Raw genomic sequence first — 114,844 nt, forward strand, 5'->3', positions numbered from 1 at the left:
TCCGTCGACGCCGATGTCGCGTGCGTAGAGGTCCACCTCGGTCTCTCCGTCGGCCAGGGCGATCAGGCGGCCGGTCCTCGCGTCGCCGACCTCGTCGTCCCGCAGCTCGCCGTCGGTGTCGAGGGTGTCGCCCAAGCCGTCGCCCTCGTCCGGGCCGAGCTCGCCCACCTCGCGCGCCAGGCGGGCGTCCAGGCTCTCCCCCGTCGCCTCCTCGCGTGGCGTCGTGCCCCAGCCCTGCGCGGCCCACGGCCGTTCCGCCGGCGAGTAGCCCTCGTCCAGCGGGTCGGCCGGGCCCCTGGTGTCCAGCGTGTCCAAGGCATCCAGCTGCCCGGCGAAGTCGATCTCGTCGCGGTCCATGGCGCGCTCCCGTTCGTGCGAGCCCCTCCCCAGCATCGCACGAACGGGAGCCGCGCGTCAGGGCGTGAGGATCGCGCGTCCGCGGATGCGGCCCGCGCCGAGGTCGTCGAGCGCGTCCTGGAACCGCTCCAGCGGGTACTTCGTGGTGTGCAGCCGCACCCTGCCCTGCGCGGCGAGCACCATCAGCTCGCACAGGTCGGTGTAGGAACCCACCAGGTTGCCGATGAAGTTGATCTCCGTGGAGATGATGTCGATCGTGGGCACGTCGATGTTCTCGCCGTACCCGACCACGTGGTAGTCCCCGGCGCGGCGCAGCATCCCGACCCCGTCGCGGGTCGCGCCGCCCTCGCCGACGAAGTCCAGCACCACCTCGGCCCCGGCGCCGCCGGTCAGGTCCAGCACCTCCTCGACCTGCCGCCCCTCGGCGACCACCCCGTGGTCGGCGCCGATCGACACGGCCAGCTTCACCGCGTCCGGGTTGCGGTCGACGACGATCAGCTCGGCCGCGGTCAGCGCCTTGAGCACCTGGATGCCGATGTGCCCGAGCCCGCCCGCCCCGATCACCACGCACCGGTCACCGGGCCGCAGCCGCCGGGCCGCCTTCGCCGCCGCGTGGTAGGCGGTGAGCCCGGCGTCGGCGAGCGCGGCCACGTCGGCCGGTTCCAGCGAATCGTCGATGCGCACCACGCTGCGCGCCGAGGTCTTCAGGTACTCCGCGTACCCGCCGTGCGTGTCGATGCCCGGAAAAGCGCTCGCCGCGCAGTGCACGTCGTTCCCGGAACGGCACGCGGCGCACAGCCCGCACGTGATCAGCGGGTGCACGATCACCTTGTCGCCCTCGGCCACGTTGGTGACGGCGCTGCCGACGGCGTGCACCCATCCCGCGTTCTCGTGACCGATCGTGTACGGCAGGGTCACCCCGGACTTCTCCGCCCACTGCCCTTCCAGGATGTGGATGTCGGTCCGGCACACCCCGGCGCCGCCGATCTTCACGACGACGTCCCAGGGCCCGGTGACCTCCGGCTCGGGCACCTCGGTCATGCGGAGGTTCTCGTGGTAGCCCACGACCTGCACTGCCTTCACGACACCTTCTCCTTCACGGGTGACTGGTCCGCCGCCGACTCCGGGTAACGCGTCCGGAGCAGGCCGCGGCAGAAATGGGAATTGCCCTCGATCGAGATGCGCACCGACCGCGCGAGCCGCAGCCGCAGCGGCACTTCCTCGCGCGGGTAGCGGTTGCCGTCGTCGTCGACGAGCACGAACGCCGACGGCTCGGTGCTCAGGCCGAGCGCCTCCCGGCGGCGCAGCAACGCGTCCGTTGCCGCACCCGGCGGCAGGTCGCCGAGGACGACGTCGTGCAGCTCGTCCTCGGGCAGACCGGCCCGCAGCATCGCGGTGAGCACGCGTTCCATCGCCGCGGTGTGCGCCTTGCGGCGGAAGGTCGCGCGCAGCTCCTCCAGGCTCTCCTCGGCCTCGTGCCGGAACGTGCCGCGGTAGCCCGCGTCGGCGGCCAGCCCGCGGTTGATCAGGTCCGAGTCGTGGTGGTCGTCGAGGAACACCGCGACCTCGCGCGCGCCGGGCAGTGCCGACAGCGCGTCTTTGGCGTCGGAGGCCATGAGGTAGGCGAAGTTCGGCGAGCAGAACGAGGTCGGCAGCCGCAGGTGCACGGTCACGGCGGTGCCGGAAACCTCCAGGGACCGCACGAATCCGAGGTCGGTGATGGGCTCGTCCAGCTCGGGGTCGAGGACGGTGTGCAGCGCGGCCCGGGCCTGGGCTTCGGTGATCATCACGCCACCGCCACGGCCTGCGGCTCCTCGCGCGGGAGCTGCAGCTCGGCGGGCACCGGGATGTCGTACATCGCGGCGGCGTTGAGCCCGAGGATCTTCTTCTTCTGCGCGGTGGTCAGCGGCGCGTACTCGGTCATGTCCTCGGGGATCTGGAAGTCGACGAACCGTTCGACGAGCCAGCGCGGGGTCCAGAGCGCGTAGTCGCTGGAGAACTGGATGCGGTTCTCGTCCAGCCAGTACAGCAGCTCGCCGATGATCTGCGCGAAGTACCGCGGCCGGGTGTGGATGAACGGGATCGCGACGGCGAGTCCGGCATGGACGTTGGGCTCCTGCGTGGCGATCCAGCAGAAGTCCTCCAGCCGCGGCAGGCCGCAGTGCTCGACGACGAAGTTCAGGTCCGGGAAGTCGGTGGCGACCTTGTCGATGTCGGCGACGTCGAAGGCGTCCCGGTCCAGCGGCCGGATCGTCGGTCCCTTGTGGATGTGGATGTTGCGGATCCCCAGTTCCTGGGCGGCTTCCAGGTACCGGTAGGACCACGGATCGTCCAGTTTGTACCCGCGCGAGTCGCCCTGCCATTCCGCGGTGTAGAGCTTGACGCCCTTGAGGCCGAAGCGTTCCGCGTCGCGGCGCAGCTGGTCCAGCCCGGCCTGTTCGAAGCGCGGGTCCCAGAAGTGGTTGTAGGTGAGCTTGTCCGGGTGGGCCTGCGCGAGCGCGAACGCCTCCTCGGTCTGGCCGAAGCCGCGGTGGTAGAAGGCGCCCAGGTGCGCGGGCTGGAAGATGGCGTGGTCGACGTAGCCGTCGTCGAACAGGTCGGTCATCAGACGCGCGCCGCCCTGGTAGAGGTAGTCCTCGTACGGCCACACCTCGGACTCCGGGCTGAGGTTGCGGTGGTAGTCGTAGAAGCAGTCGATGAACTGCTTGCCGTGGATGTTGCGCTGGTTGTCCGGGCGCGCGTCCCACAGCGCGATGTGGGCGTCGACGATGAAGTAGCGTTCGCCGTCCTTGGTGTACATCAGTTCGGGTCCTTCCGGCGTGGCGACCGTGGCACGTTCACCGGTGACGGTAGGTAGCCGCGCGGCGCGGCGGGCCCGTGTGGCGTCTCAATATGAGACAGCCGGACGACCTGTTCGCGGCGCACGGCGGGGTAGCCTCCCCGGAAGACGCAACGATGCGGACGGGAGGTCGCCATGGTGGATCAGCGGGCGGTCCTGCCGCCCCGGCTGGCCGCGTCCTGGCAGCGCAGCAGGCAGTACGGGGTGTCGCCGGAGACGGTGCGGCCGGCGTTTTCCGGCACAGTGGACCACGATTCGCTGTTCTTCGAGTGCGGCCAGGAGGTGCTGACCGGGCTGCACTCGACGCTGGCCAACGAACCGGTGAGCCTGATGCTGACCGACAGTGAGGGCCTGGTGCTCAGCCGGCTGTGCAAGGACTCCACCATCATCCGTTCGCTGGACCGCGTCCACCTGGCGCCGGGGTTTTCCTACGCGGAGCGTGACGCCGGCACCAACGGGCTCGGGCTCGCGCTGGCCGACCGCGCCCCGTCGCTGGTGTCCGCCGAGGAGCACTACTGCACCGGGCTGTGGGGCTACACGTGCGCGGCCGCGCCGGTGCTGGAACCGGGGACGAACCGGCTGCTCGGCAGCGTCAACCTGACCACCTGGTCGAAGTCGTCGAAGGAACTGCTGCTCGCGCTGGCGCAGGCCGCGGCGGGCAACACGGCCGCGCTGATGCTCGCGCGGTCGCACGGGCACCTCGCGCCGCCGGGCCCGCGCGGCGAGGTGTTCCACGTCTACGCCGACCGGCTGCCCGCGGTCACGGCGAACCTGTCCGCCGCCTGGACCGACGCGCTGGCCGAGGCTCGCGCGGCGATGGAGCACGGGCGCGTGGTGTGCGTGACCGGGGAGCCCGGCAGCGGGAAGGCGGCGCTGGCGTCGCTGGCCCGCCGGTCGGTGCGGCCGCGGGAACGCATCCTCAACGCCCGTCCGCCCGCGCCGCAGGACGCGGCGTCGTGGCTCGCGCTGTGGACGCCCGAGGTCGGCAAGGCCGACACGTGCGTGATCACCTCCGGCGCCGACGCGCTGCCCGCCTACGCCGCCGAGGAGCTGGCCGGGTTGTTCGCGGCGGCGCGCGGGGCGTTCGTGCTCACGGCCGAGGACCACGCGGGGGTGCCGGACGTGCTGCGGGCGCTGGTCGACACGGTCGTCGAGGTGCCGGCGCTGCGGTACCGGCCGGACGACGTCCTCCCGCTGGCCGGGCACTTCGCGCGGGAGAGCCGCGGCCGCCCGGTCACCTTCACCCCGGCCGCGTCGCGCGCGCTCACGGCTTACTCGTGGCCGGGCAACGTGCGGCAGCTGCGGCAGGTCGTGCGGGAGGCGGTGGCGCGGGCCGATGTGGTCGACGTCCGGCACCTGCCGCCCGAGGTGTTCACCAGCCCCGGCCGCCGGCTGACCCGGATGGAGGCCGTGGAGCGCGACGAGATCGTGCGCTGCCTGACCAGACCGGGCACGACGGCCGCGCAGGTGGCGTCGATGCTCGGGATGAGCCGCGCGACGGTGTACCGCAAGATCGCGCAGTACGGGATCAAGGTGCCGCGGCGGTAGGTAAGCTTGCGCGTCATGCCCACCGAACGTCCCGAGCCTCCCACCGTCGGCGGTGAGCGCGAGCTGCTGCGCGCCAACCTCGAGTACCACCGCGCCACGCTGGCCTGGAAGTGCGACGGTCTGTCCGATGAGGACCTGCGCGAGCAGTCGATGCCGCCGTCGGCCTTGTCGCTGCTCGGGCTGGTGCGGCACATGGCCGAGGTCGAGCGCGCGTGGTTCCGGCGGACGCTGAACAGGGAGACGGACCTGCCGCTGGTGTGGTCGGACTCCGGTGATTTCCAGGTGGCCTACGACGCGCGGGAGTCGACGCGGGCGGAGGCGTTCGCGGCGTGGCAGGCCGAGGTCGAGCACGCCCGGCGCATCGAGCGGGAGGCCGAGTCGCTGGACTTCACCGTACACTCGCCGCGCTGGGGTACCGACGTGTCGCTGCGGGCGGTGATGCTGCACATGATCCACGAGTACGCCCGGCACAACGGGCACGCCGACTTCCTGCGCGAGGGCCTGGACGGGGTCACCGGCGCCTGACGGCGTGCGAAGTCCGCCGCGGCGCGGTAGGTGTGGTGTCGTGGACCCGGCACAGGCGTTGCGGCAGATCGCGTTCGAGCTGGAGCGCGCCGGCGCGCCGACCTACCGGGTGCGGGCGTTCCGGCGGGCGGCGGCCGTGGTGGCGGAGTTGCCGTCCGACGAGCTGGCCGAGCGGGTCCGGCTCGGGACGCTGCAGGCGCTGCCGGGCATCGGGCCGGCGACGGCACAGGTCGTCGAGCAGGCGTGCGCCGGTGAGCAGCCCGGCTACCTGGCGAAACTGCTCGCGGAGGCGCCGGAGCCGGACCGGTCGGGATTGCGGGGCGCGCTGAAGGGCGACTGCCACACGCATTCCGACTGGTCCGACGGCGGGAGCCCGATCGAGGAGATGGCCGAGGCGGCGCGGGCGCTGGGGCACGAGTGGATCGCGCTGACGGACCACTCGCCGCGGCTGACGGTGGCGAACGGGTTGTCGGCCGAGCGCCTGCTGCGGCAGCTCGACGTGGTGGCGGAGCTGAACGAGAAGCTGGCGCCGTTCCGGATCCTGACCGGCATCGAGGTGGACATCCTCGAGGACGGGTCGCTGGACCAGCGGGACGACCTGCTGGCGCGGCTGGACGTGGTGGTGGCGAGTGTGCACTCGAAGCTGCGGATGCCGTCGGAGCCGATGACCGAGCGGATGCTGGCGGCGGTGCGGAACCCGCTGGTGGACGTCCTGGGGCACTGCACGGGCCGGATGGTGATGGGCCGCGGACGCCCGCAGTCGCAGTTCGACGCCGAGCGGGTGTTCACGGCGTGCCGGGAGAGCGGGACCGCGGTGGAGATCAACTGCCGCCCGGAACGCATGGACCCACCCGACGACCTGCTGGCGATGGCCGCCGAGATCGGCTGCGTGTTCGCCATCGACACCGACGCGCACGCCCCCGGGCAGCTGGACTGGCTCGGCAACGGGACGGTGCGGGCGGAGGCGGCGGGCATCGGCCCGGAGCGCGTGCTGAACACCCTGGGAGCCGCCCAGCTGGGCGGCTGAGCCCGGCCACCCCTTCCGGGCACGGCACCAGCCCGCGAAGGCGCGGTGCCGGGACGTGCCCCTGGCCGCTATCGCAGCTGGTCGCGGCGGCGGGTCAGGTACGCGGTCTCCGCGGTGTTGCCCGCCAGCTCGATCGCCCGGTCGTACGCGGCGCGGGATTCCTCGCCGCGGCCCAGCCGGCGCAGCAGGTCGGCCCGTGTCGCGTGGAAGGCGTGGTAACCGGACAGCTTCGCCGCCAGCTCGTCGACCGCCGCCAGTGCCACCTCCGGGCCGTCGAGCTCGGCGACCGCGATGGCCCGGTTGAGGGCGATGACCGGTGACGGGTCGAGGCGCACGAGCTGGTCGTACAGGGCGAGAATCTGCGACCAGTCGGTGTCGCGCATGTGGCGGGCGGAGGTGTGCACCGCGTTGATCGCGGCGAGGATCTGGTAGCGCCCCGGCGCCACCCCCGCCGCCAGGCGCTCCCGCACCAGCCGGTGGCCCTCGGCGATCAGCGCCGAGTCCCACGCGCCCCGGTCCTGCTCGTCCAGCGCGACCAGCTCCCCACTCGCGGACACCCGGGCGGGGCGGCGGGCCTCGATGAGCAGCATCAGCGCCAGCAGCCCCGCCACCTCACCGTCACCGGGCAGCAGCGCCCGGACCAGGCGGGTCAGCCGGATCGCCTCGGCCGTCAGGTCGCCCCGCACCGGATCGGCGCCGGGGCCGGTCGCCAGGTAGCCCTCGTTGAACACCAGGAACAGCACCGCGAGCACACCGGAGACCCGCGCCGGGAGATCCTCCGCAGACGGCACGCGATAAGGGATGCGCGCCGCTTTGATCTTGGCCTTCGCGCGGGTGATCCGCCGCCCCATCGCGTCTTCGGTCGCCAGGAAGGCGCGGGCGATCTCCGGCACGGTCAGGCCACCGACCATCCGCAACGTCAGCGCCACCCGGCTCTCCACCGCCAGCGCCGGGTGGCAGCAGGTGAAGATCAGCCGGAGCCGGTCGTCGTCGATGACGCCCGCGGGCGAAGCCGGCTCGTCCCACACCATCCGTGCCTCCCGGTGCTTGTCGTCGCGCTTGGTCTCGCGCCGGATGCGGTCGATGGCCTTGCGGGTGGCGGTGGTGGTCAGCCAGGCGCCGGGGCTGGGTGGCACGCCGTCGGCGGGCCACCGCTCGACGGCGGTCGCGAACGCCTCGGCGGCCGCCTCCTCGGCGATGTCGAGGTCGCCGAACCGCCGGGTCAGTGCGGCGACCACCCGGGCCCACTCCTCGCGGTGGGCCCGGGTGACCGCCTCGCGGACGTCGCTCATGCGTCCAGGATCGGCCGCACCTCGACCTTCCGGTTGCACGCCTTCGACCCCTCGGCCGCGAGCCGGAGCGCCACGTCGAGGTCGGGAGCCTCGATGATCCAGAAGCCGGCGAGGTACTCCTTGGACTCCACGAAGGGCCCGTCGGTGACCATCAGCTCCGCGCCCCGGTTGTCGACGACGGTGGCCGTGCCGGGCGCGGCCAGGCCGGCGGCGAAGACCCAGTGGTCCTCGGCCCGGAGCCGGTCGTTGAACCCGTCGATCGCGGCGTCCTCCTCCGGGGTGGCGAGGCCGGCCTGGTCGTGGATCACGGAAAACAGGTACTGCATCCGGGGATCATCTCCTGTGGTGTCGGGAAGTTCAGCTGACCGGTGCGTACTTCGGGCGCCCGGCCGGCCGGTAGACCTGGATCGTCACGCCCTTCGCGTCGGTGCGCGACTCGGCCAGGTCGAGCGCGATGTCCGGGCCGGTCTCCGGGAACAACCGCGCGCCCTGGCCGACGATCACCGGGATGACGATCAGGGTCATCTCGTCGACCAGCTCGTTCGCCAGCAGCCACCGGATCAGCGCGCCGCTGCCGTGCACCTGCAGCTCACCCCCCGGCTTGGCCTTCAGATCGGCGATGGCGGCCGCGAGGTCGCCGGGCAGCACGGTGGTGCCCGGCCACGCCGGAGCGGTGAGCGTGGTGGAGGCCACGTACTTGGGCCGCGTGTTCAGCGCCCGCCAGACGGGCTCCCAGCCCGGCACGTCCTGAGCCGCCGCGGCCCCCCACGAGCCGGCGAACAGCTCGTAGGTGCGCCGGCCGAACAGGAACGCGTCGGCACGCTCGTAGGTGTCCTTGATGAGTGTCTGGGTGTCGTCGTCGCCCTTCCCCATGGCCCATCCGCCGCGCGTGAACCCGTTCCTGCGGTCCTCCTCCGATGCGCCGCCGTTGCCCTGCATCACCCCGTCGACGGTGAGCTGGGTCATGGTCGTCAGCTTCATGTTCACGGTTCCTCTGCCTCGGCGCCGCCCCGCGTGGGCGGCCTCACCCCTGCTACGAACGCCACCACCCGGATCGGACACCCTCGCCCGGAAAACTTTTCCGGCGCCGTGCGCTCCTCGCACACCCGTGTCACCGTGAGGAGATGCTGACCGTGCTCCTGGCGGTGGCCGCCGCCTTCGCGAACGCGGCCGGGGCCGTGCTGCAGCGTGCCGGGGCGCGGAAACAGCCGCAGGGCAGCGACCTGGACGTCGGCGCGCTCAAGGGGCTGGTCAAGACCCCGGTGTGGGGCGCCGGGGTGGTCGTCATGCTCTGCGGGCTCGTGTTGCAGGCGGCGGCGCTCGCGACCGGGCCGATCGTCCTCATCCAGCCGATCATGGTGTCCGAGCTGGCGGTCACGCTGGTCCTGTCCGGGCTGGCCTTCCGCACGCGCCTGCGCGCCCGGGACTGGATCGCCGCCGTCGGGATGGCCGCCGCGGTCGGGCTGCTGCTGTTCGCGCTCGCCCCCGGCGGTGGGGACGCGCGCGGCGTCTCGGCGCTGGAGTGGCTGCTCGGCTGTGCGGTGACGGTCGCCTGCGTGGCGCTGCTCTTCGCGGCCGGGCGGCGGGACGACACCACGCACAGCGCGGCCTTCTTCGGTGCCGCGGCGGGGCTGTGGTTCGGGTTCACCGCGGTGCTCATGGCCGGGGTGACGGCCGCGCTCACCGCGAACGGCGTCCCGGGTTGTTCCAGGCGTGGCAGACCTACGCGATGCTCGTCGCCGGGCCCGCCGGGTTCTTTCTGCTGCAGACGGCACTGGGGGCCGGGCGGCTCGTCGCCGCCCAGCCCGGGCTCGTCCTGGCCAACCCGCTGGTCGCGCTGGGCTGGGGTCTGCTGGTGTTCGGGGAGCACGTCCGCGGCGGGCCGTGGATCGCGCTGGAACTGGTCGCCGCCGGGGCGCTGGCCGGGTGCACCGTGCTGCTGGCCGGGTCGCCGCTGTTGCGCGACGAGGACCCGGCCCGGCAGCCCGCCTGAGTCACACGCCGGCGGGGACGCGTGCCACCCGCTCGGCCGCCCGCCGCCGCAGCACGCCGCTCAGCGCGAACCGGCCCGGGCCGGTGACCGCGATCAGCAGGAACACCCAGCTGTACAGGACGGCGATCTCGCCCGCGTTCTGCAGCGGCAGCAGGGCCAGCGGCTGGTGCACGGTGAAGTAGGCGTAGGCCATCGCACCGGAGCAGAGCAGCGCCGCGGCCCGCGTGCCGAGCCCGAGCAGCACCAGGACCCCGCCGGCCAGCTCGATGACGCCGGCCCACCAGCCCGGCCACGCCCCGAACGCCACGCCGCCGCCCTGGCCGTCGATGCCGCCGAACGCGCCGAACCCCTGCAGGCCGTGGAGGGCGAACAACAGTCCGACCACGATGCGGACGACGCCCAGGACGACGAGGGTGAGCTGGGCCTGGGAAACCGGAACGCGAGCCATGGTCGATCCTTCCTCCGAAGTTGCTGTCATGAACACGTCGGAGGAACCCGGGCCGGATCGACAACCCTCGCGGACTATTTTTCCGGAGCCGTCACCACTGCTGCTGCTGCGGCGGCGGACCCTGGTACGGGCCCGGCTGCTGCGGCGGGCGCTTGCCCCACGCGCACCAGCGGGCGGTGAGCGGCACGAGCACCAGCACCAGGGTGGCGATCGCCGGGGACAGCACGACCAGCAGCCCGCCGACCCCGCCGCCGATGCCGGCCGCGGTGTCGAGGTTGCGGTTGAACCGGTCGTCCGAGGCCAGCACGATCAGCGCGATGACGCCCTGCAGGATGTGCAGCGCGCTGCCGAGGGCGACGAGCCAGCGGCCCGCCGGCTTGCGCAGGAACAGCAGGATGGCGCCGGGCAGGAGCGTGGCGAACTCGACGAGGTAGACCGTGCCCTGCAGGACCACGATCCACTTCAGGTCGTCGACCACCTCGTCGACGACGCCGAGGTTGAGGATGCCGCTGAAGACGCCCCACAGGGCGCCGAGGACGGCGAGCACCCCGGCGGTGATCGCGGTGCCCCCGCTGGGCGGCTGCTGGACGGAGTACTGCTCGCCCGGGTAGGGCGGCGGCGCGGCCGGGTACTGGCCCGGCTGGGGCGGGTACGTCATGGGAACCTTCCGATCGTTGTCGAACCGGCGTGATCCAAACAGACGAGCCGCCCGCGCGTGGCCGAAGTGACCTATTCGCGACCTGGATCACCGGCGCGAGTGAGGTGGGCGCGTGGCCGGAACGGGACAAGGCGCCGCGGGTGACCGCCTTCTGTCCCCACAGTGGTCTCTCCATGCGATTCGTGTGAGGCGCGAAGGAGAGCGTGATGGCCGAGCCACCGGGAGCCCCACCCGCCGGGAATTCGGCGCCTGCCGGGCAATCCGAGCCCGCAGCCGAGGCGGCCCCGGAGAACGGCTCCGGGAAGGCGCCCGCGGAGGGAGGCGGGGCGCAGCCGGAACCGACCGGGCAGGAGCCGGCCCGGCCGGCCGAGGACACATCTGGTGAACCGGCCACCCGCGGCGACGGGGCCCAGCCCACCGCCGGGACCGACCGCCCTGGCGAAGACGGTGGTGACGCCGAGGCATCAACGCCGGAACAAGGCGGCGAGGGCGCACCGAACGAGTTCCGGAACGCGGTCCACCGGGAGGAACCCCCCGTCGGCCCGCCCGACGAGATGGGGAGGGTGGCGGACGAGACGGGGCGGCTCGGCGAGTCGGTCACGACCGCGACCGACCAGGGCGAACAGGCCCGGGCCAACGCCGGGAACGAGTGGCGGGACCAGGCCGGCCAGGACGCCGGGCACCGGGCGGCCGAACTGGCGGAGGGCAACCGGGAGACGGCTCGGCTGGCGAGGTCCGTGTCGGATGCGGCGCGTTCGAGCGCGGAGCAGGTCACCGAGGTCAGGAAAGGCGACGAGCAGTCCCTGCAAAACGGTGAGACCGACTGGCACCTCGCTCGCGCGTTGCTGCCGGACGGCGAGCGAGAGGTCGCCGAAGGCGAAACCGTGGCCGCGACCGTGGCGGAAACCCGGCAACGGCACGCCGCCGGGGCGGCCGGCATCCGCGAGATCTGGAACGGGGTCGCGGCGGCCGAGGAGCAGCCCGAGGAACCCAGCGCCGTCGCGGAACTGGCGGGCAACCTGCTTCGCACCGGCGGTGACTCGAACGTCAACGTCGGCAGCTTCCTCGGCGAAACGAGCGACGACATCATCGACGGGGCCGGCTCGGCCGTCGGCGCCGCGCTCGACTGGGCCGGATTCGACGAGGCCGGGAAAGCGGTGACCCGCACGGCGGACGAGGTGGGGGACGTCCTCGCGGAGGAGACCCTGGTGGAAGGCGCCCGGATACGCAACGCCTACTACGATCTCGCGCAGGCCGTCGACGGCCTCGACCGTCCCCGGACCGTCTACGTTTCGCACGAGCGGTACCCGGAATCCGCGCAGCACATCGACGAAGCACAGGGTGGCACCTTCTGGCGTGGTGACCAGCAGCGGAACGTTCCCCGCCCCGACCCGGTGCTGACGGTCCAGCGCGAAGGCAGCGAAGCCCGCCGGGCGGCCGCGATCGGCGGTATCCCGTCGAAAGAGGGGTTCGACAAGGACGAGTACCCGCCCGCCGTCGCGGACACCACCGGCGACAAGAGCGTGAAGTACGTGCCCTTCGCCGACAACCGGGGGGCGGGTTCGGCGATGGGCCACCAGCTCAACGGACGGGACGGGTCCATTCAACGCCAGCTCGACGGGCGCGGCATGCTGGGCGACTTCTGGGGTCTCGGCCGCGCCGACGACGGCGACAAGTTCGTATTGAGGACGTTCCGATGAACACGGCACTGACACGTCTGCTGGAGCGCGCGAAGGGTCCGCTCGGATCACCGGTGGAGGTGGAACTCGGGGGCGGCGTGTCGCGCGAACTCGCCGGGCTGCTGTCGCGGCTCAACGGGTTCGCGCTGTTCGACTACGGCGTGCAGGTCTTCCACGCGGGCCCGCGCGGACTCGGGCCGGAACTGGCCGCGTGGAACGCCGTGGACACCTGGAAGGACACCTATGGCGGCCTCGCCGACGGCCTGCTGTGCTTCGCGCAGGACCTCTTCGGGGTCCAGTTCGCCATCGAGGACGACCGGCGCGTCGTCGCGTTCGACCCGGAGACCGGTGAACGCACCGCGCTCGGCACCGGTCTGGACAGCTGGGCCGGCTGGCTGCAGGAGAAGCCCGGCACCCGCGGCGCGGCGGCGTTCGCCAGGCTGTGGCAGGACACCCACGGCGCGCTCGGCCACGACGAACGCCTGCTGCCCGTGACCCCGTTCGTGCTGGGCGGCGAGTACCGGCTCGACAACCTCGTGGTCCGCGACGCGGTGACCGCCCTGCGGATCCGGGGACCGGTCGCCCAGCAGATCCACGACCTGCCCGACGGCACCCCGGTTTCGTTCACCGTCACCTGACCACCGACCGCGCTCTAAGATCACCCGGTGGCGCAGACCGAGCAGCAGCAGGCGTTCTTCACCGCCGACGGCGACGAGCTGGTCCCGGATCCGGTGGCGCGCAGCTGGTGGAATCCGGAGATGATCCACGGCCGCCTGCTCGGCGGGCTGGCCGCGCGGGCGCTGGAACGCGACCAGGCCGCGCCGGGCCTGCACTTCACCCGGCTGACCGTCGACCTGTTCCGGAACACGCCGCTCGCCCCGGTGCGCGTCGAGACCGCGCTCGTGCGGGACGGGCGCCGCATCCGGGTCGCCGACGCCCTGGTGCACGGCGCGAACGGGCTCGTCGCCCGTGCGACGGCCGTGCTGCTCCGCGGCGGTGACCAGCCGGCCGCGCCGGTCCCGGCCACGCCCTCGTGGGACGCGCCACCGCCCGAGGAGCTGTGGGAGCCGCGCGAACAGGGCTGGGCGATCTGGCGGTTCGACGAGCACAACCAGCCGCTGCGCGGCGGCCGCGGCGCCGGGCGGCGGCGCGCGTGGCTGCGCGAGTCGCGGGAGCTGGTGGCCGGGGAAGCGCTGTCGCCGTTCGTACGTGCCGCGCTGGCGGCCGACACCGCGAGCCCGCTGGCGCACGCGAGCGCCGGCAGCCTGGACTTCATCAACGCCGACTACACGTTGTCGCTGAGCCGGCTGCCGCTGTCGGACGCGATCGGGCTGGAGTCGTCGGGACACCTCAGCGAGGACGGGATCGCCGTCGGGCACTGCACCCTGCACGACACCGCGGGGCCGATCGGGTTCTGCCTCACCACGGCGATCGCGAACCCGGGCCGCCGGGGCTGACTGTCCGGTTTGAGCGGCTTCCGGCCGGGAATCCGACCCCGGAGGAGGCAGCCATGAACGGCAACCCGAACCACCAGCCGGAGTCGGCGCCGGGCATCCCGGAATCCGATCCGCCGCAGGGCGGGCCGAACGCCGACAACGACACCCCCAACCCGGCCGACCTCGCGCCCGGTTTCGGCGGCACGTCCCGCACCCGCCCGGTGAGCACCGAGGAGGAGGAGACGGGCAACGGCTCGTGACCGGATCGGCCCGCTTCCGGGCCTGATCGAGCCTGCCCGGCGGGTGCTCGGGCCGCCAGACTCGTCGGCATGAGCGAAGCACTCGTCGTCATCGACGTCCAGGAGTCGTTCCGGCAGCGGCCGATCTGGCGGCTCACCGCCAACCCGGAGGTGGCGGAGCGGGCGGCCCTGCTCGCCGAGCACACGCGCGCCCGGGGCGGGCTGGTGTGCTGGGTCCTGCACAGCGAACCCGGCAGCGGCACCGTGTTCGACCCGGCGCTGGGGCACGTCCGGCTGATGGACGGCCTGACCCCGGCCGAGGGTGAGCCGGTGCTGACCAAGACCGCGCACAACGCCTTCACCACCACGAACCTGCAGCAGATCCTGGTCTCGCGCGGGATCCGGCGGCTGACCGTCTGCGGCATCCGCACCGAGCAGTGCTGCGAGACGACCGCGCGGCTGGCGTCCGACCTCGGCTACGACGTCACCTTCGTGACCGACGCGACCACCACCGATCCGATCCCGCACCGGGACGCCCCCGCCGGGCTGACGCCGGAGGAGATCCTCGCCGATCCGCGCACGCTGGGCACGGACGAGATCATCGCCCGCACCGAGTACGCGCTGGCCGGCCGCTTCGCCACGATCCGGCGCGTCGCCGAGCTGACCGGGGCGGGCGTAGGCTGACCGGATCGTGACCCGTGTGGCCTTCGTGCTCCTCCCCCGCCTGCACCTGCTCGACCTCGCCGGACCCGCGCAGGTGTTCTCGACGGCGCGCGATCTGGGGCTGGACTACGAACTGGCGTACCTGGGCGAGCGGGGCACGGTCGAGAGCGCGCAGGGTGTGCCGCTGACGGCGGAGCGGGACTGGCCGGAGCTGTCGCCGGGCGATCTGGTGGTCGTGCCCGGGTGGCGGTCGCCGCGGCTGACGGCGGCTCCGCTGAGTGCCGCCGGGCTGGCGTGGTTGCGGGCGCACCACGAGCGGGGCGGCACGGTGGCGAGCGTGTGTTCCGGGGCCGAGGCGCTGGGCCGGGCGGGGCTGCTGGACGGCCGCCGCTGCACGACGCACCACGAGCTGCAGGATGCGCTGGCGGCGCGCTACCCGGCGGCGACGGTGGTGCGGGACGTGCTGTACGTCGTCGACGAGCGGGTGGTGACGTCGGCGGGCATCGCGAGCGGGATCGACCTGGCGCTGCACCTGGTCGCGGCGCGGCACGGCCCGGCGGTGGCGGCGCGGGTGGCGCGGTCGATGGTGGTGTACGCGCGGCGGAACGGTGACGAGCAGCAGGCCAGCGCGATGCTGCGGCACCGGGCGCACGTCAACGACACCGTGCACCGCCTCCAGGACCTGATCGACGCGCGGTTCGCGGAGGCGCTGAAGCTGGCCGACCTGGCGGGCGCGGCCGGATGCAGCGAGCGCACGGTGACGCGGCTGTTCACCCGCGCGACGGGGCTGACGCCGTTGCGGTACCAGCAGATGCTGCGCCTGGAGCGGGCCGAGCACCTGATCGGCCACGGAGCGACGGTGGAGGCCGCGGCGCGGGCGGTGGGTTTCGAGGACGCCCGCATGCTGCGCCGGCTCCGGGCACGCGGCTGACCGGGGGCCGCCCGCGCTGACCGGGCGGCCACGCCGCCTCGTGGAACACACCGCCACCCGCCCGCGCCGCCCGGCGCTCACCGGGCAGCCACCCCGCCTCACCGCCCCGCCCGGCGGGACACACCGCGACCCGCCCTCGCCGCCCGGCGCCCACCGGGCACCCACCCGCCTCACCCAACACCCATCAGGCGCCGCCGCCGGCCCTCGCCACCCCGGCGCCCGTCACCGGACCGGGGGACCTGCCGCCGCGCCCGCGCGTGCCGGTGCCAAGATGACGATCTTGGGGGACGCGGCAGGGGGCCGCGCCGGGACGGGGGGACACGATGGTCGCTCACCTGCACGCCCACGACCACCCGCGGCTCACCGGCACGCGCCTGCGGTGGATCACCCGCGGCGCGGCCGCGCTGCTCCTCCTCACCGTCGTCGGCTGGGTGCTGCTCTTCCAGGGGTTTCTCGACCTGCACGTCTACCGCACCGGCGGCCTCGCCTGGCGGACCGGCGCCGGGCTGTACACGCCGGCCTTCGCGGCCATGGTGCCGGGCATGCCGCTGCCCTTCACCTATCCCCCGTTCGCCGCGATCCTGTTCGCGCCCGTCGAGCTCCTGCCCTGGCACGTGGCGAAGTTCGCGGTCAGCCTCGCCTCCGCGGCCGCCCTCGCGCTCACCACCACGCTCACCGCCCGCCGCGTCCTCGCCAACCGCGCCGCGGCGAACGCCCTCGGCATGAGCGTCGCCGCCCTGTGGGCGCTGTTCGAGCCCGCCCGGCAGACCATCGGGTTCGGCCAGATCAACCTGATCCTGATGGCCCTGGTCACCGCGGACTGCCTGCTCCCCCGCACCCGCTGGCCCCGCGGCCTGCTGGTCGGCGTGGCCGCGGCGATCAAGCTCACCCCGGCCGTCTTCGTGCTGCTGTTCCTCCTCCGCCGCCAATACCGCGCCGCCGCCGCCGCGGTCGCCTCGTTCGCCGCCTGCGGGCTCGCCGCCCTGCTGCTGGCGCCGGCCGACTCCGCGCAGTACTGGCTGCACACCCTGTTCGACCCGGGGCGCATCGGCGGCCTCGCCTACGCGTTCAACCAGAACGTCCAGGCGATCCTGGTCCGGCTGTTCCCGGAGAACACCCTGCTCTGGGCCGTGCTCGCGGCCGCGGTCATGGCCCTGGCCGCGGTCGCCGCCCGCCGGGCCCGCGACGACGTCACCGCCCTGCTCGCCATCGCCGCCGGCGGGTTGCTCGCCTCGCCGGTGAGCTGGTCGCACCACTGGGTCTGGGTGCTGCCCGCCGCGGTGGTGGTGCTGGTCCGCGCCCCGCGCTGGAGCCCGGTGCTGCTCGTCTTCGCCGTCGGGCCGCACTCGTGGCTGCCGCAGACCCACGACCTGGAGATGCACTGGACCTGGTGGCAGCACCTGCTCGGGTCCTCCTACGTGCTGGTCTCGGTGGCCGCCCTGGTGATCGTGGCCGGGAATTCGCCATCCCCGCGGATCGTTGAACAACTCGGCCGCCGGTTTCGCCCGTCCCGATCTGGCGACACCGGCGGCCCTGGTAGCGGCACCGCCCGCCCGGTAGCGTCCGGGGAGACCGAGGACGTGATCGACACGGTGAGGTGAGACGGTGCCGTCCCTGCTCGTCGCGAACCGGGGCGAGATCGCCGTCCGGATCCTCGGCACCGCCGCCGCGCTGGGCTTCCGCACGGTCGCCGTGTATCCCGGGGACGACGCCGACTGCGCCCACGTCACCCGCGCCGACCACGCCGAACGCCTCGACGGCACCTACCTCGACGCCGCCGCGATCGTCGCCGCCGCGCAGCGCACCGGATGCGAGTTCCTGCACCCCGGTTACGGGTTCCTGTCCGAGAGCGCGGACCTCGCCCGCCGCTGCGCGGACGCCGGGATTCGCTTCGCCGGACCGTCCCCGGACGCCCTGGAACTGTTCGGCGACAAGACCCGCGCCCGGGCACGAGCCCGGGAGCTGGGCATTCCGGTCCTCGCGGGCACCGACGGCCCGACCGATCCGGCCACCGCCGAGGCGTTCTTCGCCGAGCACGGCGCGGTGATGGTCAAGGCGCTGGCCGGGGGCGGCGGACGCGGCATGCGACCGGTGACCGACGCGGCCGGCCTGCCCGCCGCACTGCGCCGCTGCGCCTCCGAAGCCCGGGCCGCGTTCGGCGACGGCTCGGTCTACCTGGAACGGCTCCTCCCCCACGCCCGCCACATCGAGGTGCAGATCGCCGCCGACGGCGAGACGACGCTCGCGCTCGGCGACCGGGACTGCAGCCTGCAGCGCCGCCGCCAGAAGCTCATCGAGATCGCGCCCGCGACCCTCCCGGCGGAGCTCCGAAAGCGCTTGCACGAGTGCGCCACGCGGTTGGTCGGGTCCACTGTGTACCTTGGTCTGGCCACTGTGGAATTCCTGGTCGACGGCGGCGAATTCGTGTTCCTGGAGGTGAATCCGCGGTTGCAGGTCGAGCACACCGTGACCGAGGAGGTCACCGGGCTCGACCTGGTCGAGATCGGGCTCCGGCTGGCCGCGGGCGAACCACTGGACCGCACCGTCCCGCAGCCGCGGGGCGTGGCGATCCAGGCCAGGGTCAACACCGAAACGGTCCGGCCGGACGGCACCGTGCTGCCCGGCGGCGGCACGCTCACCACGTTCCAGCCGCCCACCGGCCGCGGCGTCCGCGTGGACACCCACGGCTACCCGGGCTATCCCGGCAACCCGCGTTACGACTCGCTGCTGGCCAAGGTGATCGTCACCGGACACGACCTCGCCTCGGCCGCCGCCCGGTTGTGTCGCGCGCTGGGCGAATTCGCCATCACCGGGCCGCCGACGAACCTCGCCCTGCTCCGGGCGCTGCTGGCCGAGCCGCTCGGCACGGCCGACACCACGTTCGTGGACCGCCGCCTGCCGGACCTGGTGGACGAGATCATCGAGCCCGCGGCCGCGCCGGGCACGGTCACCGCGCCACAGCAGGGCGTGGTGGCGCAGGTGTGCGTGGCCGAGGGCGAGACGGTGCCGGCGGGCGCGGAACTCGTCGTGATCGAGGCGATGAAGATGGAACACGTGATCACCGCCGAGCGGGGCGGCGCGGTGCTCGGGGTCGCGGTCAAGCCCGGTGACACCGTCACGGCCGGGGCGGTCCTGGTCACCCTGCGGGAGAACGGCGAGGCGACCGGAGCCGCCCAAGCGACCGAAGCCGACCTCGACCACATCCGGCCGGACCTCGCGGAAACCGTGGCGCGGCACGAGATCGGCCTGGACGCCGCGCGCCCGGACGCGGTGCGCAAGCGGCACTCCGCCGGGCAGCGGACCGCGCGGGAGAACGTCGAGGACCTGTGCGATCCCGGCAGCTTCACCGAGTACGGCGCCCTCGCGATCGCCGCGCAGCGCCGCCGCCGGGACCTCGGCGACCTGATCCGCCGCACCCCCGCCGACGGCCTGGTCACCGGCACCGCGACCGTCGGCGGGCGGCCGGTCGTCGTGCTGGCCTACGACTACACCGTGCTGGCCGGGACGCAGGGCGTGCACAACCACCGCAAGACCGACCGGATGCTGCGGCTGGCCCGGGACCGCGGCCTGCCGGTGGTGCTGTTCGCCGAGGGCGGCGGCGGGCGGCCGGGCGACACCGACACCTCCGCGGTCGCCCAGCTGGACGTGCCGACGTTCCGCATGGCCGCCCAGCTGGCCGGCGAGGTGCCGACGGTCGCGATCGTGTCCGGCTACTGCTTCGCCGGCAACGCGGCGCTGGCCGGGGTGTGCGACGTGGTCATCGCGACCGAGGGCAGTTCACTGGGCATGGGCGGGCCGGCGATGATCGAAGGCGGCGGGCTCGGTGTCGTCGCGCCCGACGACGTCGGGCCGACGCCGGTGCAGTACACCAACGGGGTCGTGGACGTGCTGGTCGCCGACGAGGCCGAGGCGGTCGACGTGGCCAAGCGTTACCTGTCCTACTTCGCCGGCCCGGCCGAGGCCGGAGAGCCGCACGACCAGCGCCGGTTGCGGCACCTGGTGCCGGAGAACCGGGTCCGCGTCTACGACGTGCGGCCGGTGCTGTCCACAGTGGCCGATCCCGGCAGCCTGCTCGAACTGCGCGCCGGGTTCGGGATCGGGGTGATCACCGCGCTGGCCCGGATCGGCGGGATCCCCGTGGGGGTGCTGGCGAACAGCCCGGCCCGCCTCGGCGGCGCGATCGACGGCGACGCCGCCGACAAGGCGGCACGTTTCCTGGACCTGTGCCGCGCGCACGGCCTGCCGGTGGTGTCCTTCGTGGACACTCCGGGGTTCATGGTGGGCCCGGAGGCGGAGAAGACCGCGACGGTGCGGCGGTTCGGTGACCTGTTCGTCGCCGGGGCGCGGCTGACCTCGCCGCTGGTCGCGGTGGTGCTGCGCAAGGCCTACGGCCTGGGCGCGATGGCGATGACCGGCGGCTCGCTGCACGCGCCCGCGCTGACGGTGGCGTGGCCGACGGGCGAGTTCGGCGGCATGGGGCTGGAGGGCGCGGTGCGGCTGGGGTTCCGCGCGGACCTGGAGGCGATCGCCGACCCGGAGGCCCGGCACGCCCGCTACGCCGAGCTGGTGGCCGAGTACTACGAGCGCGGCAAGGCCCTGAACACGGCGACGGTCTTCGAGATCGACGACGTGATCGACCCGGCCGGCACGCGGGAGCTCATCATCCGCACCCTCGGCGCGACCGGCTGACCGCGGAACCCGCTCGCCGCGACGGCGCGCGGCCGGACCACCCCGCCGCCAGCGTTCAGCGCGACCGGCTGACCGCGGAACCCGCTCGCCGCGGCGGTGCGCGGCCGGTCGATCCGGGTGCCGCCTCATTCCTCCAGCAGGAAGAGCGGGATCTGGCGGTCCGTCTTCTCCTGCCACTCGGTGTACGTCGGCCAGAGCGCGACAGCGTACTCCCACCACTGGCGACGCTCCTCGCCGTCGAGCCGGCGGGCGACGTAGGTCTTCCTGACCGGGCCGTCCTGCAGCTCCACCGTCGGGTGGGCACGGAGGTTGGCGACCCAGCCCGGGTTCTCGCGGCGGCCGCCGTTGGACGCCACCGCGAGGTACTTGCCGTCCTTCTCGATCCGCATGATCGGCGACTTGCGGATCTTGCCGGTCTTGGCGCCGACCGTGGTGAGCACGACGATCGGGGCCCCGCCGGGCTCGTTGAGGCTGACCTCCCCGCCGGACGACTCGAACTGCTCCACCGCTTCGCGGACCCAGTCCGTCGGGCTCGGCGCGTACTCGCCTTCGAAGTGATCACTCACGCCTGCCACAAGGCGGCCGCCGCCCGCGGTATTCCCGCCACGGCGGACGCGCACCCCTGCCGGGGCCGGTGATGACGCCTGGCCGGCTCCGGGCAGCGCGCCGCGGCCGGGCGCCGGCCATTGGCGCGGTCACCCGGCCGGAACGCACGAGCCCTACCAGCGCTCGTGCACCTGCGCCCGGATCCGCCGGTCGTACAGCTCCCGCACCGCCTCCAGCGTCGGCTCCGGCAGTGCCTCGGCCCCAGCCGCCGCCGCGTTCGCTCGCGCCTGCTCCGCCGATCGCGCCCCCGGGATCACCGACGTGACGCCCGGCTGCTGGATGATCCACCGCAACGCCGTCTGGGCGGGCGTCACGCCGGCCGGGGCCAGCGAACTGAACTCCGCGGCCGCCTCGACGCCCGTCGCGAAGTCCACCCCGCTGAACGTCTCCCCCTGGTCGAACGCCTCGCCGTGCCGGTTGAACGTCCGGTGGTCGTCCGTGGCGAACACCGTCTCCTTCGTGTAGCGGCCGGACAGCAGGCCGGACGCCAGCGGCACCCGCGCGATGATCCCCACCCCCGCCTCGGCGGCGGCCGGCAGCACCCGGTCGAGTGGCTTGAGCCGGAACGGGTTCAGGATGATCTGCACGCTCGCCGTGCCCGGGCGGGCGATCGCGGTCAGCGCCTCCGCGCACGTCTCGACGCTCACCCCGTACGCGGCGATCCGCTCCTCCGCCACCAGCGTGTCCAGCGCGTCGAACACGGCGTCACTGGAGTACACCGCCGCCGGCGGGCAGTGCAGCTGCACCAGGTCCAGCACCTCGACCCCGAGGTTGGCCCGCGACCGGTCGGTCCACGCCCGGAAGTTCTCCAGCGTGTACTCACCCGGGTCCAGCGGCGCGCGACGGCCCATCTTGGTCGCCACGAACACGTCCGGGTGGTCGCGCAGAAACCGCCCGATGATCTGCTCGCTGCGGCCGTCACCGTAGACGTCGGCGGTGTCGAAGAACGTGACACCGGCCGACACCGCGGCCTCCAGCACCGCGAACGCCTCGGCCTCGCCCACCTCGCCCCAGTCCGCGCCCAGCTGCCACGTGCCGAGCCCGACCACCGACACCGCACGGCCGGTCCGGCCGAGAACCCGTTGCTCCATGCCGACGATCCTAAGGGCCCCCACCGACAATCCCGGGCACGCGCCGAAACCGCCCACGAGATCACAAAACCCCCACACGTGCGCGCATAAACTGGGCCGGGTGACCACCACTCCGGCCCCCACCCGCGCGCCGCGGCTCCTCGCCCTGGGCTGCCTCACCGCGATCGCCGGGGGCGCCGCGCTCGTGCTCCTGCTGCAGTTCCTCCCGCCCACCGACCAGATCAGCCCGGTGCGCCGCACGATCAGCGAGTACGCCCTGAGCGCCAACAAGTGGATCTTCGACATCGCGGTCCTGCTGATCGCCCTCGGCTCGGCGGTGCTGTTCGCCGCGCACGTGCTGATGCGGGCCCTGCCGGTCCGCTCGGCCGCGGTCGTGCTCGGTGCACTGTGGACGGTCAGCCTGCTGGTGGTGGTCGCGTTCCCCAAGACCGACTGGTCCGTCGGGCCGAGCCTGGGCGGGGTGGTGCACCGGTACGCGAGCGTCGTCGGGTTCGTGTGCCTGCCGGTCGGCCTGCTGTTCGCCGCGCGCCGCATCTTCCCGGACTCGCCGGGCTGGCGCTGGGCGGCCCGCGCGCTGGCGATCGTCTCGCTCGCCTGGTTCGGGCTCATCCTCGGTGCGGTCGGCTACATGCTCGCCGGGGGCGGGCCGTGGTGGCGCACGATCCCGCTGGGCCTGGTGGAGCGCCTGCTCGCGGCCACCGAACTGCTCGCGCTCGCCACGCTGGCCGTCCCGTTACTACGATCGAACCGAACCGGGGTGACCCAGGTCACTTAGGCGCTCCGGGCCGGAGGCGAGTAGCTTTCTAAGCGCTCGCTTACCGACGCGCTCAACGACGAGGAGGAGTTCCCGTGACCGAGTCCCACTCCCGGGTCGCCATCGTGACCGGCGCCGGCCGAGGCATCGGCGCCGCTGTCGCGCGCAAGCTGGCCTCGGACGGTTTCGCCGTCGCCCTGCTGGACCTCAACGAGGAGTCCGTGAAGCAGGGCGCCGAGGACATCGCCGCGGCCGGCGGCAAGGCCATCGGGGTCGCGCTCGACGTCAGCAACACCGAGCAGGTCGAGGCCGCCGTCGCCCGGGTCGCCGAGGAGCTGGGCCCGCCGACCGTGCTGGTCAACAACGCCGGCATCACCCGGGACAACCTGCTCTTCAAGATGACCGACGAGGACTGGGACTCGGTCATGAACGTGCACCTCAAGGGCTCGTTCCTGATGACCCGCGCGGTCCAGAAGCACATGACCGAGCAGCGCTGGGGCCGGATCGTGAACCTGTCCAGCACCTCCGCGCTGGGCAACCGCGGCCAGGTCAACTACTCCGCGGCCAAGGCCGGCCTGCAGGGCTTCACCAAGACGCTGGCGATCGAGCTGGGCAAGTTCGGCGTCACCGCGAACGCGATCGCGCCGGGCTTCATCGAGACCGACATGACCGCCGCCACCGCGGAGCGCCTGGGCGTGCCGTTCGAGGACTTCAAGGCGTTCGCGGCCAAGGAGATCCCGGTGCAGCGCGTCGGCAAGCCCGAGGACATCGCCAACACCGTGTCGTTCCTGGTCAGCGAGGGCGCCGGGTTCGTCTCCGGCCAGGTCGTCTACGTCGCCGGCGGACCGAAGGACTGAGATCATGCGCGTCTTCAACGGACTGGACGAGTTCACCGCCGCGGTCGGCGAGCAGCTGGGCACCAGCGACTGGCACACCGTCACGCAGGAGCAGGTCAACACCTTCGCCGACGCCACCGGCGACCACCAGTGGATCCACGTGGACGTCGAGAAGGCCAAGCAGGGCCCGTTCGGCGCCCCGATCGCGCACGGTTTCCTGACCCTGTCGGTGCTGCCGCTGCTGTCGGCGGGCACCTACCGCGTCGACGGGCTGAAGATGGGGATCAACTACGGCCTGAACAAGGTCCGGTTCCCGCAGCCGGTCAAGGTCGGCTCGAAGATCCGCGGGGTCGCCGAGCTGGCCGAGGTCACCGACGTGCCGGGCGGCAAGCAGGTGGTGACGCGGTGGACGATCGAGATCGACGGCGAGGCCAAGCCGGCGTGCGTCGCCGAGTGGGTGACGCGCCTGATCGCCTGAGACGTGAGCCCGCCTCCGGGCGGGCTTCCGCTACGGTGGGACATACCGACTGGTCGGTATAGCTATCTGGACAAGGAGGCCCAGTGACGCAGCAGGACCTGCCCGGACTCGACCTCGCACGGCTGCGGGACTACCTGGACGAGCACTCCCCCGGGCTCGTCCAGGGCCCGCTCACCGGTGAGGTGGTGCAGGGCGGCCGGTCGAACCTGACCTACATCGTGGGCGACGGCGCCGGCCGCTGGGTGGTGCGCCGGCCCCCGCTCGGGCACGTCCTGCCCACCGCGCACGACATGGCCCGCGAGCACCGCGTCATCAGCGCGCTCGCGGACACGCCCGTGCCGGTGCCGCGGACGATCACGCTGTGCCAGGACACCGAGGTGCTCGGCGCGCCGTTCTACGTGATGGAGTTCGTGCCGGGCACCCCCTACCGCGCGGCGAGCGAGCTGGCGGCGCTCGGTGAGGAGCGCACGCGGGCGATCGCCGAGTCGCTGATGGACACCCTCGTCGACCTGCACACCGTCGACCCGGACGCGGTCGGGCTCGCCGATTTCGGCCGCCCGGAGGGGTTCCTGGAACGGCAGGTGCGCCGCTGGAAGAAGCAGCTGGACGCCTCCCGCAGCCGGGACCTGCCCGGCGTCGACGACCTGCACGACCAGCTGGCCCGCGCCATCCCGGCGTCCGGCCCGGCGGCCGTCGTGCACGGCGACTACCGGCTGGACAACGTCCTGGTCGACGAGACCGACCGCATCACCGCGGTGCTGGACTGGGAGATGTCCACCCTCGGCGACCCGCTGACCGACCTGGCCCTGCTCATCGCCTACGCCGAGCGCGGCAAGGTCGACCTGGAGATCGTCTCCAACGTCAGCACCGCGCCCGGTTACCCGGGCACGGACGAGATGATCGCGCGGTACGCGGCGCGGTCCGGCCGGGACGTCTCGGCGCTGGACTGGTACGTCGGGTTCGCGTTCTTCAAGCTCGCGGTGATCCTGGAAGGCATCTACTACCGGTTCAGCCAGGGCCAGACCGTCGGCGCCGGCTTCGACCAGATCGGCGCCGCGGTGGTCCCGCTCGTCACCCTCGGACTCGACACCCTCAAGGACTGATCATGGATTTCGCGTTCGACGCCAAGACCGAGGAGCTGCGGGAGCGGCTCCTGGAGTTCATGGACTCCCACATCTACCCCGCCGAGCCGGTCTACGAGGAGCAGCTGGCGCAGCGGGACAACGAGTGGACCTTCCCGCCGGTCGTGGAGGACCTCAAGGCCGAGGCACGCAAACGCGGCCTGTGGAACTTCTTCCTCCCCGGTGAGCACGGCGCCGGGTTGACGAACCTGCAGTACGCGCCGCTGGCCGAGATCACCGGCCGCAGCCCGCACCTGGCCCCGGTCGCGCTGAACTGCTCGGCGCCGGACACCGGGAACATGGAGGTGCTCGCGATGTTCGGCACCGAGCAGCAGCGCAAGCAGTGGCTGCAGCCGCTGCTGGACGGCGAGATCCGCTCGGCGTTCGCGATGACCGAGCCGGACGTGGCCTCCTCCGACGCCCGCAACATCGCCACCAGCATCCGCCGCGACGGCGACTCGTACGTGATCACCGGGCGCAAGTGGTACATCACCGGCGCGATGAACCCGAACTGCAAGATCTTCATCGTCATGGGCAAGACCGACCCGGACGCCGAACCGCACCGCCAGCAGAGCCAGATCCTGGTGCCGCGGGACACGCCCGGCGTGCACGTCACGCGCGGGATGCACGTCTTCGGCTACACCGACGGCTCGCACGGCGGGCACGCCGAGGTGGTCTTCGACGAGGCGCGGGTGCCCGCGGACAACCTGATCGGCGAGGAGGGCGACGGGTTCGCCATCGCCCAGGCGCGGCTGGGGCCGGGCCGGATCCACCACTGCATGCGCTCGATCGGCATCGCCGAGCGCGCCATCGAGATGATGTGCCGCCGCACGCTGAGCCGCTCGACCTTCGGCAAGCCGATCGCCGAGCAGGGCGTGGTGCAGGACTGGATCGCCGAGGCGCGGGTGAAGGTCGAGCAGCTGCGGCTGCTGGTGCTCAAGACCGCGTGGCTGATGGACACCGTCGGCAACCGCGGCGCGCACACCGAGATCCAGGCGATCAAGATCGCCACCCCGAAGACCGTCGAGTGGATCCTGGACAAGGCGATCCAGGCGCACGGCGCGGGCGGGCTGTCCCAGGACTTCCCGCTGGCGGAGATGTGGGCGGGGATCCGCACGCTGCGGTTCGCCGACGGACCGGACGAGGTTCACAAGCGCTCGCTGGCCCACCGCGAGCTGAAGAAGTACCGATCGGAGGCCCGATGAGCACGCTGACCGCCGACGACCTGCGCGCGCGGGTGGGCGAGCTGCTCGCCGCCCACCCGCCGGCGAGCACGGAGCGGCTGGAGTTCCTGCGAGCCCGGTTCGACTCCGGCCTGGCCTGGGTGCACTACCCGGAGGGCCTGGGCGGGCTGGGCGCGCCGCGCGAGCTGCAGAACGTCGTCGAAGCCGAGCTGGCGAAGGCCGGCGCGCCGGACAACAACCCGCGCCGGATCGGCATCGGGCTGGGCATGGCGGCGCCGACCATCCTGCGGTTCGGCACGGAGGAGCAGAAGAAGCGCTATCTGCGTCCACTGTGGACCGGCGAGGAGGTGTGGTGCCAGCTGTTCAGCGAGCCGGGCGCCGGATCGGACCTCGCCGCGCTGGGCACCCGCGCGGTGCGCGACGGTGACACGTGGGTGGTCGACGGGCAGAAGGTGTGGACGTCGGTCGCGCACATCGCCCGGTTCGCGATCCTGGTCACCCGCACGGATCCGGACGTGCCCAAGCACCAGGGCATGACGTACTTCATCTGCGACATGACCGATCCCGGTGTCGAGGTGCGGCCGCTGCGGCAGCTGACCGGCGAGGCCGAGTTCAACGAGGTGTTCCTGTCCGGGGTGCGGATCCCGGACGCGAACCGGCTCGGCGCGGTCGGCGAGGGCTGGAAGGTCGCGCAGACCACGCTGATGAACGAGCGGGTGGCGATCGGCGGCAACGCGATCCCGCGCGAGGGCGGCCTGATCGGGATGGTGTCGCGGACCTGGCGGGACCGGCCGGAGCTGCGCACGCCGGAGCTGCACGACCGGTTGCTCCGCCTCTGGGTCGAGGCGGAAGCGGCGCGCCTGGCCGGGACGCGGTTGCGCCAGCAGCTGGCGGTCGGGGCGCCGGGGCCGGAGGGTTCGGCGATGAAGCTGGCGTTCGCGAAGCTGCAGCAAGCGCTGACCGGGCTGGAGATCGAACTGTCCGGTGAGGACGGTCTGCGTTACGACGACTGGACGTTGCGCCGGCCGGAGAAGGTCGACATGCTCGGCCGCGGGCCCGGGTACCGCTACCTGCGGGCGAAGGGCAATTCGATCGAGGGCGGCACCTCCGAGGTGCTGCGCAACATCATCTCCGAACGCGTGCTCGGGCTGCCGTCCGAGCCACGGGTGGACAAGGACGTCGCGTGGAAGGACCTGCCGCGGTGAGCGATCTGCTGTACTCCGAGGTCGAGGAGGACCTGCGCGCCAGTGTCCGGGACCTGCTCGGCGACCAGGCCGGGTTTTCGGCCGTGCTGGCACGGACGGAGAGCGCCGAGCCGTACGACCTGAAGCTGTGGCGGACGCTGGCGACCGATCTGGGCCTGGCCGGGCTCGCGGTGCCGGAATCGCTGGGCGGGCAGGGCGCGTCGTACCGCGAGGTGGCGGTCGTGCTGGAGGAGCTGGGCCGGTCGGTGGCGCCGGTGCCGTTCCTGGGCAGCGCGGTGCTGGCGACGGCGGCTTTGCAGGCCGCGGGTGACACGGAGTTGCTGCCGCGCTTGGCCGCCGGTGAGGTCGTCGGCGCGCTGGCGGTGCCGCTGACGTCGGCGCCGGACGCGGGTTTCCCGGGTGGCGTGTCGGCGAACACGGAGGGCGCGCTGAGCGGCGCGGTGCGGACGGTGGCCGATGCGTCGGTGGCGGACGTGCTGACCGTGCCGGCGGTGGGCCCGGACGGCCCGGGGCTGTACGCGGTGGAGAAGACCGCGGCGACGGTGACCGAGGTGGTGTCGCTCGATCTGACGCGCCGGCTGGCGGACGTGTCGTTGGACAACGCGTCGTCGCGGTTGCTGGTGTCGGGTCCCGGGGCGGAGGCGGCGCTGCGGCAGGCGTTGCTGGTGGGCGCCGGGTTGCTGGCGTCGGAGCAGGTCGGGGTCGCGCAGTGGTGTCTCGATGAGACGGTGGCGTATCTGAAGCAGCGCTACCAGTTCGGGCGGCCGGTGGGTTCGTTCCAGGCGCTGAAGCACCGGCTGGCGGATCTGTACCTGGAGATCGTGTCCGCCCGCGCGACGGCCCGCTATGCGGCGGACACGCTCGCTACCGGTGACTCGGATGTGCCCGTCGCGGTGGCGGTGGCGCAGTCGACGTGCTCGGCGGTGGCGCTGCACGCCGCGGAGGAGGCGGTGCAGTTGCACGGCGGGATCGGGATGACGTGGGAGCACCCGGCGCACCTGTACCTGAAGCGCGCCAAGAGCGACGAGCTGGCGCTCGGCACGCCGGGGCGGCACCGTGCGGCGCTGGCGGGGTTGGTGAACCTGCCGCCGGCCTGAGGCGGATTGCTGGAGCGTGGTTTTTCGGGAGGCCGGTGCTGTGGCGCCGGCCTCCCTTGTCTTGTGTCGTCGGCGCGTGGCTCCCGCGTGAGTGGACACTTCGCAGGCGCACGAAGGCCCAGCCACGGACTTCGGCGCACGAAAGCACCCAGTGGTCGTGTCCCCAGTCGTAGGTGTACGAAGGGACCAGCCACACCAGGCGAGGCAGGTGGTCGCGTCGCACCCGCACGGGCGGGCATGTCGCCCCCGCACGAGCGGGCACCTCGCACCCGCACGAGCAGGCATCTCGCACCCGCACGAGAGGACATCTCGCACCCGCACGAGAGGGCACCTCGCACCCCCACGAGAGGACATCTCGCACCCCCACGAGAGGGCACCTCGCACCCCCACGAGAGGACATCTCGCACCCCCGCGGGTGGACACCCAACGCCCCATGAGCGGACACTTCGCACTCGCACGAGTGGCCCCCTCATGCGACCGCACGAATGGTCACCTCGCCGCCGCACGAACAGTCACCTCGCCGCCGCACGAACAGTCACCTCGCCGCCGCACGAACGGTCACCTCGCACGAACGGTCACCTCGCACGAGAGGGCATCTCGCACGCCCACGAGCGGGCATCTCGCACGCCCACGAGCGGGCATCTCGCACGCCCACGAGCGGACATCTCGCGCGGGCACGAGTGGACACCTCGTGTGGCCGCACGAACGGTCACCTCGCACGAGAGGGCATCTCGCACGCCCACGAGCGGGCACCTCGTAGCCCCACGAGTGGCCGCCTCACGGCCCCGCGAGAGGGCATCTCGTAGCCACCCACACAAATGGCCATCTCGTACCCACACGAATGGTCGCCTGGTACCCACACGAATGCGTCACCTCGTGCCGGCACCACTGGACCAACCGCGCCCCGCCACCAGAAAGGCAGCGCAACAACCTCAGGGCCGCAGCGAGCCCACCAGCAGATCGGCGTAGTGCGCACCAACCTCCGGCGCGCTCAGCCGCCCGTCGCTGCGGTACCAGACCGCCAGGTGGTGCACCGAGCCGAAGAAGAAGTCCACCACGATGTCCGCGGGCTTGTCGGTGCGGAACACGCCCTCCCGCTGCCCCTCCTCGATCAGCGACCGGAACAGCACGTGGTACCGGCGCCGCTCGGCGCGCACCGCCTTGCGGTTTTCCGGGCTGAGCTGGTGCATGGACTGGAAGAAGATCGTCGTGTCGTCGAGGTTGTCGATGCTGCTCACCACGACGTCGGAAGCGGCCGCGTGGAGGCGCGCGGCCACCGGCTCGCCGCTGGCCACCACCTTCTCCAGCTGCTCGGTCTGCAACCGCAGCACGCGGCCGTAGATCTCGTGCAGCAGGTCGTCCTTCGAGCCGAAGTAGTGGTACATCGCGCCCTTGGTGACCCCGGCCGCGGCCACGATCTCCTGCACCGACGTCCGGTCGAACCCGCGCTCGGCGAACAACCGCGTCGCCGCCGACAGCAGCCTCGCCGGCACCGGCTCCTCGGTCATCCGCAACGTCCTTCCTCGACCGGCACAGCATAACCGCGCCCCCGGTCGCACACCTTCCGGCGATGTGCGACCGGAGCACGTCACTCGCCCTGCGCGGCCTCCACCTTGCGCTGCAGCTTGTTCATCCCGCCCAGCCAGCGGTCCGTCTGCGTCGCGCGGGTGGTGTAGTACTCGGCGACCTCCGGGTGCGGCAGGATCAAGAACCGGTCGTCGGAGAAGGACTCCATCACCGCGTCCGCCACCTGGGCCGGTTCGATCGCCGACGCGCCCATGATCAGCTGTCCGCCGACGCCCGTCGCGGCGAGCATGTTCGTCCGGACGCCCTGCGGGCAGATCGCCTGGACCGTGATGCCCCGGTGCCGGTACGTCGCCGAGAGCCACTCCGCGAACGCCAGCGCCCCGTGCTTGGTCACCGAGTACGGCGCCGACCCGAGGCTGGTCAGCAGCCCGGCCGCGGAGACCGTCGCGAGGAACCGGCCCCGCCCGCGCTCCAGCCAGGCGGGCAACAGCAGGTGAGCCGCCCGCACGTGGGCCATCACGTTGACGTCCCACGCCCGCGCCCACACCTCCTCGGGCGCCTCCGGCCCGCCGTGCGGGGCGATGCCCGCGTTGGCGCAGAACAGGTCGATCGCGCCCAGCTCGTCCGACGCCCGCTGGATCAGCGACGCGACCCCGTCCACCCCGGCCGCGTCACCGGCGACCGCGACCCCGCCCACCTCCGCGGCCACCGCCTCCGCGGCCGGGCCGTCGAGGTCGGCCACCACGATCCGCGCGCCCTCGGCCGCGAACCGCCGCGCCAGCGCCGCCCCGATCCCGCCGCCACCGCCGGTGACGACGACCCCGGCGCCCCTCAGCTCGAAGCTCACAGCCCGCCTCCCAGCGTCACGCCGCCGTCCAGCACCACGGTCTGCCCGGTGATCCACCCGGCCTCGTCGGAGAGCAGGAACGCGACCGCCCCGGCGATGTCCTCCGGCACGCCGAGCCGCTTCATCGGGTACGCCGCGGACACCTCCTCCTCGCGGCCTTCGTACAGCGCGGTGGCGAACTTGGTCTTCACCACGGCCGGCGCGACCGCGTTGACCCGGATCTTCGGGCCCAGCTCGACCGCCAGCTCCTGCGTCATCCGGATCACCGCCGCCTTGCTCACGCCGTACATGCCGATCCCGGGCGAGGCACGCAGGCCGGCGATCGAGGCGACGTTGACGACCGAGCCGCCGTGCTCCCCCATCCACGCGTCGCGCGCCTGACGCAGCCAGGCCAGCGGCGCGAGCACGTTGACGGCGAGGATCTTCGCCGCGGCGTCGCGGTCGATGTCGAGCATCGGGCCGTACACCGGGTTGATGCCGGTGTTGTTGACCAGCATGTCCAGCCGCCCGAAGGTCTCCACGGTCCTGGCGACGGCCTCCTCCTGGTGCGCCGGGTCGTCGGCCTTGCCGGGCACCGCGATCGCCACCCCGGGCCCGCCCAGCTCGTTCACCGCGTCGGCCAGCGGCTCGGGCTTGCGGGCGGTGATGCACACCCGCGCGCCGCGCTGCACCAGCTCACGGGCGATGCCGAAGCCGATGCCCCGGCTCGCCCCGGTGACGATCGCGACGCGGTCCTTGAACGAGTTCACCATCGGGCTCCTGTCTCCTGTCCACCTTGACTAAGCGCTCGCTTACAATGAGAACGGCCGGACCGCCGTGTCAAGTCTCCCGCCAGGCGGTTCCCGACTGGGAGGATTCCGCCATGACCATCTCGCTGTCCGCCGAACTCTGGCCGGACGTGCAGCCGGACGCGGCGCGGCGGCTGATGCTGGCCGGAGTCGAGTCCTTCGCCCGCCGCGGCTACCACGCGACCACGACGCGCGACATCGCCGGCGCGGCCGGGATGAGCCCCGCGGCGCTGTATGTGCACTTCCCGTCCAAGGCCGCGCTGCTGTTCGCCATCAGCAAGAGCGGGCACCAGCAGACGCTCGACCTGGTCGAGGACGTCGCGAAGCGCGCCGACGACCCGAAGGAGCGGATGCGCCGGATCGTCGCCGACTTCGTCGCCTGGCACGCCCGGCGGCACACCGTGGCGCGCGTCGTGCAGTACGAGCTGCAGGCGCTGCCGGAGCAGGAGTACCAGGTGGTGGCCGACCTGCGGCGCCGCATCGAGCACCTGGTGCGCGGCGTCATCGAGGAGGGCGTGGCGCAGGGCCAGTTCGTGGTGGCCGATGTCAAGACCGCCGCGCGAGCGGTCCTGTCGCTCGGCGTCGACGTGGCGCGCTGGTACACCGAACGCACCGGGAAGACGCCCAAGGCGCTCGGCCGCGAGTACGGGGATCTCGCGTTGCGCATGCTCGGCGCGCAACCCTGACAGCGACGGTGCCACGACGCTCACCGTACCTCACATACTAAGCGGTTGGTAACCTCCGTCCCCACCTTCGGCACGTCTCAGCACGCCCGGCCCGCGAGGCGTGCTCGGCGTCGGCGGCGAGGGTGCGCCGGCAGCGCGTGGTGGACCGGATGGGCCGCCGTGACCTCGACCGACGCGTGCGGTTCGACGAGCCGGACGAAGAGCGGGAAGGCCACCGAGAAGGGCCGAGCCGCGTCGGTGAGGGTTGCCGCCTCGTCGGCACAGAGGCAGTGGGAGGTCCGCGCGGGCCGGGAAACGGCGGTACCGCGCGGCGCTACCGGCGCCGGCCGCGCACGTGCGGCCGCCGGCGACGAACCGGACGGTGGGTGCGGTTCCTCGCTACCGTCACGGCATGAGCGAAATCCGCCCGTTCCACCTCGCCGTCCCGCAGTCCCAGCTCGACGACCTGCACGCCCGCATCGACCTGACCCGCTGGCCGGACGAGCTGCCGGGCGTGGGCTGGAGCTACGGCATCCCGCTCGGCTACGTTCAGGAGCTGACCCGGTACTGGCGCACGTCCTACGACTGGCGCGCGCACGAGCGGCGGCTCAACGAGCTGGGCCAGTTCACCACCGAGATCGACGGGCAACGCATCTACTTCCTGCACGTCCGGGCCGCCGACGAGGACGCCCTGCCGCTGATCCTCACCCACGGCTGGCCCGGTTCGGTGGTGGAGTTCCTGCCGGTGATCGAGGCGCTGTCGGCGCGGCACCACCTGGTCATCCCGGCCATCCCCGGCTACGGCTTCTCCGGCCCGACCACCGGCGCCGGCTGGGACGTGGCACGCGTCGCCCGCGCGTTCGCCGAGCTGATGCGCCGCCTGGGCTACGACCGCTACGGCGCGCAGGGCGGCGACTGGGGCTCGGCGATCTCCCGCCGGCTGGGGATCGACGACGCCGAGCACGTCGCCGGGGTGCACGTCAACATGCTCGGCACCGTCCCGTCCGGGAACCCCGCCGAGCTGGACGAGCTGTCCCTGGCCGACAAGGAGCGGCTCGGCCGGCTCGAGCGCTACCAGCGCGAGCTGTCCGGCTACATGAAACAGCAGTCGACGCGCCCGCAGACCCTGGCCTACGCCCTGCACGACTCCCCCGTCGGCCAGCTCGCCTGGATCGTGGAGAAGTTCCAGGAGTGGACCGATTCGGGCGAGACCCCGGAGGACGCGGTCGACCGGGACCTGATGCTCACCAACGTGATGATCTACTGGCTGACCGGCACCGCGGGCTCCTCGGCGCGGCTGTACTACGAATCGGCCCGCAGCCGGGGCAAGCAGCCCGGGCTGGACGTGCCGATGGGGGTGGCGGTGTTCCCGCACGACATCGTGCTGCCGGTGCGCCGCCTGGCCGAGCGCGACAACAACATCGTGCACTGGTCGGAATTCGACCGGGGCGGGCACTTCGCCGCGATGGAGGAACCGGATCTGTTCGCCGAAGACGTTCTGGAGTTCTTCGGTTCGCTCTAGAGTGGGGCGCATGCTCAAACCCGATCCCGGCCGGCTGCTCGCCGTCGCCCGCGAAGAGGCCCTGCTCGGCAAGTCCGAGGGCGGCGTGCCCATCGGCGCGGCGCTGTTCACTGTGGACGGTGAGCTGCTGGGCCGGGGTCACAACCGGCGCGTGCAGGACGGCGACCCGTCGATGCACGCCGAGACCGCGGCCTTCCGCAACGCGGGCAGGCGGCCGCACTACCGCGACACGGTGATGGTCACCACACTGTCACCCTGTTGGTATTGCAGCGGTTTGATCCGACAATTTCAGATCTCCCACGTGGTGATCGGCGAGGCCCGCACCTTCTCCGGTGGCCACGACTGGCTGGCCGGGCTGGGGGTCGGCATCACGATCCTGGACGACCCCGCGTGCGTCACGCTGATGACGGAGTTCATCGAAGAGCGCCCGGACCTGTGGTTCGAGGACATCGGGGTCGAGACTTCCTGAAGGAGCAGCCATGCCGCCGTCCGTTCCGCTGATCGACCTGACGTCCTGGTTCGACGGTTCCGGCCGCGGCCGGGTGGCCGCCGAGGTGGACCGCGCGCTGCGCGAGTCCGGTTTCCTGCTGATCACCGGGCACGGCGTGCCGGACGAGCTGCGCGCGCGGGTGCGGTCGCGGGCGCGGGAGTTCTTCGCCCTGCCGGCCGAGGTCAAGCGGCGGTACGCGGTGACGGTCGGCGGGCGCGGGTGGCTGCCGCCGGGTGTGGAGGCCAACGGCTACGCCGAGGGCACCGAAACCCCGCCGGACCTCAAGGAGTCCTACTCGGCAGGCGCGGACACCGCGACCGGGATCGCCGAGGTCGACGAGTTCTGGTTCCAGCCCAACGTGTGGCCGGCGGAGGTCCCGGAGTTCGCCACCGCGTCGCGCGAGTACCTGCGGCGGATGCGGGAGCTGTCGGACGAGCTGCTGACGGTGTTCGCGGCCGCGCTCGGCCTGCCGTCCGACCACTTCACCCGGCACACCGGGCACCCGACGTACACGTTCAACATCAACTGGTACCCGGCGCTGAACCGGGTCGGCGCGCCGGCGCCGGGGCAGTTCCGGATCGGGCCGCACACCGACTTCGGCACGGTGACGGTGCTGGACCGGCAGGCCGGGGTGGGCGGGCTGCAGGTCTGCACCAGTGACGGCGAGTGGGTGGACGCGCCGTACGACCCGGCGGCGTTCACGGTCAACATCGGGGATCTGATGGCACGCTGGACGGGCGACCGCTGGCGCTCGACGCGGCACCGGGTGCTGCCGCCCTCGGCCGACGCGCCGGAGGAGGACCTGGTGTCGCTCATCTTCTTCTACGAAACCGACCACGACGCGCGGATCACCTCGCTGGCGCCGCCGCTGGGCCGCAGGGCGTACCCGGAGGTCGTGGCGTCGGAGTACCTGCGCGGGAAACTCGACGCGATCACCGTGGCCCCCTGACCCCACTGGGACCAGGGGGCGCGACGGCGTCAGTTGCGGCCGTACTCCCCGCCGCAGTCACAGCAGTTGCCACAGTTGCAGTTGCCCGGTTTCTCCATGGCGTCCCTTTCCTCGGATGGGGTTCGCAGTCCGGGTCGCGGGGCGGTGCGGGAAAGTTCCGCGGTTCACCCGATGGTGCAACACGGACGCAACATCGGGTGCCTACGGTGCTGCCATGGCGACCACGGCGGGGCGGAAAACGGGCGGATACGGCGAACAGGTCGTCGCGGTCGAACCGGGCGGTATCGAGCCGGTGGCGGCGGCCGACCGGCACGGCAGGCCGCGTCAGCTGTTCTGGACGTGGGCCTCGCCGAACCTGGAGTTCGCCACGATCTTCGTCGGGGTGCTGGCGGTGTCGGCGTTCGGGCTGAGTTTCGCGCAGGCCGTGATCGCGGTGGCGATCGGCAACGGGCTGGGCGCGGTGTCGCACGGCGTGCTGTCCGCGCGCGGGCCGCGGTTCGGGGTGCCGCAGATGGTGTTGAGCCGCCTGGCGTTCGGCTACCGCGGCAACACGGTGCCGGCGGCGCTGATGTCGGTGACGGCGGGGATCGGCTGGTTCGCGGTCAACAGCGTCAGCGGGGCGTTCGCGCTCGGCACGCTGACCGGGATGCCGGTGCTGCTGTGCCTGGTGATCGTGGTGGTGCTGCAGATCGGGATCGCGTTCTTCGGGCACAACCTGGTGCAGGCTTACGAGCGCTGGATCTTCGGGGTGCTGGCGGTGGTGTTCGCGGCCGGGGCGGTGGTCACGTTCGCGCGGGCGTCGCCGGGTGCGGTCGCCGGAACCGGTGGAGTGGGCGGGTTCCTGCTGACCGTCGGCGCGGCGTTCGGGTACACGGCGGGCTGGAACCCTTACGCCGCGGATTACACGCGATACCTGCCGGAGTCGGTGAGCGGCCGGGCGGTCGGCTGGGCCGCGGGCGGTGGCCTGTTCGTGGCGACGACGGTGCTGATGGCGACGGGCGCGGCGTCGGCGACCCTGGGCGGTGGGGAGGGCAGTCCGACCGCGGCGTTCACCGGGCACATGCCGGGCTGGCTGGCCGCGCTGACGCTGCTGGCGATCGCACTCGGGGCGGTGGCCGCGAACGCGCTCAACGTCTACTCGGGAGCGCTGGCGTTCCTCACGCTGGGCGTGCAGCTGCCGCTGGCGTGGCGGCGGGCGCTGGTGGCGCTCGCGTTCGGCGTCGTCGGGTTCGTGCTGGCGTGGCTGGGGCTCGCCGACGCGGGGACGGCGTACGAGCACTTCCTGCTGGTGATCGCGTACTGGGTGAGCCCGTGGCTGGGCGTGGTGTTCGCCGACCAGCTGATGCGGCGCGGGCAGGCGGGGCTGGACCGCCTGCTGTCCGACACCGGGCGGTGGGGGTGGCCGGGGCTGGTGGCGTTCCTGGTCGCGGCGGTGGTGTCGATCGTGTTGTTCGCGAACCAGACGCTGTACGCGGGGCCGGTGCCGCGGGCGGTGCCGGCGGTGGGCGACGTGACGTGTTTCGCCGGCTTCGGCTTGGCGGCCGGGCTCTACGCGGTGCTGGGCCGCCGCTGGGTGCGTGGCTGAGGCTCACCAGCGGTCCCAGTGCAGGACCTCGCCGCGGCCGATGCGGGGCGCGGGGCGGAAGTCGGTGCCGAGCGTGAAGGCGAGCGGGATCAGCGCGGCCAGCATGATCTCGTCGTGCGGCACGCCGAGGGTGGCGGCGAGTTCCTTCTCCAGCGGCGCGTGCGCGGTGGTCCAGACCGTGCCGAGGCCGCGGTTGCGACCGGTCGGGACCTGGGTGGCGAGGTCGGCGCACTCCTCGATGAGGCGCCGCGGGACGGACCGGGTGACGTCGAGGCGCTTGCGCACGGCGCGGGTGGTGGACAGGATTTCGTCGGCAGATTGATCACGGGACCGATCAGCCCGGGCAAGCCGGGCCGGACAACGGTCGGCCCGTGAGATCCGGGCCTGCTCGAGCACGCCGAGAATCCCGCGTGAGCGCGGACCTTCCGCCACGGGCCCGCAGCCAGGCAGGGCCGTCGTGTGGCCCAGGCATCGGGCCCGGCACCGGCGCCGGGCCGAGGTGAGCCGGCGGTGCGTCAGGCCACGTGGCCGACCGCGGGCGCCAGCACGGCCTGCCCGGCCTCGGTCAGGACCGCGGGCACCAGGCGCTCCCCGGTGCGCGCCGGGCGGATGTAGCCGCCGTGCGCGAGGGCGTGCGCGGCCATCTGGTCGCAGCAGGCGACTCCGTCGATGAAAAGGTCCGGCTCGACGCTCGACGACATCACGGCGCGGCCCTGGGCCACCGCTCGCAACATCGCCATCGCACGATGGGACAGCTCTTCACCTGTACCGGACACCGGGATCTACCCCCTTGCCTCGTCACCTGCTGTTGCCTCTGTTATCGCACACTGGTCCATTAGTGTTAACGACCGGTCCCCCGACACGCCGTCAGCCACCCACCGAGGTGACCTCGGGCTCGGGCAGCGCGGGGCCCAGCACCCGGGCCCACTGGCGGATGATCCGGCGCCGCCGGGTGGTGTCGTCGGCCAGCAGGTTCGCCAGGCCGAGCCCGCGCGCGAGGTCGAGGGTCGACTGGACCAGCTCCCGCACCCCGGGCCGCGTCTCGTCCACCCCGAGCAGGTCGACCGCCAGCCGGTGCGCCTCCCGCCCGACCTTCGCCTGCAGCGGCACCAGCACGGTGCGCAACGACTCGTCGCTGGAGGCCGCCACCCACAGGTGCAGCGCGGCGCGGAACATGGGGCCGGTGTAGAGGTTGAGCAGCATGTCGACCACCGGTTCGATGCGGGACCGCCCGGACGGCAGCCCCTCGGCGCCGCGGCGCATCTCCGCGATCTGCACCTCGCCGACGTACTCGACCGCGGCCGTGACCAGGTCCTCCCGCGTCGGGAAGTGGTGCTGGGCGGCCCCGCGCGAGACCCCGGCGCGCTGCGCGATCAGCGCGACCGTGGTGCCGGCCCACCCGACCTCGCCGATGCAGTCCACGGCTGCCTCGATGAGCTTGCGGCGGGTGGTCCGGCTGCGCTCCTGGCGGGGCTCCGGCACCTTCGGTTCCTCCCTAGTGTCCTGAGTTATTAATTCGCGTGCAGTAGCGTGCGATGGAGTCAAGGATCTGGTCGGCGGTCTTGGTCCAGACGTAGGGCCGTGGTTCGTTGTTCCAGGTCTCGATCCATGCGCGGATGTCGCGATTGAGCGCGTGGACGCTGGTGTGGCTGCCGTGTTGGAGTTTTTTGGTCGTCAGCTCGGAAAACCAGCGTTCGACGAGGTTGAGCCAGGAACTCGAGGTCGGAGTGAAGTGCACGGTGAACCGCGGGTGAGCTGCCAGCCAGCGTTTGATCACCGGGGTCTTGTGGGTCGAGACGTTGTCCATAACCAGATGCACTGCCAGGTCCGCGGGTACTTCGTTGTCGATGGCGATCAAGAACTTCTTGAACTCGATCGCACGATGCCGCGCGTGCAGCCGGCCGATGACCTTGCCGGTGGCGATGTCCAGTGCGGCATACAGACTGGAGGTGCCGTGGCGGGTGTAGTCGTGCGTGGCACGCTGCGGCGTTCCCGGCATCATCGGCAGGATCGGGGCGGTGCGGTTGAGCGCCTGGATCTGGGACTTCTCGTCCACGCACAGCACCACCGCCCGCTCCGGCGGCGCGAGGTAAAGCCCGACCACGTCCTTGACCTTGTCCACGAACAACGGATCCTTGGACAACTTCCACGCCTCACGGCGATGCGGCTGCAGACCGAACGCATTCCAGATCCGGGTCACCGCGGTCTGGGTCAACCCGGACTCCGCAGCCATCGACCGGGTCGACCAGTGCGTCGCATTCGCCGGCGTGGACTCCAGCGTCTTGGTGATCACCGCCTCGACCTGCTCGTCGGTGATCGTGCGCGGGCGCCCCGGACGTGGCTCGTCGACCAGGCCGTCCAGTCGTTGGGCCACGAACCGGGAACGCCATTTCGCGACCATCGCGCGCCCGACGCCCAACTCCGCGGCGATCTCGCTGTTCGAGCCGCCCTCGGCGCACCGCAGCACGATCCGCGACCGCAACGCCAACGCCTGAGCCGTCTTCCGCCGCTGCACCCAGTTCCGCAACGTCTGTGCCTCATCAACGGACAAGGCCAACTCAGGCAGCTTCGGATTCGGCATGCCGCACCCTACAGCTGAACTCGAATTAACGACTCAGGACACTAGTACGACTTCGGCAGGCCCAGGGAGTGCTGGGCGACGAAGTTGAGCACCATCTCGCGGCTGACCGGCGCGATCCGGCCCACCCGGACGGCCGCGAGCAGCGTGCCCAGCCCGTACTCCGACGCCATGCCGTTGCCGCCGTGGGTCTGGATCGCCTGGTCGACCGCCTTGATGGCGACCTCCGCGCCAGCGTACTTGGCCATGTTCGCGGCCTCGCCCGCCCCGAAGTCGTCGCCCGAGTCGTACAGCGCGGCGGCCTTCTGGGTCATCAGCTTGGCCAGCTCCAGCTCGATCTTGACCTGCGCCAGCGGGTGCGCGATGCCCTGGTGGGTGCCGATCGGCGCGCCCCACACGCTGCGCTCCTTCGCGTACGCCACGCCCTTGTCCAGCGCGTACCGGGCAATGCCGATGGAGAACGACGCGCCCATGATCCGCTCCGGGTTCAGGCCCGCGAACAGCTGCGCCAGCGCCGCGTCCTCGGAGCCGACGAGCGCCTCGGCCGGCAGCCGGACGTCGTCGAGGAACAGCCCGAACTGCTTGTCGGCCGAGACGAGGTCCATTTCGATCTGCCGGTACTCGAACCCGGGCGTGTTCGTGGGCACGATGAACAGCGCCGGCTTGAGCTTGCCGGTCTTCGCGTCCTCGGTGCGGCCGACGACCAGCACCGCGTCGGCCTCGTCCACACCGGAGATGAACACCTTGCGCCCGTTGAGGATCCAGTCGGCACCGTCGCGCTTGGCCGTCGTGGTGAGACGGTGCGAATTGGACCCGGCGTCCGGCTCGGTGATGGCGAAGGACATCCGCACCTCGCCGGTGGCGAACCGCGGCAGCCACGAGCGCTTCTGCTCCTCGGTGCCGTAGCGGGCGATGACCGTGGCGCAGATCGCCGGGGACACCACCATCAGCAGCATCGGCGTGCCCGCCGCGCAGAACTCCTCGCACACCGCGGCCAGGTCGCCGATCCCGGCGCCGCCCCCGCCGTACTCCTCGGGCACCGACACGCCGAGGTAGCCCAGCCGCCCGGCCTCGTTCCACAGGTCGCTGGTGTGGCCGCCGCTGCGCGCGACCTTCACGTAGTACTCGTGCCCGTAGCCGCGGGCCAGGTCGCCGACCGCCTTGCGCAGCGCGATCCGCTCTTCGGACTCGACGAAGTTCATGCTTGCTCCTCAGGGGTGACGACGGCGAGGACGGCGCCCGGTTCGACCTGCTGCCCCACCGACACGGGCAGGTCGGTGACCACGCCGTCGGCGGGCGCGGTGATCCGGTGTTCCATCTTCATGGCTTCCAGCCACAGCAGGGGGTCGCCGGCGGACACGGTGTCGCCGAGCGCGACGGCGATCCGCAGCACGGTGCCGGGCATCGGCGCGACCAGCGAGCCCGCGGCGAGCGCGGCCTCCGGGTCGGTGAACCGCGGCACCGGGACCAGGTCGACGGCCCCGAGCGCGGAGTCCACGCACACCAGCCCCGGGTACCGGCCGACGGTGAACACCCGCCGGACCCCGTCGACGTCGAGCACGACCCGCTCGGGTGTGGCTTCGACCACGTCCGCGCCGTCGGCCCGCAGACCGGCCCGGTATTCGACCTCGACCTCGGTGGCCCCCGCGAGGTAGCGCCTGCGGAGGGGCGCGGAGGTCACGTTGCGCCACCCGGCGGGCAGCCGGCCGAGGGTCCGCGCCGACGCCCGGTTGGCCGCGGCCTCGGCGAGCGCCGCCGCCGTGGCCGACAGCCGCACCGCGGCGGCATCCGCGAGCGGGCGGGACAGGACGTCCAGCCCGTGCCGGTCCAGGAACGCGGTGTCGGTGTGCCCGGCCAGGAACTCCTCGTGCCGCAGCACGTTGACCAGCAGGTCGCGGTTGGTGCGCAGGCCGTGGATGCGCGCCCCGGCCAGGGCGCGCGCGAGCCGCCGGGCCGCCTCCGCCCGGGTCGGCGCCCACGCGATCACCTTGGCGAGCATCGGGTCGTAGTGCACGCCGACCACGGAGCCGTCCACCACACCCGCGTCCAGCCGCAGCCCGGCCTCGCCGCCCAGGGCGAACTCCGTGTCCACGCCCGGGATCTCGAACCGGTGCAGCGTCCCGCTCTGCGGCTGCCACCCGGCGGCCGGATCTTCGGCATACAGTCGTATCTCGATGGCGTGCCCGCGGGACGGGGGCGGCTCGGCGGGCAGCCGCTCCCCCTCGGCGATCCGGATCTGCAGCGCGACCAGGTCCAGGCCGGTGACGCATTCGGTGACCGGGTGCTCGACCTGCAGGCGGGTGTTCATCTCCAGGAAGTAGAAATCTGCCGTCGTCTCCCCGGGTGCGGGTGTCCCGCGGGGTACTGCGAGGAATTCGACGGTGCCCGCGCCGACGTAGTCGATCGCCTTCGCGGCCTTGCGCGCCGCGTCGAACAGCTCGGCCCGCATGGCGTCGTCGACCAGCGGGGAGGGCGCCTCTTCGACGACCTTCTGGTGCCGCCGCTGGATCGAGCACTCCCGCTCCCCCAGCGCCCACACCGTGCCGTGGGTGTCGGCGAGCACCTGGACCTCGATGTGCCGCCCGGTTTCCAGGTACCGCTCGCAGAACACGGTCGGATCGCCGAACGCCGAGGCCGCCTCCGCGCTCGCGCTCCGCACGGCGTCGGCCAGCTCGTCCAGGGACCGCACGATGCGCATACCCCGGCCGCCGCCCCCGGCGGAAGCCTTGACCAGCACCGGCAGGTCGTCCTCGGTGACCGCGGACGGGTCCAGTTCGGACAGAACCGGCACTCCGGCGGCGTCCATCAGCCGCTTGGACTCCACTTTGGAGCCCATGGTCTCGATCGCGGACGGCGGCGGGCCGATCCAGGTCAGCCCGGCGTCGATCACGGCCCGGGCGAACCCGGCGTTCTCGGAGAGGAACCCGTAGCCGGGGTGCACGGCGTCCGCGCCCGCCGAGCGCGCGGCCGCCACCAGCAGGTCGGCCCGCAGGTAGGTTTCGGACGGGGTGTTGCCGGGCAGCCGGACCGCCGCGTCGGCCTCGGCGACGTGCGGGGATCCGGCGTCGGCGTCGGAGAACACGGCCGTGCGGGCGATGCCCAGGGCGGAGCAGGTGCGGAACACGCGGCGGGCGATCTCCCCGCGGTTGGCGACCAGAACGTTGTCGATCACGTCACTCACATCCGGAAGACGCCGAAGCCCTCGGCGCCCCTGATCGGTCCATTGTGGATGGCGGACAGGCACAGCCCGAGCACGGTGCGGGTGTCGCGCGGGTCGATGATGCCGTCGTCGTAGAGCATGCCGGACAGGAACATCGGCAGCGACTCGGCCTCGATCTGCTCCTCGACCATGGCGCGCATCGCGGCGTCGGCGTCCTCGTCGTAGGGCTGCCCGCGCCCGGCCGCGGCCTGGCGGGCCACGATCGACAGCACCCCGGCCAGCTGTGCCGGGCCCATCACCGCGGACTTCGCGCTGGGCCAGGCGAACAGGAACCGCGGCCCGTAGGCTCGCCCGCACATGCCGTAGTGCCCGGCGCCGTAGGACGCTCCCATGAGGACGGACAGGTGCGGGACCTTCGAGTTGGACACCGCGTTGATCATCATCGCGCCGTGCTTGATGATGCCGCCCTGCTCGTACTCCTTGCCGACCATGTAGCCGGTGGTGTTGTGCAGGAACAGCAGCGGCGTGTCGGACTGGTTGGCCAGCTGGATGAACTGGGTGGCCTTCTGCGACTCCTCGCTGAACAGCACGCCCTGGGCGTTGGCGAGGATCCCGATCGGGTAGCCGTGCAGGTTGGCCCACCCGGTGACCAGGCTGGTGCCGTAGAGCGGTTTGAACTCGTCGAAGTCGGAGCCGTCGACGATCCGGCCGATCACCTCGCGCGGGTCGAACGGGATCTTCAGGTCGGTCGGCACGATGCCCAGCAGGTCCTGGGTGTCCAGCACCGGCTCGGCGTAGTCCGGTTTCGGCGACGGGCCCTGCTTGTGCCAGTTGAGCCGCTTGACGATGCCGCGGCCGATGCGGATGGCGTCCTGCTCGTCGTGCGCGAGGTAGTCGGCCAGGCCCGAGGTGCGCGCGTGCATCTCCGCGCCGCCCAGCGACTCGTCGTCGGACTCCTCGCCGGTGGCCATCTTGACCAGCGGCGGGCCACCGAGGAACACCTTCGCGCGTTCCTTGACCATCACCACGTAGTCGGACATGCCGGGCAGGTAGGCACCGCCGGCGGTGGAGTTGCCGAACACCAGCGCGATGGTCGGGATCCGCGCCGCCGAGGAGGTCGTCAGGTTGCGGAAGGTGGCCCCGCCCGGGATGAAGATCTCCTTCTGCGTGGGCAGGTCGGCGCCGCCGGACTCGACCAGGTTGATCGTGGGCAGCCGGTTCTGCGCCGCGATCTCGGCCGCCCGCAGGCCCTTCTTGAGGCTGGACGGGTTGCTGGCGCCGCCCTTCACGGTCGGGTCGTTGGCGACGATCATGCACTCGACGCCCTCGACCACGCCGATGCCGGTGACGACGCTGCCGCCGACGTGGTAGTTCGTGCCCCACGCGGCCAGCGGCGACAGCTCCAGGAACGGCGAGTCCTCGTCGATGAGCAGCTCGATCCGCTCCCGGGCGAGCAGCTTGCCGCGTTTGCGGTGGCGTTCGACGTACTTCTCGCCGCCACCCGCGATCGCCTTCGCGTGCTCGGCCTCCAGCTCGGCGAGCTTGGCCGCCATCGCCTCCCGGTTGGCCGCGAACTCCGCGCTCCCTGTGTCCACTCCGGACCGGATCACGCTCAAGCCGTGTACCCCAATCTCTTCGCCGCGAGACCCGCCAGGATCTCGTTGGTGCCGCCGCCGATGCCGAGGATGCGGACATCGCGGTAGTGCCGTTCCACTTCGGACTCCCGCAGGTAGCCGAGGCCGCCGTGCAGCTGGACCGCCTCGTTGACCACCCACTCGGCCGTCTCGACCGCGGTGTTCTTCGCGAAGCACGCCTCCGCGATGACCTCCTCGCCGGCCACGAACCGCTGCGCGATGTGTCGTGTGTAGACGCGGGCGAGGTCGGTCCGCCGGGCCATCTCCACCAGCTTGTGCTGCACCAGCTGGCGGGAGATCAGCGGGCGGCCGAACGTCTCCCGCAGGCGGCACCACTCCAGGGTCAGGTCCAGGGCGCGCTGCGCGGTCGCGTACCCCTGCACGGCGAGGGAGAGCCGCTCGGTGACGAAGTGGGTGGCGATCTGGATGAACCCGGTGTTCTCCTCGCCCACCAGGTTCTGCACCGGCACGCGGGCGTCGGCGAAGGACAGCTCGGCGGTGTCCGAGCAGTGCCAGCCCATCTTCTCCAGCTTGCGGCTGACCGTGAAGCCGGGCGTGTCCCGCTCGATGACCAGCAGCGACACGCCGTGAGCGCCCGGGCCGCCGGTGCGCACCGCGGTGGTCACGAAGTCGGCGCGGGTGCCGGAGGTGATGTAGGTCTTGGCGCCGTTGACGACGTAGTGGTCGCCTTCCCGGCGGGCGGTGGTGCGGATCCCGGCGACGTCGGAGCCGCCGTCGGGTTCGGTGATCGCCAGCGACCCGATGAGACGGCCCTCGATCGTCGGCCGCGCCCAGCGTTCGATCTGCTCGGGCTCGCCCGCCGTCACGATGTGCGGCAACGCGATGCCGTTGGTGAACAGCGACGCGATCAGCCCGCCCGAGCCGCCCGCGTACAGAATCTCCTCGGTGACGGTCATCGCGTCGAGGAAGTTCCCGCCCCCGCCACCGGCGCTCTCCGGGAACGACACCCCGAGCAGGCCGATCTCGCCGGCCTTGCGGTGCAGGTCGCGCGGCAGCTCACCGGCGCGCTCCCAGTCGTCCAGGTGCGGCAGCACCTCGGTCTCGACGAACCGGCGCACGGTCTTGCGCAGCGCGGTCCGCTCGGGCGTGGCGAACGGGTCGGTCACAGCAGCACCTCCGGGATGTCGGCGTGGCGGGCGCGCAGCCACTCGCCGAACGCCTTGGCCTGCGGGTCGAACCGGGCCTGCGACGCGACCCCCTGCCCGAGCAGCCCTTCGACGACGAAGTTGAGCGCGCGCAGGTTGGGCAGCGCGTACCGGCGGACGGTGAGATCCGCGGTCTCCGGTAGCAGCCGCTGGAACTCCGCGACGGTCAGGTGGTGCGCGAGCCAGCGCCACGCCTCGTCCGAGCGTGCCCACACGCCGAGGTTGGCGTCGCCACCCTTGTCGCCGCTGCGGGCGCCGAGGATCGTACCCAGCGGCAGGCGCCGGGTTGGCCCGTCCGGCAACGGTTCCGGCAGCTCCGGATCATCCACTTCGGACAAGTCCAGGGTGTCCGTCGCGGGCGCGATGTCCAGCCGGGACCCGTCGGGCAGCACGGCCACGTGCGGCACTTCGGCAGCGTCCACGTAGGCCGCCGTGTAGACGCCGTACGGCGAGGCGTCCGAGGGCGGCGCGGTGACGTGGAAGCCGGGGTAGCTCGCCAGGGCCAGTTCGATCGCCGCGCCGCTGAACGCGCGCCCGGCCACCTTCGGATCGGCGTCCTTGACCGCGCAGTGCAGCAGGGCGCTGGCCCGTTGCTCGGTGTCGGCGTCGGTGTGGTCGGTGCGGGCCAGGGTCCAGCGGATCTCCGCGGGCGGCCTGGCCTTGAGCGCACCTTCGAGCTGGTCGCGCACCAGCGCGGCCTTGGCCTCGATGTCCAGCCCGGTCAGCACGAAGGTGGTCTCGTTGCGGAAGCCGCCGAGGGTGTTCAGGCACACCTTGAGCGTCGGCGGTGGCGGCTCGCCGCGGGTGCCGGAGATCCGCACGCGGTCCGGGCCCTCCTCGGTGAGCGTCAGGGTGTCGAACCGCGCGGTGACGTCCGGCCCGGCGTAGCGGGCACCGGCGATCTCGTACAGCAGCTGGGCGGTGACGGTGCCGGCGGTCACCGCTCCCCCGGTGCCCGGGTGTTTGGTGATCACGCTGGTGCCGTCGGCGGCGATCTCCGCGATCGGGAAGCCAGGGGTACCGGTGTCGTGCTCGGTGAAGAACGCGTAGTTGCCGCCGGTGGCCTGGGCGCCGCATTCGATGACGTGCCCGGCGGCCACCGCGCCGGCGAGGGCGTCGTAGTCGTCGCGCGCCCACCCGAAGTGCGCGGCGGCCGGGCCGAGGACCAGCGAGGCGTCGGTGACCCGCCCGGTGACGACGACGTCCGCGCCGCGCTCCAGGCACGCGGCGATGCCCCAGGCGCCGAGGTAGGCGTTGGCGGTCAACGGTTTCCCGAGTCCCAGTTCGTCCACCCGGGACAGCAGGTCGTCGCCCTCGACGTGGGCCACGGCGATGTCCAGGCCCTGCTCCCGCGCCAGCTCGCGGATCGCGGCGGCCAGCCCGCCCGGGTTCAGCCCGCCCGCGTTGGTGACGATCCTGACGCCGTTCTCCTTCGCCAGTGCGAGGTTGTCCGCCATCTGGCGCAGGAACGTCTTGGCGTAGCCGCGGGTGGCGTCCTTGAGCCGGTCCCGGCCGAGGATCAGCATGGTGAGCTCGGCGAGGTAGTCGCCGGTCAGCACGTCCAGCGGGCCGCCGGTGAGCATCTCGCGCACGGCGGAGAACCGGTCGCCGTAGAAGCCGGAGGCGTTGCCGATGCGCAGCACGGTCATGCGAACTGCCCCGCCTTCCGCCCGGAACCGGGCGGGCCGGCGAAGGCCTGCGCGATCTCCAGCCACTTCTCGGCGTCCGGACCGGCCGCCACGACGTCGGTGTCGGCCGGGTGCCGCCGCTGCGTGACGACGAGGCAGAACCCGAGCGCGGACCCGGTGACGCGTTGTGCGGCGTCCTCCGGGCCGAACGTCCACTCTTCACCGTCCACCCCGGACAGTTCGACGCGGAACTCCTCGGCGGGCGGGGCGAGTCCGTGCACCGAGAACGCGAAGTTGCGGGTGCGCACCCCGAACCGCGCGATCTGCCACAGCCGGCGGGTCGGCTCCCGCCGCAGGCCGAGCGCGTCGTAGACGTCCTGCGCGTGCGCCCAGGTCTCCATCAGCCGCGCGGTCGCCATGGACGCCGCACTCATCGGCGGCCCGTACCACGGCAGCTTCTGCCCGTCCGGAACCCGCGCCAGCTCGTTCGCCAGCTCGTCACGCCCGGACCGCCACAGCGCGAGCAGCTCTTCGCGCGGTTTTCCGGCCAGTTCCCGCGCCCCCTGGTCGACGAAGTCCTCTCCCGCGGCCAAGGCCCGCTGGACCTCGGCCGGGAACTCGTCGGGGGTGCGCACCGCGATCAGCGCCTTGGCGTCGGTCCACGCCAGGTGCGCGATCTGGTGCGCGATCGTCCAGCCCTCCGCCGGGGTCGGAACCGACCACTCGGCCTCGCTCACCAGGTCGTCCAGTTCCCGGCTCTCGTCGGCCAGGTCCCGCAGGATCGGTCCGGGGTCCGCCACGCCATCCGCCTCCTCGCGCACGCTTGTTGCCGAGCGTGGCACCCCGGAGCGGAAAAATCAAGCACGCTTGATTGTTTTGCCTAGCACGCCGCGCCGACACGCCCGCATCTTGGGGTCACTGGACAGGCCAACCCCAAGATGTAGTCTTCGATCACCGGCAGGGCCCGACGCCAGGGGAAGCGAGCGGGGGCCCGTCCGGTACGAGTCGTGCCCACCCCAGCACGCCGGCAGCCAGGCCGGTGTGCCGATGAAACGCGCCCGAAAACGGAGTGATGCATGTCTGTGGAAACCTCCCCGGCGCCGGCAGCAACGCTGCGGGTGATCCGCCGGGACGGCGAGGCGTCGCCCTTCGACGCGAGCCGGATCTCCGTCGCGCTGACGAAGGCCTTCCTCGCCGCCGAGGGTGACGGGGCCGCCGCGTCGTCGCGGATCCACCACGTCGTCGACGAGCTGACCACGCAGGTCGAATCCTCGCTGCGCCGCCACGCCACCGGGGACGCCGTGCACCTGGAGCAGATCCAGGACCTGGTGGAACTGGCGCTGATGCGTGGCGGCCACCACAAGGTCGCCCGCGCCTACGTGCGCTACCGCGAGGAGCACGCCAAGGCCCGCGAGACCGCCCCGGCCCCGGCGGCGATCCGCGTCAAGCACCCGGACGGCGAGCTGCGCCCGCTGGACCGCGAGCGCGTGGCCCGCGTCGTCGGCGAGGCCGTCGCCGGGATCGACGACGTCACGGCGGAGCCGGTCCTGGCCGAGGCCGAGCGCAACCTCTACGACGGGATCGGCGCCGACGAGCTGGCCCTGGCGCTGATCATGGCCGCTCGCACGCTGGTCGAGCGGGAGCCCAACTACTCGGCCGTCACCGCGCGCCTGCTGCTGGACAAGCTGCGCGGCGAGGCGCTGAGCCACCTCGCGGGCGAGCCGCGTCAGGCCTCGCACGCCGAACTGGACTACCCCGGCTACTTCCGCGACTACCTGCACCGGGCGATCGAGCTGGACCTGGTGGACCCGGAGCTGGCGCGCTTCGACCTGGAGCGCGTCACCGCCGCGATCCGCCCGGACCGCGACCTGGACTTCGGCTTCCTCGGCCTGCAGACCCTCTACGACCGGTACTTCCTGCACGAGAACGGCACCCGGTTCGAGCTGCCGCAGGCGTTCTTCCTGCGCGTGGCGATGGGCCTGGCCCTGCGCGAGGACGACCGCGAGGCCCGGGCCGTGGAGTTCTACGACCTGCTGTCCAGCTTCGACTTCATGGCCTCCACGCCGACGCTGTTCAACTCCGGCACCACCCGGGCGCAGCTGTCGTCGTGCTTCCTGACCACGGTCGAGGACAGCCTGGACGCGATCTTCCAGTCCTACAAGAACAACGCGCTGCTGGCGAAGTACTCCGGCGGGCTGGGCAACGACTGGACCCCGGTGCGGGGGCTGGGCGCCCACATCAAGGGCACCAACGGCACCTCCCAGGGCGTGGTGCCGTTCCTGAAGATCGCCAACGACACCGCGGTCGCGGTCAACCAGGGCGGCAAGCGCAAGGGCGCGGCGTGCGCGTACCTGGAGACCTGGCACATCGACGTCGAGGAGTTCCTCGACCTGCGCAAGAACACCGGCGACGACCGGCGCCGCACCCACGACATGAACACCGCGAACTGGGTGCCCGACGAGTTCCTGCGCCGCGTCGAGGCCGACGCGCAGTGGACCCTGTTCTCCCCCGACGAGACCCCGGACCTGCACGACCTCTACGGCAACGCGTTCGCCGAGCGCTACCGCGAGTACGAGGCCGCGGCCGACCGCGGCGAGATCCGCGTGTTCCGCCGGGTGCGGGCGGTGGAGCTGTGGCGGCGGATGCTGACCATGCTGTTCGAGACCGGGCACCCCTGGATCACCTTCAAGGACCCGAGCAACCTGCGCTCGCCGCAGCAGCACGCGGGCGTGGTGCACTCGTCCAACCTGTGCACCGAGATCACGCTGAACACCAGCGCCGACGAAGTGGCGGTGTGCAACCTCGGCTCGGTCAACCTGGCCCGGCACGTCACCGCCGAGGGCCTGGACACCGCGAAGCTGGAGCGCACGGTGCGCACCGCGGTGCGGATGCTGGACAACGTCGTGGACATCAACTTCTACACCATCCCGGAGGCTCGCCGGTCCAACCTGCGGCACCGCCCGGTGGGACTGGGGCTGATGGGCTACCAGGACGCGCTGTTCACGCTCGGCCTGCCGGTGGACAGCCCGGAGGCGGTGGAGTTCGCCGACCGCAGCATGGAGCACCTGAGCTACCACGCGATCGCGGCGTCGGCGCAGCTCGCGCGGGAGCGGGGCGCGTACGAGACCTTCGAGGGCTCGCTGTGGAGCCAGGGTGTGCTGCCGCTGGACTCGCTGCGGCTGCTGGCCGACGCACGCCAGGGCGACGCACTCGACGTCGACTCGTCGTCCACTCTGGACTGGGACGCGCTGCGTGAGGTGGTGCGCGGCGGGATGCGCAACTCCAACGTCATGGCGATCGCGCCGACCGCGACGATCTCCAACATCTGCGGGGTCGGGCAGTCGATCGAGCCGCTGTTCCAGAACCTCTACGTCAAGTCGAACATGTCCGGCGACTTCACCGTGGTCAACCCGCACCTGGTCGCGGCGCTGAAGGAGCGCGGCCTGTGGGACGAGGCGATGGTGGCCGACCTGAAGTACTTCGACGGCAGCCTCGCCCGGATCGACCGGGTGCCGGCCGATCTGAAGCGGCTCTACGCGACCGCGTTCGAGATCGACAGCAAGTGGCTGGTGGACGCCGCCTCGCGCCGGCAGAAGTGGATCGACCAGGCCCAGTCGCTCAACCTCTACATCGCCGCGCCGAGCGGCCGCAAGCTGGACGAGCTGTACCGGTACGCGTGGCACAAGGGCCTGAAGACGACCTACTACCTGCGGGCCAAGGCCGCCACGAGCGTGGAGAAGAGCACGCTGCGCGGCACGGACGGCAAGCTCAACGCGGTGCCCGCCACCGTTCCGGCCGCCGTGCCCGCTGCGGTTCCGGAACCCGAGTTCGCCGCCTGCCGGATCGACGACCCCGACTGCGAGGCCTGCCAGTGACCACCACCGAAACCGACGCGACCGGGCTCGGCGCGATCAGCCGCGGCGCGGAGCGGGTCAGCGTCGACGACAAGGCGATGATCAACGCCCGCGCGGACGTCAACCAGCTGCTGCCGCTGAAGTACCACTGGGCGTGGGAGAAGTACCTGGCCGGCTGCAGCAACCACTGGATGCCGACCGAGGTGGCGATGCAGGCCGACATCGCGCTGTGGAAGTCGCCGGACGGGCTGACCGAGGACGAGCGCCGCATGGTCAAGCGCAACCTCGGCTTCTTCGCCACGGCCGAGTCGCTGGTGGCGAACAACCTGGTGCTGGCGGTGTACCGGCAGATCACCAACCCGGAGTGCCGCCAGTACCTGCTGCGCCAGGCGTTCGAGGAGGCCGTGCACACGCACACCTTCCAGTACATCTGCGAAAGCCTGGGCCTGGACGAGGGCGAGCTGTTCAACGCCTACCGCGAGGTCCCGTCCATCACCGACAAGGACGCGTGGGCGCTGAAGTACACGCGGAACCTGGAGAACCCGGACTTCGCGACCGGCACCGCGGCCGCGGACCAGGACTTCCTGCGCGATCTGGTGGCCTTCTACGTGGTCTTCGAGGGCATGTGGTTCTACACCGGGTTCGCGCAGATCCTGTCGCTGGGGCGGCGCAACAAGATGGTGGGGATCGCCGAGCAGTTCCAGTACATCCTGCGCGACGAGTCGATCCACCTGAACTTCGGCATCGACTGCATCAACCAGATCAAGATCGAGAACCCGCACCTGTGGTCGCCGGAGTTCCAGGCCGAGGTGCGGGAGATGCTCACCGAGGCGTGTGAGCTGGAGGTCGCCTACGCGCGGGACACGATGCCGCGCGGGATGCTCGGCCTGTCGGCGGCGCTGTGCGAGCAGTACCTGCGCTTCATCACCGACCGGCGCGCCCAGCAGCTCGGGCTGGCCCCGATCTTCGGCGAGAACGAGAACCCGTTCCCGTGGATGTCGGAGGCGATGGACCTGCGCAAGGAGAAGAACTTCTTCGAGACGCGGGTGACCGAGTACCAGACGGGTGGATCGCTCGCCTGGGACTGATCACCTCGATCCCGTGGCGGAGCCCGGTGCTCCGGCGTGCGCAACCGGCACCGCCGCGGGTTCTCAGACGTCCCCTCGCGAGGACAGCGCCGACGTTGGTGAATTGGCATTCATGAGGAGGCGATCCCACAGCGAGGGGGCGTCTGAGGTTCCGCTACCCGCACCGCTACGAAAGCCGATCGACTCCTTGAAGATTCACCCTTGCCGGGTGAGGGGGTGGTGCGGGACGGTGGTGATCAGCCACGTTTTCGCAAGGAGGCGCATCGTGACCAGTGCCGTCGTCCGGGCGTTCCGGGAACGTGTTCCACCCCTGACCGCCATCCCCCTCCCCCGGGCCGTCGACCGCCGCCTGCTGGACCAGCGGTGGCCGGTGCGGGAGCTGGCGGCCCCGCCCGCGGGCAGCGGGCTGGAGCCGGTCATCGGCGACGCGGGGGCGCCGGTCGTCGGGCACGCCATCGAGTCGATGCGGTTCGGGCTGGACTTCGCGCTGCACCGGTTCGAACGGTACGGGCCGGTGTCGTGGATGGGGGCGTTCGGGCAGCGGATCGTCGTGCTGGCCGGCCCGGACGCCACCCAGGCCGCGCTGGTGAACAAGGACAAGGCGTTCTCGCAGGAGGGCTGGCAGTTCTTCATCGAGCGGTTCTTCCACCGCGGGCTGATGCTGCTGGACTTCGAGGAGCACCACCTGCACCGGCGGATCATGCAGGAGGCGTTCACGCGCGACAAGCTGGCCGGCTACATGCGGCAGGCGGCGCCGGTCCTGCGCGAGGGTGTGGCGGCGTGGGCCGGTGCCGAGCGGCCGCGGCTGTACTGGCTGCTGAAGCGGCTCACGCTGGACGTCGCTTCGCGGGTGTTCATGGACATGCCGCCGGGCGCGGACGCCGACGCGATCAACCGGGCGTTCGTGGGCACGGTACGGGCGGCGACGGCGCTGGTGCGGGTGCCGGTGCCGGGCGGCCGGTGGGCGGCGGGCCTGCACGGGCGGCGCGTGCTGGAGCGGTACTTCGCCGAGAAGCTGCCGTCGAAGCGCCGCAGCGAGGGCGCCGACCTGTTCTCGGCGCTGTGCCACGCGCGGGGCGACGACGGGGCCGAGTTCACCGACGACGACGTCATCAACCACATGATCTTCCTGATGATGGCGGCCCACGACACGGCGACGATCACCAGTTCCGCGGTGGCCTACCACCTGGCGAAGCACCCGGAGTGGCAGGAGCGGGCGCGGGAGGAGTCGCTGGCGCTGGGCGACGACCTGCCGGATCTGGCGGCGCTGGAGAAGCTGACCACGCTGGACCTGGTGATCAAGGAGGCGTTGCGGCTGACGGCGCCGGTGCCGTCGCTGCCGCGCAAGACGGTGAAGGACACATCGGTGCTGGGGCACTACATCCCGGCCGGGACGATGTGCAGCGTGTCGCCCAACACGAACCACTATTCGCCGGAGCACTGGACGAACCCGCGCGCGTTCGACCCGGAGCGGTTCGCCGAGGGGCGGCGGGAGGACAAGTCGCACCGGTTCGCGTGGATGCCCTTCGGCGGCGGGGCGCACAAGTGCATCGGGATGCACTTCGGGAACAACGAGGTGAAGCTCCTGCTGCACGAGATGCTGCGCACGTACCGCTGGTCGGTGCCCGAGGGATACCGCATCAAGTGGGACTACGTGTCGCTACCGGTCCCGGTGGACGGCTTGACGGTACGCCTGCAGCGCCTGCGCTGACTGGCGGGACTCCGCTCACGCCCGCGAGTCCCACGCTCGGGCACGCGAGTCCCACGCTCGGGCACGCGAGTCCCACGCTCGGGCACGCGAGTCCCACGCTCGGGCACGCGAGTCCCACGCTCGGGCACGCGAGTCCCACGCTCGGGCACGCGAGTCCCACGCTCGGGCACGCGAGTTCCGCGCTCGGGCACGCGAGTCCGCGGCCCTTCGCCCGATGAGGCCGAGACGGCTGCCGCATCCGGCGTCGGCGCGCCGCCAGGTTCCGGGCCAGCCGGGATCTCTCGGGAACGGCCGTATCAGCGGCTGCGCGCCCGCAGCACTTCCAGCGCCTTGTCGGCGTGCACGGACATCCGCAGTTCGCTCTTGATCACTTCCAGCAGGCGCCCGTCGGTGTCGATGACGAACGTGTGCCGCTTCGTCAGCAGCGGGCCGAACGAGCGCCGCACGCCGAAGGTTCGCGCCACCTCGCCCTCGGTGTCCGACAGCAGCGGGTAGTCGAACCCGTGCCGCGCCGAGAACTCCTGCTGCCGCGCCACCGGGTCCGGGCTGATCCCCACCCGCTGCGCGCCGACCTCCGCGAACTCCTTCGCCAGGTCCCGGAAGTGGCAGCTCTCCGCGGTGCAGCCGGGCGTCATCGCCGCCGGGTAGAAGAACAGCACCACCGGCCCCGACTCCAGGAACCCGTTCAGCGAGCGCGGCTCACCCCGCTCGTCCGGCAGCGTGAAGTCCGGGACGATCTCACCGGGCTTCATCCGGTCACCGTCGCGTCGGTGTGCTGCTCGATGAGCTGGTCGACCTCGTCACCGGTCGCGGTCTCGGCCACGAACGCGCCACGCGCGGCGATCACGCCGTGCCGCCGCAGCCGTTCGGCCTGCTCGTGGCTGCGCACGCCCTCGGCGCCGATCCGCAGCTTCAGCTCACGCGCCCGCGTGATCAGCTGGTCCAGGTGCCGCGCCGCGGTCTCCGGCTCACCGTCGGCGAGCGCGTCGACGACCGGGCCGGACAGGATCACGTGCTGCACCGACAGCTGGTGCTGCGGGATCAGCTCCAGATCCGCCGAACCCTGCACGGTCAGCACCAGCTTCGCGCCGAGGTCGGCCAGCACGGTGAGCGAGTCGAGCACCTCGCCGCGCGGGTCGAGGATCGACGCGGGGTCCGCGCACAGCCGCAGCGCCTTGGCCGGCAGCTCGTTGCGGTCCAGCTCGTCCTTGACCATCGCCACCAGGTCCGGTTCGATCGCGAGCCGGTTGGGCAGGCGGATGCACACGTCCGGCGCCGCGTCGCCGTAGCGTTCGCGCCAGCGCGCGGTCGCCCGCAGCGACTCGGTCAGCAGCCACTTGCCGAGCGGGATCGTCATGCCGGTGGTGTCGGCCAGCGGGAAGAACTCCTCGGCGGGCAGTTCGCCCAGCTCCGGGTGGTGCCAGCGCAGGCCCGCGTTGACGGCGGCGATCTCGTCGGGGTTGGCCAGCTTGACGGTGGGCTGGTAGATCAGCTCGAACTGCCCGTTCTCCAGCGCGCCGGCGATCTCCGCGCCGAGCCGGTAGCGGGCGCGGTCCCGCGCGTCGAGCTCCGGGTCGAACAGCATCCACTGCGCCTTGCCGGCCTCCTTGGCGCGGTGCAGCGCGATCTCCGCGGCGCGCTCGATGTCCTCGACACCGCCGTCGCGCACGTCCCGCACCACGATCCCGGCGCTGGCGCTCACCCCGACGCCGTGTTCGCCGATGTAGATCGGCTCGGCCAGGTCCTCCAGCGCGGTCTCGACGAGGGCGATGACCTGCGGCGGGGTCAGCTCGCCGCGCAGCAGCACGGCGAACCCGTCACCGGACAGCCGCGCCACCAGGGCGTCGTGGTCGGCGAAGGCTTCCTTGAGCTTCTTGGCGACCCCGCGCAGCACCGCGTCGCCGACTCCGGCGCCGAGCCCGTCGTTGATCACCTTGAACCCGTCGAGGTCGAGGTAGACCAGCGCGATCTGACCGCGTGCCGACGGGCTGAGCGCGGATTCCAGCAGGGTGCGGAAGCGGGAGGCGTTGGACAGGCCGGTGAGCGAGTCGTGGATGCTCTGGTGCCGCAGGGTTTCCTGCAGCGTGTAGACCTCGTTCGCGTCGGCGGCCATCAGCACCGGGTACAGCGTGCCGGGGCGGTCGCCGGGCAGGCGGGTGAGGACGATGTCGGCCCACACGCCCGCGTCGTCGGCGTGGGCGAGGCGGATCCGGTCGGCGAACTCCTCGATCTCGGTCTCGGCCAGCTCGGCCAGGGCGGTGGCGAGCTTCTGGCAGTCGCGGTCGTCGAAGCCGAGTTCGGTGAGGCGGCGGCCGCGCAGGCGGTCGGGCTTGTGCCCGAGGAACTTGCCGAGCTCCTTGTTGACCTCGACGATCGTGCCGTCCGGATCGGCCATCGCGATGCCGATGGGTGCGGTGCTGTAGAGCGTGGTGAAGCGGCGCAGGGCGGCGTCGCGGGCCGCTTCGGCCTCGGCGACGGCGGTCCGCGCGAAGTCGTGCAGGAGTCGTTCGAGCTCTTCCGGGGGAAGTGATACTCCGTCCGTGTCAGCCAACCGCGCGGCCCAGCGACGGGCCACGTCCGCCCACCCTGGTGCGGCACCAGGTTCCGACACGCTCCACCTCTTCCGGAGAACGACAACGGCCAGGTCAGGCCCGGTCTGGGCGCCGACAAGCCCACTCCGGGCCGGATCCGTCCCGGAGTCATGCCACGCCATCACGCACGGACAGACTTGTCTACCGGCCGAACGTGTGATGATCAGTGTAGATGTCGTCACCGCTGGTGATTTTTTCGGCTACCGCGTCCAGGCGCGGTCAACAGATCAGCCGTGCCCCAGGCGGTGTCCGGAGGCCGGGAAGGCAACTGGGAGTGGTGGTCCCCCGCCCTCGGATCAGACCTTCCCCCAGCCCTGCCCGGCCGCGCGGGAGGCGACCCCGAGCGGCGATCCGCCGGGCGCCGTCAACCGCCACACCGCGACCCTCCCGGTGGCCGCGGTGCCGCCCGGTAGCCGCGTCGGGCGTTCTTCCAGGCGCGTGAAGCCGAGCCGGGCGGGGACGGCGCCGCTGCGGTGGTTGGCCACGTCGTGGACGATCTCCACCCGGTTGGCGCCGACGCGGAACGCCTCGGTGGTCAGCAGCCGCGCCGCGCGGGTGGCCCAGCCGCGGCCGGTGCAGGCCTTCGCGAGCCAGTAGCCGATCTCCAGCCCGCCCCGGCCGATGCGCGCCATCAGCCCGCAGCTGCCCGCGAGCGTCCCGTCCGGCGCGACGATCGCGTAGTCGAAGGTCTCCGCCGCGAGCCAGCTCTCCCGCGACAGCGTCAGGAAGTCCCGCGCGTCGCGCTCGGTGTAGCCGTCCACCGCCCACGGCATCCACGGCGCGAGGTGGTCCAGGGACTCGTTCACCAGGCGGTGCAGGAGCTCGGCGTCGCCGGCCCACCACCGGCGCAGCAGGATCACCCCGTCCGAGAGGGTCTCCGCAGGGATCTGCATCCCCCGATCATCCACGCCGCCGCCGTGGCCCGCACGGGACTTTCCGCCGCGTCAGCCGAGACCGGCCTCGATGTGGGCGAGGTGCGCGGCGAGGATGTCCTCGAACGCGGCGCCGCGGTCCGCCCCGAGCGGCCGGACGTCGCGGGCGAAGTGCGCCAGGGCGGGGAAGCGTCCGGGGTCGGCGCCCAGCACCGCGACGCGGAACAGCTCCACGCCCTGCTCGTACTCCTCGGGGGTGAGCGTGCGGACGCCGGCGTCGGCGGAGATCAGCGCGGCGAGCAGGACCACGATCCGGTGGTAGCGCGCGGGGATCTCCTCGTCGGGCAGGCCGGCCGCGCGCAGGGCCTGCAGCACCTCCTCCATGACCAGCCGCGAGCCGGTGCCGCTGGAGGCGTACCGGCCCCAGATCGTGGCGAGCTGCGGGTGCCGGCCGAACGCCTCCCGCAGCCGCAGGGCCAGGGCGGTGATGCGCTGCTTCCAGTCCCCCTCGGGGCGATGACCTTCCACGGCGGCCAGCAGGATCCGGTCCGCGACCGCGCGCAGCAGCTCGGTCTTGTTGCGGAAGTGCCGGTAGAGGCTGGAGGAATCGGTCCCGAGCGCCACGGCGAGCTTGCGCACGCTGAACGACTCGGCGTCGCTCGTGCGCAGCAGCTCCGCCGCCACGTCCAGGATCTCCTCGGTCGACCAACGCCTGCGGCCCGTCATCTCGCCCCTTCCGTCCGGAGCGAGTCTAACCTATGCACTTGCCGTTGCACGCACCGCGTGCATAATGGGGACACATGCCTCTGGGGAAGGAGAAGCAACCATGAGCGAAACCGTCACGCGACCACCGGCACCGGACTTCGACACGATCACGCCGGAGGAACTGCGTGCCTACAGTGACGCGGAGAACCGCTTCCGCGCGTCCGAGGCGGCCCGGGAGATGCTCGGGCACCCGGACCCCGGCGCCACGATCGAATGGCAGCAGGTGCCGCTGCCCGGCCGCGAGCTGCCGGTCCGGGTGTACCGTCCGGCGGCCGGGGCCGGAACCGCGCTGCCGCTCGTGGTCCACGTGCACGGCAGCGGCTTCACGGGCACGGCCGTGCAGTGCGACTGGACCAACAGCCACGTCGCCACCCAGCTGCCCGCGGTCGTCGTCTCGGTCGAACACCGCCTCCTGGACTTCGACACGCCGCTGTCGGCGGCCGCCGACGACGGCTGGGACGTGCTGCAGCACGTGGTGCGGCACGCTTCGCGGTGGGGTGTCGACCCGGAGCGGGTGGCCGTGTTCGGCGAGAGCTGCGGCGCGCTGATCAGCGCCCTGACCGCGATCCGGGCCAGGGACGCCGGCCTGCGCCTCGACGCGCAGGTGCTGGTCAACCCCGTCACCGACACGACCGGCACGATGCTCGACCACCCCTCGGCCACCGAGTACGCCCACACCCCGGCCCTCGCGCTGCCCCAGCTCCGGCTCATCCGGCGGCTCGGCGTGCCACCGGGAGCCGACGCGCGGGCGGTCTCACCGCTGTACGCCGACGACCTGAGCGGGCTGGCCCCGGCGCTCGTGGTGGTGCCGACCCGCGACCCGGTGGCCGATCACGGCCGCCGCTACGCCGAACGGCTGCACGCGGCCGGGACACCGGCGCGGCTGAGCGAATACCCGGGAGCGGGGCACGCGTTCCTCACCCTGCCCGGGGTGGAACCCCAGGCCGCGACCGCGCGGGCGGAGATCCTCGAGTTCCTCCGGGCCGCCCTCGTGCCGAGCGGGGAGGCGTTCTGATGACGCAATCACCTCCGCGGCGATCGGCGCTCGCCGCGATGTACACGGGGCTGGGACTCACCGTCGCCGTGACGGTCCTGGCGTACCTCAGCACTGCGGTCCTGGCCGGCCACGTCCGGGCCGGCTATCCGGCCTACACCCCGGCGCAGGTCGATTCGGCCGTCACCGCCTACCTCGTCTTGTTGTCCGTCCTCGGAGCGCTCGGCGCCGGCGGCTGGCTCTGGATGACCTGGGCGGTCCGGGCCGGCAAACGGTGGGCCCGGCCCGCCGCGACCGTGATGCTGGTGCTCGGCATCGGCACCGGGCTGACCGGGCTGTTCATCAGGGACGTCTCGGGCGAGCCGGGGCTGCCGCCGGCGCTGGGCTGGGCCGGGATGGCGCCCTGCCTGGCGGGCATCGTGGCGGTCGGACTGTTGTGGAAACACTCGGAGAGGAAGGCGCAGTGAACAGCATCGGCATCATCGGGGTGGGCGAGATCGGCCGGGCCATCGTGGACGGCCTGCACCACGGGGGCGGCGACGCACCCGAGGTGTTCCTCTCGCCGCGGGGAGCCCGCACCGCCGCGGAGCTGTCCGAGCGCTACCCCGGCGTTCAGGTGTGTCCCGGCAACCAGACGGTGGCCGACCGCGCGGACATCGTGATCATCGCCGTGCGCCGTCAGGACCGGCACGAGGCACTCGACGGCATGACGGTGGCCGGCGACAAGATCGTGATCAACGTGATGGCCGGCGTCGCCAACGACGACCTGCGTGCGACGCTGGGCACCGAGGCCCCGATCGTCCGGGCCATCCCGCTGCCCGCGATCCGCGAACGCCGCTCCCTCACGGCGACCTACCCGTCCCACCCGGTGGCGGATGCGTTCTTCGAGCGGCTGGGCGGGGTGCTCCCGGTCGGCGACGAGGCGGCCTTCGACGTCCTCTCCGCGGTGACGGGAACGCTGACCAGCCACTACCGGTACCTCGCCACGATCACCGCGTGGGCCGCCGGACACGGCATCGCCGCCGAGGACGCGGACCGCTACGTCCGGAGCCTCTTCCAGGAGACCGGCCGCGCCCTGAGCGACCGGACCCGCACGCTGGAGCGTCTCGCGGCCGACCACGAGACGCCGAAGGGGAACAACGAGCGCATCCGCACGACCTGGTTCACCCCCGCCAACGCCGCCGCGCTCACCCAGGCCCTCGACGACCTGCTCACCGACCTCGGCCGGCCCTAGGAAAGGCCTGACGACGATCGCGGGTGGTTGGTGGGTTCTGCTGGTGGTGTCGCGGTTTGCGATGCGTTCGGATCGCGTGGCGGGGCAACGGCAGACCCCTGGTCACCCTGCTCCCCGCCGGGCAGGGAACGCCGCTTCAACGTCAGAGACGCCCTAGGTCATGATGGCGCTCTCGGGCACCACCGTGTCGTTCCGCAGCGCGTCGAACAGCTGCTTCGACTTCGTCTTGTCCCAGCGTTCGGCCGAGGCGGACGTGACGGGCACCGTCGTGGACAGCACGCCGTCGGAGGAGATGCCGCGCATCGCCCAGGCCAGGCCGACCAGGTTGTGCAGGTGGTCGCCCTCGTCGATGGTCAGCGCGTCCGGCGCGGCGCTCAGCAGCGGGAAGACGTCGAACGGGTTCAGCAGGGTGCCGGGGCTGGAGATCTCGCTGACCAGCGCGCCGATGAACTTGCGCTGGTTCTCCACCCGGTCCAGGTCCGACCGTGGCGTCGCCTCGCTGTGGCGCATGCGCACGAACCCGAGCGCCTGCGCGCCGTCGAGGTCGCCGCACCCGGCGGGGATCGTGATGCCGGTGACGGTGTCGTGCATCTCCTTGTCGACGCACATGTGCACGCCGCCGATCGCGTCGACGATGTTGGCGAACCCGCCGAACCCGATCTCGGCGTAGTGGTCGATGCGCAGCCCGGTGGCCTGCTCGACCGTCTTGACCAGCAGCGGCGCGCCGCCGATGGAGAACGCGGCGTTGATCTTGCTGGTGCCGTGGCCGGGGATGGCGACCTGCGAGTCGCGCGGCAGGCTGACCAGCGTCGGCTTGGTGTCGTTGTCCGGCAGGTGCGCGATCATCATCGTGTCGGTGCGCTGACCGCCGCCCGCGGCCGCGACGTCACCGGTGACCAGGCGCTGCTCGTCCTCGGCGGTCAGGCCCTCGCGGCTGTCCGAGCCGACGATGAGCCAGTTCGTGCCCGCCCCGGCGGCGGGGCGGCCCTCGTAGTCCTCCAGCGCGGCGATCCGGTTGATCGAGAACTCCAGGTACACCCACACCCCGGCGAGGAACAGCACGAACACCGACAGCAGGGTGAGCAGGACCTTGCCCGGGCCGAACCGGCGGCGGCGCGGGCGGCGCGCGACCGGCGGCGGGGGCGGCGGGACGTCACCGCGGGAGGGCATCGCCCGGGTGGGCGGCGGTCCGGGGCGGCGGGGCGGCGGCTGCCGGTAGGCGCCGTCGCGCCCGGGCAGCGGCATCATCTGCGCGGGCTGGTGCTGTCGCGGGCCGCGCGGCGGTACGCGCGGTGGGTAGCCGCCCTGGTTCGTCACGCCATCACCGTTCCCCGATCGACCGGCCCTAGGACGCACCTAGTGAACCGCAAACCTCTCGATCAAGGACGTCCAGCACCCCGAAAGGGTTGCTCACCTCTACACGGGCAGGCGAAGCCGCTGGTCGGGACGCACCGTCCAGGCGGTGAGCGGCGCCACACCCGCCGCGTCCAGGGCGAACTCGCGTGCCAGCCGGTTCCACACCCCGGGCCGGTGCAGCATGGCGTGCCCCTCGGACATGACCTCGATGCGCACCACCCGCTCGGCGACCGCCTGGGCGCGCTCGGCGTAGGCGAAGGACTCGGCGGGCCGGGTGATGCGGTCGCGCGTGCCGTGGGCGATCACCACCGTCTTGCCGGTCACCGGTTCGACCGGCTCGCCGAGCGGCGTCCACGGGGCCAGCGCCAGCACCGACCGGACCTGCGGATCGGCGGCCACCCGCAGCGCGACCCGGCCGCCCATCGAGTGCCCGGCGAGGAACACCGGCACGCCCGGCCGTTCGGCGCGGATCCGCTCCAGAGCCCACCGCGCGTCGGCGACCGGGTGCAGGTCGGGGTCGTTCCAGCCGCGGACCCGGTTGCGCATCAGCCGAACCTCGACACCGTGCGGCGCGCCGGCGCGCAGGATCTGCCGCGCCAGGGGCACCATCCGCAGGTAGGCCAGGCCCCAGGGGCGGACCACGTTGAGGCCGTTCTCGGCGCCGCCGTGCAGGACCAGCACCACCGCCCGCACCGGTCCGCGGGCGCGCCAGGTCCTCAGCACGGGATCACTCGTCACACACCGGCCAACACCACGGACGGCGGGAATCTTCCACCGGCCACCCGGACGAGGTGATTCGGTGCCGGGGTCCGCCAAACCGGGCGAAGTCCCGCGGAGCGGGACCGTTGCGGGTGCGGCAGCCCGGACGGCGGGAACCGTCCATCCACCACCCGGGCGGAGGTGGCTCGCTCCCAGGGGCGGTTCCCTCAGCGGCGGAGCCACTCGCATCGGGGCCGTCAACCAGCACCACCACGGGCGAAGTCCCGCGGAGCGGGACCGTTGCGGTGGCAGTGGGAACCTTCCACCCACCACCCGGCGGGGTGGTTCAGTGCCCAGGGGCCGTCCCCTCAGCGGCAAAGCCGCGCAGAACCCGACCGCCGTGGCTGGCAGCAGGCCGGACAGCCAGAGCCGTCCACCAACCACCCAGACGGCGTGGTTCAGCGCCCAGGGGCCCTCTCCTCAGCGGCAAAGCCCCGCGGAGCGCGACCGTTGCCGGTGGCGGCGGGAACCGTCCGCCGACCACCTGGCGGGGTGGTTCGTTGCCTAGGGTCGGGCGCATGATCCACGATCTGGTCGCCGGGGCCCTCGCGCGGGCCGGCGAACGCAACTCCGGCGCGATCCGGCGGGCGGCGGGCCTCGTGCTGGCCGCGGTGCGGGCGGACGCGCTCGTCTTCACCGGTGGCGCCGGGCATTCGCTGGCGTCGGTCGCCGAGACCTTCTACCGCGCGGGCGGCCTGGCCTGCGTGTACCCGCTCTACCACCCGGACCTGCTGCCGCTGCACGGCGCCGCCACCAGCACGGCCGCCGAGCGGCGGTCCGGTCTGGCCGCCGAGGTCCTGGCCGAACGCGCACCCGGTCCGGACGACGTGGTGTTCGTCTTCTCCAACTCCGGTGTCAACCCCTACCCGGTGGAGCTGGCCGAAGCCGCGGGAGCGCCGGTGGTGGCCGTGACGTCCCGGGCCTCGGTCGAGGCGGCGCCGCGCCGCGCGCACAGCACTCTGCTGGAGCAGGCCGACGTCGTGCTCGACACCGGCGTCCGGCCGGGCGACGCCGCCTTCCCCGAGGACGATCCGCGCACGGTGGCGCTGTCCTCGTTGCTCAACGTCTACCTGTGGAACGAGGTGCTGGCGCACGTCGTCACCACCGCCGCGCAGGAGGGCGTCGAGGTGCCGCTGTGGCGCAGCTCGAACGTCGAGGGCGGCGACGCGGCCAACGTCGCGCTGCTGGACCACTACCGCCCCCGCGTCCCGGCGCTGCGCTAAGCGGCGGCGGGCTCCTCGGCGAACTGGGTGTGGTAGAGGCCGGCGTAGCGGCCGTTCGCGGCGAGCAGCTCCTCGTGCGTGCCGCGTTCGACGATGCGCCCGGCCTCGACCACCAGGATCTGGTCGGCCGCCCGCACGGTGGACAGCCGGTGCGCGATGACCAGTGCGGTCCGCCCCTCCAGCGCGTGCGACAGTGCTTCGCTGACCGCCGCCTCCGACTCGGAGTCCAGGTGCGCGGTCGCCTCGTCCAGCACGATCACCCGCGGCTGGGCCAGCAGCAGCCGCGCGATCGTCAGGCGCTGCCGTTCCCCGCCGGAGAGCCGGTAGCCGCGCTCCCCCACCACCGTGTCCAGCCCGTCGGGCAGGCTGCGCACCAGCCCGGCCAGCCGCGCGCGGTCCAGCGCGTCCCAGATCTCCTCCTCGGTCACCCCGGGCCGCGCGTACTCCAGGTTGGCGCGGATCGTGTCGTGGAACAGGTGCCCGTCCTGGGTCACCACGCCGACGGTGTCGCGGATCGAGGCGAAGCCCAGGTCACGCACGTCCACATCGGACAAGCGGATGGCGCCGGAGTCGACGTCGTAGAGGCGCGGCAGCAGCGACGCGATCGTCGACTTGCCCGCCCCGGACGACCCGACCAGGGCGACCATCTGCCCGGCCTCGGCGCGGAAGCTGATCCCGTGCAGCACCTCCTCGCCGCCCCGGGTGTCCAGTGTGGACACCTCCTCCAGCGAGGCCAGGGAGTACTTGTCGGCGGCCGGGTAGGCGAAGCGCACGTCGTCGAACTCGACCGACACGCCACCCTTCGGCACCGTCCGGGCGTCCGGCTTCTCGGTGATCATCGGGTCGAGGTCGAGCACCTCGAAGACCCGCTCGAACGACACCAGCGCGGTCATCACGTCCACCCGGACGTTGGCCAGCGCGGTCAGCGGGCTGTAGAGCCTGGTCAGCAGAAGCGCGAGCGCGACGACGGTGCCCGGGGCGAGCTGCCCGCGGATCGCCAGCCAGCCACCCAGGCCGTAGACCAGGGCCTGCGCGAGCGCCGACACCAGGGTCAGGCTGGTCATGAACCAGCGGGTGAGCATCGCGGTGCGCACCCCGATGTCCCGCACCCGCCCGGCGCGGGCGCCGAAGTCCTCGGCCTCCCGCCGCGGCCGCCCGAACAGCTTGACCAGCGTCGCGCCGGGCGCGGAGAACCGCTCGGTCATCTGCGTGGTCATCCCCGCGTTGAGCTGGGCGGACTCGCGCTGCAGGTCGGCCATCCGGCGGCCGATGCGCTGCGCCGGGAGCACGAACACCGGCAGCAGCACCAGCGCCAGCAGCGTCACCTGCCAGGACAACGTCACCATCACCGCGAGCGAGAGGACCAGCTGGATCACGTTGGTGACCAGGCCGGACAGGGTCGCGGTGAAGGTCCGCTGCGCGCCGATCACGTCATTGTTCAGACGGCTGACCAGCGCGCCGGTGCGCGTGCGGGTGAAGAACGCGATCGGCATCCGCTGCACGTGCTCGAACACCGCGCGGCGCAGGTCGTAGATCAGCCCCTCACCGATGCGGGCCGACAACCAGCGCTCGACCAGGCCGAACCCGGCGTCGGCGACCGCCAGCCCGGCCACGATCACCGCCAGCAGCACGACGAGCCCGGAGTCCTTGCCGCCGACGATCGTGTCCACGACCTTGCCGGCCAGCACCGGCGTGCTGACCGCGACCACCGCCGACACCACGGTCAGCGCCAGGAAGACCAGCAGGCTGCGCCAGTACGGCCGGGCGAAGCGCGCCACCCGGCGGATCGTGCCGGGCGCGAGGCCCTTCGGCGCGTCCGCGGCGCGCATCGCCGAACTCATCAACGACCAGGTGTTGTCCACGCCGCCCACCCTAAAACTTCGACAATGCTTGAGGTCTACCCCGGAGACCTCCAGGCCAACGCGGCCGGACACCAAAAGCTTCCCGGAGGTCGCCGCCGATTCCGCCCTCGGTAACCTTTGCCCATGGGGAGGGACGAAACCGGTGCCGGATCACCCGGCGGCCCGCGATGACCACTGAGCACACCGCGGTGCGTCCGCCGGCTCCCGCACTCGACCGGTGGCGCGCGCTGCTCGCCACCCACCCGCTGACCGTCGACCTGGTCTTCTACCTCGGCTGCACCGTCTACGCGATCGCGCTGGCGATCACAGGCGAGTTCTACGGCTTCCGCATCTGGGGATCGTGCGCGGCGTTCGGCTACGCCTTCGCCGCCGCCCACACCGGCTGGCTGATGGCCACGCGCCGCCGGGCCGGGCTGCTGCGCTCCCGCTGGGTGGGCCTGGCCGGCATCGGCGTGCTGTCGATGCTGCTGCCCCTGACCGTCCTGGTGATCCGGCGGCTGACCGGCACGGACTGGCTGTACACGCCGTTCTCCTGGAGCGCGCAGCCCGAGGTGTGGGTGATCGAGCGGTCGGCGAGCCTGCTGCTGGACAACGGCACGCCGTACGTGGACGTCGAGGCGCTCACCCGGGCGCCTGAGGTCAACGACTACACCCCCTACGGCCCGGTGATGGCCGTGTTCGGGCTGCCGCGCGCCCTGTTCGGCGGGAGCCCGGTCGCCGACGCCCTCACCGACGCGCGGCTGGTGTTCGCCCTGACCGCGTGCGTGTGCGCGTGGCTGACGATCCGGCTGTCGCGCACCCCGCGGGTTCCGGTGCGCGCCGCGCAGTTCGCCATGGCCTGCCCGCTCACCGCGCTGACCTGGGCGGTCGCCGGGCCGGACCTGGCGATCGTCGGTCTCATGCTGGTCGCGGCCGCGCTCGCGGCCCGGGACCGCCCGGTGGCGAGCGCGATCGTGCTCGCGCTGGTGATCAGCGCGAAGCTCATCGTGGCACCGGCCGCCGTGGTGCTGGCCGTGCTCGTCTTCGCCCGCCTGGGCGGCAGGGCCCTGGCGCGCTTCCTCGCCACGACGGTGCTCGCGTGCGCGGTGCTCAACGTCCCCGTGTTCCTGGTGAACCCGCGGGCGTTCGTCGAGCACGTGATCCGGTTCCCGGCCGGCCTGGGCCAGGTGACGTCACCGGCGGCGAGCCCGTTGCCGGGCTACCTCATCGCCAGTACCGGACCGGCCGGGAAGGTGGCCGCGTTCGTCCTGCTCGCCGGCGCCGCTGCCGCGATCCTCGTCTGGTTGCTGCGGCGTCCGCCCGTGGCCGGATCGGACGCGTTGTGGCGCATCGCCGTGGGCCTGGGGGCCTTCACCCTCCTGACGCCCGCGACGCGCTTCGGATACCTGGTGTACCCGTGCGTGCTCCTCGGTGCGATGTTGTGCTTCCGCCGTGCCGAGGCCGGGGACCCCCGGCCTACTTCTTCTTAGCGCGCGTCGCCCCGCCGCGCCCGCGCAACTGCACACCGGATTCGGAAAGCACGCGGTGCACAAAACCGTACGAGCGTCCGGTCGACTCGGCCAGGGCCCGAATACTCGCACCCTTCTCATATTTCTTCTTCAGGTCAGCGGCAAGCTTGTCGCGCGTACTGCCGGTGATCCGCGCGCCCTTCTTCAGGTCAGCCACGTCGTTCCGCCTTCCACCAGATCGCGTTGGCAGGCCACGGTGGGCCTCGTCACGCAATGATCGAACACGAACCGCGAATTTGCCAGACGAGCGGCGAAAAACCTGCCCAATGGCGGAAAAATTGCGCCATTCCAGGTGGTTGCCTAGTCCAACTAAGCAATCAGCCCTTTGTTTACGTCACGCCAACTGGACGAGTTCCAAGTAATCATCCGACCAGTGATCCTCCGTGCCGTCGGGCAACAGGATCACCCGCTCGGGTTCGAGGGCCTCGACGGCGCCCGGGTCGTGGGTCACCAGGACGACGGCGCCGGTGTAGCTGCGCAAGGCGTTGAGCACCTGCTCGCGGCTGGCCGGGTCCAGGTTGTTGGTCGGCTCGTCGAGCAGCAGGACGTTGGCGGCGCTGGACACCAGGCCCGCGAGCGCGAGCCGGGTCTTCTCGCCGCCGGAGAGGGTGCCGGCCGGCTGGTCCAGCTGCTCGCCGGTGAACAGGAACGAGCCCAGCAGGTTCCGCAGCTCCTGCGCGCCGGTGTCCGGGGCGAGGTGGCGGATGTTCTCCCACACGCTGGCGTCGTGGTCGAGCGTCTCGTGTTCCTGCGCGTAGTAGCCCAGGCGCAGGCCGTGGCCGGGCTCGACGCGTCCGGTGTCCGGCTTTTCCATGCCGCCCAGCAGGCGCAGCAGGGTGGTCTTGCCTGCACCGTTGAGGCCGAGCACGACGACCTTGGTGCCGCGGTCGATCGCGAGGTCGACGCCGGTGAAGATCTCCAGCGAGCCGTACGATTTGGACAGTCCCTCGGCGGTGAGCGGGGTGCGCCCGCACGGGGCCGGGGCCGGGAACTTGATGTGCGCGACCTTGTCGGCCTGGCGCTGCTCGTCGAGCCCGGCGAGCATCTGCTCGGCGCGGCGGGCCATGTTCTTCGCCGCGACGGCCTTGGTGGCCTTCGCGCCGAGCTTCGCGGCCTGGGCCTGCAGGGCGGAGGCCTTCTTCTCGGCGTTGGCCCGCTCGCGGCGGCGGCGCTTCTCGTCGGTGGCGCGCGCCTCGAGGTAGCGGTTCCAGGTCATGTTGTAGGTGTCCAGCTCGGCGCGGGTGGCGTCGAGGAACCAGACCTTGTTCACGACCTCGGCCAGCAGGTCGACGTCGTGGCTGATCACCACGAGGCCGCCCTCGTGGCCCTTGAGGAAGCCGCGCAGCCAGTTGATCGAGTCGGCGTCGAGGTGGTTGGTGGGCTCGTCGAGCAGCAGGATCGTGTCCGAGCGGCCGGAGGCGCCCACGTCGGAGGCGGCGAACAGGATGCGGGCCAGCTCGACGCGGCGGCGCTGGCCACCGGAGAGGGTGCGCAGCGGCTGGGTGAGGACGCGGTCGGCGAGGCCGAGGTTGGCGCAGATGCGGGCGGCCTCGCTCTCCGCGGCGTACCCGCCGAGGGAGGCGAAGCGCTCCTCGAGGCGACCGTAGCGGCGGATCGCCTTGTCCCGCTCGGCGTCGTCGACCAGCTCGGACATGGCGGTCTGGGCCTTCTCCATGTCGCGCAGGAGGGTGTCGAGGCCGCGGGCGGACAGGACGCGGTCCTTGGCGGGGACGGACAGGTCACCCTCGCGGGGGTCCTGGGGCAGGTAGCCGAGCTCGCTGCCGCGGCGGACCTCGCCCGCGTAGGGCTCACCCTCGCCGGCGAGGACCTTCAGGGTGGTCGTCTTGCCGGCGCCGTTGCGCCCCACCAGGCCGATGCGATCGCCCGGCTGGATGCGCAGGGTGGTGTCGGAGAGCAGAATGCGCGACCCGGCGCGCAGTTCGAGGCCGGTGGCCGTGATCAAGGAAACTCCCGGTTTCGGGGGTGGACAGGTGGCATCGACGGGCCTGCTGCACAGGCGGCCCGGAGCTACTCCAACTGGACGTCCACGAACCCAGTGTACGGACCGCTGTCGAGGGATTTTCCCCACGGTGGCGGGCCTCACCCGCAGCACCAGTGAAGCTGGGTGGTCATCCCGTCGCCTGACACCGCAACGATCACTTTGAGCCAGGCCCGCAACCCAGGCCGCCCACCGCCGCCCGACAACGCAACCTTGCGGGCCTGGCTCAAAGTGATACACCCAAACCGGATGGCGACGGGATGACCACCCAGCGACCACCTGCCCGAGGCGAGCTGACAACGGTCCCCCGTCATCCCGGAGCCTGCCCGTCCGGCGAGGACATCTTTTGATCTTTAGAGCCGCGCCCCCGTCGGCAGGCGAGGAGTCCGCCCTACGGGCGGAGGGCACCTACGGCGCCGAACGGTCCACTCGCGTTGCCGGCCGGCGGTTCGTTGCCGGGTGCCGCTCAGAGCACGAACGAGTCCGACCACGGCTGCCCGGACCGGCCCGACAGCGCCTCCAGCAGGCTGACCGCCTGCTTGTCCGTCAGCGACGACACGAAGTCGATCACCGCGCGGCCCCTCGCCAGGCCCCGGATCGCGTCCGCCCCGGCGACCGGCTCGCCGGTGGCTCCGACCAGCAGCTCGGGCGCGTTCCGGGCCAGCCCCTCGAACTCCGACTGCGCCAGCTCCACCAGGTCGTACAGGCGGCGTGGCAACCGCGACACCTCGTCCCGGTCGGCGAGCCACGCGTCCAGCGCGTCGACCAGCGTCGTCAGCAGCGACGCCTGTCCCCGCTGATGCAGGGCCAGCTCGGGGCGCAGCAGCACGAACCGCCGGTGCACGAACTTCAGCACCTGCACCTCGTGCCACTGGGCGGTCCGCAGCGACACGTGCCCGGCCCGCGTGGACGGCGACGGCAGCACGATCACCCCGTCCACCAGGCGATGCGTCCACCGGGCGGAAAACGCCGCCGTCGCCTGCTCCGCCTCGATCGAGCCGTCGAAGGGCTCGCCCAGCAGGCCGTCGACCAGCTCGGCCCGGATCCGGGACACCGCGTGGGCGAACGCGTCGTCGTCGACGATCCAGGCGTCCTTGGCGTGCATGCGGCGCCGCAGCTGCTCCAGCGACCGCCCGGGGCGGCGGATCTGCGCGGCGAGCGTCGCGTTGTCCAGCCCGGCCAGCTCGACCGCGTGATCGAGCCACTCCCCCAGCTCGGCCGCCACCGGCGCGTGCTGCAGCACCCCGATGCGGTGGAAGTCCTGGATGTCGTGGATCGCGTAGGCGAGGTCGTCGGCGGTGTCCATCACCGACGCCTCGACGGTCTGCTGCCACGGCTCGATCCGCCCGGCGAACGGCCGGCGCGCCGCGACCACGTCGTCCAGCTCGGTGCAGTAGGCGGAGAACTTGCTCGACCCGGTGCCCGGCGCCTCGTCCGGCTCGGCCGCGCCCCGCGGCGGGATGCGCATCGCCGCCGGGTGCGGGTCCGGCCAGTGCAGGCGCGCCCACGGGTACTTCAGCACCGCCGCCCGCACGGCCGCGGTGAGGTCCAGCCCGACGGCGGCCGGCCCGCGGACGTCGGTCGTGGTGATGATCCGGAACGTCTGCGCGTTGCCCTCGAACCCGTCCGGCAGCGAGAACCGGTGCCGCGCGATGCGGTCCAGCACCTGCTCCCCCAGGTGCCCGAACGGCGGGTGCCCGAGGTCGTGGGCCAGCGCGGCGGCCTCGGCGACGTCCGGGTCGAGCCCGCCCAGCTTGCCGATCAGCTCCGCCGAGTCCACCGAGGACAGCAGCCGCTCCGAGATGGCGCGCGCGACCTGCGCGACCTTGAGGCTGTGGGTGAGCCGGTTGTGCAGCAGACCGGACCCGGCCGCGCTGACCACCTGGGTCACGCCGCCGAGCCGGGCGAAGAACGGCGACACCACGATGCGGTCCCGGTCGGCCCGGAAGGGGTTGTCGGCCAGATCGGACCAGGCCGGTTCCCGGGCGTTCTCCCGGCGTATCGTCCGCGGATCGGGTTCCATGCGCATCACCGTATCCGTCCCGCCCCGGCCCGCGTGGGAGTACGCTGCCCGCCCCCGAGGTGAACATCAGTCGACATCTCTTTCACAACAGCCACCTCACCAGCGAAGATCGGTCCGTGCGCCCAGTCCGGTTCGCCTTCCAGCCGCTCTACAGCCTCAACACCGGCGGCATGGTCGCGCTCGAAGCGCTGGCCCGCCCCGCCGAGGGGTCCGTGCACGAACTGCTCGACACCGCCCGCCGCGAACGGCGCCTGGTGGAGACCGACATCGCGCTGGCGTGCGACGCCGTCCGCGCGGAGGCCGACCAGCAGACCCTGCTGCCGCTGCACCTCAACGTCACCGCGGCCACGGCGTCGGCGGCCTCGGTCGATCCGCTGCTCGACGCCCTCGCCCGCGCCGGCAGGCGGCCGCGCGAGGTGGTGCTGGAGGTCGGGCCGCCGTTCTGCTCGGTGTGGCCCGAGCAGCTGCTCGCCGGCCTGTACCGGCTCGGCGAGCTGGGGTTCCGGCTGGCGCTGGACGGTCTCGGCCGCGGCGACCTGCCGTTCGCGATGCTCGCGGCGGCGCCGGTGGACGTGCTCAAACTCGACCGCAGCGTGCTGCGCGGGCTGCCCGGTGACGCCGGCTCGGTCGCGGTCGTCGAATCCCTGCTGCACTTCACGGCCCGGACCGGCGCGCGGCTGGTCGCGACCGGGATCGAGACCGAAGCGCAGCTGGCAGCGGTGCGCCGCCTGGGGGTGCGCATCGCTCAGGGCAACCTGTTCGCCCCCGCCCGGGACGGGGTGAACCTGGGGCACCTGCTGACCCCGGCGATCCCGGACCCGGCGGAGCGCCTCACACCGGGGCCGCTCACCACGCCGCGGGTGCGGGACTTCCTGCGCCCGGCTAGCACCCTGCCGCACGACGCGACCTGCGACGACGTGCGCACCGCGCTGGCGGCGGGCGACGCGCCGAGCGGCATCGTCGGGATCGACGACGAGGGCCGCCCGCGGTGGTCGATCGACCGCACCCGGTTCCTGGTGTCGGTGACCGGCCCGTACGGGCACGCGCTGCACGCCAAGCGCAGCGCGGAGCGGCTGGCGGACACCCCGCACACCATCCACGCCGATGCCGGGGCGCTGGAGCTGCTGGAGCTGGTGACCGACGCGGACTGGGGCCGCACCGGCGACGACGTGGTGGTGGTCGACGACGCGGGCCGCTGCCTGGGTGTGGTGCTGGTGACCGAGGTGGTGCGCGGCGTGGCCGAGGCGAAGGTCGAGGAGGCGGCAGCGCTGAACCCGCTGACCCGGCTGCCCGGCAGCGACACGGTGGCGCGGGACGTGGACCGGCGGATCGGCAGCCGGGAGGCGTTCGTCGCGGCGTGGCTGGACGTCGACTCGTTCAAGGCGGTCAACGACAACGCCGGTTTCGCCGCCGGGGACGACCTGATCCGCGCGATCGGCCGCACCCTGACCGATCTGGCGTCGCGGCTGCCGCGGATGGTGGTGAGCCACGTCGGCGGCGACGACTTCCTGATCGCCTGCGACGTGGACGAGATCGGCACGATCGCGGGCGCGCTGCTGGATACGCCGTGGACGGCGGAGGGCATGCCGGTGACCGTGTCGCTGGCGACGCTGGTCTGCGCCACGGCGACGATCGAGTCCTACCGGGAGGCGTCGCGGCTGCTGGCGCCGCTGAAGAAGCAGGCGAAGGCGGTGCCGGGGTCGAGCTGGGTGCTGGGCCGCCCGGGCTCCGAGCGGGTCGAGGTGCTGCGCGGCCGGTCGCGGCACGCGCTGCCGGAGCAGCGGCCGGCGGGCCAGGTCGGCTTGAGCCGCGCCGGATAGGTCGTTATCCATGCAACCGGAGGCGGCCGCGGTCCGTCTGTCCGGTATGCGGATGTTGCCGGTGGTGGCGCTCGGAATCGCTGTGCTGACGGCCTGTGGCGCGTCGGAGGGTGCCGCGGGCGGTCGCGCGTGCACGATGATCGGCGCGGTGCCGGGGATCAGCCTGGACGTCGAGCCGCGGCCGGGGCGGACGGTCGCCGCGGCGACGGTCACCGTCTGCCGGGACGGCGCCTGCCGGACCGGGGAAACGCCGGTCTTCCCCGCGACCACACCGGGACCGCAGACGTGCACCGGCACCGGCCCGGAGGACTCCTGTTCGGTGGAGCTGCGGGAAACCGGCGGCTGGTACGGCTTCGTCCCGATCCACGATCTACGCGAGGGACCCTACGAAGTCACGGTCGTCCTGACGAACGCGAGCGGCGGCGAAGTGGGCCGCACGACGCAGAACACCGCCGCGCAGCTCGTGTACCCGAACGGGCCCGAGTGCGGCGGCGGTGTTCCGCAGGCGACGGTGGCGGTCTAGACGGTGAAGCCGAGCGCGCGGAGCTGCTCCCGGCCGTCGTCGGTGATCTTTTCCGGGCCCCACGGCGGCATCCAGACCCAGTTGATCCGGAAGTCCTTCACCACGCCGGCCTGGCCGACCAGCACCGAGGCCGTCTGGTCCTCGATCACGTCGGTCAGCGGGCAGGCCGCCGACGTCAGCGTCATGTCGATCGTCGCGGTGTTGTCCGGCTCCACGCGGATGTCGTAGACCAGCCCGAGGTCGACCACGTTGATGCCGAGCTCGGGGTCCACGACGTCCCGCATGGCCTCCTCGATGTCCTCGATCTTGGCCACGTCCGCGGCCGGCGGCTGCGCCTGCTCGGGCAGGTCCTCCGCGGTGCGGCCCTCGCGCGTCTGCTCCTCGGTCACTTCTCGGCTCCGTTCGTGCGGGTCAGCGCATCCTTGAACGCCATCCAGCCCAGCAGGGCGCACTTCACCCGCGCCGGGTACTTCGACACCCCGGCGAAGGCGACCGCGTCCTCCAGCACATCCTCGTCCGGCTCGATCTGGCCGCGACTCTGCATCATCTCCACGAAGGTGTCCATCGTGGACAGTGCCTCCGACACGGTGTGACCGGTCACCAGATCGGTCAGCACCGACGCGGACGCCTGGCTGATCGAGCAGCCCTGCCCCTCGTAGGAGACGTCGGCGACCTTGTCGCCCTCCACCTTCACGCGCAGGGTGATCTCGTCGCCGCAGGTCGGGTTGACCTGGAACGACTCCGCGTCGAAAGGCTCCCGCAGGCCGTGGCCGTGCGGGTTCTTGTAGTGGTCCAGGATGATCTCCTGGTACATGCTCTCCAGGTTCACCTACGCCACCCCGAAGAACTTCTGCGCCTCGCGGATCCCGCCCATCAGCGCGTCCACTTCGGACAGATCGTTGTAGAGGTAGAACGTCGCCCGCACGGTGGCGGGCACCTGGCAGACCCGGTGCAGCGGCCACGCGCAGTGGTGCCCCACGCGCACGGCGATGCCCAGGCTGTCCAGCACCTGGCCGGCGTCGTGCGGGTGCACGCCGTCGACGACGAACGCGACGGTCGCGCCGCGGTCGGCGGAGTCGCCCGGCCCGATCAGCCGGACGCCGGGGATCTCGGCGATCCCGGCCAGCGCGGCCTCGACGAGCACGTGCTCGTGCGCGGCCACCCGGTCCATGCCGATCGCGGTCAGGTAGTCCACCGCGGCGCCGAGCCCGACGGCCTGCGAGGTCATCGGCACTCCGGCCTCGAACTTCTGCGGCGGCGGCGCGAACGTGGTGCGCTCCAGCGTGACCAGCTCGATCATCGACCCGCCGGTGAGGAACGGCGGCATCGCTTCGAGCAGCTCCCGGCGCCCGTAGAGCACGCCGATGCCGGACGGCGCCAGCATCTTGTGCCCGGAGAACACCGCGAAGTCCACGCCCAGGGCGTGGAAGTCGACCGGGAAGTGCGGCACCGACTGGCAGGCGTCCAGCAGCGTCAGCGCGCCCACCTCGCGGGCCCGCCGCACGATCGGCTCCACCGGGTTGATGGTGCCGAGCACGTTGGACTGGTGCGCGAACGCGACGATCTTGGTGCGCTCGTTGACCAGTTCGTCCAGGTTGGACAGGTCCAGCCGGAACGTGTCAGTGAGGTCGAACCACCGCAGCGTCGCGCCGGTGCGCTGGCACAGCTGCTGCCACGGCACCAGGTTCGCGTGGTGCTCCATCGCGGTGATGACGATCTCGTCGCCCGGCCCGATGCGGAACCGCTCGGCCTCCGGGCCCGCAGTGGCCGCGTTGCTCATCGCGTACGCGACGAGGTTGATGCCCTCGGTGGCGTTCTTGGTGAACACCAGCTCGCCCGGGTCCGCGCCGACGAACTCGCCGGTGCGGGCACGGGCGTACTCGTAGGCGTCGGTGGCTTCCTCGGCGAGCTGGTGCGCGCCGCGGTGCACCGCCGCGTTCGAGGTCTCCAGGAACCGGCGCTCGGCGTCCAGCACCTGCGTGGGCCGCTGCGAGGTCGCGCCGGAGTCCAGGTACACCAAGGGTTTCCCGTCGCGCACGGTGCGCGACAGGATGGGGAAGTCGGCGCGCAGGGCAGCGACGTCCAAAGGCGTGTTGGCCGCGGCTGTGGTGGTCATGCGCGCCAACTCCTCTCTCGCGGTGTCAGTTCAGGAGGTACGACAACGTCAGACCGCCGCGGCTTCCTTCTTGCCGGTGTACTTGACGTAGCCGTTCTCCTCCAGCTCGTCCGCCAGCTCCTTGCCGCCGGACTCGACGACCCTGCCGTCGGCGAAGACGTGCACGAAGTCGGGCGTGATGTGGCGCAGGATCCGCGTGTAGTGCGTGATCAGCATGACGCCGACCTCGTTGTTGGCCTTGTACTCGTTGACGCCCTCGGAGACGATCCGCAGCGCGTCGACGTCCAGGCCCGAGTCGGTCTCGTCGAGGATCGCGATCTTCGGCTTGAGCAGCGCCAGCTGCAGGATCTCGTGGCGCTTCTTCTCCCCGCCGGAGAAGCCCTCGTTGACGCTGCGCTCGGCGAACTCGGGCGAGATCTCCAGCTTGGCCATCTCGTCCTTGACTTCCTTGACCCAGTGGCGCAGCTTCGGCGCCTCGCCGCGCACGGCAGTGGCCGCGGTGCGGAGGAAGTTCGACATCGACACGCCCGGGACCTCGACCGGGTACTGCATCGCCAGGAACAGCCCGGCACGCGCGCGCTCGTCAACCGACATCTCCAGCACGTTCTCGCCGTCCAGCAGCACCTCGCCGGAGGTCACCTCGTACTTGGGGTGGCCGGCGATCGCGTAGGACAGGGTCGACTTGCCCGAGCCGTTGGGGCCCATGATCGCGTGCGTCTCACCCGAGCGGATCGTCAGGTCGACGCCCTTGAGGATCTCCTTGGCGCCCTCGTCGGTGGTGACGCTCGCGTGCAGGTCCTTGATTTCCAGTGTGGCCATGGCCTTGTTTCGTCTCTGTCTCTCGTGGTGGAAGGAGGGGCTCAGCTGCCGACGGCTTCGAGTTCGGCCTCGATCGCCTCGGCCAGGCGCTCGCGGACCTCGGGAACGTCGATCTTCATCAGGATCTCGTGGAAGAAGCCGCGGACGACCAGCCGCCGCGCCTGCTCCTGTTCGATCCCGCGCGACTGCAGGTAGAACAACTGCTCGTCGTCGAACCTTCCCGTGGCGCTCGCGTGCCCGGCGCCGGCGATCTCCCCGGTCTCGATCTCCAGGTTCGGCACCGAGTCGGCGCGCGCACCCGTGGTGAGCACCAGGTTGCGGTTGAGCTCGTAGGTCTCGGTGCCCTCGGCCGCGGCCCGGATCAGCACGTCGCCGATCCACACCGCGTGGGCGTCGTCGCCCTGCAGCGCGCCCTTGTACATCACGTTCGACTTGCAGTACGGGACCGCGTGGTCGACGAACAGACGGTGCTCCTGGTGCTGGCCGGCGTCGGCGAAGTACAGGCCCAGCATCTCCACGTCGCCGCCGCGGTCGGCGAACGTCGCGGTGGACGAGACGCGCACCAGGTCGCCACCCAGGGTGACCACGATGTGCTTGACCGTGGCGTCCTTGCCCAGCTTGAGGTGCTGTTCGGAGACGTGCACCGCGTCGTCGGCCCAGTCCTGGACGCTGACCACGGTGAGCTTCGCGCCCTCGCCGACGACGAACTCGACGTTGTCGGCGTAGGTGCCGGAGCCGAGGTGGTCGAGCACGACCACGCCCTCGGCGTAGGCCTCGGCGCGCACCTGCACGTGCCCGTAGGCGGTGTTGCCCTCGCCCGGGCCGGTCAGCCGCAGCACGGTCGGCTTGGACGCGCGGGTCTCCTTGGGCAGGGTCACCAGCGTCGCCGCGGCGAACGAGCTGTACGCCTGCGCCGCGATGCGGTCGCTCGGGACGCCGGCCTGGCCGAGGCGCTCGTCCTCGCGGCCGACGGTCTCCACGCGCACCTCGGGGGCGGCGTCGACGTCGACCTTGACCTCGCCGGAGGCCGTCGCGGTGCCGTCGTGCAGCCCGCGCAGGCGCTTCATCGGGGTGAAACGCCAGTTCTCCTCGCGGCCGCTGGGGACCTCGAAGGCGGCGACGTCGTACCCGGTGAAGCGCTCCGCGCGGGAGGCCGCCGGAACGACGGCCTCCGCAGCGGCAGCGGTGTTTTCAGCAGCCACCGTCATGTCAGCCGACGGCTCCTTCCATCTGCAGTTCGATCAGGCGGTTCAGCTCGAGCGCGTACTCCATGGGCAGCTCGCGCGCGATGGGCTCGACGAACCCGCGCACGACCATCGCCATGGCCTCGTCCTCGGTGAGACCGCGCGACATCAGGTAGAACAGCTGGTCCTCGGAGACCTTGGACACCGTGGCCTCGTGGCCCATCGACACCTCGTCGTTGCGGATGTCGACGTAGGGGTAGGTGTCCGAGCGGGAGATGGTGTCGACCAGCAGCGCGTCGCACTTCACCGTGGAGGCGGAGTGGTGCGCCCGCTTGGCCACCTTCACCAGGCCGCGGTAGGAGGTGCGGCCGCCGCCGCGCGCCACCGACTTCGACACGATCGTCGAGGAGGTGTGCGGCGCCAGGTGCTCCATCTTCGCGCCGGCGTCCTGGTGCTGGCCCTCGCCCGCGAAGGCGATCGACAGGACCTCGCCCTTGGCGTGCTCACCCATCAGGAAGACCGACGGGTACTTCATGGTCACCTTGGAGCCGATGTTGCCGTCGATCCACTCCATGGTCGCGCCCTCTTCGCACTTGGCGCGCTTGGTGACCAGGTTGTAGACGTTGTTCGACCAGTTCTGGATCGTCGTGTAGCGGCAGCGGCCGCCCTTCTTCACGATGATCTCGACGACGGCCGAGTGCAGCGAGTCGGACTTGTAGATCGGCGCGGTGCAGCCCTCGACGTAGTGCACGTAGGCACCCTCGTCGACGATGATCAGCGTGCGCTCGAACTGGCCCATGTTCTCGGTGTTGATCCGGAAGTAGGCCTGCAGCGGGATGTCCACGTGCACGCCCGGCGGCACGTAGATGAACGACCCGCCGGACCACACCGCGGTGTTCAGCGCGGAGAACTTGTTGTCACCGGCCGGGATGACCGAGCCGAAGTACTCCCGGAACAGCTCCGGGTGCTCCTTGAGGCCGGTGTCGGTGTCCAGGAAGATGACGCCCTGGGCCTCGAGGTCCTCGCGGATCTTGTGGTAGACGACCTCCGACTCGTACTGGGCCGCGACGCCGGCGATCAGGCGCTGCTTCTCCGCCTCCGGGATGCCCAGCTTGTCGTAGGTGTTCTTGATGTCCTCGGGCAGCTCGTCCCAGCTGGTGGCCTGCTGCTCGGTGGAGCGGACGAAGTACTTGATGTTGTCGAAGTCGATGCCCGACAGGTCCGCGCCCCAGTTCGGCATGGGCTTGCGCTCGAAGAGCTTCAGCGCCTTCTGGCGCGCCTCGAGCATCCACTCCGGCTCGTTCTTCTTCGCGGAGATGTCGGCAACGACGTCGGCGTTGAGCCCGCGGCGGGCGCTGGCCCCCGCGGCATCCGGGTCGGCCCACCCGAACGCGTAGTTGCCCAGGGACTCGATGGTCTCTTCCTGGGACAGCGGCGTCGTGGTGGGATTGCGCTGCTCGGCAGCGGCAGTCATTCGCGTTCCCCTCCGTCCGGAGCTTTCGCTTGCAGACCCGGCGGATTTTCCGCAGGGACGTGTGTCGTGCACGCGGCGTCACCGCGTGCGATGGTCGCCAGCCGCTGGACGTGGGTGCCCAGCAGCTTGGCGAACGCCTCGGTCTCCGCCTCGCACAGCTGCGGGAACTCAGCGGCGACGTGGGCGACCGGGCAGTGGTGCTGGCACAGTTGCGCGCCGGCACCGGTGGCCGATGCACCCACCTGGCGGGTGGACGCAGCGTAGCCTTCCCTGGTCAGGGCGGCGGCCAGGGCCTCCGCCCGGTGGGCCGGGCCGTCGGCCGCGTTGACCGCGGCGCGGTGCGGCTCGACCAGGGCGGCCACCCGCCGCTCCGCGAACGCCCGCACCGCGTCCTCGCCCGCGTGCTCGGCGAGGAACCGGATGGCAGCGACCGCGAGGTCGTCGTAGGCGTGCCCGAACCGCGCCCGCCCGGTTTCGGTGAGCAGGAAGAGCTTGGCCGGGCGGCCCCGGCCGCGCGGACCGCGCCGGGGCGCGTCCCGCGTCTCGGCCTCCCCGTCGGCGACCAGGGCGTCCAGGTGACGCCGCACGGCGGCCGGGGTGAGACCCAGCCGCTCGGCGACGACACCCGCCGTCATGGGGCCGTCCTCCAGCAGGAGGCGGGCGACCTCGTGGCGGGTGCGTCCTTCGGGGGTGGCCTGGACCGGCACGGGGTGGTGTGCCGGGGTGGCGTGGCCCGGGGTGGCCTCGGCTGGCGCCGGCTGGTGTGCCGGGGTGGCCTCGGCCGGGGTGGCGTGAGCCAGGCGGCCAGGGGTGGGCTGGACCGCCGTGGCGGCGTGCGCCGTGGCGGCCTGGTCCGGCTGACCGGGGGTGGCCTGAGCGGACGCCACGGCGCCGGGACGGCTCGCGCCGGCCTGGTGCTGGGTGGGTCCGCTGTTTTTCACAACACAAGTGTGTCGTATTTCGGGGCGGGAGGCAAAGATAGGTCAACTGCCGGTGACCGGGCTCACGTATCCGCGCTGGTTGGCGGCAGGTTTGGCGGGGTCGCGGCGGGTCGCTCCGGTGGGCGGCGGCGGGTCGGGCGGCCAGTCGTGGGCGCGCGAGTGGACCGATCGTCGCCGCGCGAGTGGACCAATCGCGCGGCGGTGCGCGAGAGGGCCAGTCATGGCGGCACGAGATGACCATCCGCCACCGCGCGAAGAGACCGACCATGACCGCGACGGGCCTGCCCGCGGCGCACGAGAGGGCCAGCCGCTTCAGCGCCAGAGGGCCACCCGTCACCGCGCGAGAGAGCCAGCCGCCGCCGTGCGAGAGAGCCAGTCATCGCCGCACGAGGGGGCCAGCCGCCGCACGAGAAGGCCAGCCATCCCCGCACGAGAGGGCCAGCCATCGCCCGCGCGAGAAGGCCAGCCGTCGCCGCGCGAGAAGGCCCCTCGCCGCCGGGCGAGAGGCCCAGTCGTCGCCGTGCGAGAAGGCCAGTCGCCGCCGGGCGAGAGGCCCAGTCGTCGCCGTGCGAGAACGCCCCTCGCGGGCCTCCGAAGCTCCCTCGCATCCCCGCGCGTCCACCCGGCAGCCCCCTCCGGCCCACCGCCGCAACAACCCATCCCCGCTCCCCTACCCGCCGTCGTGATCAGCGCCGGTCACCGCCCTTCACAGACGTCCTTCACGGCGTCGATACCCTCTCCGTGTGGCATTGGGCGAGCAGAGCACCGGTGGCGGTGCGGTGGCGGTACCGCTGTCCCCGGTGCGGCCCCCCGAGGCCGGGCCCCTGGAACAGCGCGAACTGCGCGCGCTCGACATCATCCGCCGCCTGGGCACGGTCGGCGCCTTGCTCCTCGCGCTGGGCTCGCTGGGCGCCGGGGCCGCCCCGGTGCTCAACCCGGTCCAGGACCTGCCCGTCCTGCGCCTCTTCTCCCGCATCCCCACCGTCTCGCTGGCCATCTGCTTCGCCGGCATGGGCATGCTCGTCATCGGCTGGCTGCTGCTCGGGCGGTTCGCGCGGCCCGGGCGCACCAGGCTCGCCAGCCGGGCGCAGCTCACCCGCACCCTCGTCATGTGGCTGACGCCGCTGATGTTCATCCCGCCGCTGTTCTCCCGCGACGTCTACAGCTACCTGGCGCAGAGCGAGATCGTGCACCGCGGCATGGACCCCTACTCGCTGGGCCCCGCGCAGGCCCTCGGCGTCGCCGACCCGCTCACCAGCGGCGTCTCCAACATGTGGCGCGAGACCCCGGCCCCCTACGGCCCCCTGTTCCTCAAGCTGGGCAGCTGGATCTCCGCGATCGTCGGCGACAACATCGTCGCCGGGGTGCTGCTGCAGCGCGCGCTCGCCCTGGCCGGCGTCGCCCTCATCATCTGGGCCCTGCCGCGCCTGGCGCAGCGCTTCGGCGTCGAACCGGCCACCGCGCTGTGGCTGGGCGCCGCCAACCCGCTCGTCCTGTTCCACCTGGTCGCCGGCGCGCACAACGAGGCCCTCGGCATCGGCCTCATGGTCGCCGGCCTGGAACTGGGCATCCGGCGGATCCCGGTGCGCATCAGCGGCGACACGCCCCCGCCGCTGGCCCGCGGCGAGCTCCTGTTCATCGTGCTCGGCGCGGCCGTCATCACCCTCGGCGCGGCCATCAAGATCAACGCGGTCATCGCGCTGGGCTTCTTCGGCGTGATGATCGCGCGCCGCTGGCACGGCCGCATCACCGACCTGCTGCGCGCCGCGGCGCTGCTCACCGGCGTGTTCGCGGTCCTGATGGTCGCCGTGTGCCTGGGCACCGGGCTGGGCTTCGGCTGGGTCGGCGCGCTCGACACCCCGGGCCTGGTTCGCAGCTGGATCTCCCCCAGCGCCGAGCTGGCCAACCTCGGCGGCGTCCTGGGCATCGCGCTCGGCCTGGGCAACCACACCAACGCGCTGGTCTCGATCCTGCAGACGGCCGGCACCGCGCTGGCCGGGCTCATCACGGCCAAGTTCCTCTGGGACAGCTTCCGCTGGCGCTACCGGCCCATCATCGGGCTCGGCGTCTCCCTCGGCGCCTTCATGATGCTGCACGTCGCGATGCAGCCGTGGTGGCTGCTGTGGGCGATCATCCCGCTGGCCGCGGCGGCGGGCACCTCCCGCTTCCGGGTCGCGGCCAGCGTCGCCAGCGTCGCGCTGGCGTTCCTCGCCGCGCCGCCGGGCAGCACGTTCGACGGCCGCTCGTTCGTCGTGCCGCAGGCCTACCTGGCCGCGGCTCTCGTCGTCGCCGTCGCGATCCTCGTCGTGTGGCGCAGGGCACCTCTTCTGCTGAAGAGGGATCCGCAGCCGGTGGCCTGAGCCGGGGTCGTACGCTTGACAGTCGTGAGCACACCTGCCGTCGAGATCACCGGGCTGGTGAAGCGGTACGGCTCGAAGACCGCGGTCGACGGCCTGGACCTCAAGATGGACCGCGGGCGCCTGCTCGCGCTGCTCGGCCCCAACGGCGCCGGCAAGACCACCACCGTCGAGATCTGCGAAGGCTTCCGCCGCGCCGACTCCGGCTCGGTGCGCGTGCTCGGCCTGGACCCGGTCCGCGACGGCGCCGCGCTGCGCCCCCGCATCGGCGTGATGCCGCAGGGCGGCGGCGCCTACCCCGGCGTCCGCGCCGGCGAGATGCTGGGCCTGGTCGCCGCCTGCGCCGCCAACCCGCTCGACCCCGCGTGGCTGCTCGACGTCCTCGGCCTCGCCCCCGCGCGCCGCACCCCGTTCAAGCGCCTGTCCGGCGGCCAGCAGCAGCGCCTGTCGCTGGCCTGCGCCCTGGTCGGACGGCCGGAGCTGGTGTTCCTCGACGAGCCGACCGCCGGCATGGACCCACAGGCCCGCCGCCTGGTGTGGGAGCTGCTCGGCGCGCTGCGGGCCGACGGTGTCAGCGTCCTGCTCACCACGCACCTCATGGAGGAGGCCGAGGCGCTGGCCGACGACGTGGTGATCGTCGACCACGGCAAGGTCATCGCCGAGGGCACGCCCAGCGCGCTGACCGCCGACGACGCCGACACCGCGCAGCTGCGGTTCAAGGCCCGCGCCGGGCTGGACACCGAGCTGCTGTCCGCCGCGCTGCCCGAGGGCTACCACGTCAAGGAGTCCGCGCCGGGCAGCTACCAGGTGTCCGGGAAGGTGAACCCGCAGGTGGTGTCCACGGTGACCGCGTGGTGCGCGCAGCAGGGTGTGCTGGCCGAGGAGCTGCACGTCGGCAAGCGCGACCTGGAAGAGGTCTTCCTCGAGCTGACCGGACGGGAGCTGCGCTCGTGACCGCACCGGCCCGGTTCCCCGCCGGCACCTTCACCCCCGCGCCCGGCGCCGGCCGCCGCGCGCGCATGCTGCTCACCCACGCGAAGCTGGAGACCAGCCTCACGCTGCGGCACGGCGAGCAGATCCTGCTCACCCTGCTCATCCCGCTGGCCCTGCTGATCGGCCTGACGCTGCTGGACATCCTGCCCGCGGGCGATCTCGCCGGAGTGTCCAAGGTGGACTGGGTGACGCCGCGGATCTTCGCGCTGGCGGTCATGTCCTCGGCGTTCACCGGCCAGGCGATCGCGCTCGGCTTCGACCGCCGCTACGGCGTGCTCAAACGCTTGTCGGCCACCGCGATCCCGCGCTGGCTGCTGGTCGCGGGCCGGATCGTCGCGGCGCTGGTCGTGGTGCTGCTGCAGGTCGTCGTGCTCGGCGTGGTCGCCGCGTTCCTCGGCTGGACGCCGTCGGCGGCGGGCATCGCCGAAGCGGTGGTGCTGCTCGTGCTCGGCACGCTGAGCTTCGGCGCGCTGGGCGTGCTGCTCGGCGGCTCGCTGCGCGCGGAGGCGGTGCTGGCGCTGGCCAACATCGTGTGGTTCGTGCTGCTGCTGGCGGGCGGCATCCTGCTCGCGCCGTCCGCGCTGCCCCCGGCCGCCGCCACCGTCATCGAACTGCTGCCCTCGGGGGCGCTGGCCGAGGGGCTGCGCGCCGCGCTGGTCGACGGGCAGTTCACCGCCGGCCCGGTCCTCGTGCTCGCCGTGTGGGGCGTGCTGGCGGCAGCGGTGGCCGCGAAAACGACAAAACTGACATAACTCTAGGATGTTGCCGTGGCACTGACCTCCCTGATCGCCCGCCTGCCCTACCCGTCGCGCTCGGTGCAGCGCGCGATCGCCGTCGCCGCGATCGTGGCCCAGGCCGGCATCGGGGTCACCGGATCGGTCGTCCGGGTCACCGGATCGGGTCTGGGCTGTCCCACCTGGCCGCAGTGCTTCCCGGGCAGCATGGTGCCGGTCGCGCACCCCGAGTTCGACACGCTCAACCAGTGGATCGAGTTCGGCAACCGGCTGCTCACCGTCGTGGTGGTGCTGGTCTCCGCGCTGGCGGTGCTCGCCGCGTGGCGCGTGCAGATCGCCCACCCGGAGCGCAAGCGGCTGGTCCGGCTCGCCTGGACGATGCCCGGCGGGGTCGTGCTGCAGGCCGTGGTCGGCGGCATCACGGTGCTCGCGAAGCTCGAATGGTGGACGGTCGCGATCCACTTCCTCGCCTCCACCCCGCTGGTGTGGCTGGCGGTGCTGCTGCTGCGCGCGTTCAACGAGGGCGACCGCCCGGCCCGCTGGCTCGTCCCGCCGCCGGCGAAGAAGCTGCTGGTCACCCTCGTGGTGGCGCTGTGGGCGATCCTGGTCGCCGGCACCACGGTCACCGGCGCGGGCCCGCACGGCGGCGACCCGGAGACCCACCGGCTGGACGCGCCGATCGAGGTCCTCGCCCAGGTCCACGGCGGCCTGCTCGTGGTCTACCTGCTCGTGCTCGCGGTCTTCGGCCTGGTGCTGATGCGCGGCGGCACCCCGGCCGCGGTGTGGCGGCGGTACGCGATCGTGTGGGCGGTCGCGCTCGCCCAGGGTGTGCTGGGGTCGGTGCAGTACGCGCTGGGCATCCCGGAGGCGCTGGTGTCGCTGCACGTCCTGGGCTCGGCGCTGGTGATCGTGGCGACGGCGGCGCTGTGGTGCGGCTGCCGCGACCGCGGGCCGGTCACCTCGGACGGGCCGGCGCCCCGGGAGCCGGAGCTGACCGCGGCCCGCAGCTGACCGCGGCTGGGGCGGGTTTTCGCCGCCCGTCATGCGGTAGTAACGCCCGAGGGGGGTATTCGCCAAGACGGCTCCGTACGGTGGGGCCGGAGAGAGAGGTTACTGCCACCCATGACGAAACCGCTGATCTCGCATCGCCGGTCATCCGGTCAGATGATCGTGCTCAAAGCCTTCCTGCTGATCCCGTTCCTCGCCCTGATCACCGCCGTTCCGCTGGCGTGGGGCTGGGGACTGACCTGGCTCGACCTGGGCTTGGCGGTGTTCTTCTACGTCGTCGCCACCCTCGGGGTGACGGTCGGCTACCACCGGTACTTCACGCACGGCGCGTTCAAGACCGGGCGCCCGCTGCGCGTCGCCATGGCGATCGCGGGCAGCATGGCCGTGCAGGGGTCGGTCATCTTCTGGGTGGCCAGCCACCGCCGCCACCACGCGTTCGCCGACCGCGAGGGCGATCCGCACTCCCCCTGGCTGTTCGGCACGAGCCCGGCGGCGCTGCTGCGCGGCTTCTGGCACGCGCACATGGGGTGGATGTTCCAGCGTGAGGTGACCAACTACGAGCGGTTCGCGCCGGACCTGCTGGCCGACGACGACCTGCGCGTCGTGAACCGGCTGTTCTGGCTGTGGATCGTGCTGAGCCTGGGCCTGCCCGCGCTGCTCGGCGGGCTGCTGAGCTGGTCGTGGTGGGGCGCGGTGACCGCGTTCTTCTGGGCCGGGCTGGTGCGCATCGCGTTCCTGCACCACGTGACGTGGTCGGTCAACTCGATCTGCCACATGATCGGCGACCGGCCGTTCGCCAGCCGGGACAAGGCGGCGAACTTCTGGCCGCTGGCGATCCTGTCGATGGGCGAGTCGTGGCACAACTCGCACCACGCGGACCCGACCTGCGCCCGGCACGGGGTGCTGCGCGGGCAGGTGGACGTGTCGGCGCGGCTGATCTGGATCTTCGAGAAGCTGGGCTGGGCGCACGACGTGCGGTGGCCGCGCGCCGAGCGCCTCGCCGCGAAGCGGCTCGAACCCGCTTCCTAGTTCCTACAGGGCGTGCCCGGCCATCCGGCGACGGTGGCCGGGCCCGATCTGCGTGGAGTTGACGGTCTCGGCGTCCCACTCGGCCGGTTCCAGGTCCTCCACGGCCTCGACGAGCTTCTGCCCGGTTTCCACGGCCGGGACGACGATGTCACCCATCGCGCCGTCCTGGCCGACGAGCACCACGCGGGCGCCGGCGCGGCCGATGTTCTCCACGACGGCCTTCGCCGGCTTGCCGTGCTCGGCGACGAACCGGCGGGCGGTCGTGAGCTGCTTGGCGGTGGGCGCCGGTGCCTCGGTCTCTTCAGCCATGTCGGCATCTTAGGGAAGATCCCGCGGCCCACGCGGTTGTGCGAGGTGAACCAGACCACGTCAGGAGGAGACACGGATGCCCACGGCAGTGCAGATTCGGCGGACCGGCGGACCCGAGGTGCTGGAGACCGGTGACGTCGGGATCGGCGATCCCGGACCGGGCGAGCTGCTGGTCGACGTCGCCGCCGCGGGCGTGAACTACATCGACACCTACCAGCGCAGCGGGCTCTACAAGATCGACCTGCCCGCGACGCTGGGCATGGAGGGCGCGGGGACGGTCGCCGCGGTCGGTGAGGGCGTCTCGGGCTTCACGGCCGGCGACCGGGTGGCCTGGCAGGGCGTGCTCGGCGGTTACGCGCAGCAGGCCCGGATCCCGGCGAGCGCCGCGGTGCCGGTCCCCGAGGGCGTCTCGCTGGAGACGGCTGCCGCGACCATGCTGCAGGGCGTCACCGCGCACTACCTGGTGCGGTCGACCTACGAGGTCAAGGACGGCGACACGATCCTGCTGCACGCGGCCGCGGGTGGCGTCGGGCTGCTGCTGACGCAGCTGGCGAAGGCCCGGGGCGCGCGGGTGATCGGCACGGTGTCGACCGAGGAGAAGGCGGCGCTGGCCCGCGAGGCCGGTGCCGACGAGGTGATCCGGTACGACCAGGTCGACTTCGCCGAGGAGGTCCGGAGGCTGACCGGCGGCGAGGGTGTGGCCGCGGTGTACGACGGGGTCGGCAAGTCCACGTTCGAGGGCAGCCTGGCGAGCCTGCGGGTGCGTGGTTTCCTGGTGCTGTTCGGGGCGGCGAGCGGGCCGGTGCCGCCGTTCGACCCGCAGCGGCTGAACCCGGCCGGCTCGCTGTACCTGACGCGCCCGACGTCGGCCCACTACGTGCGCACGCGCGAGGAGCTGGAGTGGCGCACGGGTGAGCTGTTCGAGGCGGTCACCTCCGGGGCTCTGAAGGTCCGGGTCGGGGCGAAGTACCCGCTGGCCGAGGCCGCCAAGGCGCACGAGGACCTGCAGGGCCGCCGCACGACCGGCAAGGTGCTGCTGATCCCGTAGTCAGCTCCGGCTGAGGGTCTCGGGCAGGCGGATCGCGACCGCGATCCCGGAGGCGGCGGTGAGCGCGGCGACGACCGCCACCGCCGCCCGCAGCCCCCACAGGTCGGCGGCGAGCCCGGACACCACCGCCCCCACGGCGAATCCGCTGTCCCGCCAGAGCCGGTAGACGCCGACCGCGCGGGCCCGCCACGCCGGGTGCGCGACGTCGCCGACCACCGCGAGCAGCGTCGGGTAGACCATCGCGGTGCCGGCCCCGAGCAGCACCATCGCCACCGCCCACACTCCGAACCCGCTGCCGAGGGCGGTCAGGCCGAGCGCGGCGGCCTGCACCAGCATGCCCGCGGTGATCAGGTGCTTGCGGCCCCACCGGTCGGACAGCGGGCCGGTGACGAGCTGGCCGGCGCCCCAGACCGCGGGGTAGAGCGCGGCGAGCACGCCGGCACCGGCCACCGACAGCCCGGTGGTGACGAACAGGACGGGGAACAGGCCCATGGCGAGGCCGTCGTTGAGGTTGTTGACCAGCCCGGCCTGGCTGGCCGTGGACAGCGCGCGGTCGCGCACGCTGGTGCGGGCGAACACGGCCCAGCCGCTCAGGCCGGCGGTGGCGGGGTGGGATTCGGACCGGGCGTGGCCGCGGGTCTCCCGCACGCACGCCGCGGTCAGGCCCAGGCCGAGCGCGACGTAGGCCGCCCCGAGGAGGAACGGGGCGGGGCGCAGGCCGTAGCGCGCGGCGAGGTAGCCGGTGGCGGCCGCGGTGATCGCCAGCGCGCCGTACCCGGCGGCCTCGTTGAGCCCCATCGCGAGGCCGCGCCGCCGCGGCCCGGCGAGGTCGATCTTCATGATGACGGTGGTGGACCAGGTCAGGCCCTGGCTGAGGCCGAGCAGCACGTTGGCGGCGACGATCCAGCCCCAGTCCGGGGCGAGGGCGAGCAGCGCCGGCACCGGCACCGGCACGGCGATCAGCCACCCGGCCAGCAGCACGGGTTTGCGCCCGTAGCGGTCGGACAGGGTGCCGGCGAGGTAGTTGGCGGCGGCCTTGGTGAGGCCGAACGCGAGCACGTAGGTGAGCAGGACGGTGTAGCCGGTCAGGCCGAACACCGGGCCCGCGAGCAGCGGCAGCACGGTCCGTTCCTGGCCCAGCACGCCGCCGACCAGCGCGTTGACCGCGACCAGCAGGGTGAACTGGGCCAGGTTGGCGCGCAAGCCCAGCCGGACCGTCACGTGCCGGTCACCAGCGGGTTCCCGGTCGCGCGGGCCCAGTCGGCGGGGCCGCCCGTCAGCACCGCGACCTCCCGGTGGCCGGCCTGTTCGAGGAGGCTGGCGGCGCTCATCGCGCGCTCGCCGTGCCCGCACATCACGACCAGGGGTTCCTTGGGGAGTTCGCGCGGGTCGAGGCTGCCCAGCTCGCGGTGCCGGGCGCCGGGCAGGTGGCCGGCGGCGAACTCGCCGTCCTGGCGCACGTCGAGCACCGGCCGCCGGCCGATTCCGGCGGGGCTCACGACCGGGGTGCGCCGCACCGGGTGCCCGGCGGCGGTCCACGCGTCGAGCCCGCCGTGCAGTTCGCCGGCCAGGTCGGTGCGGCCGATCTTGACCGCCTGCCAGGCGATCTCGGCCGGGTCCTGGTCCGCCCCGCGCACCACGACGATCGGCCGTCCGGACGGCACGAGCCAGCCGAGCCAGGACGCGAACGCCGGGCGCAGCGGGTTCGACAGCGCGCCCGGGAGGTGACCGGCGGCGAAGTCGGCGGCGGGGCGGGCGTCGACCACCACCGCGCCGCCGGCGCACAACGCGCGTACCCGGTCCACGTCGAGCCGGGGCAGGGTGGGATCGCCGGGGAGGACCACGCCGCGGCGGTTGGTGTCGGCCAGTTCGCGGAAGTAGGACGGGAAGCTGCCCAGCGATTCCAGCAGCGCGGCGGCGAAGGCGTCCTCGTTCTCGGCGCGGAGCAACGTGTTCGTCGCTTTCTCGGTGCCGATCGTGCTGGTGCGCCGCGCTCCCGGTGGCGCGGAGCAGAACGAGCCGGCGCCGTGGGTGGGCCACACCGCGACCTCGTCCGGCAGGGTCGCCAGCCGCCGCAGGGAGGCGTACTGGTGGCGGGCCAGCTCGCCGGTCCGGGCCGGGTCCACCAGGTCGGTGCGGGCGGCGGCCCCGACGATCAGGGAGCCGCCGGTGAACACACCCACCGGGGCGTCGCCGTCGAGCAGGAGGAACGACAGGTGCTCGTGGGTGTGGCCCGGGGTGAAGAGGGCACGCAGGCGCAGCCCGCCGAGATCGGTCTCGTCCCCGTCGTGCAGCCCGTCGTGGGTGTACTCGCGGTGCCCGGCCGCGGAGGCCAGCACGCGTGCGCCGTCGGTGACCGCGAGCTGCCGGGCGCCGGAGACGAAGTCGGCGTGCAGGTGGGTGTCGGCGGCGAAGGCGAGCCGCAGACCGCGGCGGCCGGCCGCGTGCCGGGCGGCCCGCAGGTCGAGGCTCACGTCGACGACCAGCGCCCGGCCGTCGCCGAGGTCCACCAGGTAGGCGGAGTTGCCGAGCCCCTCGTCCACGAGCGGCACCACGTCCACAGTGGACACGGTAGTTCACCGCCGCGGTTTGGTGGCGAGGACGGACACGCTGTGCACGCCGTAGCTCGCGCTGGCGGTGCGCGCCCGGTCGGAGATGAACGCGTAGTCGTTGTCCCGGACACAGTGGACGATCAGGCCGGCGGCGGTGATCGCGGCGCGGTAGTGGTCCTGCGGGGCCGCGCCGCCGATGCAGGAGGCCCACAGGTCGGCGTTGCACACCACGGATTCCGGCAGCGGCTGCTCGCTGACGATGTCGGCGACGGCCAGGCGCCCGCCCGGCCGCAGCACGCGGGCGGCCTCGGCGAAGACGGCTGCCTTGTCGGGGCACAGGTTGATCACGCCGTTGGAGATCACGCAGTCGGCGCTGCCGTCCGCCAGCGGCAGGTGCTCGATGCGCGCGTCCACGAACTCCAGCGTCGGGGCGCCCGTTCCGGCGGCCAGGCGGCGGGCCTTGGCCAGCTGCGCGGGGGTGAAGTCGACGCCGGTCACGTGCCCGGCCGGGCCGGTGAGGGCGGCGGCGTAGAAGGCGTCCATGCCCGACCCGCTGCCGAGGTCGACCACGGTCTCCCCCGGGGCCAGAGCGGCGAGGTCGAAGAAGAACCCGACCCCGGCGAACGACTCGACCGCGGGCGCCGGGATCGCGTCGAGCATCGCGGGGTCGTAGCCGGCCCGGATCGCGACCCCGCGCCCCAGCTCGAAGTGGAACCCCGCGCCCGGCTCCGTCGCGACCTGCTCGTACATCCGCTTGACCTGGGTCTCCAGGGCCTGGGTGTCCACGCTCGCGGTCATCGCGCACCTCCGCGCTTTGTCAAGTGACTTCTTGAATAACAGCCCCGGACCGGGTTGCTTGTCAAGACTTCTCTTGAATATCCTGCTCCGCATGGGTGACCGCACCGCGAAGACCGAGCTGTACGACGCGCTGGCCGAAACCGCGAAGGCGCTCGCCAGCGGCCGGCGCGCGGAGCTGGTCGACGTGCTCGTCCAGGGCGAGCGGCCGGTCGACGAGCTCGCCGCCGAGATCGGCCAGTCGGTGGCCAACACCTCGCAGCACCTGCAGCGGCTGCTGCGGTCCGGCCTGGTGCGGGCCCGCCGGGAGGGCACCCGGGTGTTCTACTCGCTGGCCGGCGCCGCCGTGGCGCGGTTGTGGCTGGCGATGCGCGCCGCGGCCGAGCAGCACGTCGAGGGCCTGGCCCGGCTCGCCGAGGACTACGTCGGCGACCGCCGCGGCCTGGACACCATCACGCGCGACGAGCTGGACCGGCAGCTCCGCGACGGGGACGTGGTGGCGCTCGACGTCCGCCCCGCCCCGGAGTACGCGGCCGGCCACATCCCGGGTGCGGTGTCGATCCCGATCACCGAGCTGCGCGCGCGGCTGACCGAGGTCCCGGACGGCACCCAGGTCGTCGCCTACTGCCGTGGCCCGTACTGCGTCTACGCCGACGACGCGGTCCGGCTGCTGACCGCGGCGGGCCGGCGGGCGGCGCGCCTGGAGGACGGCTACCCGGAGTGGGCCGCGGCCCGGGGCTGATACCCCGGCGGGAATTGCCGGCATGCCCCGGCTCCGGCGAGGCTTCCGCCATGGATTTGGTGGAACGCTACGTCGCGCTGTGGAACGAAACCGACGCGAGTGCGCGCCGGAAGGCGATCGAGCTGCTGTGGCCCGAGGACGGCGTGCACCTGCTGCAGCCGCCCCGGGAGATGCGGGACCGGGCGGCCGCCCTCGGCTTCGCGGACGCGGTCCTGGCCGCGCGGGGCTACGCCACCATCGAGGAGCGGGTGCGCCGCGGGCACGAGGACTTCCTCGCCCCGGCCGGTGTCACGCTCCGAGCCCGCGGGAACACCGACCGCCTCGGTGACACCGTCAAGTTCAACTGGGAGCTCGTCGACGGCAGCGGGCAGGTGCGCAGCACCGGGCTGGAGATCCTGACGCTCGCCGCGGACGGGCGCATCGCCGTGGACCACCAGTTCTTCGAGAGCTGACCCCGCCTCCGGGCGAGGAGGCGGGGCCTGCGGCTCACACGCTCACGGCGGCGCGGATGGTCTCCTTCAGGCTGCTCGTCGTCGCGATCACGGCCGTCGGCTCGTAGCCGCAGTGCGCCATGCAGTTGGCGCACCTCGGGTCCTTGCCGCGGCCGAACTTGTCCCACTCCGTCTCCTCGATAAGCTCCCGCCAGGTCTTGGCGTAGCCGTCGTCGAGCAGGTAGCACGGCCGCTGCCAGCCCAGCAGCGAGTAGGACGGGATCCCCCACGGGGTGCACTCCAGGTCCCGCTTGCCCTCGATGAAGTCGAGGAACACCGGCGAGTGGTTGAGCCGCCACTTCTTGCGGCGCCCGTCGGCGAAGGCCTTCTTGAACAGTTCCCGCGTCTGCTGCACACCCAGGAAGATCTCCTGATCCGGGGCCTTTTCGTAGGCGTACCCCGGCGACAGCTGCATGTTGTCGACCTTGACCACGTCGTTGAGGTAGTCCAGCACGTCGATGACGTCCTGCGGGGTGTCGGTGTTGAAGAACGTCGTGTTCGTCATCACCTTGAAGCCCTGGGACTTCGCCAGCTGGATCGCCTCGACGGCGGCCTGGAAGCCGCCCTCCTTGCGCACCGACGCGTCGTGCTTCTCCTCGAGCCCGTCGATGTGGACCATCCAGGTGAAGTTGCGGTGCGGCTTGAACTTGTGGATGTGCTTGGGCAGCAGCAGCGCGTTCGTGCACAGGAACACAATCTTGTTGCGCTCCAGCAGGATCCGGGTGATCTCGTGGATCTGCGGGTGCATCAGCGGCTCACCACCGGCGATGGACACCATCGGCGCGCCGCTCTCCTCCACGGCGCCCACGGCCTGCTGCACCGGCATCCGCTGCTTCAGCAGGTGCGCCGGCTGCTGGATCTTCCCGCAGCCACCGCACTTGAGGTTGCACGCGAACAACGGTTCCAGCTCGACCAGGATCGCGTACTTCTCCTTGCGCAGCAGCTTCTGCTTGGCCAGGAACGCGCCCAGCCGGATCGACTGGCGTAACGGCATCGCCATGGTCTAGCTCACCTCCCGGGGTAGTGTGAAAACCACGTCCTCATCCGCCTGCACGGTCTCGGTCACGCGCGTGCGCCCGAGCCCGCCCAGGCACCGCACCAGCTCGGCCACCAGGTCCGGTGGGGCCGAGGCGCCCGCGGTGATCCCGATCCGCGTCGCGCCGGCCAGCCAGCGCAGGTCCACTTCGGACACGTCGTCGACGAGCCGGGCGCGTGTCCCCCGCCGTCGCGCCACCTCGACCAGGCGCAGCGAGTTGGACGAGTTCGCCGAGCCGACCACGAGGACGAGGTCCGCCTCCCCCGCCACCGCCGTCACCGCGCGCTGGCGGTTCGTGGTGGCGTAACAGATGTCGTCGCGCCGCGGCCCCTCGATCGCGGGGAACCGCGAGCGCAGCACCGCGACGATCTCCTCCGCCTCGTCGACGGCCAGCGTGGTCTGCATCGCGTAGGCCACCCGGCTGCCGTCGGGCGCCCGCACGTGCGCGGCCGCCTCGGCGTCCTCGACCACCACGATCCGCTCCGGCGCCTCCCCGACCGTGCCCTCGACCTCTTCGTGGTCGGCGTGCCCGATCAGGAACACCGTGTCGCCGCGCCCGGTGTAGCGCTTGACCTCGGTGTGCACCTTCATCACGAGCGGGCAGGTCGCGTCGATCACGCGCAGGTCCCGCGCCTGCGCCGCCACACGGACGGCGGGGGCGACACCGTGCGCGGCCAGGACGGCCGTGGCGCCGCGCGGCACCTGTTCGACCTCCTGCACGAACACCGCGCCCAGCGCCTCCAGCCGTCGCACCACGTGCGCGTTGTGCACCACCTGGCGGCGCACGTAGACCGGCGCGCCGTACCGCTCCAGCGCCCGCTCGACGATCTCGATGGCGCGTTCCACCCCGGCGCAGAACGACCGCGGGCTGGCGAGCAGCAGCTCGCCCTCCCCCGCGGCCTCGCACCACTCGCGCAGCGCCGGGACCGCCGCCCGCAGCGACCGCAGGCCGCTGAGGCCGCGCAGCACCGTGCCCGGCCGCCACAGCGGCTGCTCCGGGGTGTCCACGATGGCCCGGACCACGGCGACCGGGCCGGGCAGCGCGGCGAACTCCGACGACTCCATGTCGACGGCGAGTGCCCCGTCGCGCGCGAAGCGAGCCCGTTCCGCACCGTCCACGACGGACGGAGATGACGCGATGGGTCCGAGGTGGACGGTCAGGCCGAGCCGGCGCAGCGCACCGGCGAGCATCGGCGCCGACGGCAGCGGCACCCGCCCGTCCGGGCCGTCGATCTCGGTCGCCACCACCAGGTCGCCCGGCCGCACGTCGGGCACGAGCGCCCCGCCGACCCCGGCGACCAGGACCGGCCGACCGGCCGCGGCCAGCCGCTGCGCCGACTCCGCCGCGCGGCGCGGGCCCATCCCGCCGCGCAGCACCACCAGGCCCGGCGTCCGCAGTGCCGAGGCCTCGACGCGCAGGGGCGCGACCACGACCCCGGTCATGACCGGCCCAGGTACCGGCCGAGCGCGGTCACCGGGAACACCAGCCGGTACAGGTGGTAGTTGATGTAGAAGTCGCCGGGGAAGCCGGTGCCGGTGAACTGCGGCTCGTCCCAGGTGCCGTCTTCGCGCTGGGTTTCCGCCAGCCACCGCACGCCGCGCGCGGTCACCTCGGAGTCCCGCTCCCCCGCCGCGAGCAGCGCCAGCAACGCCCACGCGGTCTGCGAGGCGGTCGACTCGCCGCGCCCGGCCCACGACGGGTCGCGGTAGGAGCGCAGGTCCTCACCCCAGCCGCCGTCGGCGTTCTGGTGCTCGGCCAGCCACCGCACCGCCCGCCGGATGGCGGTGGCCGACGCCGGCACCCCGGCCTCGACGAGCGCGGGCACGACGGCCCCGGTGCCGTACACGTAGTTGGCGCCCCAGCGGCCGAACCACGACCCGTCGGGCTCCTGGTGGTCCAGCAGCCACTTCACACCGCGCCGGCATTCACGGCTGCCCGCCCGGCCCTCCTTGGCGAGCATCTCGACCACGTGCGCGGTGACGTCCGCGGACGGCGGGTCGATCACCGCGCCGAAGTCGCAGAACGGCAGCTTGGTGGTCAGCTCCTGGGTGTTGTCGGCGTCGAACGCGCCCCAGCCGCCGTCGCGCGACTGCATGCCGGTCACCCACTTCACGGCCCGGTCCAGGGCTTTGCCGAGCCGCTCCCGGTCCGGGTGCGCGACACGGCGCAGGCCGAGCACGACCTCGGCGGTGTCGTCGGTGTCCGGGTAGAGGTCGTTGGCGAACTCGAACGCCCACCCGCCCGGGTCGAGGTCCGGCCGCCGCACCGCCCAGTCGCCGCGCACCGTGATCTCCTCGCCGAGCATCCAGTCGACGGCCTTGAGCACGTGCGGGTCGTCGCCCGGCGCGCCCGCGTCGAGCAGCGCGGTGATCGCCAGCGCGGTGTCCCACACCGGGGACTGGCACGCCTCCAGCCGCCGCACCGTGCCCTCGGGCGTCTCCTCGCGGATCAGGAACCCCTCCAGGCCGGCCAGGCCGGCGCGCATCGCCGGGTGGTCCAGCGAGTAGCCGAGCAGGTGCAGCGCGAGCAGCGAGTACACCCACGGGGGCTGGATGCCGCCCCATCCGCCGTCGGCCTCCTGGCGGGCCAGGATCCACTCCGCGGCCTGCCGCATCGCGAACTCGCGCACCGGCTTGACCGCGACCTTCGCGTAGGCGTGCAGCGCCTTGTCCAGGTAGTGGAAGGCGCCCGACCAGGTCCACGGCGCGACCAGCCCGCCGCGCTTGACCCCGGTGCGCAGCTCGTCGATGCCGAACGGCAGCGGGCGGACCGGGCGCAGCGTGCTGACCACGGTCAGCGGCACCACGGTCTGGCGCGCCCAGCAGGCCCAGTCGTAGACGTTGAGCGGCACCCACGAGGGCAGCAGCACCAGCTCCGGCGGCATGTTCGGCAGGTCGTCCCAGGACCAGAGCCCGAACAGCGCCAGCCAGATCCGGGTGAACACGCGGCTGGCCTCGACCCCGCCACCGGCGCGGACGAACTCGGCGGCCCGGCGCATGTGCGGCTCGTCCGGGGAGTCCCCGGCCAGCCGCAGCGCGACCCACGCCTCCAGCGTCGTGGACAGGTCGCCGGGGCCGCCGTGGAAGGTGGCCCAGGTGCCGTCCGCGCGCTGCTGCGAGCGGATCCAGCGGGCGGCCTCCTCGGTCTCGCGTGCGGTGCGGATGCCGAGGAACTCCCGCATCAGCAGGTCCTCGGCGTCCATGGTGACGTTGGTCTGCAGCTCGCCCTTCCACCAGCCGCCGTCGCGCTGCAGGCCCTTGAGGTGGGCCACGGCGCGGTCCAGCGCCTCGGCGGCGCCGGCGGCGGATCTGGTTGCCGGATCAGCGGTCTGCGTCATTCAGGCCTCCCTGGTCACGATGAACCGCGCGAGGGCCAGCAGCTCCTCGCGCACCCGTCCCGGGACCTCGGCGTCCTCGAGCTTGCGCTGTCCCGCCGCCATCCGGCGGTGGGCTTCCTCCAGCGCCCACGCGCGCCCACCGGCCAGGTCGACCAGATCGGCCGCGCGGCGCACGGACTCGTCGTCGGCGACGTCACCGCCGGTCAGCCACGCGGCCAGCTCCCGGCCGGGCGCGCCGCCGTGGGTGATCGCGTAGGTGACCGGCAGGCTCTTCTTGCGGGCCCGCAGGTCGGAGTGCACCGGTTTGCCGGTCACCGACGACTCGCCCCAGATCCCGAGCACGTCGTCCACCAGCTGGAACGCCAGGCCCAGGTCGGCGCCGAACCCGGCGAGCGCGCTGACGGTGCGCTGCGGCGCGCAGGCGAGCACCGCGCCGATCGCCGCGCTGGCGGACAGCAGCGCGCCGGTCTTGCCGCCGGCCATGTCCAGGCACTCGTCGAGGGTGACGTCGTCGCGCTGCTCGAACGCGACGTCGAGGACCTGGCCGCGAATGAGCTCGCCGACCGCCTCGGCCAGCAGCCGGGCCGCCGCGACCGCGCCCGGGCCGTCGGAGTCCAGCAGGACCTCGTTGGCCAGGGCGAGCATCGCGTCGCCGGTGAGGATCGCGCTGGCCGCGCCCCGCACCGCCCACACGGTCGGCCGGTGCCGCCGCTCGGTGTCGCCGTCCATCAGGTCGTCGTGCAGCAGCGAGAAGTTGTGCACCAGCTCCACCGCGACCGCGCCGGGCAGCCCGGTGGCCGGCGGCGCGCCCGCGGCCTCCGCGGACAGCAGCGCCAGCGCCGGGCGCACGGCCTTGCCGCCGCCGGAGGTCGGGTTGCCGTCCAGATCGGTCCAGCCGAGGTGGTAGTAGGCGATGGCGCGGCTGGCCGGGTCGAGCCGGTCGACGGCGGCCCGCATCGCGGGCAGGACGGCCTGCCTGCCCTGCTGCAGGGAATCGAGTACAGCGGTCATGCGGGTATCCCTTCCGATCGGCCCGGCACCTCCGCGGAGGTGCCGAGTACGGCTTGGGCGGCCGCCTCACCGCTGCGCACGGCGCCCTCCATGGTCGCCGGCCAGCCGGTGGCGGTCCACGCGCCGGCCAGGACCAGCCCCGGGGCGCGGGTGCGGGCGGGCGGGCGCAGTCCCGCGCTGCCCGGCGCGGGAGCGAACGTGGCGTGCCGCTCACGGGTCACGAAGAAGTCGAGGACCTCGGCCTCCCGAGCGGCGGGCAGCACCGCGCGCAGCGCGGGCAGCAGGCGGTCGCGCAGCACCCGCACCGGCAGCTCGATCTCCTCGGTGGCCGCGGACAGCGAGATCGCCAGGTACTGGCCGCGGGCCAGGCCGGCGGAGGCGGTGCGGTCGAACACCCACTGCAGGGGTGAGTCGACGACGGCGAAGAACGCCTGGCCGGTGACCGGGCGGTCGAACACGACGTGGGCGTTGACGATCGGCGAGCTGCCCAGTGCGTCCGCGAAGTCCGGCGGCAGCGGGACCGCGCCTTCGGGCAGCAGTTTCGCGGCGACCGGCGGCGGCACGGCCAGCACGACCTGGTCGGCCTCCACCGGCTCGCCGGCCTCGACGCGCCAGGCGCCGTCCGCGCGGGACAGCCCGGTCACCTTCGTGTTGAGGCGGACGGTCGCGCCGGCCTCGGTCAGCCGGGCCAGCGCGGGCTCGCCGTGCAGCTTGCGCAGCGGCACGGTGGCCCAGCCGATGTCGGCGGCGCCGGCGTCGGTCAGCAGGCCCACCTGGAACACGGTCGCGGCCAGGCCCAGCGACGCCTGCTCCGCGGGGGCGTTCAGCGTCGCGATGCCCACCAGGTCCCACAGTTTCGTGATCGCGTCGCGGCTCTGCCCGTGCGCCTTGAGCCACTCGCCGAAGGTGCGCCGGTCGGAGCTGGGCGCGGCCGGGTCGACCGACTTCAGCGCGAGGGCGGCACCGGCGAAGCGCATCCGGTCGCCGAGGCCGAGCGGGGTGTAGCGCAGCACCGAGTCCGCGAGGTGCAGCGGCGCGGGCAGCGGGTTGCGGCGCAGCCACACCGGGCGGCGCAGCCGCGGCGAGTGCACCGGGATTTCCAGGCGCGGCTGGAGGTGCACGCGGTCGGTCACGCCGAGCCGCCGCAGGAAACCCAGGTAGGCGGTGCAGCAGCGGAGGAACACGTGCTGCCCGTTGTCGACGTGCAGGCCGTCGCGGGTGAACGAGTGCGTCAGGCCGCCCAGCAGGCCGCGCGACTCCAGCAGCGTCACCTCGTGCCCGGCGTCGGCGCAGCGCAGGGCCGCGGTGATCCCGGCGAGACCACCACCGACGACCGCGACCCGCTGCCTCATGCCGCCCGCCCGCCCAGGGCGCGGACCGCCACGCCCAGCTTCTCCCGCCCGGACAGCGACAGCCGCTTGTCGTACACCGCCGACGGCTGCTCGGCGATCCGTTCCAGCAGCTGCCGGTAGATGCCGGCCATCGCCAGGCAGCACGCGCCGCTGCGGCGGTCCAGCAGCGGGCCCAGACGCAGACCGTCGGCGTACCACTCGCGGGCGCGGGCGGCGCTGTGCCGGATCAGGTTCGCCAGGCCGCCGTCCGGGTCGGCCAGCGCGCCGTGGTCGATCCGCAGGTCGACCCCGAACGCGTCCAGGTCCTCCTCCGGCAGGTAGATCCGGCCGTTGAGGAGGTCCTCGCGGATGTCGCGCAGGATGTTGGTCTGCTGCAGGGCGATGCCCAGCGCGTCGGCATAGTGGGCGGCCCGCGGGTGCGGCCGGTGCCCGAACACGCCCAGGCACAGCCGTCCGATCGACCCGGCCACGCACCGGCAGTACTCGGTCAGCTCGTCGAACGTGCCGTAGCGGCGGCCCTCGATGTCCATCCAGACGCCGTCGAGCAGCTCCTCGAACGCCTCCAGCGGCACCGGGTAGCGGCGGGCGGCGTCGGCGACCGCGACCATGACCGGATCGGTGCTGCGGTCCAGCGCGGCCAGCTCCTTGCGCACCGTCTCCAGCCGCGCGGCCTTCTCCTCGACCGGCAGGTCGCCGTCGCCGATGTCGTCGACGCGCCGGGCGAGCGCGTACACCGCGCACAGCGCCGAGCGGCGCTGCCGGGTCAGCAGCCGGATGCCCCAGTAGAAGTTGCGGGCCTCCGTCCTGGTGATGTCCTCGCAGGTGGCGTAGGCCTGTTCGATCGTGGGTGCCGTCATGACAACCGACCACCTTCCCGGATCCGGCGGACATGGGCGGCCGGGCGCACCAGCAGAGCGATCAGGTGCGCCAGGACGTCGGTCTTGCGGGGGCGCGGGGTGCCGGCCAGGACGTCCCAGCGTGCCCGGCGCAGCGCGTCGAGGGTGGCCAGGCCCCCGGCGATGTAGCCCGCGACGGCGAGCCGCGCCCAGCCGTGCAGGCGGTCCAGCAGGGCCGCGCCCTCGGTGAGCAGGTCCAGCGCGCGGGCGGTCTGCGCGGCCACGGCCAGGCGCACCGGACGGCTCGTCGTGGGCGCGTCCAGGTCGGCCTCCGTGGCCCCGAACGCGGCCAGGTCCGCCTGCGGCAGGTAGACCCGCCCGTTGCGGCGGTCCTCGGCGACGTCCTGGCAGTGCTCGATCAGCTGGAGCGCGGTGCACACCCGGTCCGAGAGCCGCTCGGCGGCGGGGTCGCGCACCCCGAAGACGCGCAGCACGATCCGGCCGACCGGATCGGCCGAGAGCACGCAGTAGTCCTCCAGCTCGGCCTGGGTGGCGTACGTGGCGACACGCTGGTCCTGGAGATTCGCCCGCACCAGGCGATTGAACGGGTCGAGTTCCAGATCCCGGCGCCGAATCGCGGGAAGAAGATCACGTAATACCCGTTCGTGTGGTTGATCCCCCCGGAAGGCGCGTTCCAGATCGCGCTGGAATCGCAATAACCCGGGCGTGCGATCCGCGGCTGCCGACTCGTCCCCCAGATCGTCGATGACACGCGCGACGTCGTACACCGCCACCAGGTCCGCGCGCAGGTCACGGGGAAGTATCCGCAGCGCCACGGGAAAGTTCTCGGCGTGTTCCTTTTCGCGCAGCGCGCGGTCGCCGACCGTGCCGGGACCTGGGGGTGCGGGAGCCATCGCCTCATAATCACTCGGCGGCCGCCGCGAATTCTTCGCACCGGAAACAAAAATGAAGAAGCCCCGGTTGTCACGAGCTGACAGTATTGACCCGGACGATGGACGGCACGCGGGCGGCGAGTGGGGGTCCACGACATGACCGGCAGACGAGCGGAGACCAGCGACGGCACGCTGGCGGAGCTGGCGGCGGCGACCTCGAAGCGGTTGCCCCGGATGCTGGACGACGTGGCGCGGCTGCTGAACGAGCACTGGCCGGACTACGCCGAGTTCATCGTCACCGAGCGGGACGAGGTCCTGGTCTCCGCCAACATGTTCCTGCAGCGGCTGCTGCGGATGGCCAAATGGGACATCGCGGAACTGTCCGGCATCGCCGACCAGGCCGGCGACCGGTTCGGCGAGCAGCCGCTGTTCGAGGAGATCGGGCGCGCCCAGTGGCAGCAGGGCCGCGACCTGACGAGCCTGCTGTCGGCCTACCAGATCGGCGCGCGGGTGGCCTGGCACCACGTCGCCGAGGTCGCGCTCGAGGTCGGTGTCCCCTCCGACATGTTCGCCTCGCTGGCCGAGGCGGTGTTCATCTTCGTGGACCAGCTGTCCTCGGCGTCGGCGCGCGGATACGTGCTGGAGCAGTCCGAATCGGCGGCGATGCGGGAACGGCTGCGCGACGAGCTCGCCGACATGTTGCTGTCCGACCGTTCCGATTCCGCCGCGATTCGCGCCGCCGCGGCCCGGGTGGACTGGCCCCTTCCCCGGCAGGCTGCGGTGGTCCTGGTGGAGCCGGACAACCCGGTCGGCAGCGCGCTGCTGGGGCGGCTGGGGAACTCGTCGCTGCACGTCCGGCGGCAACGGCTGGTCTGCGCCATCGTGCCCGATCCGGACGGTCCGCAGCGGCGCCAGCGGCTGGCGTCGGCGTTGCGCGGCGCGGGCGCGGTGGTCGGGCACGCCGTGCCGCTGGAGCACCTGCCGGCCAGCATGCACGTCGCCGAGCTGGCCGCGCAGCTGCGCCGCACGCACGTGCTGGAGGACGATCCGGTGTTCGTCGACGAGCACCTGGACTCGATCATCGTGCGCCGCGACGCGAAGCTGTTCGACGCGCTGCGGCACCAGTGCCTGGCTCCCCTGGCGCCCCTCGGCCCGGTGACGCGCAAGCGGTTGTGCGAGACGCTCGCGTGCTGGCTGCGGCACCTGGGCGACCGCCGGGCGATGGCGGAGGAGCTGCACATCCACCCGCAGACCGTGCGCTACCGCATGACCCAGCTGCGTGAGCTGTTCGGCGAGAGCCTGGACGACCCGGACAACCGCCGCCGCCTCACGCTCGCCCTCGCCTGGGGCGGCACGGAATCCGGCGACCTCTGACTCTTCAGTCCAGTTCCGCCAGCACCGCGCGGAACTCGGCGAGGAAACCGTCCACGCTGTCCACCAGCGCCGTGTCCACGGTGGCGCTCATCGAGAACGAGCCGTACCACCCGAGCACGCCGATGGTGAACGGCGTGCCCGGCGCGAGCGGGATGATGGCGAACGCGGTGCGCAGCGGGAAGTCCCCGAAGTTCACCTGCCACGCCGCACCGGGCATGTTGGACACCGTGCCGTGGAAGAACCGTTCATTGTAGACAGTCCGGGCGAACCAGGAGTGGCAGAACGGCGGCATCAGGCCGGCCAGCGTGTGCTGCACGAACCGGGACGCGACGACCCGGGTGCCGGTGCGCAACCGCCTGGTGGCCTTGGCAATGCGCCGCAGGCGTTCGGCTTCGGGCATCTCGCCGAGCGGGATGTCCACCATCACCGCGGCGGTGACGTTGCCCTCCGCGCCGGGCCGCGGTTCGGCGGCCATCAGCGTGACCGAGGTCAGCATCGACTCCGGCAGCGGCGCGACCGCGATCCGCCGCAGCGCCCCGGCCACCCCGCCCAGGAGCAGGTCGGTCACCCGCACGCCGTGCTTGCGCGCGAGCTCGCGGACGTCGTCGAGCGGGATCTGCAGGGTCGCGTAGCGGCGGTCCGGCGGGTCGCCCGACGGCAGCCGGGTCTTGGGCCGCCCGTCGGTGGCCAGCTGTGCCAGCCCCACCGCCCCGGCGGCGGCCTTCTGCAGGGCGTTGGGCTGCTTCGTCTCGTTGATCCCGTCGAGCAGGCTGGGCGAGTCGAACAGTTCGAGCATCAGGCTGATCGTGCCGATGCCGTCGGCGACCGCGTGGTGCACCAGCGAGATCACCGCCGCGGTGTTCTCCTCGACGCCGCGCACGACGGCGAACCGCCACAGCGGCCGGTCCCGGGGCAGCGGCTCGCTCTGGAACCGCGCGACCAGCTCGTGCAGCGCCCCCATCCCGCCGGGCGTGCCGTCCGGGCGGGTCAGGTCGAAGTCGGGGACGTGCCAGTCCCAGTCGATGTCCGGGTGCGGCACCCAGTGCTGCCGCCGCCAGGGCGAGTAGTCCGACAGGCGCTGCGCGTAGCGGGGCATCGCGGGCAGCTTGTCGCGGATGGCCTGTTGCACCCACTCGCGCGTCGGCCCGGCGGGGCAGGCGGTGGTGTCGAGCATGATCAGCCCGCCGACGTGCTGCGGGTAGGCCGGGGTCTCGACGTGCAGGAAGAACGTGTCGGAGGCGGACACCCGGTCGACCGGCCGGGCGACCTGGGCGATCCAGGTGGCCGCGGCGATGAACACCACGGCGGCGGCCGCGTCGATCCAGTAGTGGTTGCCGGTGGCGATGATGACCGCGAACGTGATGGCGACGTGGATCGCGCTGACGATCTGCACGAGCCAGCCGCCGCGGATGCGGGCGAGGACGACGGAGACCCACAGCGCCCACCCGACGTGCAGCGAGGGCATCGCGGCCAGCTGGTTGGCGCCCTGGAGCATCGGCGAGCCCCAGGACAGGAAGGTGTGCCCGAGCCGGACGGTGTCGACGAACCCGGCGCCTTCGAGCATCCGCGGCGGCGCGACCGGGTAGAGCCAGAAGCAGGCGAGCGCGAACAGGTTCAGCCAGACGAAGCTGTTGCGCACCGAGCGGTAGTGCACCGGGTGGCGGGCGTGCACCCAGATCAGCAGGATGATCGCGCTCGCGATGTAGGTGATCGCGTACTCGTAGTTGGCGAAGACGCGGATCCAGCCCTGCTCGGCGAGCCACAGGTTGACCGGCAGCTCGAAGTCCAGGTGCATCCAGCGCTCGAACGCCAGCAGCGCCTCGCCGTTGGCGTGCGCGCGGGGCTCGCGGCCGGGCAGCGGGAACGCCTCGACCAGCAGGTACACCCCGAACAGGGCGAGCCCGAGCAGCAGTTCACCCCACCAGCCCGGGCGCCGGACGGCCGCCGCGCGGGCGTCCTGGACCACCGGGGACCGTGAGGTGGAACCGACGGTGAGCACACCGTCATATACCACGCTTCGTGGCCGGTGCGCTTGCTCGAATCACCGTTCGACCCCGTAATGCAGTGGGAGACGCCCGGCGCGGGCACGCCTTCGACGCGGCGGAGCCGCCCGTGCGCGGGGAGTTGCCGGCAGTCGCGATCGCGCCGCCACGACGGCGGGCGAAACCGGAGCTCAGGCGGCGGCCGCCACCCGCGCGAGCGCAGGACTCACCCGCGCGAGCGCAGGACTCACCCACGGGAGCGTGGGACTCACCCGCGGGAGCGTGGAACTCGCCCGCGGGAGCGTGGGACTCGCGGCCACGGGGCTCGCGGGAGGTCAGGCGGCCGCTGGTGCCGGGGTGTGGCGGCCGGCCAAGCGGAGCGTCACGCCGTCGCGGCGGAGTTTGCGCCAGCCGTGGCCCACGCAGGCCGCGACGGTCAGCGCGGTCAGCAGGCCGCTGAGGATGCCGCGCGACATCAGGCCCGCCTCGACGCCCCAGTGCAGGAACCCGATGGTCATCGCGGCGTCGATGAGCCGCGAGCCGCCCCACAGGAGGGCCACCTCGATGAACACGCGGTTCACCGTGCGGTGCTTGAACAGCTCCGCGGGCAGCCGCACGAAGTCCTTGGCCAGGCGCGCCGTGATGGGGCGCCCGATCATCGCGCTGCCGACGAAGATCAGGAACATCAGCACCGAGCCCACGGCCGGTTGCAGCACGTACACGACCGCGCTGGACGTGATCAGCGCGACCGCCGCCCGGCCGACCAGCATCGCCGTGCACAGCAGCAGCGTGCGGGGCATATCGCGCTTCATCAGGCGCCGGGCGCCGATGACGACCGCCGCCCATCCGAGCACCGCGCACAACGCGGGAACCAGACCGACGAAATTCAGCAGCAACGCCAGGAGCACCGACGGGATGACGACGGTTTCCAGCAACAGAATCGCCGCATCCTTGATCGTTTTCCGCAAATGCGGTATTTCGATCACCAAATGGCGCTCGCCGGACGACGCTCGGTGGTGCACGGGTTCCAGCCTCCAAGGGTCTGCCTGGGTGCGCGGGGGCAGCGCACTCAATCGACAGGCTCTGTAGGTTCCACCACCCGCCGGGCCCGAAACCTACGCCGGAAACCTGAGTTATTCCTGAGCGAAGGAGTCCGAAGAACGGGTGGGGACGGTTCCCGGGAATTTACCACTTCCGGGATAAACCCCGCGTTGGGCGGACCGGCTGGTCTCCGCCTGGACGCTCGGCGAGTGCGCCAGGCCGAACACGCCGACGATCAGCAGCGCGGCCGCGCCCGCCGTCGCCGCGAGCGGGCCCGGCTCGGTGACCAGGGTCGCGTTGAACGCCAGTAGCCCCAGGAAGTAGCTGGCCGCGGGGTTGACGATGGACATCACGGCGATCCCCGCGGACAGCGAACCCGACCCGTACGCCTGCTGCCCGAGCAGCAGCCCGGAGAAGGTCGACAGCGCCAGCACGTACCCCGGCCAGGTGAGCGCGGTGTGAGCGACACCCTCGTTCAACAGCAGGTCGGTGGTCAGCTTCATCATGGCTGCGCTGATCGCGTAGCAGATGCCGGCAGCGGTGGCGATGAGCGCGCTGTGCAGGAGCGGGCCGCGGTTCTGGGCGACCTGCACGAGGGTGACGACGGTGGCCGCGGCGATCAGCACGGCGATGAGCAGGCGGCCCTGGTCCGGCGACCCGCCCAGCGGCGCGGTGCCCTCGACCGCCAGGAACACCACCACGCCCCCGGTGATGGCGAGCCCGGCGAGCCAGTCCCGCAGCGGCGGCCAGCGCTTGATCGCGGCCGAGGCCATCGGCAGCGCGAAGAGCAGCTGGGTGACGAGCAGGGGCTGCACGAGCGCGATCGACCCGAAGTGCAGCGCGGCGGCCTGGCTGAAAAAGCCCAACAGGTTCGTGGCCCATCCCGCGAGCCACACCCTCTTGCGCAACAGCTTGCGGATCAGCCACAGTACGGGGACGCGGTGCCGCGCGGCGCGCCCGCCGGCGTCGGTGTCGGCAACCTCGATCACCGCGCGTCGTTGCAGCGCGGCAGACGCCGCGAACAGGAACGCCGCGGCGAATCCGAGGAATACCGGGACTAACACGTCACCTTTCAGCGCTTCCAGTGGCGGAAAGATTCCGGGAACTCAGCTCGAACCCCCGAACCGGGCAGATAGTGCACGGTACACCGAGGGCGCGGTCGCGCGCACCGCGATTGGCAGTCTCAGCCAGCGCGGGACGTACTGCTCGGCCCGTTCGGCCGTGATCGCCTCGACCACCGCCTGGGCGACCTTGCCCGCGGGCACCGGCCGGGGGCTGCGGCGCTGGTAGGGACGGCCGCGGCGGGCGAAGAACTCGGTGTCCACCACACCGGGCACGACGACGCCGACCCGCACCCCGGTCCCGGCCAGTTCCAGCCGCAGGCTCTCGGCGAACACGTCCACCCCGGCTTTGGTCGCGGAGTAGACCGACTCCCCCGCCACCCCCGCCCGGCCGGCGATGGATGTGACGAAGACCACTGCCGCGCGGGGCCGGTCGAGGAGGGCGGGCAGCAGGGCGCGGGTCAGTTCGACGGGCGCGGTGAGGTTCACGGCGAGCAGCCGCCGGACGTCGGCGCCGGACATGCCGGCCACCGGTCCGGCGTAGCCCAGGCCGGCGTTGTTGACGAGCACGTCGACGCGGCCGGCCCGGGCGGTGATCTCGGCGGCCGCGGCCTCGACGCCGCCGGGCTCGGCGAAGTCGGCACGCACGGCGACGCCGCCGGTACGCTCGGCGAGCGCGGCAAGCCGGTCGCCGTCCCGCCCGTGCAGCACGAGGCGAGCACCAGCCTCGTGCAGCCGGAGCGCGGTGGCCGCCCCGATGCCCGACGAGGCACCGGTGACCACCGCGACCGCACCACGCACGTCCATGGTCAGACTCCGTTCCGGACGGCGATCAGGCGCCGCCCACCCCTCCAGCGGACGCTGCCACCATCCCGGCCACGCGAACGAGGCCCGGCCACCACCGGCCGCCGCGCGGGCGCGGCGGCCGCCGGACGTCAGCCCGTGACCTGCACCGCGTCGACCACGAAGACCAGCGTCTCGTTCGGCTTGATCGGGCCGTTGCCGCGCGCGCCGTAGCCGAGGTCCGGCGGGATGACCAGCAGGCGGCGGCCGCCCTGCTTGATGCCCTCCAGCCCCTGGTCCCAGCCCGGGATCGCGGTGCCCTCGCCGAGCGCGAACGAGAACGGCGCCGACCCGAACGAGTTCTGCTGGTCCACCTTGTCCGACCAGGTGACCAGGTCGTAGTCCATCTGCAGCGTGCTGCCGGCGTGCGCGGTGGCGCCGGTGCCCGGCTTCAGGTCCTTGGTCAGCAGCTTGGTCGGCGCACCGCAGTCGTCCGGGATGGTGATCGTCGGCTTGCTGCCGAACTCGCCGCTCACGGTGATGTCGTCCGCGGTGCACTCGTGCGCGGCGCTGCCCGTGCCGTGCCCCGCCGAGGCGCTCGCGGACGCCCCAGCCGGCTCCGGCGCCGGGTAGGTCGGGCCGCCACCGGGCGGGAAGGACGACGGGTCCTGGTCGGGCGCGCAGGCCCCGAGAGCGAGGGCGGCTGCCGCCGCGAGCACGATCTTGCCAGCGTTACGCATGGCGACACCTTAACCGGGCGTTGACGTCGGCCGTCCGGCGGAGTACAAGATGCCGAGTCGTTGCGTGGCACGGGTGTACGCCACGTACAGGTCGTTCCACCCGCGCGGCGACTCGGCCACGATCTCCTCCGGCGCGAGCACCACGACCCCGTCGAACTCCAGTCCCTTGGCCTCGGCCACGGTCAGCACCGACACCGCGTCGCCGTGACCGTCCAGTTCGGACCGGACCGCGCCGAGCCGGGACGCGGGAACCAGCACCGCGACGGTGCCGCCGTCCGCGGCCGCCACCTCCTCGTCCACAATGGACGCCAGCGGCCGCTCGCCGAGCGGCGCTCGCCACGGCGGCACCCCGGTCTCCCGCACCGACGTGGGCACCCGCAGCCGCGGATCGACCTCGTGCAGGGCTTCGGCGGCGAGGTTCATGATCTCCACCGGCGTGCGGTAGTTGACCGTGAGCTCGCGCAGGCGCCAGCGGTCCCCGACGTACCGGCCGAGCATGTCCCGCCAGGACGACGCGCCACCGGGCGCGCCGGTCTGCGCGACGTCCCCGACGACGGTCATCGACCGGCTCGGGCAGCGCCGCATCAGCAGCCGCCAGTCCATCGCCGACAGCTCCTGCGCCTCGTCCACGATGACGTGCCCGAACGTCCAGGTCCGGTCGCGCGCGGCACGCTGCGCGGCGGTCAGGTGGCTGCTGCGCTCCTGCCGCTCGGCGAACAGCTCGGCGTCGAGGATGTCGGCGATGTTGATCTGGTCCTCGTCCAGGAGTTCCTCGTCCTGGTCCATGATGTCGAGCACACCCTCGGCGTAGGCGCGCTCCTCGCGCTCCCGTCGCTCGCGGGCCTCGCGCTCGGCCGCGTCGTCCTCGCCGAGCAGCTCGGCCAGCTCGTCGAGCAACGGCACGTCACCCGGCGTCCAGGGCGAGCGGGCCGGGCGCTTCAGCGCGCCGCGGTCGTCGTCGGAGAGCAGCCCGTCGGAGGCGGACAGCAGGCGGCCGGCGTCGGCGAACAGGTCGCGCAGCAGCCGCTGCGGGGTGAGCTTCGGCCACAGCTCGTCGAGCGCGGCCGCCACGGTGCCGGACTCGGACAGCTCCTTGCGGATCTCCACCCGATCCCCCGCGTCCAGCACCGGCGCGTCGGGGTCCTCGCCCGCCTCGAGCGGGATGTCGGGGACCCCTTCGAACAGGTCGACCTCCATGCGAACGGCGGCCCGCTCGGTCAGCGCGTCCAGCATCGCGTCGACGAACACGCGCCGCGCGAGGTTGTGCGGACGGCGGGTGCGCCGGGCCTTGTCGCGGGCCCGTTCCACCACGTCCGGGTCCAGCACCAGCACGTCGTCGTCGAAGGCGACCTCGAACTTCTCCTCCGGCACCCGCTGGCGGTCGGCGACGGCCCGGGTGAGGACGTCGACCATGACCGGGCGGCCCTTGACCTCGGCCGCCTCCCGGCTGTCCGCGCCGCGCGCCCGGATGCCGGGGAACAGCTGTCCGATCGTGGACAGCAGCACGCCGGTCTCCCCGAGCGAGGGCAGGACCTGGCCGATGTAGCGCAGGAACGTGCTGTTCGGGCCGACCACCAGGACACCGCGCGAGGCGAGCTGCTGGCGGTAGGTGTAGAGGAGGTAGGCGGCCCGGTGCAGGGCCACGGCGGTCTTGCCGGTGCCCGGCCCGCCCTGCACGACGACCACGCCGCCCAGCTCGTCGCGGATGATGTCGTCCTGTTCGGCCTGGATGGTGGCGACGATGTCGCCCATCTCACCCGTGCGCTTGCGCTCCAGCGCGGCCAGCAGGGCTGCCTCACCGGCCAGCCCCAGGTCGGCCTGCTGCCCGTCGGCCGCGCGCAGGTCGAGGATCTCGTCGTCGAGGCCGACGACCTTGCGGCTGAGCGTGCGGATGTGCCTGCGGCGCCGCACGCCCTCCGGCGACGCGGCGGTGGCCAGGTAGAACGGTCGCGCGGCGGGCGCGCGCCAGTCCAGCAGCAGCGGCTCGTAGTCGCCGTCGGAGTCGAACAGCCCGAGGCGGCCGATGTAGGCGGGCCCGGCCTGGTCGTGGAAGTCGAGCCGGCCGAAGCACAGGCCCTGCTCGACCGAGCCGAGCTGCGCGAGCCGTTCGTGGTGGAGGCTGCTGGCGGCGTCCCGCTCGGCGCTTTCCTGCGGCGTCTCCCCCGGGGAGCGCAGCGCCCGCTCCAGGCGGCGCTCGGTGGTTTCGCGTTCGGCGTCGAGCCTGCGGTAGAGCATGGACACGTAGTCCTGCTCGCGCTGGAGGTCGGTGGCGTTGTCTGGTTGGCGGTCCCCAGCCACGGACAAGAGCAACCCACTTTCGGCGTTCGGGTGATTGGTCGGCCTGGGATCAACGAAGGCCGACGCCCGGGAATTCCCGGCCGCGCGTCAGAACGGCAGGCCGAGCGTGGGCAGGCCGATCGCCGAGTCCACCGCGAGGGCGCAGAACAGGATCATCAGGTACGTGTTCGACCGGTGGAACAGCGCCATCGGCTTGGTCTCCACCCCGCGCTTGACGCCGGAGTACAGGCGGTGCGCGTAGAAGAGGAACCACGACCCGGCCAGCACCGCGAAGCTCGCGTACAGCCAGCTCGTCGCGGGCAGCAGGAGCAGCGTCCAGCCGACCATGACCCACGAGTAGATCAGGATCTGGCGGGCGACGTGCTCGGCCGTGGCGACCACCGGCAGCATCGGCACGCCGGCGCGCTCGTAGTCGTCCTTGTACTTCATGGCCAGCGCCCAGGTGTGCGGCGGTGTCCAGAAGAAGATGACGGCGAACATCACGAACGCCGGCCACTGCACCGTGCCGGTGACCGCGGCCCAGCCGATCACCACCGGCATGCAGCCGGCGGCCCCGCCCCACACCACGTTCTGCGCCGTGCGCCGCTTGAGCACCAGCGTGTAGACGAAGATGTAGAACAGGATCGTCGCGATCGCCAGCACGGCGGCCAGCAGGTTCACCGTGAAGTACAGCATCGCGAACGAACCGGCACCCAGCGCCAGCGCGAACACCAGGGCGTTGCGCCGGGGCACCGAGTCCCGCACCAGCGGGCGCCGCTTGGTCCGGTTCATCACCTTGTCGATGTCGGCGTCGATCACGCAGTTGAGCGCGTTCGCGCTGCCCGCGGCCATGGTGCCGCCGACCAGCGTCGCCAGGATCAGCCACGGCGACGGGATCGTGCGCGCGGCGAGGAACATCGCCGGGATGGTGGTGACCAACAGCAGCTCGATGACCTGAGGCTTGGTCAGGGCGACGTAGGCGCCGACGATCCGGCTCACGCGCCGCAGACCGCGCGGGCGCTCGCCTCCGGGGTCGACAGCGCTGGTGCTGTCACTGCGCCCGTGCGCAGCGTTCACCAACGACAATTCCGCTCCCTGAGTCAGATTCGGTGGCGCCGAGGGCGGCCCGGCACCGCAACCGATCGTAATCGCCGGGTCGGCACCCCGCGCGCACCGGGGTGCCCCGGCCGCGTGTGTCGGCCCCGGAGGCGCCGGGTACCCGACCTACTAGGCTGGCGCCCGGGGTTGCGCTTGTGGTCGTGCGCACGCCCGCTAGCAGGAATATCGTCTCTTCCGGATCGATTGAGATGAGTGGAGCCTGCGCGCGCGAGACCCCTGCGAACAGAAGATGTCACCGAGAAGGACGGGGAGTTCGAGTTCAGTGTCCGATATCGCCTCCATCAGCGAGAACAACCCATTGCTGCGGCGGAACCTGCCCGCCGACTGGACCGACCTCGACACCCGCGCGGTCGACACCGTCCGGGTGCTGGCCGCCGACGCGGTCGAGAACTGCGGCAGCGGGCACCCCGGCACCGCGATGAGCCTGGCGCCGGTGGCGTACTCGCTCTTCCAGCGGATCATGCGCCACGACCCGAGCGACCCGGAGTGGCCGGCGCGTGACCGGTTCGTCCTCTCCGCGGGGCACTCCAGCCTGACGCTCTACATCCAGCTGTTCCTCGCCGGCTACGGCCTGGAGCTGGAGGACCTCAAGCAGCTGCGCAAGTGGGGCTCGAAGACCCCGGGTCACCCGGAGTACCAGCACACCAAGGGCGTGGAGACCACCACCGGCCCGCTGGGCCAGGGCCTGGCCAACGCGGTCGGCATGGCGATGGCCGCCCGCCGCGAGCGCGGCCTGCTCGATCCCGAGCCCGCCCCCGGCGAGAGCCTCTTCGACCACCACATCTTCGTGATCGCCTCCGACGGCGACATCGAGGAGGGCGTGACCTCCGAGGCGTCGTCCATCGCGGGCCGCCAGGAGCTGGGCAACCTGGTCGTCATCTACGACGACAACAAGATCTCGATCGAGGACGACACCAACATCGCGCTGTCCGAGGACACCGCCAAGCGGTACGAGTCCTACGGCTGGCACGTCCAGGTCGTCGAGGGCGGCGAGGACGTCGTGGCGATCGAGGAGGCCATCGCGGCGGCCAAGGCGGAGACCACCCGCCCGTCGTTCATCCTGCTGCGCACCGTGATCGGCTACCCGGCGCCGAACAAGATGAACACCGGCAAGGCGCACGGCGCCGCGCTGGGCGCCGACGAGGTCGCCGCGGTCAAGGAGATCCTCGGCTTCGACCCGGAGCGCAGCTTCCAGGTCGACGACGAGGTGCTCGAGCACACCCGCAAGGCGCTGGAGCGCGGCAAGCAGGAGCGCGCCGCCTGGCAGGAGCGCTTCGACGCGTGGGCCGCCGCCAACCCGGAGCGCAAGCGGCTCGCCGACCGGCTGGCCACCCGCGACCTGCCCGAGGGCTGGGCCGAGAAGCTGCCCAGCTGGGAGCCCGACGCCAAGGGCATCGCCACCCGCAAGGCCTCGGGTGAGGTCCTCAACGCGCTGGCCGACGTGCTGCCGGAGCTGTGGGGCGGTTCGGCCGACCTGGCCGAGAGCAACAACACCACCATGAAGGGCGCCGACTCGTTCGGCCCGGAGAAGGCCTCCACCGGCATGTGGCAGGCCAACCCCTACGGCCGCACGCTGCACTTCGGTGTCCGCGAGCACGCCATGGGCTCGATCCTCAACGGCATCGCGCTGCACGGCGGCACCCGCCCGTACGGCGCCACCTTCCTGGTGTTCAGCGACTACATGCGCCCGCCGGTGCGGCTGGCCGCGCTGATGCACGCGCCGGTCATCTACGTGTGGACGCACGACTCGATCGGCCTGGGCGAGGACGGCCCGACGCACCAGCCGATCGAGCACCTGGCCTCGCTGCGCGCCATCCCGGGCCTGAACGTGGTCCGGCCCGCCGACGCCAACGAGACCGCCGGCGCCTGGAAGGCCGCGCTGGAGGACAAGCGCCACCCGTCGGGCCTGGCGCTGACCCGCCAGAACGTCCCGGTGCTCGAGGGCACCTCCGCGGACAAGGTCGCCAAGGGCGCCTACGTGCTCGCCGACGCCTCCTCCGGCACCCCGGAGGTCGTGCTGATGGCGACCGGTTCCGAGGTCCAGCTGGCCGTCGAGGCGCGCAAGACGCTGGAGGCCGACGGCGTGCCCACGCGGGTCGTGTCGGTGCCGTGCGTCGAGTGGTTCGAGGCGCAGGACGAGTCCTACCGGGAGTCGGTCCTGCCCAGCGGGGTGAAGGCCCGCGTGTCGGTCGAGGCCGGCATCGCGCAGCCGTGGTACCGCTGGGTCGGCGACGCCGGTGAGATCGTCTCGATCGAGCACTTCGGGGCCTCGGCCGACTACCAGACCCTGTTCCGCGAGTTCGGGTTCACCGCCGACGCCGTGGTCGACGCCGCGCGCCGCTCGCTCGCCAAGACCAAGAACTCCTGATCACCGAAAAAGGGGATGAAGTCATGAGCGACAACCTTGCTCAGCTGACCCAGGCCGGCGTGTCCATCTGGCTCGACGACCTGTCCCGCGAACGGCTGAACTCCGGCAACCTGGCCGGGCTCATCCGCGACCGGCACGTGACCGGCGTGACGACCAACCCGACGATCTTCGCCAACGCCCTGTCCAACGGCGAGGCCTACGACGAGCAGGTGCGCGAGCTGGCCGCCCGCGGCGCCGACGTCCACGCGGTCGTGCGCGAGCTGACCACCACCGACGTGCGCAACGCCGCGGACCTGTTCCGCGACGTCTACACCCGCACCAACGGGGTGGACGGCCGCGTGTCCATCGAGGTCGACCCGCGCCTGGCCCGCGACGCCGACAAGACGGCCGCCGAGGCGCAGGACCTGTGGAAGACCGTCGACCGGCCCAACATCCTGGTCAAGATCCCGGCCACCGAGGAGGGCCTGCCGGCGATCACCAAGACGCTGGCCGAGGGCATCAGCGTCAACGTCACGCTGATCTTCTCGGTGGAGCGCTACCGCAAGGTGATCGAGGCCTTCTTCGCCGGCCTGGAGCAGGCCAAGGCCAACGGCCACGACCTGGCCACCATCGAGTCGGTCGCCTCGTTCTTCGTGTCCCGGGTGGACACCGAGATCGACAAGCGGCTGGACGCGATCGGCACCGACGAGGCCAAGGCGCTGCGCGGCGAGGCCGCCATCGCCAACGCCCGGCTCGCCTACGCCGCCTACGAGGAGCTGTTCGCCACCGACCGCTGGCAGGCCCTGGCCGCCGCCGGCGCCCGGCCGCAGCGCCCGCTGTGGGCCTCCACCGGCGTGAAGGACCCGTCCTACTCGGACACCCGCTACGTCGACCAGCTCGTCGTCGCCGGCACGGTCAACACCATGCCGGAGAAGACGCTGCTCGCCGCCGCCGACCACGCGAAGGTCGAGGGTGACAAGGTCACCGGCACCGGCGCGCAGGCGCAGGAGGTGTTCGACAAGCTCGCCGCGGTGGGCATCGACATCCCGGACGTCTTCCGCACGTTGGAGGACGAGGGCGTGGAGAAGTTCGACAAGTCCTGGGCCGAGCTGCTGGAGACCGTCACCGGCCAGCTCGAGAAGGCGAAGGGCTGACGCCGTGGTGGGGGAAGAGCTGACCGTCACGATCAGCGACGAGGAGCTGGCCGCGCGGGCGGCTCCGCTGGTCGGCGAGCTCGTCGCCGGCCAGGTCGCGTCCAAGGTCGCGGCGCAGGACCCCACCCTGTGGGGTCCGGACGCCGAGTCCGAGGCCTCGATCCGGCTGTCCTGGACCACCCTGCACAAGTCGTCGCGGCCGCTGATCGGCGAGATCGAGGCGCTGCGCGAGGAGCTGCGCGGCGAGGGCGTCGACCGGATCGTCCTCGCCGGCATGGGCGGCTCCTCGCTCGCGCCGGAGGTCATCGCGGCGACCGAGCACGTGGCGCTGACCGTGCTGGACACCACCGACCCGGGCCAGGTCGCCGACGCGCTCGCCGGTGACCTCCAGCGCACGGTGCTGGTGGTGTCGTCGAAGTCCGGCGGCACGGTGGAGACCGACAGCCACCGCCGGATCTTCGCGAAGGCGTTCGCCGACAACGGGATCGACG

The 114,844-nt window shown here is 72.4% G+C and carries 105 protein-coding genes and 1 pseudogene (2 of these 106 only partly in view); 47 read left to right on the forward strand and 59 right to left on the reverse strand.

Translation table 11 applies throughout. The features are described 5' to 3' along the window. The 4 genes in view from L1857_RS22790 to L1857_RS22805 are tightly spaced (at most 57 nt apart) and all read right to left on the reverse strand, a layout consistent with a single transcriptional unit that may run on beyond the window. Positions 1-357, reverse strand: partial view of a DUF5709 domain-containing protein gene (locus tag L1857_RS22790; protein ID WP_198958331.1) — the 5' portion only. 57 nt of this gene lie to the left of the window's left edge; only the first 357 of its 414 coding nucleotides appear in the window; it begins with the start codon at positions 355-357; the stop codon falls past the left edge of the window. Positions 358-414: 57 nt separating this feature from the next. After that, positions 415-1,440, reverse strand: a complete 1,026-nt coding sequence (locus L1857_RS22795; RefSeq protein ID WP_116112416.1) for an NAD(P)-dependent alcohol dehydrogenase — start codon at positions 1,438-1,440, stop codon at positions 415-417. Further along, positions 1,437-2,144 (reverse strand): iron-sulfur cluster assembly protein, encoded by a 708-nt coding sequence (locus L1857_RS22800; RefSeq protein ID WP_249466236.1) that lies wholly within the window; start codon positions 2,142-2,144, stop codon positions 1,437-1,439. Before L1857_RS22800 ends, L1857_RS22795 begins: the two co-directional genes overlap by 4 nt. After that, a complete protein-coding gene (locus L1857_RS22805; protein ID WP_116112420.1) occupies positions 2,144-3,157 on the reverse strand; it encodes an amidohydrolase family protein in 1,014 nt (337 codons plus the stop codon). The genes L1857_RS22800 and L1857_RS22805 overlap by 1 nt, the downstream gene beginning before the upstream one ends. Positions 3,158-3,331: 174 nt before the next feature. Between L1857_RS22805 and L1857_RS22810 the strand changes: the two genes are divergently transcribed. Genes L1857_RS22810 through L1857_RS22820 form a run of 3 tightly spaced genes read left to right on the forward strand, consistent with a single transcriptional unit; the run spans position 3,332 to position 6,296 of the window. Beyond that, entirely contained in the window at positions 3,332-4,744 is a 1,413-nt protein-coding gene (locus tag L1857_RS22810) for an AAA-type ATPase lid domain-containing protein (protein ID WP_116112422.1), read from the forward strand. A gap of 15 nt (positions 4,745-4,759) precedes the next feature. Next, a complete protein-coding gene (locus L1857_RS22815; protein WP_116112424.1) occupies positions 4,760-5,269 on the forward strand; it encodes a DinB family protein in 510 nt (169 codons plus the stop codon). A gap of 40 nt (positions 5,270-5,309) precedes the next feature. Beyond that, entirely contained in the window at positions 5,310-6,296 is a 987-nt protein-coding gene (locus tag L1857_RS22820) for a PHP domain-containing protein (RefSeq protein WP_249466242.1), read from the forward strand. A gap of 68 nt (positions 6,297-6,364) precedes the next feature. Here the strand turns inward: L1857_RS22820 and L1857_RS22825 are convergent, their stop codons facing one another. The 3 genes from L1857_RS22825 to L1857_RS22835 are packed head-to-tail and all read right to left on the reverse strand — an operon-like array spanning position 6,365 to position 8,569. Further along, the gene (locus L1857_RS22825; protein WP_094007644.1) at positions 6,365-7,588 is read right to left on the reverse strand and encodes an RNA polymerase sigma factor; all 1,224 of its coding nucleotides are present in this window, start codon (positions 7,586-7,588) and stop codon (positions 6,365-6,367) included. After that, on the reverse strand, positions 7,585-7,914 hold the full coding sequence (locus L1857_RS22830; RefSeq protein WP_116112430.1) for a YciI family protein: 330 nt from the start codon (positions 7,912-7,914) through the stop codon (positions 7,585-7,587). Before L1857_RS22830 ends, L1857_RS22825 begins: the two co-directional genes overlap by 4 nt. A gap of 31 nt (positions 7,915-7,945) precedes the next feature. Continuing rightward, a complete protein-coding gene (locus L1857_RS22835; RefSeq protein WP_116112432.1) occupies positions 7,946-8,569 on the reverse strand; it encodes a dihydrofolate reductase family protein in 624 nt (207 codons plus the stop codon). A gap of 143 nt (positions 8,570-8,712) precedes the next feature. Between L1857_RS22835 and L1857_RS22840 the strand changes: the two are divergent. Continuing rightward, positions 8,713-9,216 (forward strand): annotated as a pseudogene (locus L1857_RS22840) (DMT family transporter); the annotation flags it as partial. Between the two features lie 74 nt (positions 9,217-9,290). Continuing rightward, entirely contained in the window at positions 9,291-9,581 is a 291-nt protein-coding gene (locus L1857_RS22845; protein WP_240323323.1) for a DMT family protein, read from the forward strand. Between the two features lies 1 nt (position 9,582). Here L1857_RS22845 and L1857_RS22850 read toward each other — a convergent pair whose 3' ends face one another. After that, a complete protein-coding gene (locus tag L1857_RS22850; RefSeq protein WP_249466250.1) occupies positions 9,583-10,029 on the reverse strand; it encodes a DoxX family protein in 447 nt (148 codons plus the stop codon). Between the two features lie 91 nt (positions 10,030-10,120). Further along, a complete protein-coding gene (locus L1857_RS22855) occupies positions 10,121-10,687 on the reverse strand; it encodes a hypothetical protein (protein ID WP_094007649.1) in 567 nt (188 codons plus the stop codon). A 206-nt stretch (positions 10,688-10,893) separates the two neighbouring features. Here L1857_RS22855 and L1857_RS22860 point away from each other — a divergent pair, with 206 nt between their 5' ends. The 8 genes from L1857_RS22860 (at position 10,894) to L1857_RS22895 (ending at position 20,324) form a co-directional block, all read left to right on the forward strand. Next, positions 10,894-12,387 (forward strand): WXG100-like domain-containing protein, encoded by a 1,494-nt coding sequence (locus L1857_RS22860; protein ID WP_488153997.1) that lies wholly within the window; start codon positions 10,894-10,896, stop codon positions 12,385-12,387. After that, positions 12,384-13,004 (forward strand): SMI1/KNR4 family protein, encoded by a 621-nt coding sequence (locus L1857_RS22865; protein WP_116112439.1) that lies wholly within the window; start codon positions 12,384-12,386, stop codon positions 13,002-13,004. The genes L1857_RS22860 and L1857_RS22865 overlap by 4 nt, the downstream gene beginning before the upstream one ends. A 27-nt stretch (positions 13,005-13,031) precedes the next feature. Then, on the forward strand, positions 13,032-13,823 hold the full coding sequence (locus L1857_RS22870; protein WP_116112442.1) for an acyl-CoA thioesterase domain-containing protein: 792 nt from the start codon (positions 13,032-13,034) through the stop codon (positions 13,821-13,823). Positions 13,824-13,876: 53 nt separating this feature from the next. Next, the gene (locus tag L1857_RS22875; protein WP_094007653.1) at positions 13,877-14,062 is read left to right on the forward strand and encodes a hypothetical protein; all 186 of its coding nucleotides are present in this window, start codon (positions 13,877-13,879) and stop codon (positions 14,060-14,062) included. Between the two features lie 69 nt (positions 14,063-14,131). After that, the gene (locus L1857_RS22880) at positions 14,132-14,725 is read left to right on the forward strand and encodes a cysteine hydrolase family protein (protein WP_116112444.1); all 594 of its coding nucleotides are present in this window, start codon (positions 14,132-14,134) and stop codon (positions 14,723-14,725) included. A 7-nt stretch (positions 14,726-14,732) separates the two neighbouring features. Next, positions 14,733-15,635: a GlxA family transcriptional regulator gene (locus tag L1857_RS22885; protein WP_249466257.1), complete on the forward strand. Its 903-nt coding sequence runs from the start codon at positions 14,733-14,735 to the stop codon at positions 15,633-15,635. Between the two features lie 323 nt (positions 15,636-15,958). Then, the gene (locus tag L1857_RS22890; RefSeq protein ID WP_249466267.1) at positions 15,959-17,236 is read left to right on the forward strand and encodes a glycosyltransferase 87 family protein; all 1,278 of its coding nucleotides are present in this window, start codon (positions 15,959-15,961) and stop codon (positions 17,234-17,236) included. 4 nt (positions 17,237-17,240) lie between these two features. Further along, positions 17,241-20,324 carry an acetyl-CoA carboxylase family protein gene (locus L1857_RS22895; protein ID WP_249466270.1) on the forward strand — a complete coding sequence of 1,028 codons (3,084 nt, stop codon included), beginning with the start codon at positions 17,241-17,243 and terminating at the stop codon, positions 20,322-20,324. Between the two features lie 125 nt (positions 20,325-20,449). Here the strand turns inward: L1857_RS22895 and L1857_RS22900 are convergent, their stop codons facing one another. Both L1857_RS22900 and L1857_RS22905 read right to left on the reverse strand, forming a co-directional pair. Then, positions 20,450-20,890: a nitroreductase family deazaflavin-dependent oxidoreductase gene (locus tag L1857_RS22900; protein ID WP_205413363.1), complete on the reverse strand. Its 441-nt coding sequence runs from the start codon at positions 20,888-20,890 to the stop codon at positions 20,450-20,452. Between the two features lie 153 nt (positions 20,891-21,043). Then, the gene (locus L1857_RS22905) at positions 21,044-22,021 is read right to left on the reverse strand and encodes an aldo/keto reductase (protein ID WP_249466275.1); all 978 of its coding nucleotides are present in this window, start codon (positions 22,019-22,021) and stop codon (positions 21,044-21,046) included. 100 nt (positions 22,022-22,121) lie between these two features. On the opposite strand from L1857_RS22905, the gene L1857_RS22910 reads away from it, so the two are divergent. The 7 genes from L1857_RS22910 to L1857_RS22940 all read left to right on the forward strand — a co-directional run bounded on the left by L1857_RS22910 (position 22,122) and on the right by L1857_RS22940 (position 28,696). Beyond that, on the forward strand, positions 22,122-22,796 hold the full coding sequence (locus L1857_RS22910) for a DUF998 domain-containing protein (protein WP_094007658.1): 675 nt from the start codon (positions 22,122-22,124) through the stop codon (positions 22,794-22,796). A 74-nt stretch (positions 22,797-22,870) separates the two neighbouring features. Further along, on the forward strand, positions 22,871-23,632 hold the full coding sequence (locus tag L1857_RS22915) for a beta-ketoacyl-ACP reductase (RefSeq protein ID WP_094007659.1): 762 nt from the start codon (positions 22,871-22,873) through the stop codon (positions 23,630-23,632). A 4-nt stretch (positions 23,633-23,636) separates the two neighbouring features. Next, positions 23,637-24,089 carry a MaoC family dehydratase gene (locus tag L1857_RS22920; protein WP_094007660.1) on the forward strand — a complete coding sequence of 151 codons (453 nt, stop codon included), beginning with the start codon at positions 23,637-23,639 and terminating at the stop codon, positions 24,087-24,089. 83 nt (positions 24,090-24,172) lie between these two features. Continuing rightward, positions 24,173-25,192 carry a phosphotransferase family protein gene (locus L1857_RS22925; RefSeq protein WP_116113335.1) on the forward strand — a complete coding sequence of 340 codons (1,020 nt, stop codon included), beginning with the start codon at positions 24,173-24,175 and terminating at the stop codon, positions 25,190-25,192. A gap of 2 nt (positions 25,193-25,194) precedes the next feature. Next, complete coding sequence (locus L1857_RS22930) at positions 25,195-26,415, forward strand: acyl-CoA dehydrogenase family protein (protein WP_116113332.1); 1,221 nt, start codon at positions 25,195-25,197, stop codon at positions 26,413-26,415. Beyond that, positions 26,412-27,599: an acyl-CoA dehydrogenase family protein gene (locus L1857_RS22935; protein WP_094007663.1), complete on the forward strand. Its 1,188-nt coding sequence runs from the start codon at positions 26,412-26,414 to the stop codon at positions 27,597-27,599. The genes L1857_RS22930 and L1857_RS22935 overlap by 4 nt, the downstream gene beginning before the upstream one ends. Beyond that, entirely contained in the window at positions 27,596-28,696 is a 1,101-nt protein-coding gene (locus L1857_RS22940; protein WP_249466278.1) for an acyl-CoA dehydrogenase family protein, read from the forward strand. Before L1857_RS22935 ends, L1857_RS22940 begins: the two co-directional genes overlap by 4 nt. A gap of 932 nt (positions 28,697-29,628) precedes the next feature. Here L1857_RS22940 and L1857_RS22945 read toward each other — a convergent pair. The 3 genes from L1857_RS22945 to L1857_RS22955 all read right to left on the reverse strand — a co-directional run bounded on the left by L1857_RS22945 (position 29,629) and on the right by L1857_RS22955 (position 31,822). Next, a complete protein-coding gene (locus tag L1857_RS22945; protein WP_094007665.1) occupies positions 29,629-30,204 on the reverse strand; it encodes a TetR/AcrR family transcriptional regulator in 576 nt (191 codons plus the stop codon). A gap of 80 nt (positions 30,205-30,284) precedes the next feature. Continuing rightward, entirely contained in the window at positions 30,285-31,070 is a 786-nt protein-coding gene (locus tag L1857_RS22950; RefSeq protein ID WP_249466281.1) for an SDR family NAD(P)-dependent oxidoreductase, read from the reverse strand. Continuing rightward, positions 31,067-31,822 carry an SDR family oxidoreductase gene (locus L1857_RS22955; protein ID WP_162830625.1) on the reverse strand — a complete coding sequence of 252 codons (756 nt, stop codon included), beginning with the start codon at positions 31,820-31,822 and terminating at the stop codon, positions 31,067-31,069. The genes L1857_RS22950 and L1857_RS22955 overlap by 4 nt, the downstream gene beginning before the upstream one ends. Positions 31,823-31,932: 110 nt before the next feature. On the opposite strand from L1857_RS22955, the gene L1857_RS22960 reads away from it, so the two are divergent. The 5 genes from L1857_RS22960 to L1857_RS22980 all read left to right on the forward strand — a co-directional run bounded on the left by L1857_RS22960 (position 31,933) and on the right by L1857_RS22980 (position 37,069). After that, complete coding sequence (locus L1857_RS22960) at positions 31,933-32,544, forward strand: TetR/AcrR family transcriptional regulator (protein WP_094007667.1); 612 nt, start codon at positions 31,933-31,935, stop codon at positions 32,542-32,544. Positions 32,545-32,935: 391 nt separating this feature from the next. After that, positions 32,936-34,045, forward strand: a complete 1,110-nt coding sequence (locus tag L1857_RS22965) for an epoxide hydrolase family protein (protein WP_094007668.1) — start codon at positions 32,936-32,938, stop codon at positions 34,043-34,045. A gap of 10 nt (positions 34,046-34,055) precedes the next feature. Then, a complete protein-coding gene (locus L1857_RS22970; RefSeq protein ID WP_116113350.1) occupies positions 34,056-34,514 on the forward strand; it encodes a nucleoside deaminase in 459 nt (152 codons plus the stop codon). 10 nt (positions 34,515-34,524) lie between these two features. Then, positions 34,525-35,484, forward strand: a complete 960-nt coding sequence (locus L1857_RS22975; protein ID WP_116113323.1) for an isopenicillin N synthase family dioxygenase — start codon at positions 34,525-34,527, stop codon at positions 35,482-35,484. Between the two features lie 214 nt (positions 35,485-35,698). Beyond that, positions 35,699-37,069, forward strand: coding sequence for a purine-cytosine permease family protein (locus L1857_RS22980; RefSeq protein ID WP_094007670.1), 1,371 nt, complete (start codon positions 35,699-35,701; stop codon positions 37,067-37,069). A 3-nt stretch (positions 37,070-37,072) separates the two neighbouring features. On the opposite strand, the gene L1857_RS22985 is transcribed toward L1857_RS22980, so the two are convergent. The 10 genes from L1857_RS22985 to L1857_RS23030 all read right to left on the reverse strand — a co-directional run bounded on the left by L1857_RS22985 (position 37,073) and on the right by L1857_RS23030 (position 48,035). Next, entirely contained in the window at positions 37,073-37,354 is a 282-nt protein-coding gene (locus L1857_RS22985) for a hypothetical protein (RefSeq protein ID WP_240323360.1), read from the reverse strand. 230 nt (positions 37,355-37,584) lie between these two features. Then, positions 37,585-37,809 (reverse strand): hypothetical protein, encoded by a 225-nt coding sequence (locus L1857_RS22990; RefSeq protein ID WP_094007671.1) that lies wholly within the window; start codon positions 37,807-37,809, stop codon positions 37,585-37,587. Between the two features lie 127 nt (positions 37,810-37,936). Next, positions 37,937-38,551, reverse strand: a complete 615-nt coding sequence (locus L1857_RS22995; protein WP_116113317.1) for a TetR/AcrR family transcriptional regulator — start codon at positions 38,549-38,551, stop codon at positions 37,937-37,939. Positions 38,552-38,564: 13 nt separating this feature from the next. After that, positions 38,565-39,650: an IS630 family transposase gene (locus L1857_RS23000; protein WP_094009240.1), complete on the reverse strand. Its 1,086-nt coding sequence runs from the start codon at positions 39,648-39,650 to the stop codon at positions 38,565-38,567. 41 nt (positions 39,651-39,691) lie between these two features. After that, positions 39,692-40,849: an acyl-CoA dehydrogenase family protein gene (locus L1857_RS23005; RefSeq protein WP_094007673.1), complete on the reverse strand. Its 1,158-nt coding sequence runs from the start codon at positions 40,847-40,849 to the stop codon at positions 39,692-39,694. Next, positions 40,846-42,819 carry an ATP-binding protein gene (locus tag L1857_RS23010; RefSeq protein WP_249466284.1) on the reverse strand — a complete coding sequence of 658 codons (1,974 nt, stop codon included), beginning with the start codon at positions 42,817-42,819 and terminating at the stop codon, positions 40,846-40,848. Before L1857_RS23010 ends, L1857_RS23005 begins: the two co-directional genes overlap by 4 nt. A gap of 5 nt (positions 42,820-42,824) precedes the next feature. Next, on the reverse strand, positions 42,825-44,423 hold the full coding sequence (locus L1857_RS23015; protein ID WP_205413419.1) for an acyl-CoA carboxylase subunit beta: 1,599 nt from the start codon (positions 44,421-44,423) through the stop codon (positions 42,825-42,827). Further along, entirely contained in the window at positions 44,420-45,568 is a 1,149-nt protein-coding gene (locus L1857_RS23020; protein ID WP_249466287.1) for an acyl-CoA dehydrogenase family protein, read from the reverse strand. The genes L1857_RS23015 and L1857_RS23020 overlap by 4 nt, the downstream gene beginning before the upstream one ends. Then, positions 45,565-47,256: an acyclic terpene utilization AtuA family protein gene (locus L1857_RS23025; RefSeq protein WP_116114843.1), complete on the reverse strand. Its 1,692-nt coding sequence runs from the start codon at positions 47,254-47,256 to the stop codon at positions 45,565-45,567. The genes L1857_RS23020 and L1857_RS23025 overlap by 4 nt, the downstream gene beginning before the upstream one ends. Then, positions 47,253-48,035, reverse strand: coding sequence for a TIGR03084 family metal-binding protein (locus L1857_RS23030; RefSeq protein ID WP_116114841.1), 783 nt, complete (start codon positions 48,033-48,035; stop codon positions 47,253-47,255). The genes L1857_RS23025 and L1857_RS23030 overlap by 4 nt, the downstream gene beginning before the upstream one ends. Positions 48,036-48,311: 276 nt before the next feature. On the opposite strand from L1857_RS23030, the gene L1857_RS23035 reads away from it, so the two are divergent. The 3 genes from L1857_RS23035 (at position 48,312) to L1857_RS23045 (ending at position 53,888) form a co-directional block, all read left to right on the forward strand. Then, positions 48,312-51,110 carry a ribonucleoside-diphosphate reductase subunit alpha gene (locus L1857_RS23035; protein ID WP_249466289.1) on the forward strand — a complete coding sequence of 933 codons (2,799 nt, stop codon included), beginning with the start codon at positions 48,312-48,314 and terminating at the stop codon, positions 51,108-51,110. Continuing rightward, entirely contained in the window at positions 51,107-52,177 is a 1,071-nt protein-coding gene (locus tag L1857_RS23040; protein ID WP_249466292.1) for a ribonucleotide-diphosphate reductase subunit beta, read from the forward strand. The genes L1857_RS23035 and L1857_RS23040 overlap by 4 nt, the downstream gene beginning before the upstream one ends. A gap of 265 nt (positions 52,178-52,442) precedes the next feature. Continuing rightward, entirely contained in the window at positions 52,443-53,888 is a 1,446-nt protein-coding gene (locus L1857_RS23045) for a cytochrome P450 (protein WP_094007679.1), read from the forward strand. Between the two features lie 296 nt (positions 53,889-54,184). Here the strand turns inward: L1857_RS23045 and L1857_RS23050 are convergent, their stop codons facing one another. The 4 genes from L1857_RS23050 to L1857_RS23065 all read right to left on the reverse strand — a co-directional run bounded on the left by L1857_RS23050 (position 54,185) and on the right by L1857_RS23065 (position 58,077). Then, positions 54,185-54,640, reverse strand: coding sequence for a peroxiredoxin (locus tag L1857_RS23050; RefSeq protein WP_094007680.1), 456 nt, complete (start codon positions 54,638-54,640; stop codon positions 54,185-54,187). After that, on the reverse strand, positions 54,637-56,463 hold the full coding sequence (locus L1857_RS23055; RefSeq protein ID WP_094007681.1) for a GGDEF and EAL domain-containing protein: 1,827 nt from the start codon (positions 56,461-56,463) through the stop codon (positions 54,637-54,639). Before L1857_RS23055 ends, L1857_RS23050 begins: the two co-directional genes overlap by 4 nt. A 312-nt stretch (positions 56,464-56,775) precedes the next feature. Continuing rightward, complete coding sequence (locus tag L1857_RS23060; protein WP_094007682.1) at positions 56,776-57,372, reverse strand: GNAT family N-acetyltransferase; 597 nt, start codon at positions 57,370-57,372, stop codon at positions 56,776-56,778. A gap of 51 nt (positions 57,373-57,423) precedes the next feature. Then, on the reverse strand, positions 57,424-58,077 hold the full coding sequence (locus tag L1857_RS23065; RefSeq protein ID WP_094007683.1) for a TetR/AcrR family transcriptional regulator: 654 nt from the start codon (positions 58,075-58,077) through the stop codon (positions 57,424-57,426). 100 nt (positions 58,078-58,177) lie between these two features. Here L1857_RS23065 and L1857_RS23070 point away from each other — a divergent pair, with 100 nt between their 5' ends. The 3 genes from L1857_RS23070 to L1857_RS23080 are packed head-to-tail and all read left to right on the forward strand — an operon-like array spanning position 58,178 to position 60,344. Beyond that, positions 58,178-59,131 carry an alpha/beta hydrolase gene (locus L1857_RS23070; protein WP_094007684.1) on the forward strand — a complete coding sequence of 318 codons (954 nt, stop codon included), beginning with the start codon at positions 58,178-58,180 and terminating at the stop codon, positions 59,129-59,131. Next, positions 59,131-59,577 carry a hypothetical protein gene (locus L1857_RS23075; RefSeq protein ID WP_205413418.1) on the forward strand — a complete coding sequence of 149 codons (447 nt, stop codon included), beginning with the start codon at positions 59,131-59,133 and terminating at the stop codon, positions 59,575-59,577. Before L1857_RS23070 ends, L1857_RS23075 begins: the two co-directional genes overlap by 1 nt. Next, positions 59,574-60,344, forward strand: a complete 771-nt coding sequence (locus L1857_RS23080) for an NAD(P)-binding domain-containing protein (protein ID WP_116114835.1) — start codon at positions 59,574-59,576, stop codon at positions 60,342-60,344. The genes L1857_RS23075 and L1857_RS23080 overlap by 4 nt, the downstream gene beginning before the upstream one ends. A 153-nt stretch (positions 60,345-60,497) precedes the next feature. On the opposite strand, the gene L1857_RS23085 is transcribed toward L1857_RS23080, so the two are convergent. After that, complete coding sequence (locus L1857_RS23085; protein ID WP_094007686.1) at positions 60,498-61,661, reverse strand: LCP family protein; 1,164 nt, start codon at positions 61,659-61,661, stop codon at positions 60,498-60,500. Between the two features lie 99 nt (positions 61,662-61,760). Further along, the gene (locus tag L1857_RS23090; RefSeq protein WP_240323443.1) at positions 61,761-62,423 is read right to left on the reverse strand and encodes an alpha/beta hydrolase; all 663 of its coding nucleotides are present in this window, start codon (positions 62,421-62,423) and stop codon (positions 61,761-61,763) included. A gap of 554 nt (positions 62,424-62,977) precedes the next feature. Between L1857_RS23090 and L1857_RS23095 the strand changes: the two genes are divergently transcribed. Next, on the forward strand, positions 62,978-63,682 hold the full coding sequence (locus L1857_RS23095; RefSeq protein WP_094007688.1) for a sugar isomerase domain-containing protein: 705 nt from the start codon (positions 62,978-62,980) through the stop codon (positions 63,680-63,682). Here the strand turns inward: L1857_RS23095 and L1857_RS23100 are convergent. Next, the gene (locus L1857_RS23100) at positions 63,679-65,544 is read right to left on the reverse strand and encodes an ABC transporter ATP-binding protein (protein ID WP_249466295.1); all 1,866 of its coding nucleotides are present in this window, start codon (positions 65,542-65,544) and stop codon (positions 63,679-63,681) included. The two genes, L1857_RS23095 and L1857_RS23100, sit on opposite strands and share 4 nt — an antisense overlap. Before the next feature lie 167 nt (positions 65,545-65,711). Between L1857_RS23100 and L1857_RS23105 the strand changes: the two genes are divergently transcribed. Then, the gene (locus tag L1857_RS23105; protein WP_116114994.1) at positions 65,712-67,013 is read left to right on the forward strand and encodes a glycosyltransferase 87 family protein; all 1,302 of its coding nucleotides are present in this window, start codon (positions 65,712-65,714) and stop codon (positions 67,011-67,013) included. Here the strand turns inward: L1857_RS23105 and L1857_RS23110 are convergent. The 3 genes from L1857_RS23110 to L1857_RS23120 all read right to left on the reverse strand — a co-directional run bounded on the left by L1857_RS23110 (position 67,000) and on the right by L1857_RS23120 (position 71,080). Then, entirely contained in the window at positions 67,000-67,209 is a 210-nt protein-coding gene (locus L1857_RS23110) for a helix-turn-helix domain-containing protein (protein WP_017982988.1), read from the reverse strand. The two genes, L1857_RS23105 and L1857_RS23110, sit on opposite strands and share 14 nt — an antisense overlap. A 177-nt stretch (positions 67,210-67,386) precedes the next feature. Next, a complete protein-coding gene (locus L1857_RS23115) occupies positions 67,387-69,015 on the reverse strand; it encodes an ABC-F family ATP-binding cassette domain-containing protein (RefSeq protein ID WP_094007690.1) in 1,629 nt (542 codons plus the stop codon). Positions 69,016-69,517: 502 nt separating this feature from the next. Beyond that, positions 69,518-71,080: a deoxyguanosinetriphosphate triphosphohydrolase family protein gene (locus L1857_RS23120; protein WP_116114992.1), complete on the reverse strand. Its 1,563-nt coding sequence runs from the start codon at positions 71,078-71,080 to the stop codon at positions 69,518-69,520. A gap of 110 nt (positions 71,081-71,190) precedes the next feature. Here L1857_RS23120 and L1857_RS23125 point away from each other — a divergent pair, with 110 nt between their 5' ends. Together L1857_RS23125 and L1857_RS23130 are read left to right on the forward strand one after the other, a co-directional pair. Beyond that, positions 71,191-72,894: a GGDEF domain-containing protein gene (locus tag L1857_RS23125; RefSeq protein WP_116114990.1), complete on the forward strand. Its 1,704-nt coding sequence runs from the start codon at positions 71,191-71,193 to the stop codon at positions 72,892-72,894. A gap of 10 nt (positions 72,895-72,904) precedes the next feature. Further along, on the forward strand, positions 72,905-73,417 hold the full coding sequence (locus tag L1857_RS23130; RefSeq protein ID WP_240323442.1) for a hypothetical protein: 513 nt from the start codon (positions 72,905-72,907) through the stop codon (positions 73,415-73,417). On the opposite strand, the gene L1857_RS23135 is transcribed toward L1857_RS23130, so the two are convergent. From L1857_RS23135 to L1857_RS23165, 7 genes are read right to left on the reverse strand one after another with little or no spacing between them, the layout of a single operon-like run. Further along, positions 73,414-73,806, reverse strand: a complete 393-nt coding sequence (locus tag L1857_RS23135) for a metal-sulfur cluster assembly factor (RefSeq protein ID WP_020421256.1) — start codon at positions 73,804-73,806, stop codon at positions 73,414-73,416. The genes L1857_RS23130 and L1857_RS23135 overlap by 4 nt on opposite strands. Further along, on the reverse strand, positions 73,803-74,246 hold the full coding sequence (gene sufU / locus L1857_RS23140; protein WP_116114988.1) for a Fe-S cluster assembly sulfur transfer protein SufU: 444 nt from the start codon (positions 74,244-74,246) through the stop codon (positions 73,803-73,805). Before sufU ends, L1857_RS23135 begins: the two co-directional genes overlap by 4 nt. Continuing rightward, positions 74,247-75,533 (reverse strand): cysteine desulfurase, encoded by a 1,287-nt coding sequence (locus L1857_RS23145; RefSeq protein WP_116114986.1) that lies wholly within the window; start codon positions 75,531-75,533, stop codon positions 74,247-74,249. Between the two features lie 48 nt (positions 75,534-75,581). Then, positions 75,582-76,352: a Fe-S cluster assembly ATPase SufC gene (sufC, locus tag L1857_RS23150; RefSeq protein WP_116114984.1), complete on the reverse strand. Its 771-nt coding sequence runs from the start codon at positions 76,350-76,352 to the stop codon at positions 75,582-75,584. A gap of 41 nt (positions 76,353-76,393) precedes the next feature. Then, positions 76,394-77,560 carry a Fe-S cluster assembly protein SufD gene (sufD, locus tag L1857_RS23155; RefSeq protein ID WP_249466298.1) on the reverse strand — a complete coding sequence of 389 codons (1,167 nt, stop codon included), beginning with the start codon at positions 77,558-77,560 and terminating at the stop codon, positions 76,394-76,396. Between the two features lies 1 nt (position 77,561). Next, positions 77,562-79,010 carry a Fe-S cluster assembly protein SufB gene (gene sufB / locus L1857_RS23160; RefSeq protein ID WP_094008044.1) on the reverse strand — a complete coding sequence of 483 codons (1,449 nt, stop codon included), beginning with the start codon at positions 79,008-79,010 and terminating at the stop codon, positions 77,562-77,564. Next, entirely contained in the window at positions 79,007-79,717 is a 711-nt protein-coding gene (locus tag L1857_RS23165) for a helix-turn-helix transcriptional regulator (RefSeq protein ID WP_094008084.1), read from the reverse strand. Before L1857_RS23165 ends, sufB begins: the two co-directional genes overlap by 4 nt. 983 nt (positions 79,718-80,700) lie before the next feature. Here L1857_RS23165 and mptB point away from each other — a divergent pair. The 5 genes from mptB to L1857_RS23190 all read left to right on the forward strand — a co-directional run bounded on the left by mptB (position 80,701) and on the right by L1857_RS23190 (position 86,072). Next, a complete protein-coding gene (gene mptB, locus L1857_RS23170) occupies positions 80,701-82,311 on the forward strand; it encodes a polyprenol phosphomannose-dependent alpha 1,6 mannosyltransferase MptB (protein ID WP_116110796.1) in 1,611 nt (536 codons plus the stop codon). Positions 82,312-82,335: 24 nt separating this feature from the next. After that, positions 82,336-83,262 carry an ABC transporter ATP-binding protein gene (locus L1857_RS23175; RefSeq protein WP_094008046.1) on the forward strand — a complete coding sequence of 309 codons (927 nt, stop codon included), beginning with the start codon at positions 82,336-82,338 and terminating at the stop codon, positions 83,260-83,262. 65 nt (positions 83,263-83,327) lie between these two features. Continuing rightward, positions 83,328-84,053, forward strand: a complete 726-nt coding sequence (locus L1857_RS23180) for an ABC transporter permease (RefSeq protein ID WP_094008085.1) — start codon at positions 83,328-83,330, stop codon at positions 84,051-84,053. 15 nt (positions 84,054-84,068) lie between these two features. Beyond that, a complete protein-coding gene (locus tag L1857_RS23185) occupies positions 84,069-85,046 on the forward strand; it encodes a COX15/CtaA family protein (RefSeq protein WP_094008047.1) in 978 nt (325 codons plus the stop codon). Positions 85,047-85,157: 111 nt separating this feature from the next. Then, the gene (locus L1857_RS23190) at positions 85,158-86,072 is read left to right on the forward strand and encodes an acyl-CoA desaturase (protein ID WP_094008048.1); all 915 of its coding nucleotides are present in this window, start codon (positions 85,158-85,160) and stop codon (positions 86,070-86,072) included. A gap of 3 nt (positions 86,073-86,075) precedes the next feature. On the opposite strand, the gene L1857_RS23195 is transcribed toward L1857_RS23190, so the two are convergent. After that, entirely contained in the window at positions 86,076-86,381 is a 306-nt protein-coding gene (locus L1857_RS23195) for a hypothetical protein (protein WP_116110794.1), read from the reverse strand. A gap of 76 nt (positions 86,382-86,457) precedes the next feature. On the opposite strand from L1857_RS23195, the gene L1857_RS23200 reads away from it, so the two are divergent. Beyond that, entirely contained in the window at positions 86,458-87,429 is a 972-nt protein-coding gene (locus L1857_RS23200; RefSeq protein ID WP_162831054.1) for a quinone oxidoreductase family protein, read from the forward strand. On the opposite strand, the gene L1857_RS23205 is transcribed toward L1857_RS23200, so the two are convergent. Genes L1857_RS23205 through L1857_RS23215 form a run of 3 tightly spaced genes read right to left on the reverse strand, consistent with a single transcriptional unit; the run spans position 87,430 to position 90,779 of the window. After that, entirely contained in the window at positions 87,430-88,650 is a 1,221-nt protein-coding gene (locus L1857_RS23205) for an MFS transporter (protein ID WP_249466301.1), read from the reverse strand. Then, positions 88,647-89,999, reverse strand: a complete 1,353-nt coding sequence (locus tag L1857_RS23210) for an MBL fold metallo-hydrolase (RefSeq protein WP_116110793.1) — start codon at positions 89,997-89,999, stop codon at positions 88,647-88,649. Before L1857_RS23210 ends, L1857_RS23205 begins: the two co-directional genes overlap by 4 nt. A 6-nt stretch (positions 90,000-90,005) precedes the next feature. Further along, positions 90,006-90,779, reverse strand: a complete 774-nt coding sequence (locus L1857_RS23215; RefSeq protein ID WP_249466304.1) for a methyltransferase domain-containing protein — start codon at positions 90,777-90,779, stop codon at positions 90,006-90,008. A 91-nt stretch (positions 90,780-90,870) separates the two neighbouring features. Here L1857_RS23215 and L1857_RS23220 point away from each other — a divergent pair, with 91 nt between their 5' ends. Further along, positions 90,871-91,518, forward strand: a complete 648-nt coding sequence (locus L1857_RS23220; protein WP_116110791.1) for an ArsR/SmtB family transcription factor — start codon at positions 90,871-90,873, stop codon at positions 91,516-91,518. Positions 91,519-91,568: 50 nt separating this feature from the next. Next, entirely contained in the window at positions 91,569-91,970 is a 402-nt protein-coding gene (locus L1857_RS23225; RefSeq protein WP_116110790.1) for a hypothetical protein, read from the forward strand. A 34-nt stretch (positions 91,971-92,004) separates the two neighbouring features. Here L1857_RS23225 and hpnH read toward each other — a convergent pair whose 3' ends face one another. Genes hpnH through hpnC form a run of 7 tightly spaced genes read right to left on the reverse strand, consistent with a single transcriptional unit; the run spans position 92,005 to position 100,496 of the window. Beyond that, positions 92,005-93,009 (reverse strand): adenosyl-hopene transferase HpnH, encoded by a 1,005-nt coding sequence (hpnH, locus tag L1857_RS23230; RefSeq protein ID WP_116110789.1) that lies wholly within the window; start codon positions 93,007-93,009, stop codon positions 92,005-92,007. Positions 93,010-93,012: 3 nt separating this feature from the next. After that, the gene (ispH, locus tag L1857_RS23235) at positions 93,013-94,488 is read right to left on the reverse strand and encodes a 4-hydroxy-3-methylbut-2-enyl diphosphate reductase (protein ID WP_249466307.1); all 1,476 of its coding nucleotides are present in this window, start codon (positions 94,486-94,488) and stop codon (positions 93,013-93,015) included. Beyond that, positions 94,485-96,383, reverse strand: coding sequence for a squalene--hopene cyclase (shc, locus tag L1857_RS23240; protein ID WP_116110787.1), 1,899 nt, complete (start codon positions 96,381-96,383; stop codon positions 94,485-94,487). Before shc ends, ispH begins: the two co-directional genes overlap by 4 nt. Then, positions 96,384-97,394, reverse strand: coding sequence for a polyprenyl synthetase family protein (locus tag L1857_RS23245; protein WP_249466310.1), 1,011 nt, complete (start codon positions 97,392-97,394; stop codon positions 96,384-96,386). Then, positions 97,391-98,746, reverse strand: coding sequence for a hydroxysqualene dehydroxylase HpnE (hpnE, locus tag L1857_RS23250; protein ID WP_116110785.1), 1,356 nt, complete (start codon positions 98,744-98,746; stop codon positions 97,391-97,393). The genes L1857_RS23245 and hpnE overlap by 4 nt, the downstream gene beginning before the upstream one ends. Beyond that, positions 98,743-99,603 (reverse strand): presqualene diphosphate synthase HpnD, encoded by an 861-nt coding sequence (hpnD, locus tag L1857_RS23255; RefSeq protein ID WP_116110784.1) that lies wholly within the window; start codon positions 99,601-99,603, stop codon positions 98,743-98,745. The genes hpnE and hpnD overlap by 4 nt, the downstream gene beginning before the upstream one ends. Continuing rightward, on the reverse strand, positions 99,600-100,496 hold the full coding sequence (gene hpnC / locus L1857_RS23260) for a squalene synthase HpnC (protein ID WP_094008060.1): 897 nt from the start codon (positions 100,494-100,496) through the stop codon (positions 99,600-99,602). Before hpnC ends, hpnD begins: the two co-directional genes overlap by 4 nt. A 135-nt stretch (positions 100,497-100,631) precedes the next feature. On the opposite strand from hpnC, the gene L1857_RS23265 reads away from it, so the two are divergent. Beyond that, positions 100,632-101,849, forward strand: a complete 1,218-nt coding sequence (locus tag L1857_RS23265; protein ID WP_233157465.1) for a PucR family transcriptional regulator — start codon at positions 100,632-100,634, stop codon at positions 101,847-101,849. A gap of 4 nt (positions 101,850-101,853) precedes the next feature. Here the strand turns inward: L1857_RS23265 and L1857_RS23270 are convergent, their stop codons facing one another. From L1857_RS23270 to L1857_RS23300, 7 genes are all read right to left on the reverse strand, one after another. Next, positions 101,854-103,815 carry a bifunctional phosphatase PAP2/O-acyltransferase family protein gene (locus L1857_RS23270; protein ID WP_233157466.1) on the reverse strand — a complete coding sequence of 654 codons (1,962 nt, stop codon included), beginning with the start codon at positions 103,813-103,815 and terminating at the stop codon, positions 101,854-101,856. Between the two features lie 351 nt (positions 103,816-104,166). After that, the gene (locus tag L1857_RS23275; protein ID WP_094008063.1) at positions 104,167-104,853 is read right to left on the reverse strand and encodes a DUF3159 domain-containing protein; all 687 of its coding nucleotides are present in this window, start codon (positions 104,851-104,853) and stop codon (positions 104,167-104,169) included. Between the two features lie 111 nt (positions 104,854-104,964). Beyond that, complete coding sequence (locus L1857_RS23280) at positions 104,965-105,936, reverse strand: DMT family transporter (RefSeq protein ID WP_116110783.1); 972 nt, start codon at positions 105,934-105,936, stop codon at positions 104,965-104,967. A gap of 42 nt (positions 105,937-105,978) precedes the next feature. After that, the gene (locus tag L1857_RS23285; RefSeq protein ID WP_116110782.1) at positions 105,979-106,740 is read right to left on the reverse strand and encodes an SDR family NAD(P)-dependent oxidoreductase; all 762 of its coding nucleotides are present in this window, start codon (positions 106,738-106,740) and stop codon (positions 105,979-105,981) included. Positions 106,741-106,868: 128 nt separating this feature from the next. Further along, a complete protein-coding gene (locus tag L1857_RS23290; RefSeq protein ID WP_094008066.1) occupies positions 106,869-107,456 on the reverse strand; it encodes an FKBP-type peptidyl-prolyl cis-trans isomerase in 588 nt (195 codons plus the stop codon). Positions 107,457-107,465: 9 nt separating this feature from the next. Further along, positions 107,466-109,754 (reverse strand): AAA family ATPase, encoded by a 2,289-nt coding sequence (locus tag L1857_RS23295; RefSeq protein WP_249466313.1) that lies wholly within the window; start codon positions 109,752-109,754, stop codon positions 107,466-107,468. Positions 109,755-109,841: 87 nt separating this feature from the next. Further along, on the reverse strand, positions 109,842-110,819 hold the full coding sequence (locus L1857_RS23300) for a heme o synthase (RefSeq protein ID WP_094008068.1): 978 nt from the start codon (positions 110,817-110,819) through the stop codon (positions 109,842-109,844). Positions 110,820-111,114: 295 nt separating this feature from the next. On the opposite strand from L1857_RS23300, the gene tkt reads away from it, so the two are divergent. The 3 genes in view from tkt to L1857_RS23315 are tightly spaced (at most 23 nt apart) and all read left to right on the forward strand, a layout consistent with a single transcriptional unit that may run on beyond the window. Next, a complete protein-coding gene (gene tkt, locus L1857_RS23305; protein WP_249466316.1) occupies positions 111,115-113,220 on the forward strand; it encodes a transketolase in 2,106 nt (701 codons plus the stop codon). A 23-nt stretch (positions 113,221-113,243) separates the two neighbouring features. After that, positions 113,244-114,353 carry a transaldolase gene (tal, locus tag L1857_RS23310; RefSeq protein WP_094008070.1) on the forward strand — a complete coding sequence of 370 codons (1,110 nt, stop codon included), beginning with the start codon at positions 113,244-113,246 and terminating at the stop codon, positions 114,351-114,353. Between the two features lie 4 nt (positions 114,354-114,357). Further along, positions 114,358-114,844, forward strand: the 5' portion of a protein-coding gene (locus tag L1857_RS23315; RefSeq protein WP_094008071.1) for a glucose-6-phosphate isomerase. It continues 1,130 nt past the right edge of the window; only the first 487 of its 1,617 coding nucleotides appear in the window; it begins with the start codon at positions 114,358-114,360; its stop codon lies off the right edge, out of view.

Source organism: Amycolatopsis thermalba (assembly GCF_023376025.1).
Taxonomy (GTDB): domain Bacteria; phylum Actinomycetota; class Actinomycetes; order Mycobacteriales; family Pseudonocardiaceae; genus Amycolatopsis_E; species Amycolatopsis_E thermalba.

Bases quoted from the DNA above. Each gene is read 5' to 3' on its own strand.
- L1857_RS22800 (WP_249466236.1), bottom strand. From the start codon at position 2,144: ATGATCACCGAAGCCCAGGCCCGGGCCGCGCTGCACACCGTCCTCGAC.
- L1857_RS23130 (WP_240323442.1), top strand. From the start codon at position 72,905: ATGCAACCGGAGGCGGCCGCGGTCCGTCTGTCCGGTATGCGGATGTTG.
- L1857_RS23200 (WP_162831054.1), top strand. From the start codon at position 86,458: ATGCCCACGGCAGTGCAGATTCGGCGGACCGGCGGACCCGAGGTGCTG.
- L1857_RS22815 (WP_116112424.1), top strand. From the start codon at position 4,760: ATGCCCACCGAACGTCCCGAGCCTCCCACCGTCGGCGGTGAGCGCGAG.
- L1857_RS23105 (WP_116114994.1), top strand. From the start codon at position 65,712: ATGACCACTGAGCACACCGCGGTGCGTCCGCCGGCTCCCGCACTCGAC.
- L1857_RS22805 (WP_116112420.1), bottom strand. From the start codon at position 3,157: ATGTACACCAAGGACGGCGAACGCTACTTCATCGTCGACGCCCACATC.
- sufD (WP_249466298.1), bottom strand. From the start codon at position 77,560: ATGACGGTGGCTGCTGAAAACACCGCTGCCGCTGCGGAGGCCGTCGTT.
- shc (WP_116110787.1), bottom strand. From the start codon at position 96,383: ATGACGCAGACCGCTGATCCGGCAACCAGATCCGCCGCCGGCGCCGCC.
- ispH (WP_249466307.1), bottom strand. From the start codon at position 94,488: ATGACCGGGGTCGTGGTCGCGCCCCTGCGCGTCGAGGCCTCGGCACTG.
- hpnE (WP_116110785.1), bottom strand. From the start codon at position 98,746: ATGAGGCAGCGGGTCGCGGTCGTCGGTGGTGGTCTCGCCGGGATCACC.
- L1857_RS23265 (WP_233157465.1), top strand. From the start codon at position 100,632: ATGACCGGCAGACGAGCGGAGACCAGCGACGGCACGCTGGCGGAGCTG.
- L1857_RS22875 (WP_094007653.1), top strand. From the start codon at position 13,877: ATGAACGGCAACCCGAACCACCAGCCGGAGTCGGCGCCGGGCATCCCG.
- L1857_RS23095 (WP_094007688.1), top strand. From the start codon at position 62,978: ATGATCCACGATCTGGTCGCCGGGGCCCTCGCGCGGGCCGGCGAACGC.
- L1857_RS22990 (WP_094007671.1), bottom strand. From the start codon at position 37,809: ATGGCGATGTTGCGAGCGGTGGCCCAGGGCCGCGCCGTGATGTCGTCG.
- L1857_RS23215 (WP_249466304.1), bottom strand. From the start codon at position 90,779: ATGACCGCGAGCGTGGACACCCAGGCCCTGGAGACCCAGGTCAAGCGG.
- L1857_RS22955 (WP_162830625.1), bottom strand. From the start codon at position 31,822: ATGGTGAACTCGTTCAAGGACCGCGTCGCGATCGTCACCGGGGCGAGC.
- L1857_RS22980 (WP_094007670.1), top strand. From the start codon at position 35,699: ATGGCGACCACGGCGGGGCGGAAAACGGGCGGATACGGCGAACAGGTC.
- hpnH (WP_116110789.1), bottom strand. From the start codon at position 93,009: ATGGCGATGCCGTTACGCCAGTCGATCCGGCTGGGCGCGTTCCTGGCC.
- L1857_RS22890 (WP_249466267.1), top strand. From the start codon at position 15,959: ATGGTCGCTCACCTGCACGCCCACGACCACCCGCGGCTCACCGGCACG.
- L1857_RS23075 (WP_205413418.1), top strand. From the start codon at position 59,131: ATGACGCAATCACCTCCGCGGCGATCGGCGCTCGCCGCGATGTACACG.
- L1857_RS23050 (WP_094007680.1), bottom strand. From the start codon at position 54,640: ATGAAGCCCGGTGAGATCGTCCCGGACTTCACGCTGCCGGACGAGCGG.
- L1857_RS22860 (WP_488153997.1), top strand. From the start codon at position 10,894: ATGGCCGAGCCACCGGGAGCCCCACCCGCCGGGAATTCGGCGCCTGCC.
- L1857_RS23070 (WP_094007684.1), top strand. From the start codon at position 58,178: ATGAGCGAAACCGTCACGCGACCACCGGCACCGGACTTCGACACGATC.
- L1857_RS22880 (WP_116112444.1), top strand. From the start codon at position 14,132: ATGAGCGAAGCACTCGTCGTCATCGACGTCCAGGAGTCGTTCCGGCAG.
- L1857_RS22855 (WP_094007649.1), bottom strand. From the start codon at position 10,687: ATGACGTACCCGCCCCAGCCGGGCCAGTACCCGGCCGCGCCGCCGCCC.
- L1857_RS23220 (WP_116110791.1), top strand. From the start codon at position 90,871: ATGGGTGACCGCACCGCGAAGACCGAGCTGTACGACGCGCTGGCCGAA.
- L1857_RS23245 (WP_249466310.1), bottom strand. From the start codon at position 97,394: ATGACCGCTGTACTCGATTCCCTGCAGCAGGGCAGGCAGGCCGTCCTG.
- hpnD (WP_116110784.1), bottom strand. From the start codon at position 99,603: ATGACGGCACCCACGATCGAACAGGCCTACGCCACCTGCGAGGACATC.
- L1857_RS23225 (WP_116110790.1), top strand. From the start codon at position 91,569: ATGGATTTGGTGGAACGCTACGTCGCGCTGTGGAACGAAACCGACGCG.
- L1857_RS22865 (WP_116112439.1), top strand. From the start codon at position 12,384: ATGAACACGGCACTGACACGTCTGCTGGAGCGCGCGAAGGGTCCGCTC.
- sufC (WP_116114984.1), bottom strand. From the start codon at position 76,352: ATGGCCACACTGGAAATCAAGGACCTGCACGCGAGCGTCACCACCGAC.
- L1857_RS22810 (WP_116112422.1), top strand. From the start codon at position 3,332: ATGGTGGATCAGCGGGCGGTCCTGCCGCCCCGGCTGGCCGCGTCCTGG.
- L1857_RS23190 (WP_094008048.1), top strand. From the start codon at position 85,158: ATGACGAAACCGCTGATCTCGCATCGCCGGTCATCCGGTCAGATGATC.
- L1857_RS23060 (WP_094007682.1), bottom strand. From the start codon at position 57,372: ATGCAGATCCCTGCGGAGACCCTCTCGGACGGGGTGATCCTGCTGCGC.
- L1857_RS23290 (WP_094008066.1), bottom strand. From the start codon at position 107,456: ATGCGTAACGCTGGCAAGATCGTGCTCGCGGCGGCAGCCGCCCTCGCT.
- sufB (WP_094008044.1), bottom strand. From the start codon at position 79,010: ATGACTGCCGCTGCCGAGCAGCGCAATCCCACCACGACGCCGCTGTCC.
- L1857_RS23005 (WP_094007673.1), bottom strand. From the start codon at position 40,849: ATGAACTTCGTCGAGTCCGAAGAGCGGATCGCGCTGCGCAAGGCGGTC.
- L1857_RS23035 (WP_249466289.1), top strand. From the start codon at position 48,312: ATGTCTGTGGAAACCTCCCCGGCGCCGGCAGCAACGCTGCGGGTGATC.
- L1857_RS22835 (WP_116112432.1), bottom strand. From the start codon at position 8,569: ATGAAGCTGACGACCATGACCCAGCTCACCGTCGACGGGGTGATGCAG.
- tal (WP_094008070.1), top strand. From the start codon at position 113,244: ATGAGCGACAACCTTGCTCAGCTGACCCAGGCCGGCGTGTCCATCTGG.
- L1857_RS23195 (WP_116110794.1), bottom strand. From the start codon at position 86,381: ATGGCTGAAGAGACCGAGGCACCGGCGCCCACCGCCAAGCAGCTCACG.
- L1857_RS23000 (WP_094009240.1), bottom strand. From the start codon at position 39,650: ATGCCGAATCCGAAGCTGCCTGAGTTGGCCTTGTCCGTTGATGAGGCA.
- L1857_RS23065 (WP_094007683.1), bottom strand. From the start codon at position 58,077: ATGACGGGCCGCAGGCGTTGGTCGACCGAGGAGATCCTGGACGTGGCG.
- hpnC (WP_094008060.1), bottom strand. From the start codon at position 100,496: ATGGCTCCCGCACCCCCAGGTCCCGGCACGGTCGGCGACCGCGCGCTG.
- L1857_RS22930 (WP_116113332.1), top strand. From the start codon at position 25,195: ATGGATTTCGCGTTCGACGCCAAGACCGAGGAGCTGCGGGAGCGGCTC.
- L1857_RS22975 (WP_116113323.1), top strand. From the start codon at position 34,525: ATGCCGCCGTCCGTTCCGCTGATCGACCTGACGTCCTGGTTCGACGGT.
- L1857_RS22970 (WP_116113350.1), top strand. From the start codon at position 34,056: ATGCTCAAACCCGATCCCGGCCGGCTGCTCGCCGTCGCCCGCGAAGAG.
- L1857_RS23120 (WP_116114992.1), bottom strand. From the start codon at position 71,080: ATGCGCATGGAACCCGATCCGCGGACGATACGCCGGGAGAACGCCCGG.
- L1857_RS22830 (WP_116112430.1), bottom strand. From the start codon at position 7,914: ATGCAGTACCTGTTTTCCGTGATCCACGACCAGGCCGGCCTCGCCACC.
- L1857_RS22935 (WP_094007663.1), top strand. From the start codon at position 26,412: ATGAGCACGCTGACCGCCGACGACCTGCGCGCGCGGGTGGGCGAGCTG.
- L1857_RS22965 (WP_094007668.1), top strand. From the start codon at position 32,936: ATGAGCGAAATCCGCCCGTTCCACCTCGCCGTCCCGCAGTCCCAGCTC.
- L1857_RS23285 (WP_116110782.1), bottom strand. From the start codon at position 106,740: ATGGACGTGCGTGGTGCGGTCGCGGTGGTCACCGGTGCCTCGTCGGGC.
- L1857_RS23025 (WP_116114843.1), bottom strand. From the start codon at position 47,256: ATGACCGTGCTGCGCATCGGCAACGCCTCCGGCTTCTACGGCGACCGG.
- L1857_RS22920 (WP_094007660.1), top strand. From the start codon at position 23,637: ATGCGCGTCTTCAACGGACTGGACGAGTTCACCGCCGCGGTCGGCGAG.
- L1857_RS22960 (WP_094007667.1), top strand. From the start codon at position 31,933: ATGACCATCTCGCTGTCCGCCGAACTCTGGCCGGACGTGCAGCCGGAC.
- L1857_RS23145 (WP_116114986.1), bottom strand. From the start codon at position 75,533: ATGACCACCACAGCCGCGGCCAACACGCCTTTGGACGTCGCTGCCCTG.
- L1857_RS23180 (WP_094008085.1), top strand. From the start codon at position 83,328: ATGCTGCTCACCCACGCGAAGCTGGAGACCAGCCTCACGCTGCGGCAC.
- L1857_RS22905 (WP_249466275.1), bottom strand. From the start codon at position 22,021: ATGGAGCAACGGGTTCTCGGCCGGACCGGCCGTGCGGTGTCGGTGGTC.
- L1857_RS22850 (WP_249466250.1), bottom strand. From the start codon at position 10,029: ATGGCTCGCGTTCCGGTTTCCCAGGCCCAGCTCACCCTCGTCGTCCTG.
- L1857_RS22945 (WP_094007665.1), bottom strand. From the start codon at position 30,204: ATGACCGAGGAGCCGGTGCCGGCGAGGCTGCTGTCGGCGGCGACGCGG.
- L1857_RS22825 (WP_094007644.1), bottom strand. From the start codon at position 7,588: ATGAGCGACGTCCGCGAGGCGGTCACCCGGGCCCACCGCGAGGAGTGG.